This is a genomic window from Bacillus sp. Brlt_9 (genome assembly GCF_051948935.1).
In the GTDB taxonomy this organism is placed as follows: Bacteria; Bacillota; Bacilli; order Bacillales; family Bacillaceae_G; genus Bacillus_A.
In genome coordinates, this window is record NZ_JAYJLO010000008.1 from 1 (window position 1) to 115343 (window position 115343).

99 protein-coding genes, 2 pseudogenes and 7 riboswitches (1 of these 108 running past the window's edge) are annotated in these 115343 nt (G+C 36.2%); of the genes and pseudogenes, 69 read left to right on the plus strand and 32 right to left on the minus strand.

Translation table 11 applies throughout. The features are described 5' to 3' along the window. The first annotated feature begins 357 nt into the window (after positions 1-357). A riboswitch (purine riboswitch) is annotated at positions 358-459 on the plus strand. Between the two features lie 110 nt (positions 460-569). The 12 genes from purE (at position 570) to purD (ending at position 13480) form a co-directional block, all read left to right on the plus strand. Then, positions 570-1055, plus strand: coding sequence for a 5-(carboxyamino)imidazole ribonucleotide mutase (purE, locus tag VF726_RS24410; protein WP_000839367.1), 486 nt, complete (start codon positions 570-572; stop codon positions 1053-1055). After that, positions 1052-2203 (plus strand): 5-(carboxyamino)imidazole ribonucleotide synthase, encoded by a 1152-nt coding sequence (gene purK / locus VF726_RS24415; RefSeq protein WP_440172795.1) that lies wholly within the window; start codon positions 1052-1054, stop codon positions 2201-2203. The genes purE and purK overlap by 4 nt, the downstream gene beginning before the upstream one ends. Next, on the plus strand, positions 2200-3507 hold the full coding sequence (gene purB, locus VF726_RS24420; protein ID WP_048567417.1) for an adenylosuccinate lyase: 1308 nt from the start codon (positions 2200-2202) through the stop codon (positions 3505-3507). Before purK ends, purB begins: the two co-directional genes overlap by 4 nt. An 88-nt stretch (positions 3508-3595) precedes the next feature. Beyond that, positions 3596-4315 carry a phosphoribosylaminoimidazolesuccinocarboxamide synthase gene (gene purC / locus VF726_RS24425; RefSeq protein WP_001170544.1) on the plus strand — a complete coding sequence of 240 codons (720 nt, stop codon included), beginning with the start codon at positions 3596-3598 and terminating at the stop codon, positions 4313-4315. Further along, positions 4308-4562 carry a phosphoribosylformylglycinamidine synthase subunit PurS gene (purS, locus tag VF726_RS24430; protein ID WP_000278823.1) on the plus strand — a complete coding sequence of 85 codons (255 nt, stop codon included), beginning with the start codon at positions 4308-4310 and terminating at the stop codon, positions 4560-4562. The genes purC and purS overlap by 8 nt, the downstream gene beginning before the upstream one ends. After that, on the plus strand, positions 4559-5242 hold the full coding sequence (gene purQ, locus VF726_RS24435) for a phosphoribosylformylglycinamidine synthase subunit PurQ (protein ID WP_048375606.1): 684 nt from the start codon (positions 4559-4561) through the stop codon (positions 5240-5242). Before purS ends, purQ begins: the two co-directional genes overlap by 4 nt. After that, positions 5226-7445 (plus strand): phosphoribosylformylglycinamidine synthase II, encoded by a 2220-nt coding sequence (gene purL / locus VF726_RS24440; protein ID WP_440172796.1) that lies wholly within the window; start codon positions 5226-5228, stop codon positions 7443-7445. The genes purQ and purL overlap by 17 nt, the downstream gene beginning before the upstream one ends. Then, complete coding sequence (gene purF / locus VF726_RS24445) at positions 7430-8845, plus strand: amidophosphoribosyltransferase (RefSeq protein ID WP_000879031.1); 1416 nt, start codon at positions 7430-7432, stop codon at positions 8843-8845. The genes purL and purF overlap by 16 nt, the downstream gene beginning before the upstream one ends. A 100-nt stretch (positions 8846-8945) precedes the next feature. Next, positions 8946-9986 (plus strand): phosphoribosylformylglycinamidine cyclo-ligase, encoded by a 1041-nt coding sequence (purM, locus tag VF726_RS24450; protein WP_440172797.1) that lies wholly within the window; start codon positions 8946-8948, stop codon positions 9984-9986. After that, on the plus strand, positions 9983-10570 hold the full coding sequence (gene purN / locus VF726_RS24455) for a phosphoribosylglycinamide formyltransferase (RefSeq protein ID WP_440172798.1): 588 nt from the start codon (positions 9983-9985) through the stop codon (positions 10568-10570). The genes purM and purN overlap by 4 nt, the downstream gene beginning before the upstream one ends. A gap of 24 nt (positions 10571-10594) precedes the next feature. Then, entirely contained in the window at positions 10595-12130 is a 1536-nt protein-coding gene (gene purH / locus VF726_RS24460) for a bifunctional phosphoribosylaminoimidazolecarboxamide formyltransferase/IMP cyclohydrolase (protein ID WP_440172799.1), read from the plus strand. Between the two features lie 78 nt (positions 12131-12208). Continuing rightward, a complete protein-coding gene (purD, locus tag VF726_RS24465; RefSeq protein ID WP_440172800.1) occupies positions 12209-13480 on the plus strand; it encodes a phosphoribosylamine--glycine ligase in 1272 nt (423 codons plus the stop codon). A 34-nt stretch (positions 13481-13514) separates the two neighbouring features. Here purD and VF726_RS24470 read toward each other — a convergent pair whose 3' ends face one another. From VF726_RS24470 to VF726_RS24480, 3 genes are all read right to left on the minus strand, one after another. Then, entirely contained in the window at positions 13515-13679 is a 165-nt protein-coding gene (locus tag VF726_RS24470) for a toxin-antitoxin system HicB family antitoxin (protein WP_087957387.1), read from the minus strand. A 16-nt stretch (positions 13680-13695) separates the two neighbouring features. Next, the gene (locus tag VF726_RS24475; RefSeq protein ID WP_088231847.1) at positions 13696-14541 is read right to left on the minus strand and encodes an SPFH domain-containing protein; all 846 of its coding nucleotides are present in this window, start codon (positions 14539-14541) and stop codon (positions 13696-13698) included. Between the two features lie 220 nt (positions 14542-14761). Next, the gene (locus VF726_RS24480; RefSeq protein ID WP_440172801.1) at positions 14762-15139 is read right to left on the minus strand and encodes a YgaP family membrane protein; all 378 of its coding nucleotides are present in this window, start codon (positions 15137-15139) and stop codon (positions 14762-14764) included. 338 nt (positions 15140-15477) lie between these two features. Here VF726_RS24480 and VF726_RS24485 point away from each other — a divergent pair, with 338 nt between their 5' ends. The 7 genes from VF726_RS24485 to VF726_RS24515 all read left to right on the plus strand — a co-directional run bounded on the left by VF726_RS24485 (position 15478) and on the right by VF726_RS24515 (position 24566). Beyond that, positions 15478-16167 (plus strand): heptaprenylglyceryl phosphate synthase, encoded by a 690-nt coding sequence (locus VF726_RS24485; protein WP_440172802.1) that lies wholly within the window; start codon positions 15478-15480, stop codon positions 16165-16167. 12 nt (positions 16168-16179) lie between these two features. Continuing rightward, positions 16180-18429, plus strand: a complete 2250-nt coding sequence (gene pcrA / locus VF726_RS24490; RefSeq protein ID WP_440172803.1) for a DNA helicase PcrA — start codon at positions 16180-16182, stop codon at positions 18427-18429. A 15-nt stretch (positions 18430-18444) separates the two neighbouring features. Further along, positions 18445-20454, plus strand: coding sequence for an NAD-dependent DNA ligase LigA (ligA, locus tag VF726_RS24495; RefSeq protein ID WP_000031462.1), 2010 nt, complete (start codon positions 18445-18447; stop codon positions 20452-20454). A 16-nt stretch (positions 20455-20470) separates the two neighbouring features. Further along, positions 20471-21664 carry a CamS family sex pheromone protein gene (locus tag VF726_RS24500; RefSeq protein WP_440172804.1) on the plus strand — a complete coding sequence of 398 codons (1194 nt, stop codon included), beginning with the start codon at positions 20471-20473 and terminating at the stop codon, positions 21662-21664. A 96-nt stretch (positions 21665-21760) separates the two neighbouring features. Then, entirely contained in the window at positions 21761-22531 is a 771-nt protein-coding gene (locus tag VF726_RS24505) for a TSUP family transporter (protein ID WP_440172805.1), read from the plus strand. Between the two features lie 152 nt (positions 22532-22683). Continuing rightward, on the plus strand, positions 22684-24231 hold the full coding sequence (pruA, locus tag VF726_RS24510) for an L-glutamate gamma-semialdehyde dehydrogenase (protein ID WP_060629323.1): 1548 nt from the start codon (positions 22684-22686) through the stop codon (positions 24229-24231). 185 nt (positions 24232-24416) lie between these two features. Next, positions 24417-24566, plus strand: a complete 150-nt coding sequence (locus VF726_RS24515; protein ID WP_000521652.1) for a hypothetical protein — start codon at positions 24417-24419, stop codon at positions 24564-24566. A 230-nt stretch (positions 24567-24796) separates the two neighbouring features. Here the strand turns inward: VF726_RS24515 and VF726_RS24520 are convergent, their stop codons facing one another. Then, the gene (locus VF726_RS24520) at positions 24797-25360 is read right to left on the minus strand and encodes a cysteine hydrolase family protein (protein WP_440172806.1); all 564 of its coding nucleotides are present in this window, start codon (positions 25358-25360) and stop codon (positions 24797-24799) included. Between the two features lie 395 nt (positions 25361-25755). Continuing rightward, a riboswitch (SAM riboswitch) is annotated at positions 25756-25861 on the plus strand. A 123-nt stretch (positions 25862-25984) separates the two neighbouring features. Between VF726_RS24520 and VF726_RS24525 the strand changes: the two genes are divergently transcribed. From VF726_RS24525 to VF726_RS24535, 3 genes are read left to right on the plus strand one after another with little or no spacing between them, the layout of a single operon-like run. Further along, on the plus strand, positions 25985-27004 hold the full coding sequence (locus tag VF726_RS24525; RefSeq protein ID WP_440172807.1) for a methionine ABC transporter ATP-binding protein: 1020 nt from the start codon (positions 25985-25987) through the stop codon (positions 27002-27004). Beyond that, positions 26994-27659: a methionine ABC transporter permease gene (locus VF726_RS24530; protein WP_212957399.1), complete on the plus strand. Its 666-nt coding sequence runs from the start codon at positions 26994-26996 to the stop codon at positions 27657-27659. The genes VF726_RS24525 and VF726_RS24530 overlap by 11 nt, the downstream gene beginning before the upstream one ends. Positions 27660-27680: 21 nt before the next feature. Then, entirely contained in the window at positions 27681-28535 is an 855-nt protein-coding gene (locus VF726_RS24535; protein WP_440172808.1) for a MetQ/NlpA family ABC transporter substrate-binding protein, read from the plus strand. A 166-nt stretch (positions 28536-28701) separates the two neighbouring features. On the opposite strand, the gene VF726_RS24540 is transcribed toward VF726_RS24535, so the two are convergent. The 4 genes from VF726_RS24540 to VF726_RS24555 form a co-directional block, all read right to left on the minus strand. Beyond that, positions 28702-29169 carry an HXXEE domain-containing protein gene (locus VF726_RS24540; protein WP_440172920.1) on the minus strand — a complete coding sequence of 156 codons (468 nt, stop codon included), beginning with the start codon at positions 29167-29169 and terminating at the stop codon, positions 28702-28704. Positions 29170-29230: 61 nt separating this feature from the next. After that, complete coding sequence (locus VF726_RS24545; protein ID WP_440172809.1) at positions 29231-29422, minus strand: DUF3926 domain-containing protein; 192 nt, start codon at positions 29420-29422, stop codon at positions 29231-29233. Continuing rightward, positions 29415-30596 (minus strand): ArsA family ATPase, encoded by a 1182-nt coding sequence (locus VF726_RS24550; RefSeq protein WP_440172810.1) that lies wholly within the window; start codon positions 30594-30596, stop codon positions 29415-29417. The genes VF726_RS24545 and VF726_RS24550 overlap by 8 nt, the downstream gene beginning before the upstream one ends. A 77-nt stretch (positions 30597-30673) precedes the next feature. Continuing rightward, a complete protein-coding gene (locus VF726_RS24555) occupies positions 30674-31156 on the minus strand; it encodes a MarR family winged helix-turn-helix transcriptional regulator (protein WP_440172811.1) in 483 nt (160 codons plus the stop codon). A gap of 231 nt (positions 31157-31387) precedes the next feature. On the opposite strand from VF726_RS24555, the gene VF726_RS24560 reads away from it, so the two are divergent. The 10 genes from VF726_RS24560 (at position 31388) to VF726_RS24605 (ending at position 42050) form a co-directional block, all read left to right on the plus strand. Continuing rightward, entirely contained in the window at positions 31388-31624 is a 237-nt protein-coding gene (locus VF726_RS24560; RefSeq protein ID WP_001254393.1) for a YiaA/YiaB family inner membrane protein, read from the plus strand. Between the two features lie 141 nt (positions 31625-31765). Beyond that, positions 31766-32056 carry an Asp-tRNA(Asn)/Glu-tRNA(Gln) amidotransferase subunit GatC gene (gene gatC, locus VF726_RS24565; protein ID WP_000086999.1) on the plus strand — a complete coding sequence of 97 codons (291 nt, stop codon included), beginning with the start codon at positions 31766-31768 and terminating at the stop codon, positions 32054-32056. 15 nt (positions 32057-32071) lie between these two features. Beyond that, on the plus strand, positions 32072-33529 hold the full coding sequence (gene gatA / locus VF726_RS24570) for an Asp-tRNA(Asn)/Glu-tRNA(Gln) amidotransferase subunit GatA (protein ID WP_000051449.1): 1458 nt from the start codon (positions 32072-32074) through the stop codon (positions 33527-33529). Between the two features lie 14 nt (positions 33530-33543). Further along, positions 33544-34971: an Asp-tRNA(Asn)/Glu-tRNA(Gln) amidotransferase subunit GatB gene (gene gatB / locus VF726_RS24575; protein WP_060629333.1), complete on the plus strand. Its 1428-nt coding sequence runs from the start codon at positions 33544-33546 to the stop codon at positions 34969-34971. Between the two features lie 469 nt (positions 34972-35440). After that, positions 35441-36346, plus strand: a complete 906-nt coding sequence (locus tag VF726_RS24580; protein WP_000977668.1) for a diacylglycerol kinase — start codon at positions 35441-35443, stop codon at positions 36344-36346. Between the two features lie 137 nt (positions 36347-36483). Further along, complete coding sequence (locus VF726_RS24585) at positions 36484-37230, plus strand: HAD family hydrolase (RefSeq protein WP_440172812.1); 747 nt, start codon at positions 36484-36486, stop codon at positions 37228-37230. Between the two features lie 155 nt (positions 37231-37385). Further along, positions 37386-38750 carry a 4-aminobutyrate--2-oxoglutarate transaminase gene (gene gabT / locus VF726_RS24590; RefSeq protein ID WP_440172813.1) on the plus strand — a complete coding sequence of 455 codons (1365 nt, stop codon included), beginning with the start codon at positions 37386-37388 and terminating at the stop codon, positions 38748-38750. Positions 38751-38867: 117 nt separating this feature from the next. Next, the gene (locus VF726_RS24595) at positions 38868-40235 is read left to right on the plus strand and encodes a sigma-54 interaction domain-containing protein (RefSeq protein ID WP_061655290.1); all 1368 of its coding nucleotides are present in this window, start codon (positions 38868-38870) and stop codon (positions 40233-40235) included. After that, on the plus strand, positions 40228-41679 hold the full coding sequence (gabD, locus tag VF726_RS24600; protein ID WP_212955688.1) for an NAD-dependent succinate-semialdehyde dehydrogenase: 1452 nt from the start codon (positions 40228-40230) through the stop codon (positions 41677-41679). The genes VF726_RS24595 and gabD overlap by 8 nt, the downstream gene beginning before the upstream one ends. A gap of 47 nt (positions 41680-41726) precedes the next feature. Then, on the plus strand, positions 41727-42050 hold the full coding sequence (locus VF726_RS24605) for a DMT family transporter (RefSeq protein WP_000263262.1): 324 nt from the start codon (positions 41727-41729) through the stop codon (positions 42048-42050). A gap of 40 nt (positions 42051-42090) precedes the next feature. On the opposite strand, the gene VF726_RS24610 is transcribed toward VF726_RS24605, so the two are convergent. From VF726_RS24610 to VF726_RS24620, 3 genes are all read right to left on the minus strand, one after another. Then, positions 42091-43320, minus strand: coding sequence for an aminopeptidase (locus tag VF726_RS24610; protein WP_440172814.1), 1230 nt, complete (start codon positions 43318-43320; stop codon positions 42091-42093). A gap of 116 nt (positions 43321-43436) precedes the next feature. Further along, positions 43437-44519, minus strand: coding sequence for a polysaccharide deacetylase family protein (locus VF726_RS24615; RefSeq protein WP_440172815.1), 1083 nt, complete (start codon positions 44517-44519; stop codon positions 43437-43439). A gap of 175 nt (positions 44520-44694) precedes the next feature. Further along, the gene (locus VF726_RS24620) at positions 44695-45891 is read right to left on the minus strand and encodes a NupC/NupG family nucleoside CNT transporter (RefSeq protein WP_429601772.1); all 1197 of its coding nucleotides are present in this window, start codon (positions 45889-45891) and stop codon (positions 44695-44697) included. A gap of 202 nt (positions 45892-46093) precedes the next feature. Further along, positions 46094-46195, minus strand: a riboswitch (purine riboswitch). 121 nt (positions 46196-46316) lie between these two features. Between VF726_RS24620 and rlmD the strand changes: the two genes are divergently transcribed. The 4 genes from rlmD to VF726_RS24640 all read left to right on the plus strand — a co-directional run bounded on the left by rlmD (position 46317) and on the right by VF726_RS24640 (position 53576). Beyond that, entirely contained in the window at positions 46317-47693 is a 1377-nt protein-coding gene (gene rlmD / locus VF726_RS24625; protein WP_440172816.1) for a 23S rRNA (uracil(1939)-C(5))-methyltransferase RlmD, read from the plus strand. Positions 47694-47789: 96 nt separating this feature from the next. Then, on the plus strand, positions 47790-48779 hold the full coding sequence (locus tag VF726_RS24630; protein ID WP_440172817.1) for a tRNA dihydrouridine synthase: 990 nt from the start codon (positions 47790-47792) through the stop codon (positions 48777-48779). 342 nt (positions 48780-49121) lie between these two features. Beyond that, positions 49122-51911 (plus strand): EAL domain-containing protein, encoded by a 2790-nt coding sequence (locus VF726_RS24635; RefSeq protein ID WP_440172818.1) that lies wholly within the window; start codon positions 49122-49124, stop codon positions 51909-51911. 24 nt (positions 51912-51935) lie between these two features. Beyond that, on the plus strand, positions 51936-53576 hold the full coding sequence (locus VF726_RS24640; protein WP_440172819.1) for a thiamine pyrophosphate-binding protein: 1641 nt from the start codon (positions 51936-51938) through the stop codon (positions 53574-53576). Between the two features lie 56 nt (positions 53577-53632). Here VF726_RS24640 and VF726_RS24645 read toward each other — a convergent pair whose 3' ends face one another. Then, positions 53633-54262 (minus strand): hypothetical protein, encoded by a 630-nt coding sequence (locus VF726_RS24645; protein ID WP_440172820.1) that lies wholly within the window; start codon positions 54260-54262, stop codon positions 53633-53635. Between the two features lie 371 nt (positions 54263-54633). Between VF726_RS24645 and VF726_RS24650 the strand changes: the two genes are divergently transcribed. Continuing rightward, complete coding sequence (locus VF726_RS24650; RefSeq protein ID WP_440172821.1) at positions 54634-55152, plus strand: DUF1456 family protein; 519 nt, start codon at positions 54634-54636, stop codon at positions 55150-55152. Between the two features lie 94 nt (positions 55153-55246). Further along, entirely contained in the window at positions 55247-55954 is a 708-nt protein-coding gene (locus VF726_RS24655; protein ID WP_440172822.1) for a M48 family metallopeptidase, read from the plus strand. A 166-nt stretch (positions 55955-56120) separates the two neighbouring features. Here the strand turns inward: VF726_RS24655 and VF726_RS24660 are convergent, their stop codons facing one another. After that, positions 56121-56816 (minus strand): GNAT family N-acetyltransferase, encoded by a 696-nt coding sequence (locus VF726_RS24660; RefSeq protein ID WP_440172823.1) that lies wholly within the window; start codon positions 56814-56816, stop codon positions 56121-56123. A gap of 14 nt (positions 56817-56830) precedes the next feature. Beyond that, positions 56831-57940, minus strand: coding sequence for a mandelate racemase/muconate lactonizing enzyme family protein (locus VF726_RS24665; RefSeq protein ID WP_440172824.1), 1110 nt, complete (start codon positions 57938-57940; stop codon positions 56831-56833). 92 nt (positions 57941-58032) lie between these two features. Between VF726_RS24665 and VF726_RS24670 the strand changes: the two genes are divergently transcribed. Continuing rightward, entirely contained in the window at positions 58033-59304 is a 1272-nt protein-coding gene (locus VF726_RS24670) for a transcriptional regulator (RefSeq protein WP_440172825.1), read from the plus strand. Here VF726_RS24670 and nhaC read toward each other — a convergent pair. Further along, positions 59293-60714, minus strand: a complete 1422-nt coding sequence (gene nhaC, locus VF726_RS24675) for a Na+/H+ antiporter NhaC (protein WP_440172826.1) — start codon at positions 60712-60714, stop codon at positions 59293-59295. The two genes, VF726_RS24670 and nhaC, sit on opposite strands and share 12 nt — an antisense overlap. A 276-nt stretch (positions 60715-60990) precedes the next feature. Between nhaC and VF726_RS24680 the strand changes: the two genes are divergently transcribed. Both VF726_RS24680 and VF726_RS24685 read left to right on the plus strand, forming a co-directional pair. After that, positions 60991-62106 (plus strand): M20 peptidase aminoacylase family protein, encoded by a 1116-nt coding sequence (locus VF726_RS24680; protein ID WP_440172827.1) that lies wholly within the window; start codon positions 60991-60993, stop codon positions 62104-62106. Positions 62107-62299: 193 nt separating this feature from the next. Further along, positions 62300-62908 (plus strand): SAM-dependent methyltransferase, encoded by a 609-nt coding sequence (locus VF726_RS24685; RefSeq protein ID WP_440172828.1) that lies wholly within the window; start codon positions 62300-62302, stop codon positions 62906-62908. Between the two features lie 48 nt (positions 62909-62956). On the opposite strand, the gene ahpF is transcribed toward VF726_RS24685, so the two are convergent. Together ahpF and ahpC are read right to left on the minus strand one after the other, a co-directional pair. Continuing rightward, positions 62957-64483: an alkyl hydroperoxide reductase subunit F gene (gene ahpF / locus VF726_RS24690; protein ID WP_151633957.1), complete on the minus strand. Its 1527-nt coding sequence runs from the start codon at positions 64481-64483 to the stop codon at positions 62957-62959. Positions 64484-64497: 14 nt separating this feature from the next. Then, positions 64498-65061, minus strand: coding sequence for an alkyl hydroperoxide reductase subunit C (ahpC, locus tag VF726_RS24695; RefSeq protein ID WP_000924420.1), 564 nt, complete (start codon positions 65059-65061; stop codon positions 64498-64500). Between the two features lie 588 nt (positions 65062-65649). Here ahpC and mtnK point away from each other — a divergent pair. The 3 genes from mtnK to VF726_RS24710 are packed head-to-tail and all read left to right on the plus strand — an operon-like array spanning position 65650 to position 68627. After that, positions 65650-66879, plus strand: coding sequence for an S-methyl-5-thioribose kinase (mtnK, locus tag VF726_RS24700; protein ID WP_440172829.1), 1230 nt, complete (start codon positions 65650-65652; stop codon positions 66877-66879). Between the two features lie 12 nt (positions 66880-66891). Next, entirely contained in the window at positions 66892-67935 is a 1044-nt protein-coding gene (mtnA, locus tag VF726_RS24705; RefSeq protein WP_440172830.1) for an S-methyl-5-thioribose-1-phosphate isomerase, read from the plus strand. A 50-nt stretch (positions 67936-67985) separates the two neighbouring features. Continuing rightward, a complete protein-coding gene (locus VF726_RS24710) occupies positions 67986-68627 on the plus strand; it encodes an L-fuculose-phosphate aldolase (protein WP_212955888.1) in 642 nt (213 codons plus the stop codon). A 43-nt stretch (positions 68628-68670) separates the two neighbouring features. On the opposite strand, the gene VF726_RS24715 is transcribed toward VF726_RS24710, so the two are convergent. Genes VF726_RS24715 through VF726_RS24725 form a run of 3 tightly spaced genes read right to left on the minus strand, consistent with a single transcriptional unit; the run spans position 68671 to position 71681 of the window. Beyond that, entirely contained in the window at positions 68671-69678 is a 1008-nt protein-coding gene (locus VF726_RS24715) for a FecCD family ABC transporter permease (RefSeq protein WP_440172831.1), read from the minus strand. Then, positions 69675-70715: a FecCD family ABC transporter permease gene (locus VF726_RS24720; protein WP_440172832.1), complete on the minus strand. Its 1041-nt coding sequence runs from the start codon at positions 70713-70715 to the stop codon at positions 69675-69677. The genes VF726_RS24715 and VF726_RS24720 overlap by 4 nt, the downstream gene beginning before the upstream one ends. Positions 70716-70763: 48 nt before the next feature. Continuing rightward, complete coding sequence (locus VF726_RS24725) at positions 70764-71681, minus strand: iron-hydroxamate ABC transporter substrate-binding protein (protein ID WP_440172833.1); 918 nt, start codon at positions 71679-71681, stop codon at positions 70764-70766. A 331-nt stretch (positions 71682-72012) separates the two neighbouring features. On the opposite strand from VF726_RS24725, the gene VF726_RS24730 reads away from it, so the two are divergent. Further along, positions 72013-73062: an NAD(P)/FAD-dependent oxidoreductase gene (locus tag VF726_RS24730; RefSeq protein ID WP_440172834.1), complete on the plus strand. Its 1050-nt coding sequence runs from the start codon at positions 72013-72015 to the stop codon at positions 73060-73062. A 195-nt stretch (positions 73063-73257) separates the two neighbouring features. On the opposite strand, the gene VF726_RS24735 is transcribed toward VF726_RS24730, so the two are convergent. Then, entirely contained in the window at positions 73258-73626 is a 369-nt protein-coding gene (locus tag VF726_RS24735; protein ID WP_440172835.1) for a hypothetical protein, read from the minus strand. A gap of 179 nt (positions 73627-73805) precedes the next feature. Between VF726_RS24735 and VF726_RS24740 the strand changes: the two genes are divergently transcribed. The 6 genes from VF726_RS24740 to VF726_RS24765 all read left to right on the plus strand — a co-directional run bounded on the left by VF726_RS24740 (position 73806) and on the right by VF726_RS24765 (position 78263). Continuing rightward, the gene (locus VF726_RS24740) at positions 73806-74045 is read left to right on the plus strand and encodes a helix-turn-helix domain-containing protein (RefSeq protein WP_000993177.1); all 240 of its coding nucleotides are present in this window, start codon (positions 73806-73808) and stop codon (positions 74043-74045) included. A gap of 234 nt (positions 74046-74279) precedes the next feature. Continuing rightward, positions 74280-74816, plus strand: coding sequence for a spore coat protein (locus VF726_RS24745; RefSeq protein WP_440172836.1), 537 nt, complete (start codon positions 74280-74282; stop codon positions 74814-74816). Positions 74817-74836: 20 nt separating this feature from the next. Continuing rightward, complete coding sequence (locus VF726_RS24750; RefSeq protein WP_440172837.1) at positions 74837-75286, plus strand: spore coat protein; 450 nt, start codon at positions 74837-74839, stop codon at positions 75284-75286. Between the two features lie 162 nt (positions 75287-75448). Further along, positions 75449-76117, plus strand: coding sequence for a DUF2642 domain-containing protein (locus tag VF726_RS24755; protein ID WP_440172838.1), 669 nt, complete (start codon positions 75449-75451; stop codon positions 76115-76117). Between the two features lie 237 nt (positions 76118-76354). After that, entirely contained in the window at positions 76355-77620 is a 1266-nt protein-coding gene (locus tag VF726_RS24760; RefSeq protein ID WP_440172839.1) for an S-adenosylmethionine decarboxylase related protein, read from the plus strand. A 262-nt stretch (positions 77621-77882) separates the two neighbouring features. Continuing rightward, positions 77883-78263 carry a hypothetical protein gene (locus VF726_RS24765; RefSeq protein WP_440172840.1) on the plus strand — a complete coding sequence of 127 codons (381 nt, stop codon included), beginning with the start codon at positions 77883-77885 and terminating at the stop codon, positions 78261-78263. Positions 78264-78290: 27 nt separating this feature from the next. Here VF726_RS24765 and VF726_RS24770 read toward each other — a convergent pair whose 3' ends face one another. Continuing rightward, complete coding sequence (locus tag VF726_RS24770; RefSeq protein ID WP_046953743.1) at positions 78291-78923, minus strand: cyclase family protein; 633 nt, start codon at positions 78921-78923, stop codon at positions 78291-78293. An 83-nt stretch (positions 78924-79006) separates the two neighbouring features. Further along, positions 79007-79119, minus strand: a riboswitch (SAM riboswitch). Between the two features lie 149 nt (positions 79120-79268). On the opposite strand from VF726_RS24770, the gene VF726_RS24775 reads away from it, so the two are divergent. Both VF726_RS24775 and VF726_RS24780 read left to right on the plus strand, forming a co-directional pair. Beyond that, the gene (locus VF726_RS24775; protein ID WP_440172841.1) at positions 79269-80378 is read left to right on the plus strand and encodes a PRK06851 family protein; all 1110 of its coding nucleotides are present in this window, start codon (positions 79269-79271) and stop codon (positions 80376-80378) included. A 119-nt stretch (positions 80379-80497) separates the two neighbouring features. Continuing rightward, positions 80498-81280 (plus strand): nucleotidyltransferase domain-containing protein, encoded by a 783-nt coding sequence (locus VF726_RS24780; protein WP_440172842.1) that lies wholly within the window; start codon positions 80498-80500, stop codon positions 81278-81280. Positions 81281-81401: 121 nt separating this feature from the next. Here VF726_RS24780 and VF726_RS24785 read toward each other — a convergent pair. Further along, positions 81402-81491: pseudogene (locus tag VF726_RS24785) on the minus strand (MFS transporter); the annotation flags it as partial. Further along, positions 81492-83018, minus strand: coding sequence for an FAD-dependent oxidoreductase (locus VF726_RS24790; protein ID WP_440172843.1), 1527 nt, complete (start codon positions 83016-83018; stop codon positions 81492-81494). 580 nt (positions 83019-83598) lie between these two features. On the opposite strand from VF726_RS24790, the gene VF726_RS24795 reads away from it, so the two are divergent. After that, positions 83599-84684: a fatty acid desaturase family protein gene (locus tag VF726_RS24795; protein WP_440172844.1), complete on the plus strand. Its 1086-nt coding sequence runs from the start codon at positions 83599-83601 to the stop codon at positions 84682-84684. Positions 84685-84736: 52 nt separating this feature from the next. On the opposite strand, the gene VF726_RS24800 is transcribed toward VF726_RS24795, so the two are convergent. From VF726_RS24800 to VF726_RS24815, 4 genes are all read right to left on the minus strand, one after another. Further along, complete coding sequence (locus VF726_RS24800) at positions 84737-85429, minus strand: amino acid ABC transporter permease (protein ID WP_440172845.1); 693 nt, start codon at positions 85427-85429, stop codon at positions 84737-84739. Between the two features lie 143 nt (positions 85430-85572). Next, positions 85573-86367: an ABC transporter substrate-binding protein gene (locus VF726_RS24805; protein ID WP_076542076.1), complete on the minus strand. Its 795-nt coding sequence runs from the start codon at positions 86365-86367 to the stop codon at positions 85573-85575. A 120-nt stretch (positions 86368-86487) separates the two neighbouring features. After that, on the minus strand, positions 86488-87210 hold the full coding sequence (locus tag VF726_RS24810; protein WP_440172846.1) for an amino acid ABC transporter ATP-binding protein: 723 nt from the start codon (positions 87208-87210) through the stop codon (positions 86488-86490). Positions 87211-87381: 171 nt separating this feature from the next. Next, positions 87382-89106, minus strand: coding sequence for a methyl-accepting chemotaxis protein (locus VF726_RS24815; protein ID WP_440172847.1), 1725 nt, complete (start codon positions 89104-89106; stop codon positions 87382-87384). A gap of 368 nt (positions 89107-89474) precedes the next feature. Here VF726_RS24815 and VF726_RS24820 point away from each other — a divergent pair. Both VF726_RS24820 and VF726_RS24825 read left to right on the plus strand, forming a co-directional pair. Beyond that, positions 89475-89660: pseudogene (locus VF726_RS24820) on the plus strand (HAMP domain-containing protein); the annotation flags it as partial. A 15-nt stretch (positions 89661-89675) separates the two neighbouring features. Next, positions 89676-90602 carry a methyl-accepting chemotaxis protein gene (locus tag VF726_RS24825; RefSeq protein ID WP_440172921.1) on the plus strand — a complete coding sequence of 309 codons (927 nt, stop codon included), beginning with the start codon at positions 89676-89678 and terminating at the stop codon, positions 90600-90602. 31 nt (positions 90603-90633) lie between these two features. Here VF726_RS24825 and VF726_RS24830 read toward each other — a convergent pair whose 3' ends face one another. Next, on the minus strand, positions 90634-91968 hold the full coding sequence (locus VF726_RS24830) for an FAD-dependent oxidoreductase (protein ID WP_440172848.1): 1335 nt from the start codon (positions 91966-91968) through the stop codon (positions 90634-90636). A gap of 221 nt (positions 91969-92189) precedes the next feature. Between VF726_RS24830 and VF726_RS24835 the strand changes: the two genes are divergently transcribed. The 4 genes from VF726_RS24835 (at position 92190) to VF726_RS24850 (ending at position 99664) form a co-directional block, all read left to right on the plus strand. Next, on the plus strand, positions 92190-93857 hold the full coding sequence (locus tag VF726_RS24835; RefSeq protein ID WP_440172849.1) for a glycoside hydrolase family 13 protein: 1668 nt from the start codon (positions 92190-92192) through the stop codon (positions 93855-93857). 205 nt (positions 93858-94062) lie between these two features. Further along, entirely contained in the window at positions 94063-95700 is a 1638-nt protein-coding gene (locus VF726_RS24840; RefSeq protein ID WP_440172850.1) for a PTS transporter subunit IIBC, read from the plus strand. A gap of 4 nt (positions 95701-95704) precedes the next feature. Continuing rightward, positions 95705-96496: an endonuclease/exonuclease/phosphatase family protein gene (locus VF726_RS24845; protein WP_440172851.1), complete on the plus strand. Its 792-nt coding sequence runs from the start codon at positions 95705-95707 to the stop codon at positions 96494-96496. Between the two features lie 306 nt (positions 96497-96802). Continuing rightward, on the plus strand, positions 96803-99664 hold the full coding sequence (locus VF726_RS24850; protein ID WP_440172852.1) for a YhgE/Pip family protein: 2862 nt from the start codon (positions 96803-96805) through the stop codon (positions 99662-99664). Positions 99665-99704: 40 nt separating this feature from the next. Here VF726_RS24850 and topB read toward each other — a convergent pair whose 3' ends face one another. Next, positions 99705-101894 carry a DNA topoisomerase III gene (gene topB, locus VF726_RS24855; protein WP_440172853.1) on the minus strand — a complete coding sequence of 730 codons (2190 nt, stop codon included), beginning with the start codon at positions 101892-101894 and terminating at the stop codon, positions 99705-99707. 226 nt (positions 101895-102120) lie between these two features. Next, positions 102121-102230: riboswitch (TPP riboswitch) on the plus strand. Positions 102231-102293: 63 nt separating this feature from the next. Between topB and thiM the strand changes: the two genes are divergently transcribed. Both thiM and thiE read left to right on the plus strand, forming a co-directional pair. Further along, the gene (gene thiM / locus VF726_RS24860; protein WP_440172854.1) at positions 102294-103109 is read left to right on the plus strand and encodes a hydroxyethylthiazole kinase; all 816 of its coding nucleotides are present in this window, start codon (positions 102294-102296) and stop codon (positions 103107-103109) included. A gap of 16 nt (positions 103110-103125) precedes the next feature. Next, on the plus strand, positions 103126-103785 hold the full coding sequence (thiE, locus tag VF726_RS24865; protein ID WP_440172855.1) for a thiamine phosphate synthase: 660 nt from the start codon (positions 103126-103128) through the stop codon (positions 103783-103785). 114 nt (positions 103786-103899) lie between these two features. Here the strand turns inward: thiE and VF726_RS24870 are convergent, their stop codons facing one another. After that, positions 103900-105213 carry an anaerobic C4-dicarboxylate transporter family protein gene (locus VF726_RS24870; protein ID WP_440172856.1) on the minus strand — a complete coding sequence of 438 codons (1314 nt, stop codon included), beginning with the start codon at positions 105211-105213 and terminating at the stop codon, positions 103900-103902. A gap of 282 nt (positions 105214-105495) precedes the next feature. Further along, positions 105496-105580, plus strand: a riboswitch (cyclic di-GMP riboswitch). A gap of 142 nt (positions 105581-105722) precedes the next feature. On the opposite strand from VF726_RS24870, the gene VF726_RS24875 reads away from it, so the two are divergent. The 7 genes from VF726_RS24875 to VF726_RS24905 all read left to right on the plus strand — a co-directional run bounded on the left by VF726_RS24875 (position 105723) and on the right by VF726_RS24905 (position 113222). After that, positions 105723-107462, plus strand: coding sequence for a methyl-accepting chemotaxis protein (locus VF726_RS24875; RefSeq protein ID WP_440172857.1), 1740 nt, complete (start codon positions 105723-105725; stop codon positions 107460-107462). 61 nt (positions 107463-107523) lie between these two features. Next, positions 107524-107625: riboswitch (TPP riboswitch) on the plus strand. 100 nt (positions 107626-107725) lie between these two features. Then, positions 107726-108046 (plus strand): MTH1187 family thiamine-binding protein, encoded by a 321-nt coding sequence (locus VF726_RS24880; RefSeq protein ID WP_000082898.1) that lies wholly within the window; start codon positions 107726-107728, stop codon positions 108044-108046. Beyond that, positions 108018-108791 carry an ABC transporter permease gene (locus VF726_RS24885; RefSeq protein WP_001057155.1) on the plus strand — a complete coding sequence of 258 codons (774 nt, stop codon included), beginning with the start codon at positions 108018-108020 and terminating at the stop codon, positions 108789-108791. Before VF726_RS24880 ends, VF726_RS24885 begins: the two co-directional genes overlap by 29 nt. Further along, positions 108788-109786 (plus strand): ABC transporter substrate-binding protein, encoded by a 999-nt coding sequence (locus VF726_RS24890; protein ID WP_440172858.1) that lies wholly within the window; start codon positions 108788-108790, stop codon positions 109784-109786. The genes VF726_RS24885 and VF726_RS24890 overlap by 4 nt, the downstream gene beginning before the upstream one ends. Next, entirely contained in the window at positions 109783-110532 is a 750-nt protein-coding gene (locus tag VF726_RS24895) for an ABC transporter ATP-binding protein (protein ID WP_166703551.1), read from the plus strand. Before VF726_RS24890 ends, VF726_RS24895 begins: the two co-directional genes overlap by 4 nt. A 66-nt stretch (positions 110533-110598) precedes the next feature. After that, entirely contained in the window at positions 110599-111372 is a 774-nt protein-coding gene (locus VF726_RS24900) for a hypothetical protein (protein WP_440172859.1), read from the plus strand. A 305-nt stretch (positions 111373-111677) separates the two neighbouring features. Beyond that, positions 111678-113222, plus strand: coding sequence for an ABC-F family ATP-binding cassette domain-containing protein (locus VF726_RS24905; protein WP_440172860.1), 1545 nt, complete (start codon positions 111678-111680; stop codon positions 113220-113222). A 459-nt stretch (positions 113223-113681) separates the two neighbouring features. Here VF726_RS24905 and VF726_RS24910 read toward each other — a convergent pair whose 3' ends face one another. Further along, a protein-coding gene (locus VF726_RS24910; protein ID WP_440172861.1) for a glycosyl hydrolase family 18 protein crosses the window boundary here: on the minus strand, positions 113682-115343 show its 3' portion. The gene runs 363 nt beyond the window's last position; 1662 of the gene's 2025 nt are visible here — the last part of the coding sequence; its start codon lies off the right edge, out of view; its stop codon occupies positions 113682-113684.

Here is a 115343-nt window from a genome sequence, read left to right on the forward strand (position 1 = left end):
ATTTTTATATATGAAATGTCATAATCCATACATTTAATAACCCTAAAGAAGAAAAAGAATGAAAATGAGACTATTCAAAGGGGGAAGCATGAGAAGCGCGTAGTTGTTTTTTTCATTGTTGTCCTCATTATAAATATAGACGGTATGCTTTATATTAAAGCATACTGAATTAGTATATAAACCGTTGTGCGTATAATAGATCTCTAGAAATATATATTTTAATTTCTTATCCTTCTTGCATATAGTTACAATAATTCTTTTGAATATAACTAAAACACGAACGTTATTGGTTAGTAATAAAAAAACATTCGATTATTTGTTGACATTGTTTATGAAATATTGTTAATATAGCCATAGAAAGAATAATATATAAGACCTCATATAATCGCGGGGATATGGCCTGCAAGTCTCTACCTAACGACCGTTATTCGTTAGACTATGAGGGAAAGTCACTCGGTATTTTTCTATTCACAAGGGATACGTATGCCTGAGTAGAGCACTTTCTCTCATAGTAAAAGAGAAACTGTTCTATTTCAGGCTTTTTTTATTTGAATCGGGGGGATTCTAATATGAAATCACTAGTTGGAGTCATAATGGGAAGCACGTCAGACTGGGAAACAATGAAATATGCTTGTGACATTTTAGATGAATTAAATATACCGTATGAGAAAAAAGTTGTATCCGCTCATCGGACTCCGGATTATATGTTTGAATATGCAGAAACGGCTCGTGAACGTGGATTGAAAGTTATTATTGCTGGAGCTGGTGGAGCAGCGCATTTACCAGGAATGGTTGCAGCGAAGACAAATCTTCCTGTAATCGGAGTTCCAGTTCAATCAAAAGCGTTAAACGGCTTAGATTCATTATTATCCATCGTCCAAATGCCAGGAGGGGTTCCAGTTGCAACTGTTGCAATTGGTAAGGCTGGTTCAACAAATGCTGGTTTACTTGCTGCACAAATACTTGGATCATTCCATGATGATATACATGATGCATTAGAATTGAGAAGAGAAGCAATTGAAAAAGATGTGCGCGAAGGTAGTGAGCTAGTATGACGAGAATCATTTTACCTGGAAAAACAATCGGCATTATTGGAGGCGGCCAGCTAGGAAGAATGATGGCATTGGCAGCTAAGGAGATGGGATATAAAATTGCTGTTTTAGATCCTACAAAAAATTCACCATGTGCACAAGTTGCGGATATTGAAATTGTTGCATCATATGACGATTTAAAAGCAATTCAGCATTTGGCGGAGATCAGTGATGTTGTCACATATGAATTTGAGAATATTGATTATAGATGTTTACAATGGCTTGAAAAACATGCTTACTTACCGCAAGGCAGTCAGTTGTTAAGTAAAACGCAAAATCGTTTTACAGAAAAGAATGCAATTGAGAAAGCTGGGTTACCAGTAGCGACGTATAGAATGGTTCAAAACGAAGAGCAGCTTACTGAAGCAATCGCTGAGCTATCATATCCTTCCGTCTTAAAAACAACGACAGGTGGATATGATGGGAAAGGGCAAGTTGTTTTAAGAAGTGAGGCTGACGTTGATAAAGCGCAAAAGCTTGCGAATGCAGCAGAGTGTATTTTAGAGAAATGGGTGCCTTTTGAAAAAGAAGTATCAGTTATTGTAATTCGTAGTGTAAGTGGTGAAACGAAGGTATTTCCGGTAGCGGAAAATATCCATGTAAATAACATTTTGCATGAATCTATCGTTCCGGCTCGCATTACAGAAGAACTTTCTCAAAAAGCAATTGCTTATGCAAGAGTGCTTGCGGATGAACTAGAACTTGTGGGAACACTAGCGGTAGAGATGTTTGCTACAGCTGATGGTGAGATTTATATTAATGAATTAGCACCAAGGCCTCACAATTCAGGACACTATACACAGGATGCATGTGAAACGAGTCAATTCGGTCAACATATTCGAGCAATCTGTAATTTACCTCTTGGAGAAACAAATTTGTTAAAACCAGTTGTCATGGTAAACATTTTAGGCGAACATATAGAAGGGGTCCTAAGACAAGTGAATAGATTAACCGGGTGCTATTTACATTTGTATGGAAAAGAAGAAGCAAAAGCGCAGCGAAAAATGGGGCATGTTAATATTTTAAATGATAATATTGAAGTCGCTCTAGAAAAAGCGAAGAGTTTGCATATTTGGGACCATCAAGAACAACTGTTGGAGGGAAAAAGATGATTAGTCGTTATACACGCCCAGAAATGGGTGCCATTTGGACGGAAGAGAACAAATTTAAAGCGTGGTTAGAAGTTGAGATTTTAGCTTGTGAAGCATGGGCTGAGCTTGGCGATATTCCAAAAGAAGATGTTAAAAAAATTCGTGAGCATGCATCATTTGATATTGATCGTATTTATGAAATTGAAAAAGAAACACGTCATGACGTAGTTGCATTCACTCGTGCTGTATCAGAAACACCAGCATTAGGCGAAGAACGTAAATGGGTTCATTACGGTTTAACATCTACAGACGTAGTAGATACAGCGTTATCTTACATCTTAAAACAAGCGAATGAAATCATATTAAAAGACTTAGAAAACTTTGTAAGCATTTTAGCTAACAAAGCAAAAGAGCATAAATACACGATCATGATGGGAAGAACACACGGTGTTCATGCAGAACCAACAACATTTGGTTTAAAACTTGGTCTTTGGTATGAAGAAATGAAACGTAACGTAGAGCGTTTCAAACAAGCCGCTGATACAGTTCGCGTTGGTAAACTATCGGGTGCGGTTGGTACATACGCAAATATCAATCCATTCGTAGAAAAGTATGTTTGTGAAAACTTAGGATTAGAAGCAGCACCAATTTCAACACAAACATTGCAACGTGATCGCCATGCTCATTACATGTCAACACTTGCATTAATCGCAACATCTATCGAAAAGATGGCAGTTGAGATTCGTGGTTTACAAAAGAGTGAAACACGTGAAGTTGAAGAAGCTTTCGCAAAAGGCCAAAAAGGTTCTTCTGCAATGCCGCATAAGCGTAATCCAATTGGTTCTGAAAATATGACTGGTTTAGCTCGTGTTATCCGCGGTTATATGATGACAGCTTATGAGAATGTTCCATTATGGCATGAGCGTGACATTTCTCACTCTTCAGCAGAACGCGTAATTTTACCAGATGCTACAATCGCGTTAAATTACATGTTAAATCGCTTTGGTAATATCGTTAAAAACTTAACTGTATACCCAGAGAATATGAAACGCAACATGACAAGAACATACGGCTTAATTTATTCTCAGCGCGTAATGCTTACGTTAATCGACAAAGGTATGGTACGTGAAGAAGCTTATGATATCGTACAGCCTAAAGCGATGGAAGCTTGGGAAACACAAGTACAATTTAAAGAGCTTGTAGAAGCTGATGAGCGTATTACAAGCAAGTTAACACAAGAAGAAATTAATGAATGCTTCAACTATGAGCATCATATGCAACATGTTGATACAATCTTTGAACGCCTTGGATTAAACGAAGCGTAAAATTTCATATGGCACAGAATAGAGTCATTCTGTGCCATTCTTTATAAAAACATTATTCACATTTTTCAAACTACAGGGGGCTTGCGAAATGCAAAAGCTAGAATTGCTGTATGAAGGTAAGGCAAAAAGAATTTATCGTACAGAATCAGCAGATATGGTTTGGGTAGAGTACAAAGATAGTGCGACTGCTTTCAATGGGGAGAAAAAAGAGACGATTACAGGAAAAGGTCGTTTGAACAATGAGATTACAACTTTATTGTTCAGAAAGTTACAAGAAGTAGGAATTAAAACACACTTTGTTGAGAAGCTATCTGAAACAGAACAGCTTGTTAAAAAAGTGAGTATTATTCCTTTAGAAGTTGTCACAAGAAATGTAATTGCAGGAAGTCTTTCAAAACGATTAGGAATGGAAGAGGGAACTGTACTTGCAGAACCAATCGTAGAATTTTACTTCAAAGATGATGATTTAGGAGATCCGCTTGTAACGGAAGATCATATTCGTGTATTAAACGTTGCGTCGCCAGAGCAAGTAAGCGTATTACGAGATATGGCTCTACAAATCAATCAAGTGTTGATTGATCATTTCGCAAGCTGTCGTGTAAGATTAGTAGATTTTAAATTAGAGTTTGGTGTAACGGAAGAAGGAGAAATCATTTTAGCGGATGAAATTTCACCAGATACTTGCCGTTTATGGGATGAAACGAGCAATGAAAAGTTTGATAAAGACGTATTCCGTCGTGATCTTGGAAATTTAACAGATGCTTATGAAGAGATTTTAAAACGTTTAGGGGGAATTTCACATGTATAAAGTTAAGGTATATGTAACATTAAGAGAAAGCGTATTAGATCCACAAGGAACAGCAGTAAAAGGAGCGCTTCATAGCCTTTCTTTCACAGAAGTACAAGACGTTCGAATCGGAAAATATATGGAATTAACAATTGATAAATCAGTATCTGATCTAGATAGTAAGGTAAAAGAAATGTGTGAAAAATTATTAGCAAACGTTGTAATGGAAGACTTCCGTTATGAAGTTGAGGAGGTTGTCGCACAGTGAAATTTGCAGTAATAGTATTTCCGGGTTCGAACTGTGATGTCGATATGTTCCATGCAATTAAAGATGAGCTTGGCGAAGAAGTAGATTACGTTTGGCACGATACAGAGAATTTAGATGAATATGATGCAATTTTACTACCAGGTGGATTCTCTTACGGTGACTACTTACGCTGCGGTGCTATTTCTCGCTTCGCGAATGCAATGAAAGCAGTGCAAAAAGCTGCTGAGCAAGGAAAGCCGATTTTAGGTGTATGTAATGGATTCCAGATTCTTGTTGAATCAGGATTACTACCAGGAGCGTTAATGAGAAACGAAAATTTAAAATTTATGTGTCGCACTGTTCAGTTGCGTGTTGAAAATAATGAAACGATGTTTACATCACAATATGAAAAAGATGAAGTAATCAATATTCCAATCGCGCATGGTGAGGGGAATTACTATTGTGATGAAGAAACGCTAAAACGATTAGAAGAGAATAATCAAATCGCATTCCGTTACGTAGAAAATCCGAATGGAAGCGTTTCAGATATTGCTGGTATTGTAAATGAAAAAGGAAATGTACTTGGTATGATGCCACACCCAGAGCGTGCTGTAGATGAATTACTTGGCGGTGCTGAAGGGTTAAAAGTCTTTCAATCTATCTTAAAACAGTGGAGGGAAACATATGTCGTTAATGCTTGAACCAAATCCAACACAAATTAAAGAAGAGCGCATATATGCGGAAATGGGGCTAACAGACGAAGAGTTTGCCATGGTTGAAAAGATTTTAGGCCGTCTGCCAAATTATACAGAAACAGGATTATTTTCTGTTATGTGGTCTGAACATTGCAGTTATAAAAATTCAAAACCAGTACTTCGAAAATTCCCAACAACAGGCGAGCGCGTCTTACAAGGACCTGGGGAAGGTGCTGGAATTGTTGATATCGGTGATAATCAAGCGGTTGTATTTAAAATGGAAAGTCATAACCATCCTTCAGCTATTGAACCATATCAAGGAGCAGCAACAGGTGTTGGTGGTATTATCCGTGACGTGTTCTCTATGGGAGCACGCCCAGTAGCTCTATTAAACTCACTTCGCTTCGGTGAATTACAGTCACCACGTGTGAAATATTTATTCGAAGAAGTAGTAGCAGGGATTGCTGGATACGGTAACTGTATCGGCATTCCGACTGTTGGCGGCGAAGTACAGTTTGATCCATGTTATGAAGGAAATCCACTTGTAAATGCAATGTGTGTAGGCTTAATTAATCATGAAGATATTAAAAAAGGGCAAGCGCACGGTGCTGGAAATACAGTAATGTACGTAGGAGCATCAACTGGTCGTGACGGTATTCACGGTGCAACATTCGCATCTGAAGAGTTATCTGAAAGCTCAGAAGCGAAGCGTCCAGCGGTTCAAGTAGGAGATCCATTTATGGAGAAACTTCTTATTGAAGCTTGCTTAGAACTGATTCAGTCAGATGCACTTGTTGGAATCCAAGATATGGGTGCAGCTGGTTTAACATCATCTTCTGCAGAAATGGCAAGTAAAGCAGGAATGGGTATTGAAATGTACTTAGATGATGTACCACAGCGTGAAACAGGAATGACACCATATGAAATGATGCTATCTGAATCACAAGAGCGTATGTTAATTGTTGTGAAAAAAGGTAGAGAGCAAGAAATAGTAGATTTATTCGAGAAGTATGGTCTTGCAGCCGTTACGATGGGGAAAGTAACGGAAGACAAAATGCTTCGCTTATTCCATAAAGGTGAAAAGGTAGCTGAAGTACCAGCAGATGCTCTTGCAGAAGAAGCTCCAATTTATCATAAACCATCAAAAGAAGCAGCATACTTTGCTGAATTCCAAGCAATGAAAATGGAAACACCAAAAGTAGAAAATTATAAAGAAACGTTATTCGCTCTATTACAACAACCGACGATTGCAAGTAAAGAGTGGGTTTATGATCAATATGATTATCAAGTTCGCACAAGCACAGTTGTTACACCAGGTTCAGATGCAGCAGTTGTACGTGTACGAGGTACAGAAAAAGGATTAGCAATGACGACAGATTGTAACTCTCGCTACATTTATTTAGATCCAGAAGTGGGCGGTAAAATCGCAGTAGCAGAGGCAGCACGTAATATCGTATGTTCTGGAGGAGAGCCACTTGCAATTACAGATTGCTTAAACTTCGGTAATCCAGAAAAACCAGAAATCTTCTGGCAAATTGAGAAATCAGTAGATGGTATGAGTGAAGCTTGTCGCACATTACAAACACCAGTTATCGGCGGAAACGTATCAATGTATAACGAGCGTAGTGGTGAAGCTGTATACCCAACACCGACAGTTGGGATGGTTGGACTTGTACACGATTTAAAACATGTAACAACACAAGAGTTTAAGCAAGCTGGCGATTTAGTTTATGTAATCGGAGAGACGAAAGCTGAGTTTGGTGGAAGTGAATTACAGAAAATGATTCACGGCAAAATTTTCGGTCAATCACCAAGCATCGATCTAGACGTAGAATTAAAACGTCAAAAACAAGTATTAGCAGCAATTCAAGCTGGACTTGTTCAATCTGCTCATGATGTTGCTGAAGGTGGTTTAGCGGTTGCAATTACTGAAAGTGCCATTGGTGCAAAAGGTTTAGGTGCTACTGTGAAATTAGACGGAGAAGCTACAGCAGCATTATTCGCTGAATCACAATCTCGCTTCGTTATAACTGTAAAACGAGAAAATAAAGAAGCGTTCGAGAAAGCGGTAGAAGCAATTCAAGTTGGAGAAGTAACAAATACAAATGAAGTAACAATTCATAATGAAGAAGATGAAGTATTACTTACAGCAAATGTAGATGAAATGAGAAAGGCTTGGAAAGGGGCAATCCCATGCTTGCTGAAATAAAGGGGTTAAATGAAGAATGTGGCGTTTTCGGAATTTGGGGGCATGAAAATGCAGCACAAGTTTCATACTACGGATTGCACAGTTTACAGCACCGTGGGCAAGAAGGCGCAGGCATTGTCGTAAATAATGGGGAAAAAATCGTCGGTCACAAGGGGTTAGGTTTAATATCAGAAGTGTTTTCAAGAGGTGAGCTAGAAGGATTGAACGGAAAATCAGCAATCGGACACGTGCGATACGCGACGGCTGGTGGAAGTGAAGTTGCTAACGTTCAACCATTATTATTCCGTTTTTCTGATCATAGTATGGCATTAGCTCATAACGGGAATTTAATTAATGCAAAAATGCTTCGCCGCGAATTAGAGGCAGAGGGAAGTATTTTTCAAACAAGTTCAGATACAGAAGTACTTTTACATCTTATTAAACGTAGTACGAAAGATTCGTTAATTGAAAGTGTAAAAGAGGCTCTAAATAAAGTGAAAGGTGCGTTTGCATATCTTTTACTAACTGGAAATGAAATGATTGTTGCGTTAGATCCAAATGGGTTCCGTCCTCTTTCAATCGGAAAGATGGGTGATGCTTACGTTGTAGCATCAGAAACATGTGCTTTCGATGTAGTAGGTGCAACATATATTCGTGATGTAGAACCAGGTGAATTACTTATCATCAATGATGAAGGAATTCACGTAGATCGTTTTACAAATGAAGTAGATCATGCAATTTGTAGCATGGAGTACATTTACTTTGCGCGTCCGGATTCTAATATTGCAGGTATTAACGTCCATGCAGCACGTAAAAACATGGGGAAACGTTTGGCGGCAGAAGCTCCTATTGAAGCTGATGTTGTTACTGGTGTACCAGACTCTAGTATTTCAGCAGCAATTGGTTATGCTGAGGCGACAGGTATTCCATATGAGTTAGGATTAATTAAAAATCGTTACGTTGGACGTACGTTTATTCAACCTTCTCAGGAGCTGCGAGAGCAAGGGGTTAAGATGAAGCTTTCAGCAGTAAGAGGTGTAGTGGAAGGAAAACGAGTTGTTATGATTGACGACTCTATCGTAAGAGGGACGACAAGTAAACGAATTGTTCGTATGCTGCGTGAGGCTGGTGCGACGGAAGTTCACGTAAGAATCGCTTCACCACCTCTTAAGTATCCATGCTTCTACGGCATTGATATTCAAACGAGAAAAGAACTAATCGCGGCAAATAATACAGTAGAAGAAATCCGTGAAATGATCGGTGCGGATTCACTAACATTTTTAAGTGAAGATGGATTAGTAGATGCAATTGGACGTCCATATGAAGGAAAATATGGAGGTCTATGCATGGCTTACTTTAATGGGGATTATCCGACAGCTCTTTATGATTATGAGCAAGAGCTTTTAGAAAGTATGAAATAAGAAAGAAAAGCTTCTACATGATTTGGTGTAGAAGCTGGCTTCTTTCTTAAAATAGCCCGTCCTGGATGGGGAGAAATTAAAAGACGAGGTGTAAATAACGATGGCGAATGCATATAAGCAAGCAGGAGTAGATATTGAAGCTGGATATGAAGCGGTATCTCGCATGAAAAAACACGTACAAACAACTATGAGAAAAGAAGTACTAGGCGGTTTAGGCGGTTTTGGAGGTATGTTTGATCTATCAAAATTTGCATTAGAAGAACCTGTATTAGTATCTGGAACAGATGGCGTGGGAACGAAATTGATGCTCGCTTTTATGGCAGATAAACATGACACGATTGGTATTGATGCAGTAGCAATGTGTGTAAATGATATTGTTGTCCAAGGAGCAGAGCCGCTTTTCTTCCTTGATTATATTGCTTGTGGTAAAGCTGAACCTAGTAAAATTGAAAACATCGTCAAAGGTATATCAGAAGGTTGTCGCCAAGCTGGTTGTGCATTAATTGGTGGAGAAACAGCTGAAATGCCAGGAATGTATTCTACGGAAGAATACGATTTAGCGGGCTTTACAGTTGGGATTGTTGATAAAAAGAAAATTGTAACAGGTGAAAAAATTGAAGCGGGTCACGTATTAATTGGCTTAGCATCTAGCGGTATTCATAGTAATGGTTACTCTTTAGTACGAAAAGTATTACTAGAAGATGGAGAATTATCTTTAGATCGTATTTATGGACGCTTAGAGCTACCTCTTGGTGAAGAATTATTAAAACCAACGAAAATTTATGTCAAACCTATTTTAGAACTATTGAAGAAATATGAAGTATACGGTATGGCGCATATTACAGGTGGTGGATTCATTGAAAATATCCCACGTATGTTGCCGGAAGGAATTGGTGCTGAAATTGAGCTAGGAGCTTGGGAAATTCAGCCGATCTTCAGTTTACTTCAAGAAGTTGGGAAACTAGAAGAAAAAGAAATGTTCAATATTTTTAACATGGGTATTGGTATGGTAGTAGCGGTGAAGGAAGAAGATGCAAAAGATGTTGTTCGTCTTCTTGAAGAGCAAGGAGAAATAGCTCGTATTATTGGACGTACTGTACAAGGGGCTGGCGTTACTTTCAATGGGGGCACAGCACTATGAGTAGATTAGCAGTTTTTGCTTCTGGGAGTGGATCTAACTTTCAATCTCTCGTTAATGCGGTAGAAGAAAAAAGATTGGATGCAGAAATTAGTTTATTAGTATGTGATAAACCAGAAGCACGCGCTGTTGGGCGGGCGCATTATCATCATATTCCGTGCTTCGCCTTTTCAGCGAAAGCATATGAGTCAAAAGAAGCGTTTGAAAAAGAGATATTAAAGAAGCTAGAGGAATATGAAATTGATTATGTTATTTTAGCTGGCTATATGCGTTTAATTGGGCCGACATTACTAGAAGCATACGGCGGGAAAATTATTAATATTCATCCATCATTACTACCGAGTTTTCCAGGTAAAGATGCTGTCGGTCAAGCGTTAGAAGCAGGTGTGAAAGTTACTGGAGTAACGATTCATTATGTAGATGCAGGTATGGATACAGGTCCAATTATTGCGCAAGAAGCAGTATTTGTTTCTGAAGGGGATACGAGAGAAAGCTTACAAAAGAAAATTCAACAAGTTGAACATAAATTATACGTAAATACAGTGAATCAAATTGTTCAGTCTGTGAAAGAACCAACTGTTAACTAACATACAACTAGGGGTGAAGGATCAATGAAAAAGCGTGCATTAGTAAGTGTTTCAGATAAAACAGGAGTAGTAGAATTTGTTAAAGGATTACTTGAACAAGGGATCGAAGTTATTTCAACAGGTGGTACGAAAAAATTACTAGAAGAGAACGGTTTACAAGTAATTGGTATTTCTGAAGTAACGGGTTTCCCAGAAATTATGGATGGTCGTGTAAAAACATTACACCCAAATATTCATGGTGGTCTATTAGCGGTTCGTGATAATGAAACGCATGTAGCGCAAATGAATGAATTAGGTATTCAAGCAATTGATTTTGTTGTTGTAAACTTATATCCATTTAAAGAAACAATCGCTAAGCCTGATGTAACATTTGCTGATGCAATTGAAAATATTGATATCGGTGGTCCAACAATGATTCGCTCTGCTGCGAAAAATCATAAATTTGTATCGGTAATTGTAGATCCAGTAGATTACGATGTTGTATTAGCAGAACTGAAAGAGAACGGTGAAGTAAAAGAAGAAACGAAACGTAAATTAGCAGCGAAAGTATTCCGTCATACAGCGGCATATGATGCGTTAATCTCTAACTACTTAACAGAGCAAATGGGTGAAGAAAGCCCAGAAACATTAACAGTGACATTTGAGAAAAAACAAGATTTACGTTATGGAGAAAATCCACATCAAAAAGCAACATTCTATAAAGCTCCATTCGCTGTAACTTCTTCTGTTGCATACGCAGAACAACTACACGGTAAAGAATTATCTTATAACAATATTAACGATGCAGATGCAGCACTTAGTATCGTGAAAGAATTTACAGAACCAGCAGTAGTAGCGGTAAAACATATGAATCCATGTGGTGTTGGAGTAGGAACTGATATTCATGAAGCATATACACGCGCTTATGAGGCAGATCCAGTATCAATCTTTGGTGGTATTATTGCAGCAAATCGTGAAATTGATAAAGCTACAGCTGAAAAGTTACATGAAATTTTCTTAGAAATTGTTATCGCTCCTTCGTTCTCACAAGAAGCTTTAGAAGTGTTACAAAGTAAGAAAAACTTACGCTTACTAACTGTAAATATTGAAAAAGCAACAAGTGCAAGTAAAAAACTAACTTCTGTACAAGGTGGTCTTCTTGTTCAAGAGGAAGATACGTTATCGTTAGATGAAAGTACAATTTCAATTCCAACGAAACGTGAACCGTCAGAGCAAGAGTGGAAAGATTTAAAACTAGCTTGGAAAGTTGTAAAACATGTGAAATCAAACGCAATTGTTTTAGCGAATGATAACATGACAGTTGGTGTAGGGGCAGGACAGATGAACCGTGTAGGTTCTGCAAAAATTGCCATCACACAAGCTGGCGAAAAAGCACAAGGTAGCGCACTTGCATCAGATGCTTTCTTCCCAATGCCAGATACAGTAGAAGAAGCAGCAAAAGCAGGGATTACAGCGATCATTCAACCAGGCGGATCAATCCGTGACGAAGATTCTATCAAAGTGGCAGATAAGTATGGGATTGCTATGGTGTTCACTGGCGTACGTCATTTTAAACATTAATAGAGCAATTGTGGAAAAAACAAACTAGGAGCAGCATAGCTTCTAGTTTGTACTTATTTAAGTATCGGGGGATGAAATATGAATGTTTTAGTAATCGGCCGCGGTGGGCGTGAGCATGCTTTAGCTTGGAAGTTCGCGCAATCTGAAAAGGTGGAAAAGGTGTATGTAGCACCGGGTAATGAAGGTATGCGAGATGTTGCAACACCAGTTGATATTGATGAAAATGATTTTGATGCATTAGTTTTATTTGCTAAAGAGAATAAGGTTGAATTAACTTTCGTTGGACCAGAAATTCCACTTATGAATGGAATTGTTGATCGTTTTAAAGAAGAGGGACTTCGTGTATTTGGTCCAAATAAGGCGGCTGCTGTTATTGAAGGTAGTAAGGCTTTTACGAAAGAATTGATGAAAAAGTATGATATTCCAACGGCGGCATATGAAACTTTTACAGATTATGAAGAAGCAGTACAATACATTCAAAAAGTTGGTGCGCCAATCGTTATTAAAGCTGATGGCCTAGCTGCTGGTAAAGGTGTAACAGTAGCAATGACACTTGAAGAGGCACTACAAGCTGCGAAAGAAATGCTACAAGATGTAAAGTTCGGCGAAGCAAGTAAGAAGGTTGTTATTGAAGAGTTTTTAGATGGACAAGAATTTTCATTAATGGCATTTGTGAATGGAACAACTGTGCATCCGATGGTAATTGCTCAAGATCATAAACGAGCTTTTGATGGTGATAAAGGTCCAAATACAGGCGGAATGGGGGCATATTCTCCAGTACCACAAATTTCAGAATCGGCAGTTCAAGAGGCGATAAAAACGGTATTACATCCAACTGCTAAAGCGATGATTGCAGAAAATCGATCGTTTACAGGGATTTTATATGCAGGACTTATTTTAACAAATGATGGCCCAAAGGTAATTGAATTTAATGCCCGCTTTGGCGATCCTGAAACAGAAGTAGTATTACCTCGCTTAGAAAATGATTTAGTTGATGTATGTAACGCTGTATTAGATAAAAGTGAGTTAACGTTACAATGGTCAGAAGAAGCCGTAATCGGTGTCGTACTTGCTTCGAAAGGATATCCAGAAGCATATAAAAAAGGTGACATTATTAACGGATTAGATGCATTGCAGGATGTAATTGTGTTCCATTCAGGTACAGCAATGAAACATGGGGACTTTGTGACAAACGGTGGCCGTGTACTATTTGTTGCTTGTAAGGCGAATAGTTTGCAAGAAGCAAAAGATAAAGTATATAAAGAAATCGGTAAAATTGAGAGTGATGGTCTATTTTATCGAAGTGATATAGGATATCGTGCAATTGGGCATGAGATGACGAGAAGTTAATATGAAAATCCCGCTGATTTCTCAGCGGGATTTTTTATGCCTCTTTATCTTTTTTCAATTTACCTTTTTGCTTTGCCATTTCTCGAAGTAAATACTCGATGTGTGCATTGACGCTACGAAACTCATCATTCGCCCATTTTTCGATGACTGCGTGTAATTCAGGATCAATACGTAATGGAAAGCTTTTCTTTTTAGCCATAATAATTTACAACCCTTTAGTATAGGCTTCCTGTATTAATAACCGGTTGCGCACCTTTATCTGAAACGATGGCAACTAATAAGTTATTTACCATATTTGCTTTACGCTCGTCATCGAGTTCCAGTACGCCTTCCTCATCTAACATATGGATTGAATCTTTAGCCATCTTAACAGCACCTTCAACAATCTCTTTTCTAGCAGCTAATACTGCTTTTGCTTGTTGACGTTGTAGCATTGCATGGGCAATTTCTGTTGCGTAAGCTAAATGTGTTAAACGAGTTTCTAATACTTCTACACCAGCGATTTCAAGACGTGCTTCTAATTCGCGTTTTAATTCTTCAGATACTTCTTCAGTATTTCCACGCAATGTAACGCTGGTTTCATCTTGGAAATTATCATAAGGATACTTCGTTGCAACGTGGCGGATTGCCGTTTCACTTTGAATTTCTACAAATCGATCATAATGTTCAACGCCGAACATTGCTTTTGCAGAATCAACAACTTTATAGACGATAACAGCTGCAATTTCAATTGGATTTCCGTCAACATCATTTACTTTCAATTTCTTACTGTTAAAGTTTTCAACACGTAACGATACAGTTTGACGGAATGCGAACGGAATCGTTAAAAATAAACCGTTTTGACGAATTGTTCCTAAATAATTACCGAAAAACGTAATGACTTTCGCTTGGTTTGGTTGAACAATACCAATACCTGTAGCGAGAACCGCGGCTAAAATAATCGTTAATGCTGCTCCTATGAAAATTTCTTGTGCAAGGAAAAATACACCGATAGCAGCTAAAATTAAAATCCCGATAATACCGAGAAAACCATTAACATAAAATACTTGTTTTTCTTTCATATGATCGCCTCCTGATATAAAAATGATATCACTTTTATATCATTTTAAGCAAGGGGTTTACACCTAATTTTCTGAAATTTATCGATTAGGTATTTTTTATGTATATTTTAAGATTTAAAATAAGAATGTATGTTCTGTTTTGTGGTAAAATAAAGAAGACTTAACCGCCCACTGCAGCAGCTAAGTCTCTTTGAGAGCATCTTGCATCGTGACAAATGATTCAAAGCGGTTTTGCCAGGATTATATCTTCAATCGCTGACTCAATCTCTTTGTCAGAAGCGTCATAACTTCCATTTGACCGTGGTTTGTCGTGATTGGAAGTTTGGTTCACTTCTTCTTTAGCATGTCCCTTTTCAGCAAAATTCATGCTAGGCATTTTAAATGCCCCCATATTCATGTATTTTCCGAATTTCCACATTTCAACAATAGGGCAGAAACGAACAATTCCCTCTGCAATTTTCATTGCACCAATCCATAGTAAGACGTTAGACCAAGTGCACCACGGCTTGCGTACAAGTTTAGCGCTACTACAGCCGAAGAGGATAAGTCCGAGTGTAATTCGAATTAGTGCATTTATTGTACCGATGTTTTGCTTCATTAGAAAAACACTCCTTTTTATGAAAGTTGAAATAGATAATACTATTTCTCTTATTAGTATCCCGTGTGATTTTTGGGATATGTAATCCAACATTTGACGTTGAAAAAGATGTTGGAATGTGCGTGTGTGCAAGTAGCTTTTTTTGTTATAATGAAAGAATGCATAAAAGGAAGTTCAAAATTAAATCCTCTCGTTTGAAAAAATGTGGAAGAGGGAATTCAAAACTTAATTCTCCGTTTTAAACAAATATTTAAGGTGAAGTTAAAAAAATCCTAATGAAAATAAACTGTTATTTTGAACAGAAATATACATAAATAGAGAAAAGAAAGGGTGTTTTCATGTACGATATTTCCGGGTGGAAACATGTATTTAAGCTTGATCCAAATAAGGAGTTAAGTGACGAACATTTAGAAATGATTTGTGAGTCTGGAACAGATGCTGTTATTGTAGGCGGAAGTGATGGAGTGACAATTGATAATGTACTACACATGCTAGTTAGCATTCGTAGATATGCAGTTCCTTGTGTGTTGGAGGTTTCTGATGTGGAAGCAATTACACCAGGATTTGATTTTTATTACATCCCAAGCGTTTTAAATAGCCGAAAAGTAGAATGGATAACAGGCGTTCATCATGAGGCTTTGAAAGAATTTGGGGATATTATGGATTGGGATGAAATTTTCATGGAAGGGTATTGTGTTTTAAATCCTGAAGCGAAAGTAGCCCAGCTTACAGATGCGAAATGTGATGTAACAGAAGATGATGTGATTGCATACGCGCGTTTAGCAGACAAGCTATTACGTTTACCGATATTTTATTTAGAATATAGCGGTACGTATGGAGACGTTGAACTTGTTAAAAATGTGAAAGCAGAATTGAAACAAGCTAAGTTGTATTATGGCGGCGGTATTTCTAATGCTGAACAAGCGAAGGAAATGGCGCAGTACGCTGATACAGTAGTTGTTGGAAATATTATTTATGATGATATAAAATCCGCGTTAAAAACAGTTAAAGCAGTAAAAGGAGAGTAGGTGCAGGCGTATATGAGTACGACAGATAGGTTATTAAATGGTTTAAATCCGCAGCAACAAAAAGCAGTACAAACAACGAACGGACCACTTCTATTAATGGCAGGTGCAGGTAGTGGTAAAACACGTGTGTTAACACATCGTATTGCGTATTTACTTGGTGAAAAAGGTATAGCCCCGTGGAATGTACTAGCTATTACCTTCACAAATAAAGCCGCTCGTGAAATGCGCGAGCGTATTGATACACTTGTCGGACCAGAAGCAGAAGATATTTGGATTTCTACGTTCCACTCTATGTGTGTACGTATTTTACGACGTGATATCGATCGTATTGGTATTAATCGTAATTTTACAATTTTAGATTCAGGCGATCAGTTAACTGTAGTCAAAAAAATTATGAAAGAGCGTAATATTGATCCGAAGAAATTTGAGCCGCGCTCTATTTTAGCTGGTATTAGTAATGCGAAAAATGAATTGTTATCTGCAGATAAATATGCGAAAAAAATTACAATCGCTGATCCATATGAAAAATTAACGAGCGATGTATATACAGAATATCAAAAACGTCTTCTAAAAAATAACTCATTAGACTTTGATGATTTAATTATGACAACGATTCAGTTATTTGAACGTGTTCCAGAAGTACTAGAGTTTTATCAGCGTAAGTTCCAATATATTCACGTGGATGAGTATCAAGATACGAACAAAGCGCAGTACCTTCTTGTTAACCATTTAGCAGCACGCTTTAAAAATTTATGCGTTGTAGGTGACTCAGATCAGTCTATTTATCGCTGGCGCGGAGCTGACATTTCTAACATTTTGTCATTTGAAAAAGACTATGAGAATGCGCAAGTTATTCTGTTAGAACAAAACTATCGTTCGTCACAAAATATTTTAAATGCAGCGAATGCTGTTATTGAAAAAAATACGAATCGTAAGCCGAAGAAATTATGGACAGATAATCAAGTTGGAAGCAAAATCTCGTATTATCGTGCTGCAACGGAAAAAGACGAAGCGTACTTTGTTGCGAAAAAAATTCGTGACGATATTCAAATGGGGAAACGAAAATATACTGATTTTGCAGTTTTATATCGTACAAATGCACAGTCTCGTATGGTCGAGGAGATTTTCCTGAAATCTAATATTCCTTACAAAATTGTCGGCGGTACGAAGTTCTACGATCGTAAAGAGATTAAAGACATTTTGGCGTATTTACGTTTAATTGGAAATCCAGACGATGAGATTAGTTTCGCACGTATTATAAACATGCCAAAGCGCGGAATTGGTGCGACTTCTATCGATAAAATTATTAATTACGGCGTGCAAAATGGAATTTCATTAACAGCTGTATTCGATGAGATTGAGCATGTTGGAGTAAGTGCAAAGGTTACAAAGGCAGTAAAAGAATTCGCAGGTTTATTACACAACTGGGTAAATATGCAAGAGTATTTATCTGTTACAGAATTGGTAGAAGAAGTGATTGAAAAAACAGGCTATCGCGATATGTTGAAAAACGAGCGTACGTTAGAAGCGGAAGGTCGTCTAGAGAACTTAGATGAGTTTTTATCTGTTACGCAAACATTTGAATCTCAAAGCGAAGATAAGAGCCTTGTTGCATTCTTAACAGACTTAGCACTTGTTGCTGATATCGATCGTGTAGATGAAGATCCAACTGCTGGTGAGGAAGTTATTTTAATGACGATGCACTCAGCGAAAGGATTAGAATTCCCGGTTGTCTTTATTGTTGGTTTAGAGGAAGGAATATTCCCGCATACTCGTTCTCTAATGGAAGAAGATGAAATGCAAGAAGAGCGTCGCCTTGCTTATGTAGGTATTACTCGTGCCGAAGAAGAGTTATATTTATCTAATGCACAAATGCGTACTTTATTTGGTAGAACAAGTATGAATGCCGCATCTCGATTTATTACAGAAATCCCGGCAGAACTAGTGGAATCATTAAATGAAACAGCGCCAAAGCGTGAAACTTCGTTTGGTGCAAAAGGAAGAACGGCCAGTAGCAGTAGAACGACAATGACAACTACAACACGTTCTCGTTCAGCTTTCGCACGTCCTGCAGCTAAGACGACAGGCGGCGAGCAAATTGGCTGGGCAGTAGGCGACAAAGCTTCCCATCAAAAATGGGGAGTTGGTACAGTTGTAAGTGTAAAAGGTGAAGGTGATGCAAAAGAATTAGATATTGCGTTCCCAAGCCCAATTGGTGTTAAACGTTTGTTAGCAAAATTTGCACCTGTGACGAAACAATAGGAAAGGAATGAGGATATGTCAAAAGAGATAGCAAAACAACGTATAGAAGAACTGCGTGATTTGTTAAATACATTTAACTATCAATATCACGTATTAGACAATCCTTCTGTTTCTGATGCGGAATATGACCGTAATATGCAGGAGCTTATAAAATTAGAAGCAGAGAATCCAGAGTTTATGAGTGAAGATTCTCCCTCCATTCGCGTTGGGGGAACTGTTCTTGATATATTTGAAAAAGTAACACATAAGTCACCGATGTTAAGTTTAGGAAACGCATTTAACGAAGGCGATTTACGTGATTTTGACCGACGAGTACGCCAAGGAATTGATGATGCGAATGTAAGATATATTTGCGAATTAAAAATTGACGGACTTGCTGTTTCACTTCATTATGAAAAAGGACGCTTCATTCAAGGGGCAACACGTGGTGATGGTGTAACAGGTGAAGATATTACTCAAAATTTAAAAACGATTAAAGCGATCCCGCTTCGCTTAAATGAAGAAGTAACGTTAGAAGCACGAGGCGAAGCTTATATGCCGAAGCGTTCATTCGTTAAGTTAAATGAAGAAAAAGAGCAAAACGGTGAAGATGTATTTGCGAATCCGCGTAATGCCGCAGCAGGTTCAATACGCCAACTGGATCCAAAAATTGCAGCGAAGCGTAACTTATCTATGTTTGTATACGGTCTTGCGAATGTAGAAGAAAAAACAATTCCATCACATAGTGAATCGCTTGATTTCTTAGGTGAACTTGGATTCAAAACAAATCCAAATCGTCGTACATGTGAAACAATTGAAGAAGTTATCGCTTATGTAGAAGAATGGCAAGAAAAACGTCCGCATCTTGATTATGAGATTGATGGAATCGTTATAAAAGTAGATGATGTTGCTCTTCAAGAAAGTTTAGGAACTACAGCAAAGAGTCCAAGGTGGGCAATTGCTTATAAATTCCCAGCTGAAGAAGTTGTAACAAGATTAACAGGCATTGAATTAAGTGTTGGTCGCACAGGGGTTGTGACACCGACTGCAGAGCTAGAGCCAGTGCGAGTGGCTGGTACTATCGTTCGTCGTGCTTCTTTACATAACGAAGATTTAATTCGTGAAAAAGATATTCGAATTGGTGACTACGTTGTTGTGAAGAAGGCCGGAGATATTATTCCTGAAGTTGTGAACGTTATTTTCGATAAGCGTACTGGTGAGGAAGAAGAATATCATATGCCAACGCATTGCCCAGCATGTGAGAGTGAACTAGTTCGTTTAGAAGAAGAGGTAGCACTTCGTTGTATAAATCCAACTTGTCCAGCTCAAATTCGAGAAGGGTTAATCCATTTCGTTTCAAGAAATGCAATGAATATTGATGGACTTGGAGAACGTGTCATTACACAACTCTTTGATGCTGATTATATTCGTACATTTGCTGATTTATATTCGTTGACGAAAGAGCAATTATTGCAGTTAGAACGATTCGGTGAAAAATCAGCAACGAATTTAGTACAAGCAATTGAGAATTCTAAAGAAAACTCATTAGAGCGATTATTGTTCGGTCTTGGTATTCGCCATGTCGGAGCGAAAGCAGCACGTACATTTGCAGAGCATTTTGAAACGATGGATGCGCTTGTGAAAGCAACAGAAGAAGAACTAAAAGCAATTAACGAGATTGGGGAAAAAATGGCTCAATCTGTCGTGACGTATTTTGATAATGAAGACGTATTAGAGTTGTTACAACAATTTAAAGAGTATGGCGTGAATATGGCATACAAAGGTATAAAAATTGCTGATTTACAAAATGTTGAGTCGTACTTCGCAGGAAAAACTGTCGTTTTAACAGGGAAATTAGAAGTGATGGGACGTAGTGAAGCGAAGAAGAAGATTGAGGCATTAGGTGGAAAAGTAACAGGCAGTGTTAGTAAAAGTACGGATTTAGTTGTTGCAGGTGAAGCGGCAGGTTCGAAATTAGCACAAGCGGAGAAGCATAATGTTGAGGTTTGGAATGAAGAGAGGTTCTTACAAGAGCTAAATAAGTAAGAGGTGCAAACTTACCATGAAAAAAATAGCATTAGCGGTATTAAGCCTTGGCCTACTCGTAAGTGGATGTAGTGCAGGTACCGATAAAGATGAAAAAGTGGTTGAGAAATCGGGGAAAGCAAAAGAACAAGCAATCGTTCCGAAGTACTCTATTTCGGATGAATATTATAAGGCGACTATTCCATTTGAAGCAGGAGCTGCACGTGGTTTAGTTGTACAAGGAGTAAGTAATCGCCTTGATATAGATGAATTTGAAACAGGATTAATGCGTATTGCAAAAGAATCCTTTAGCACGAAAGATCATTTCTTTAAAGGTGGAAGTGCTCTAGATACTCAAAATTTGCAGATGCTTGTTAAAAGAAAGCGTACAGATGCTGAACAAAAGGAACTAGAGGACAAATTAAAAAAAGATGCAGTTAAATTTCCAAACATTGGGTTAAACCCAGCGTTAGGTGGAGGAACTGAATCATTAGAGGCGAAAAATAAAAAAAATCCAATATATATTTCAAATATTTTAGAGCATGATTATTATGTGAAAAAAGGCGAAACAGATGAACTCCAAGGCATTGTAGTTGGTTTAGCAATGAATTCGGTTCATTATTACGAGGAAGAGCATGGTTATCCGCGTGAAGCTAAAATTGAGCAAGAAAAAATGTTAGCTGAAGGAAAAAAAATGGCGCAAGAAGTCTTGAAATTTATGCATGAAAAAAAAGCTGAAACAAAAAATGTTCCGATAACATTTGCAATTTATCGTCAGGCTCCAAAGGCTTCACTCGTGCCAGGTAACTTTGTTTCTTATGCAAATGTTGAAAAGGGCAGTGAAACGGTTGAGGATTGGAAACAAATTAATGAGAAATATTATTTGTTCCCATCTGAACAAGCGAAAACAGATAATAAACGTGAAGATCTGGCGAGAGTATCAAACTTTAAAGCAAAACTAAGCGATTATTTCCAAGGCGACTATACAGCTGTTATCGGTACTGGTATGTATAGAGACGATGAATTAAGAGAAGTGAAGCTTGATATTCCTGTCCAGTTTAATGGGAAAGCAGAAATAATTGGCTTTACACAATATGTAGCCGGACTTGTAATGGAATACTTCCCGAATTATATGAAAGTACAAGTAACGATTAAATCTGTAGAACGTCCAGAAGCGATTATTATACGTGAAGCGAAGCAAGATGAACCATTTGTGAAAATTTTAGATTAAATAGAAGGGCCGTTCCTTTATGGAACGGCTTTTTTTCTTAAAGAATTTTGTTATAATTTAAAATGTTATAAATAATGGGGGTAAGGGGTAAAGCACATGGACGAATTAAGTTTTCAAGTCATTATTTTATTAATTGCATTCGGCTTTTTAGCAGCTTTTATTGATTCAGTTGTTGGCGGTGGGGGATTAATTTCGCTACCGGCACTTATGTTTGTTGGTTTACCACCAGCTTCGGCAATTGCAACGAATAAATTAGCTGCAACGATGGGGACGTTTACGAGTGCAATTTATTTTATACGATCGGGAAAGGTCGATTTTAAAATTGTAGGAAAGTTAATCCCGTTAACTGTTATAGGAGCAGTCGCAGGTGCTTTAGTAGTAAAGTTTATTCCACCGGATATTTTACGTCCGTTAGTGCTTGTAATGTTGGTGTTTATTGCCATTTATATTATTGCGAAAAAGGATTGGGGCAGTGTATCTACCTATAAGAAGATGACGAAAAGAAAAACATTAATATTTTTCTTTGTTATTTTAATGATAGGGTTTTACGATGGATTTTTTGGTCCAGGGACAGGATCCTTTTTAATTTTTGCATTTTTATTAATTGGTTTGGATTTTATTCAAGCGGCAGCATCTGGAAAACTTTTGAACTTTGTTAGTAATATCGTATCGTTAATCACTTTTCTATTTTTAGACGTAATTCATTTTGAATACGGTATTATTATGGGATTATCAATGATTTTAGGCGCTTATTTTGGATCGAAGTTTGCAGTTCAAAAAGGTGTTGGATATGTAAGGACTTTATTTTTGTTAGTAACTATTTTATTGATTAGCAAAAACATTTTGGAATATACTCATATTTTGTAGAGTTATACATTTGTATAACTCTGTTTTTTTATTATATTTTAAAAATTAATTAATTTTTAAAATATAAGTCTAGGAATATTTGAATAAATCTAAATTATCGTGTAGAATAATGTTGTAAAATGTAAACGTTTTTCTAAGGGGAGGCTAAAAGGATGGTAGTAGCATACAAACATGAGCCATTTACAGATTTTTCAGTGGAGGCTAACAAATTAGCGTTTGAAGAAGGTTTAAAGAAAGTAGAATCTTATCTTGGACAAGACTATCCATTAATTATTGGGGGAGAAAAAATCACTACAGAAGACAAAATTGTTTCTGTAAACCCTGCAAATAAAGAGGAACTTGTTGGTCGCGTTTCAAAAGCAAGCCGTGAGTTAGCTGAAAAAGCAATGCAAGTAGCGGATGAAACATTCCAAACTTGGAGAAAATCAAAGCCAGAAATGCGTGCAGACATTTTATTCCGCGCTGCAGCAATCGTTCGTCGCAGAAAACATGAATTCTCTGCTATTCTTGTAAAAGAAGCAGGTAAACCATGGAATGAGGCAGATGCTGATACAGCAGAAGCAATCGACTTTATGGAATATTATGGTCGTCAAATGTTAAAATTAAAAGACGGAATTCCAGTAGAAAGCCGTCCAATTGAATATAATCGTTTCTCTTACATTCCATTAGGAGTAGGTGTTATCATTTCTCCTTGGAACTTCCCATTCGCGATTATGGCAGGTATGACAACAGCTGCTTTAGTTTCTGGTAACACAGTATTACTAAAACCAGCTAGTACAACTCCTGTAGTAGCAGCGAAATTCATGGAAGTATTAGAAGAAGCTGGCTTACCAGCTGGCGTAGTAAACTTTGTTCCAGGTAATGGTTCTGAAGTTGGTGACTACTTAGTAGATCACCCTCGTACACGTTTCGTGAGCTTCACTGGATCTCGTGATGTAGGTATCCGTATTTATGAGCGTGCAGCAAAAGTAAACCCAGGCCAAATTTGGTTAAAACGCGTTATCGCTGAAATGGGTGGTAAAGATACAATCGTTGTTGATAAAGAAGCAGATCTTGAATTAGCAGCTAAATCTATCGTTGCATCAGCATTCGGATTCTCAGGACAAAAATGTTCTGCATGTTCTCGTGCGGTAATCCATGAAGATGTATACGATCACGTATTAAATCGTGCTGTTGAATTAACGAAAGAATTAACAGTTGCTAACCCAGCTGTATTAGGTACAAATATGGGTCCTGTTAATGACCAAGCTGCATTCGATAAAGTAATGAGCTATGTTGCAATTGGTAAAGAAGAAGGTAGAATCTTAGCAGGTGGTGAAGGAGACGATTCTAAAGGCTGGTTCATCCAACCAACAATCGTTGCTGACGTTGCAGAAGATGCTCGCTTAATGAAAGAAGAAATCTTCGGACCAGTAGTAGCATTCTGTAAAGCAAAAGACTTTGATCATGCACTTGCAATTGCAAACAATACAGAATACGGTTTAACAGGTGCTGTTGTTACTAACAACCGTGACCATATTGAAAAAGCACGTGAAGACTTCCACGTAGGTAACTTATACTTCAACCGTGGATGTACTGGTGCAATCGTAGGTTACCAACCGTTCGGTGGCTTTAATATGTCTGGTACAGACTCTAAAGCTGGTGGCCCTGACTACTTAGCACTTCACATGCAAGCAAAAACTACTTCTGAAACTTTATAAGAAATAGTAGAAGAGATCTTCGCAGTCTGCGAAGATCTCTTTTTTTGAAAAATTTTTTATATGTGGATTAACATAGTAATCAGTAGAAAAACTAATAAAGTAATAAGGTTTACTTCAGCAAAATGAGGTATATTTATATTTGCTGAATAGATTCTCTTTAAAGACAAGAAAAGTAGGTGAACAAAGTGGGAAAATATCAATTGGATTACAAGAGTCAGGTAGCTGTGGCAAAGTTTCATGAAAAACAGACGCCTGCCAAATTTGATAAAAAGCAGCAAATTGAAAATTTGCGTGCGGAGTATTTGAAAAAGAAGCAAAAACAAACAGATAAATAATAGGAGAGACTAGTTAATTTGAATTTAAAGAACTTACCGAATATTACCATTTAGTAAGCGGAACTAGCTAAACCCTATTCATATCGGGATAAACATGTAAATAGAAACAAAGCAACGAGAAAAGTTGACGTATTAGTCGCATTTTTTAGTATTCATTTTAAGGATTTCCTGTATAATACAATTTGAAAGAAAATCTATGGTTTGACAAGAAACACTCCTTTCGGTTTTGCTCACTGAAGGGAGTGTTTTTTTGTAGCTACAAACTCCGCTGTACTCATTACATTTGCATATACGCCATTTAAACTAGCCAAAATTGTGTTATGAATATAAACGGCTGGTATAGTAGCATTCTTAAAAGAAAGATCTTTTGTAGCACAAGCATCATGTATAACGGTACATTGAAGGCCGAAATCAAAAGCAGCTCTTACGGTAGCATCGATACACATATGAGTCATCATCCCGCATACGACGACGTGCTCAATGTCTAAACGTTGTAGTTGTTCTAGAAGATCGGTGTCGCGAAAACTATTTGGATAATGTTTGAGTATAACGGTTTCTTCTCTAAGTGGGCGTACGCTTTCATGAATATGTACACCTTCTGTATTGGGTAGGAAAAAAGTAGCGTCATCTTTAATTGCTACATGTTGGATATGAAAAATAGGTTCGTTTTTCGTTCTAAAGAATTGTAGTAGCTGACTAGCATATTCGCTTGCTTCTACTGGATTACGCAATTCCATTTTTCCATGTGGAAAATAATCATTTTGAATATCAACGAGTAAAAGAGCTGTTTTCATATATTTATCTTCCTCCGATTTCATATTCAAATAATGGTATTCAATTTATCCGACATTAACGGGCAGTAAAACTCCCACCTCAAAATTCGGCTGGAGCAAAGAAGTTAGGTGGGAGATCAACTGTCCGTAAATGTCCGATTGGTGATGGCTAATAATCAGTGGGGGATGAACAAAACCCCCACTGATTAAAGTTTCACTTTATAGAGAGGATTCTCCTTTTAAAAAAATATGAAGGAGAAGAATTTTACATAACTTTAAAAACCAATATTATATTGTCATTTTTTATTTGAAAATTTTAATAGAGGAATAATTAATATTTTTCTAAAAAATGTATTGACTCTTATTATTCTGAGTTCTATAATGAGAATTAATTAAACGACAATTAAATCGATACATTCTTATCCAGAGAGGTGGAGGGACTGGCCCTACGATACCTCAGCAACGGGTTTTTAATACCGTGCTAACTCCAGCAAGCCTTATAAAAGGCTTGAAAGATGAGAAGATGTGACCGAGTACATATGAGTGCTCTCCTTCTTATCTTTATGTTTGATAAGAGGGAGAGCACTTTTTATTTTACCTCGAAAGCTCTACTTCAAGTTTTTACAGCATATAGGAGGGAAGAAAATGATTTCTTTTAACAACGTAAGTAAAGTATATGAATCAGGTGGGCAATCTGTTCATGCGGTGGAAGATGTAACATTATCAGTTGAGAAGGGCGAAATTTTTGGCATTATCGGTTTTAGTGGAGCTGGAAAGAGTACGTTGTTACGCCTAGTAAATATGTTAGAGAGACCGACGGCAGGGACGATTTCAATAGATGATAAAGATATTACATCACTATCGACGAAGGAATTACGGAAGCTAAGACAAAGAATCGGGATGATTTTTCAAAGTTTTAATTTATTTAATTCAAGAACAGTGTTTTGGAATATCGCGTACCCATTAAAGTTAGCGAAAGTACCAAAGAATGAGATCAAAGAAAGAGTAAATGAACTGCTGAAGTTTGTAGGATTAGAAGATAAAGCAGACTATTATCCAGAGCAACTATCAGGTGGCCAAAAACAACGTGTTGGCATTGCTAGAGCACTTGCAACATCACCGGATATCCTTATATGTGATGAGGCAACGTCAGCTCTAGATCCAGAAACAACGACAGAAATTTTGAACTTACTAAAGAAAGTAAATCGAGAATATAATGTAACAATTCTTCTTATTACACACGAAATGCATGTTGTGAAAGAAATATGTCATCGTGTAGCTGTAATGGAGAAGGGTAAAGTTATTGAAGAAGGAAAACTGTTTGACGTTTTCACACAACCGAAAACAAAGACGACTCAAAACTTTGTGCGTTCTATTATTAATGATCATTTGCCAGAAAGTGTTCTAGGGAAAATTCAAAATGGTGGACAGATTTATCGCTTAACATTTACTGGTGAAGAGACAGGGCAGCCAGTACTATCATATATCGCGAAAAATTATAACGTCGATGTAAACGTACTGTATGGAAATATTATTGAACTTCAAAATGTGCTATTTGGAAATCTACTTGTAGAACTGCAAGGTGAGCAGAAAGAAGTTCAAAAAGCATTACAACATCTAAGACTACAAGTGCAGCTGAAGGAGGTAGAAGCTCATGCGAGTTGATTGGAGTATATTTTGGCCCCGCATAGTAGATGCGACGGGGGATACCCTCTTAATGGTAATTGTAACCCTTATATTTGCTACAATTCTTGGTATACCTCTAGGTTTACTATTATATGTAACGAGGAAAGGAAACTTTTTAGAAAATAAATGGGTCTTTTCTATTCTTAATATCATTATTAATACAATTCGTCCGATTCCATTCATCATCTTCTTAGTAGCTTTAAGCCCACTAACAAGAAGTGTTATTGGAACGACGATTGGAACAGCAGCAGCAATTTTCCCAATGACGTTAGTCGCGTCGATTGGTATTGCGAGAATGGTTGAAACAAATCTTGTTTCTGTTCCGAAAGGGGTAATTGAAGCAGCACAAGCAATGGGTGCTTCACCAATTAGAATCGTATTTGAAATTCTTGTGCCAGAAGCGTTAGCACCATTGATTTTAGGAGTTACATTTATGACAGTTGGTTTAATTGAATTTTCTGCAGTTGCTGGGCTTGTCGGTGGTGGCGGTCTTGGTGACTTAGCAATGACATATGGTTATCAGCGCTTTGATACATCAGTTATGTTCGTAACGGTCGTTTTACTTATTATTCTCGTACAGGTAGCTCAAAATTTAGGAAACTACTTTGCGAAAGTCTTTTTACGCAGATCATAAAAAGGAAGAGGGGAAAAGAAAATGAAGAAAATTTTAGCATTTGCATTATCAGCAATTGTAGGGATTTCAGCGTTAAGCGGCTGCTCAAGTGGAGACACAGGGGCAGGAGCTAAAGAAAAAGTAGTTCGCGTTGGTGTAACTGGAACGGATGGAGACGCTTGGGAAATTTTGAAGAGGAAAGCTGAAAAAGAAGGAATTAAAATTAAACTGGTTGAGTTCTCTGATTACACAACGCCAAATAAAGCGTTAGCTGATGGAGATATTGAACTAAACTCATTCCAGCATATTGCTTTCTTAGAGCAATTTAAAAAAGAGCATAAGTTAGATATTACAGCTGTTGGTACAACGCAAATTGCACCAATGGGCTTATACTCTGAAAAATATAAGAAGGCAAATGAAATTCCAGATGGTTCAGAAATTGCGATTCCAAATGATCCAACGAACCAAGCGCGTGCATTAAAACTTCTTGATGCAGCTGGATTATTAAAGCTTAAGAAAGACTTTGGCTTATTCGGAGATCCAAGCGGCATTGCTGAAAATCCGAAGAAGTTAAAAGTTACACCGGTTATCGCACAGCAAACACCTCGTGTATTAAAAGATGTAGCAGCTTCAGTTATTAATAACGGTGTTGCTGGTCAAGCTGGATTAGATCCAGCGAAGGATCCAATTTTCTTAGAAGATCCGAAGAATGAAAATGCGAAGCCATATATTAATATTTTCGCAGCTCGTACAAAAGATAAAGATGATCCAACGCTGAAAAAAGTAATTGAACTATATCATTCAAAAGAAGTAACAGATGCAATTAAGAAAGAAACAAATGATGGTTCCATTTCAGTAGATCTTTCACTTGAGGAGCTTGAAAAAATCGTAAAATAATTATCGGGTTTAACGACTAATAGTAGGAACCCCTCCGCTGTTAGTTCGTTCAACATATAAGCTACTTAACAAACAAACCCTAATTCTGTACCTTCCAATTCTGTATAACGTAGAATCCAATGTTTGTTAAGTAGAGTAATGGACCAGGAGTTTTCCTGGTCTTTTTTTATGAATGAAAGTAGCTAGCGAATAGTAAGGTAATCCAAATTATAATAGGATAAGAAAATAAGCTGAAAATGAGTGTAATTACGAATTTCTTTTGATCAATTAAGTGTTTTTGGGATGAAAAAAAGAAAATTGAAAAGATGAAAATGAAAGCTGCCGATATTACGCCAGGGTTATAGGAACGGTAAATGAAAAACAAAATAATATGTTGAACGGAGTTGAAGAATATAGCCCCTTGTATAAAGATAACCCAGTATATAGAAGACAAGAAGTTTAGTTGATATAGAAAGACGATAAGTAAGACAAAGATTGTTAATGCGGAAATGGCAATGAAAAATTGTTGGCTTGTTATAAAATGAATTGAAAATTGATTAGCAAGATATTGTGGCATTTGGAAAGATTCTTCAAGGTTATGAATGAAAAATAACAAGGGAATAATCCAAAGCATAATAGTGGAATGTTTTTTCATCAACTTACATCACTCCAATATGGAGATAGAAAGCCTACAAAGGCCCTCTATCCAAAGATGTTCATTCAATTATGATACTTTTTAAATTATCTTCATGATGCTCTCGTTTTTTCGGATAAACAGCTAGCTCCTCTTGTAAAATATTTAGCATTTGCTTAGCTGATTGCTGGATTGGTGCAGGTAACTCTTCTAATATATGCATACCGAATTTTATTTTTGTACGAATTACCTTCCTTAGCAGTTCCTCATGCATGCACTACACCTCCAAATCGAATGTTAAGTACATCATCTTCAAACTTTGCTCCTTGAATAGAAAGGTGTGTTAACGTTTTGGGTAATGTGATGTTCCGCTTAACAGAACCAGCACGAATGATTAGCTCATCACCTTTTTGATTTAATGCAAGTTCACTTTTGTTTGAGAAGGGAATGGACAGAACGAAAATATATTCATCACCATCTTTTTTTACATATTGAGTACGACCGTTAAATTTCACTTCCGTAGGAGAAGAGTCGGATTTAAATAAAGTATCTCCTATACGCTCTAACATAGACAAACCAACAACTTCTTGTTCAAACATAGGAGCTTCGTAAATAGGAAGTGGCTCAAAACTATTTTGAATTAATGTTTTATATTTCTTTTGCGTATCTTTCCATGCTTGAAAATAAGGATCGGTGACAGTGTTAGGAATGACGCGGTTAATCATAATCGCATCTACGTTATAATCGTATAAATTTAAATACGTAAAGCTACGCTGAGCCTCTTTAATGACCATTTTTTCGGGATTTACAACGATGCGGATACTTGTTACGTCTCGGTTTGATAAAATATCTCTCATTTCTCCAAGCTGTTCAAGTGTATTTGTTAATTCGTCCATAATATCATCGGTTGGAAGGGGGACACCAAGAAGTGGTTGAGCTACAGGGCGAACGACTTTTAAAACTTTTCTTTTAATAGGAAAGAGTTTTTCCATCCACCAGCCAAGCATGTCTGGAAAGCTGAGCATTGCTAATGTTTCTCCTGTTGGAGCACAATCAATGATAATCACATCATATTTGTTTTGTTTATAATAATCGAGTACGCGGAGTAAGCTAATTAAGTCTTCCATACCAGGAAACATTGTTAATTCTTCTGTTGTAATATCATCAGCTGCTTTGGAAGTGAAGAGAAGTGTAATATATTTCTGTAATTTCCCCCATCCTTTTTCCATTTCATAAATTGTATTAATTTCTTGTGCCCATAAGTTTTTGCGGATTTCTAATGGCTCAGAAGATAGTTTTATACCAAATGAATCTCCTAAACTATGGGCAGGATCTGTACTCATTACTAAAGTTTTTAATCCTTGTTTTGCGCTTTGAAGTGCTGTTGCTGCTGAAATGCTAGTTTTTCCTACGCCGCCTTTACCTGTATACAAAATAATTCTCATCATTCTATCCCCTTTATTTCGAGTGTCGGATATTACGAGTTGCGAAATATTTTTTTTGAATAAAAACCCTAGTAGGGTTTTTATTCAATCGGAATGTTTTTCATTTTAGGTGTAGAAACCTTTTCTTCTGTTTTTTGCTGTGACGTAGCAATGTGGTTCATAATCTTTTGGAAGATTTGTAGTAAGAATGCTTTTTCTTCTTCTGATAATGCTTCTGTCACTAGGCTAAAGTAATGGGCTGCATTTTGTTTTACTTCTTGAACGAGCATTAAGCCGTTTTCTGTTAAACGAATTAATACAATGCGTCGGTCGTTTTCATCACGGTACCTTTCAATATATCCCTTTTTTACAAGGCGATTTACAACACCTGTCGTTGTACTCATTGGTATATCAAGAAGGTCAGCAATTTTTGTCATTGTAATATCTGTATTTCGCTCCATCCAAAGTAAACAAAATACTTCAGTTTTAGAAAGTGTTAAATCTAGGCTTACCCATTCCTCAGGATAGAAAAGTTTCTTGGCGTTATCTAGCAGTAAGTCTAAAAAATGTTCGTATTGCAACAATTAATTCCACTCCCGTATATTTCGAGGTTCGTAATATTTGTTTTTATTTTATGATTAATTGAAATAAATGTCAATAATTTTAACTGTTTTTTCAGATTAGACAGAAAACTAACTTTAAAATAGTATTCTTTTATGGTAGATTTATAAATATAAAACTAGAATTTACATAAAAATCCATTGTGGTAAATATACTTATTAATAATGGATGTACAGCTAACGAGGGGGAGAACGATGAGAAGACGGAATACGCAAGCGTTCACATTTTTAGCATGGACTTCATTTGTTTGCGCGCTTTCAGGTATGCTAATTGGAATTTATACGTTAGATGAAACGCTTAGTGTAAAAGGATATTATTTAATTGGAACATTATTTTTAACGATGTCTTGTTTTGTATTACAAAAAACAATTCGTGATAATGAAGAAGATAACGAGAGATTTCCGAAAAATAAACCGTTAGATAAAGAGTAAATCGTAAAGAAAGGCATTCGCCTTTCTTTTTTTATGTAAAAATGCAGTAAGTGCCGTGTGTTGACTTGCTTGAAGTACTGAAAATTTGGTATCATCAATAGTATTGTAGATTGAACGATATATTATGGAGGTGGCCTAGCCGTGTCAAGAATTTCCGTTGAGAATGTAAAGCACGTAGCACATTTAGCACGTCTTGCAATTACTGATCAAGAAGCAGAAAAATTTCAAAAACAACTAGATGCAATTGTTACATTTGCAGAACAGTTAAATGAATTAGATACAACTGATGTAAAACCAACAACTCATGTATTAACTATGAAAAATGTTATGCGTGAAGATGTACCAGAAAAAGGTTTACCAGTCGAAGAAGTATTAAAAAATGCACCGGATCACAAAGATAATCAAATCCGTGTTCCAGCAGTATTAGAATAGAGGAGGGGAATTTCGATGTCATTATTTGATCATTCAGTATCAGAGTTACATAAGAAATTAAACAACAAAGAAATTTCCGTTACGGATTTAGTAGAAGAATCTTACAAACGTATTGCGGATGTTGAAGATAACGTAAAAGCTTTTCTTACATTAGATGAAGAAAACGCACGCGCGAAAGCGAAAGAATTAGACGCGAAAATTGGTGCTGAAGATAATGGTTTATTATTCGGTATGCCAATTGGTGTAAAAGATAACATTGTAACTAACGGTCTTCGTACTACTTGTGCGAGCAAAATGTTAGCAAACTTTGATCCAATTTATGATGCGACAGTTGTGCAAAAGCTAAAAGCTGCTGACACAGTTACAATCGGTAAATTAAATATGGACGAGTTCGCAATGGGTTCTTCAAATGAAAACTCAGGTTTCTACGCTACGAAAAATCCATGGAACTTAGATTATGTTCCAGGCGGATCTAGTGGTGGTTCTGCGGCAGCTGTAGCAGCAGGAGAAGTATTATTCTCTCTAGGTTCTGATACGGGTGGTTCTATCCGTCAGCCAGCTGCATATTGCGGCGTTGTAGGTTTAAAACCAACTTACGGACGCGTATCTCGTTACGGATTAGTAGCATTCGCATCTTCACTTGACCAAATCGGACCGATTACGCGTACAGTAGAAGACAATGCATACTTATTACAAGCTATTTCAGGCATTGACCGTATGGATGCAACTTCTGCTAACGTTGAAGTAGGAAACTACTTAGCTGGTTTAACAGGCGACGTTAAAGGTTTACGCATTGCTGTACCAAAAGAATACTTAGGAGAAGGTGTTGGCGAAGAAGCTCGTGAGTCAGTACTAGCTGCTTTAAAAGTATTAGAAGGTATGGGCGCAACTTGGGAGGAAGTATCTCTTCCGCACTCTAAATACGCTCTAGCAACGTATTACTTATTATCTTCTTCTGAAGCATCTGCTAACCTTTCACGCTTTGATGGCGTACGTTACGGTGTTCGTTCTGATAATGTAAATAATTTATTAGACCTATACAAAAACACACGTAGCGAAGGTTTCGGTGATGAAGTAAAACGTCGTATTATGCTTGGTACATTTGCACTTAGCTCTGGTTACTATGATGCATATTACAAAAAGGCACAACAAGTACGTACATTAATTAAAAACGACTTTGAAAATGTATTTGCTAACTACGATGTTATTATTGGACCAACAACGCCAACTCCGGCATTTAAAGTGGGCGAAAAAGTTGATGATCCAATGACAATGTATGCAAATGATATTTTAACAATCCCAGTAAACTTAGCTGGTGTTCCAGCGATTTCTGTTCCATGTGGATTCGGTGCTAACAACATGCCACTTGGTCTACAAATCATTGGTAAACACTTCGATGAAGCGACAATTTACCGCGTTGCACATGCGTTTGAGCAAGCAACAGACTATCATACAAAAAAAGCAAGTCTGTAAGGAGGCGAGCATAGATGAATTTAGAAACAATTATTGGTTTAGAGGTTCACGTTGAGTTAAAAACAAATTCGAAAATTTTCTCTGCGAGTCCAACAGAATTCGGAGCGGAGCCAAATACACAAACAAGTGTAATTGACCTAGGATACCCAGGGGTACTTCCTACTTTAAATAAAGAAGCAGTTAACTTTGCAATGAAAGCTGCAATGGCATTAAACTGTGAAATCGCAACGGAAACGAAGTTCGACCGTAAAAACTATTTCTACCCAGATAATCCGAAAGCTTACCAAATTTCTCAATTTGATAAGCCAATTGGTGAAAATGGCTGGATTGAAATCGAAGTAGACGGTAAAAAGAAACGTATCGGTATTACACGTCTTCACTTAGAAGAAGATGCTGGTAAATCAACGCATACAGCTGATGGTTCATTAGTAGATTACAACCGTCAAGGTATGCCTTTAATCGAAATCGTATCTGAGCCAGATATGCGTACGCCAGAAGAAGCATATGCGTACTTAGAGAAGTTAAAATCAATCATTCAATACACTGGCGTATCTGATTGTAAGATGGAAGAGGGTTCCTTGCGTTGTGATGCGAACATTTCCCTTCGTCCAGTTGGACAAGAGAAGTTCGGTACAAAAGCGGAACTGAAAAACTTAAACTCATTCACTTACGTACAAAAAGGCCTTGAGCATGAGCAAGTGCGCCAAGAAAAAGAATTGTTATCTGGTGGTATCATCCAACAAGAAACACGTCGTTATGATGAAGCAACGAAGAAAACAATCTTAATGCGTGTGAAAGAAGGATCTGACGATTACCGTTACTTCCCAGAGCCAGACTTAGTTGAACTTTACATCGACGATGAGTGGAAAGAAGCAGTTCGAGCTTCTATTCCAGAACTTCCAGATGCGCGTAAAGCTCGTTACGTTTCAGAAATTGGCTTACCAGCTTACGATGCACACGTATTAACATTAACGAAAGAAATGTCTGATTTCTTCGAAGCAACTGTTGCAGACGGTGCTGATGCGAAATTAACATCAAACTGGTTAATGGGTGAAGTACTTGCATACTTAAACAAACAACAAAAAGAATTAAAAGACGTTGCATTAACGCCTGCTGGTTTATCTAAAATGGTTCAATTAATTGAAAAAGGTACTATTTCTTCTAAAATCGCGAAGAAAGTATTTAACGAATTAATTGAAAAAGGTGGAGACCCAGAAGAAATCGTTAAAGCAAAAGGTCTTGTTCAAATTTCTGACGAGGGTACACTTCGTAAAGTTGTAACAGAAATTCTTGATAATAATGAGCAATCTATCGAAGACTTTAAAAACGGTAAAGACCGTGCAATTGGCTTCTTAGTTGGTCAAATTATGAAAGCTACAAAAGGACAAGCAAATCCGCCACTTGTTAACAAAATCTTACTTGAAGAGATTAATAAGCGATAATAATAGTAACTTGTAAAGATTAAGCAGAAAAACACCCGTACATGGGTGTTTTTCTAGGTTAATCAAACGTTTGTTTAAATGAGAGAAAATCGTTTAAACAAACGTTTGATTAACTGTCAAAAGTGGAAAAATGTTTGTATAGCAACTATGGTATGATAGTTGCAAAAAGGTGGGAATAATGATAAATCTAGACATAGAGGTTTTTTTCATCTCATGAAATAATAGATACTTATTATTCTTTATATGTAAATTGCTGTGAGGAAATAGATGGACATACATTTTTTGTAAAATAAAACAAAACCATCGAAATGAATATTTGTTTTTGATGGGCTACACGAATCGGGTTCTTACTGCCTGTTTGAGCGAGATAAAAAAGGATAGGAAGATGAGAGGAGGTAGGCATGGGAATACTGAATAAAATTTCGGTATGTTCTTTTTCAATACATAAAGAAATTTCCTGTGCTAATAAATGATGAAGCGAGCAAGAATTATTTATAATCCTACTTCTGGGCGCGAGCTATTTAAGAAGAGCTTACCAGAAGTATTACAAAAATTAGAACAAGCTGGATATGAAGCGTCTTGTCATGCGACAACTGGCCCTGGAGATGCGACTGTGGCAGCGAGGCAAGCTGCGGATCGTAAGTTTGATGTTGTTATCGCAGCTGGCGGTGATGGTACATTAAATGAAGTGGTGAATGGTTTAGTAGGGCATGAACATCGTCCGAAATTTGGAATTATTCCAGTAGGAACGACAAATGATTTTGCGCGTGCGATCGGTGTACCTCGCGCTATTGAAGAGGCTGCGGATATTATTTGTGAAGGAAAAACAGTTCCGTTAGATCTTGGTAGAGCGAATGATACATATTTTATTAATATCGCTGGTGGCGGTCGTATTACAGAATTAACATATGAAGTACCGAGTAAGCTAAAGACAGTATTAGGACAACTTGCTTATTATTTAAAAGGTATTGAAATGTTACCATCATTACATCCAACATATGTTGAAATTGAGTATGATGGAAAGTTGCTACAAGAAGAAATTACGATGTTTTTAATTACGAATACTCGTTCAGTGGGCGGCTTTGAAAAGGTAGCACCATATGCATCAATTAACGATGGCTTATTTGATTTATTAGTGCTGAAAAAAGGTTCTATCGCTGACTTAATTAAAGCAGCAACACAAGCGCAGCGCGGTGAACATATTAATAATCCAAAAGTACTATACACACAAGCAAATCGAATTAAAGTACATTCACCAGATAAACTAATGATTAATTTAGATGGTGAATACGGTGGAGATGCACCGATGGAATTCGAAAATATATATCATTGTCTTGAATTATTTGTTCCTGAACACCAAGAGGATGCCCTGTAAAGGCATCCTTTTTATTATATAGAGGAATTGTAAATTGGAAGTTAGTTTGATTTTTATGGTATTTTTACAATTCGTTTATTTTATATCCATACTTTATTGATACACTGGAGGAGATAAGAAACGAGAGGTAGGGTGCTATGGAGAAGGTAAAAGCAATACTATTTGATAAAGACGGGACGTTAATGGATTTTCATTCAATTTGGATAAAGGTAGCTGAAGAACTTGTGGCGGAATGTATCAATTTATATGAACTGCCAAAGTCAATGCAGCCTACTTTACTAAAAGAAATCGGCGTGGATGGGGTGTTTGTGAATCCTCGTAGCGCAATAGCGGCAGGAACAAGCCTTGATGTTGCAAAGGGGCTTTGTAAGTATATTACGTCATCTAAGGAAGAGGAAATGCATGAGTGGGTAAGTGAAAAGTTATTTTCTCTTATGTATGAGCATCGTTCCTATATGAAAATGACGGCGGATTTACCGAGAATTTTACAAGGTTTAAAGGATAGAGGATTTATTTTAGGTGTTGTTACAGCCGATGATTTTGCACCGACAGAATTATTTTTAAAACAGTATCAATTAGAGTCTTTTTTTGATTATGTTGTAGCTTCAGATACGTTTCCTGCACAAAAACCAGACAAAAGGATTGTAGAATCTTTTTGTGAGAAGTTTCATTTAGAAGCATGTGAAGTAGCCGTCGTTGGAGATACACCAACTGATTTATATTTAGCGAGAAATGGCGGTGATTGCTATGCAATTGGAGTACTATCTGGTACAGGAGATCGTCAAACGTTAGAACCACTTGCTGATCTAGTAGTACAATCTGTTGGGGAGTTTATTTCTCATTCGGGTGAGTTTATTTGGGAACGAGGAAAGTCTAATGTGTAAGAAAAATAAGTCTATAAGGACTCTTGATGAGTCTTTATAGACTTATTTTTTTATGTCGACATAGAAGGTATGTAGGATGAATACTGGAAAAGAATGTTGGCATACATTTTGCAATGAAAAGAGAAAACAATGTAAAGAAAAGGATGGGGTACGTAATGAACACAAAAAAATTTGCTAAAGTAAATGAACAAATTCCTGGACCGAAAGCAGCGTCTTTATTAGAACGCCGCCAAAATATAGTACCAAAAGGAGTAAGTAACGGCATCCCAACGTTTGTACAATCTGCAAATGGTGCTCTTGTAACAGATGTTGATGATAATCAGTACATTGATTTCGCGGGAGCAATTGGAACAATTAACGTAGGACATTGTCATCCAGCTGTGAAAGAAGCGCTTCATAAACAAGTAGATCAATACATTCATACTGGATTTAATGTCATGATGTATGAGCCATATATTGAATTAGCAGAAAAACTTGCGGCATTAGCGCCAGGAAGTTTTGATAAGCAAGTACTATTTTTAAATAGTGGTGCAGAAGCGGTTGAGAATGCAGTGAAAATCGCTCGTAAATATACAAAAAGACCTGGTATCATTGCATTTTCTAAAGGATTCCACGGTCGTACATTAATGACAATGACGATGACAAGTAAAGTAAAACCATATAAATTTGGATTTGGTCCATTTGCTCCTGAAGTATATAAAGCACCATTCCCGTACGAATATCGTCGCCCAGAAGGACTAACGGAAGAGCAGTACGATGACTTTATGATTGAAGAGTTTAAGAACTTCTTCATATCAGAAGTAGCACCAGAAACAATTGCAGCTGTTGTAATGGAACCTGTTCAAGGGGAAGGTGGATTTATCGTTCCAAGTAAGAAGTTTGTTCAAGCAGTACGCAATATTTGTTCAGAACACGGCATCTTATTTGTAGCGGATGAAATTCAAACAGGGTTTAGCCGTACAGGAAAATACTTTGCCATTGATCATTATGATGTCGTTCCAGATTTAATTACGGTATCTAAATCATTAGGCGCTGGTGTACCGATTAGTGGTGTGATTGGGCGAAAGGAAATTATGAATGAGTCTGCGCCGGGAGAGCTTGGTGGAACGTATGCAGGAAGCCCACTAGGATGTGCGGCAGCGTTAGCAGTACTTGATGTAATAGAAAAAGAGAATTTAAATGATAGAGCGATAGAATTAGGAAAAGTCGTAATGAATCGGTTTGAAGAGATGAAAAATAAATATAATTGCATCGGTGATGTGCGCGGTTTAGGGGCAATGTGTGCATTCGAGCTCGTTCAAGACCGTAAGACGAAAGCACCAGATAAAACGTTAACGGCTAACTTGTGCGCAGAAGCAAACAAATGCGGCTTACTTCTACTATCAGCAGGGACATACGGTAATGTTATTCGTGTGTTAATGCCATTAGTGATTACAGATGAGCAACTCGAAGAAGGATTAGCAATCATTGAAGAATCATTGCAAGTCTGTTATGAGAAAGCAAATACTGCTCGTGTTTAAAAGCTAAATAATAAATCGCAAACATTCTAGCTGACTCTATATAAAATGCAGAAAATTCACTTTATAATAAAGGTAGTGAAGTGAATCGATGGATTTTGGAAGTTAGGGGTGGCTAGGATGGTTGCAGAAAAGGAACGAGTGTTAATGGATTTACAAGATGTATTTGAATATGCGTTTGACGAAATTTTTGTGACTGATGAAAAGGGAATCGTTGTGCGTGTAAATAGTACATGTGAAAGGCACTATCAATTAGCTGCTAAAGAGTTAGTAGGTAAGCATGTAAAAGAGTTGCAGAAGGATGGTATCTTTTATCCATCGGCTACGTTAGAAGTAATTGAAAAAAAGAGGCCGATTGAACTCGTCCAAACGACAAAATCAGGAGAGTATTTACACGTTCGTACAAGGCCTGTTTTTGATGATGAAGGAAATTTAAGAAGAGTAATTAGTTACTCCCGTGATCTTACAGAGCTCTACCAATTACGTCAAAAGGTAGAGGAAATGGATAATCAGTTAAAAACATATAAAAAAGAATTAAGAGAAACATATGAACATGAAGGGCTTATTTTTAAAAGTATCGCTATGCAAAAAATAGTCGAGACAATTAAAAAAGTATCTGTAGTAGATAGTACTGTTCTAGTTTTAGGTGAGACAGGAGTAGGGAAGAGTCGATTAGTACGTCATTTACATGAAGTGAGTAACCGGAAGAATGAAAGTTTCTATGAAATTAACTGTGCGGCATTGCCAACAAATTTAATTGAATCAGAGCTTTTTGGATACTCAGGTGGATCTTTTACAGGTGCGAATCGTGAAGGAAAAAAGGGACTATTAGAATCCGCGCATAAAGGAACTCTTTTCTTAGATGAAATTGGCGAAATGCCGCTTGAAATTCAAGCGAAGCTTTTGCAAGTGTTGCAAGAAAAAACGTTTCGACCTATAGGCGGAAGAGAATTAAAAAAGGTGGACGTTAGAATTGTAGCGGCAACAAATCGAGATTTAAGTATGATGGTGAAACAAGGAACATTCAGGAAAGATTTATATTATCGTCTGAATGTCATTCCAATTGTAATTCCACCACTCAGGGAAAGAACGGAAGACATTTTACCGCTCATTTATCATTATTTACAGCACTTTAACGAGAAATATGGCCGGAATGTAAAATTAGCGCCTAGCACATTGCAAATGTTTGTTGGTTACCCGTGGGAAGGAAATAATCGAGAAATTGAAAATGTGATTGAGCGAATAGTTATAACTGCTGATGATATCGTGACGATAGAAGATTTGCCAATAGCGATGCAAGAATCAACGGTTGAACAGTCCGGTCAAAGTCTCTATAAAATGTTAGAAGAAGTGGAACGGAATATTATTTTGAAAGCATATAAAACATATGGATCGAGTTATAAAGTAGCGGAGTTTTTAAAAATAAGTCAATCTGCTGCCACGAGGAAAATAAAGAAACTTATAGAGGAGGAAGAAAACATTGGATAAAAAAGCGACGTTTGTAAATGTAGAGAAAAAGGCGATGTATATAAATGGTGAGTGGATTACATTGCAAGAACAAATCGAAGTAAACAATCCAGCAACGAAGGAAATATTTGCGACGGTACCAAAGGGTGGGGTAACAGAGGCAAAGCAAGCTGTTGATGCTGCCCATGAAGCTTTTAAATCATGGTCTAAGTTAACAGCAGCAGATCGTGCAGTGAAGTTAAAGAAATGGTTCACGCTTATTGATGAAAATAAAGAAGAGATTGCAGCGATTATGACGAGAGAACAAGGAAAGCCATTTGCAGAAGCACTTGGTGAAGTGAATTATGCAAATAGCTTTGTTGAATGGTATGCAGAAGAAGGAAAACGCGTATACGGTGAAATGATTCCTGCTTCTCATCCGAATAAACGTATTTTAGTTATGAAGCAACCAGTTGGAGTTATGGCAGCTATTACACCTTGGAACTTCCCAGCTGCTATGATTACGAGAAAGGTAGCGCCGGCGCTTGCAGCAGGATGTACGGCAGTTGTAAAACCTGCAAGTCAAACGCCGTTAACTGCGCTGAAATTAGCTGAATTAGCTCATGAAGCGGACATTCCAAAAGGTGTAATAAATATTGTAACAGGTAGTGCGAAAGCAATTGCGGATACGTGGATGGAAGATGGACGTGTTCGAAAGGTTTCCTTCACAGGATCAACGGAAATTGGGAAGGAATTAATGGCCAGTGCTGCACAAACGATGAAAAAGGTTTCACTTGAGTTAGGTGGTCACGCGCCGTTTATTGTTATGAACGATGCGGACTTAGATAAAGCGGTAGAGGCGGTAATCGGTTCGAAATTCCGTAACGCAGGACAAACGTGTATATGTACAAACCGAGTATTCGTTCAAGAAGAAGTATACGAAGTATTTGCAGAGAAGTTCCAAAAGGCAGTAGGGCAGTTGAAAGTAGGAGACGGTTTCGGTGACGGAACGACTGTAGGACCACTTATCGACGAGAATGCAGTTTCGAAAGTACAGGAACATATTGAAGATGCTATTAAACAAGGTGGAACAGTTTTATATGGTGGCCAAAAGGTTGCAGAGCTAGATGGACACTTTATGCAACCAACTGTAATTGGATTGGCGAACGATACAATGCTTTGTATGAATGAAGAAACATTCGGACCAGTTGCACCAGTTGCGAAATTCAAAACAGTGGAAGAAGTAATTGAACGTGCAAATCATACACCATATGGATTGGCTGCTTATATTTTCACAAAAGATATTAGTCAAGCATTCCAAATTAGCGAAGCGCTAGAGTACGGAATTATCGGTTTAAATGATGGACTTCCATCGGTTGCACAAGCGCCGTTCGGTGGCTTTAAAGAGAGTGGTATTGGCCGTGAAGGAGGCCATTTCGGTATCGAGGAGTATTTAGAAATTAAATATATTTCATTAGGACTATAAGTAGTATACTAGAATCTCTATAAGGTAACAGAGAAGGAGATTCTAGTATGGTATATTGGCTATTATTACTCGTAACAATTATTTTTGAAGTAGCTGGAACAATTGCAATGAAATTATCGAATGGTTTAACAAAGCTCGTTCCAAGTGTACTTATTTTCGTATTTTATGGGATTTGTTTCAGCGTATTTGCTATCGTTGTCAAAAAAATTCATTTAAGTATCGCTTATGCTATTTGGTCTGGGGTAGGAACATTACTTATTACAATCATTAGCGTATATTTCTTTAAAGAGCACATTAGCTTATTCCAAGCATTTTGTATTCTCTTTATCGTTTTAGGTGTAATTGGGCTTAAGGTTTCATCGGCATCATAAAAGGCTATCTTCCGATGTGGAAGATAGCCTTTTATTTGTATTAAAATGCCCAGTTACCTTTACGGAAGATTGGTTCATGTCTTCCGTCATCTGTAATACCATCGATATCAAGCTCGGCTGATCCGATCATGAAGTCGTTATGTGTAATACTAGTGTTTGCTCCGTTTTCAGCAAGTTCTTCTTTAGACATTGTTTTTCCGCCAACTAAGTTGAAAGCATAAGCACTTCCGATTGCAAGGTGGCAAGATGCGTTTTCATCAAATAGTGTATTGTAGAATAAAATATTTGTGTTTGAAATTGGTGAGTCATGAGGTACTAAAGCCACTTCTCCTAAGTAGTGAGAACCTTCATCTGTTTCTACTAAATGTTTTAAAGCCTCTTCGCCAGTTTCAGCTTTATAGTCTACGATACGTCCGTTTTCAAATGTTAACGTGAAGTTATCGATAATGTTACCTGCAAATGCTAACGGTTTTGTACTAGATACTTGACCGTTTACACCTGTTTTAAGCGGCATTGTAAATACTTCTTCAGTTGGAATGTTCGCCATAAATGGTACGTTCTTTTCATTTAAGCTACCAGCACCAGCCCATACATGCTTTTCTGGAAGTTCGATCGTTAAATCTGTTCCAGGACCTGTATAGTGAAGGGCTTTATAATGTTTTTCGTTTAAGTAATCAACCTTTGTATGTAACGTTTTATCGTGTTCTTTCCATGCTTCCACAGGATTTTCTAAATCAGCACGAGTAGCTTTGAAAATAGCATCCCATAGTTTTGCTTCTCGTTCTTCTGGTGCAACGTCAGGGAATACTTTCGCAGCCCATTCTTTTGTAGGGACAGAAATGACACACCAGCTTACTTTATCAGCTTGTACGTAATCACGGTATACTTTCATTGCTTCACCAGCTACTTTATGAGCTGTTGCGATACGCGTTGCTTCTACACCTTTTAATAAATCCGGGTTTTCTGCATAAATAGACATAAATGCAGCGCCTTCTTTTGCTAATTCTTCACGAGCGTGTGCTTTCCAAGATGGGAACTCAGCGAATGCTTCTTCAGGAGCTAGATCGAACTTTAAGCGTGTTAACGTCTCATCATTCCAATCCACATATACGTGTTTTGCACCAGATTTATATGCTTTTTCTGTAACGAGGCGTACAAATTGTACAGCTTCAAGAGGTGCACTAATTGATAAAGTTTGTCCTGGTTGAATATTAACACCAACATTGACTGCAAGGGCAGCATATTTCTCTAACGTTTGTTCAAATGACATATGTATAATCTCCTTTAATTTGAAAGATTTCTTACTATATATAATACAAGAAAATTCAAAAAATATATATAAATATAGCGTAAAAAGAGAGCTCAAAATATATTGAGCTCTCTTTTTTATTTAATCGAAGCAGCGAATTGTTCTACGGTTGTTGTATGATGTATGCGAACACGCTTCATTTTTAACAACTCATCGGGTTCACCTTTTGTAATGAATTTTCCGGGTTTTGTTGTCGTTGCAAATTGATAATATTTCTTCGTTTCTGCAACGACTTTATCATCTACATGGCCGAATGGATAAGCAACTGCAATAACAGGCTTACCTGTTATTTTCTCTAGCTTCTCCTTTGATTCTTTTAATTCTTCTTCATAGTTTGTAATTTTCGGCAAGTCTGCATGTGTTGCAGTATGAGATTGCATAGAGAAAATGCCAGAATCAACCATTTCTTTTATGTCAGATGTAGATAGTGATCCTTCTACATCAACGTTATCAACAATCATATATTCTGTTGCTGTAGGTTTAAACATATCGTCTTTTAGCTTTTGTAAAACATGAAATGCATTCATATTATTTTTCATACCGTCATCAAATGTAACGAAGATAGGTTTATTTACTTTATTAATATCGCCCCAACGTTCGAAAGTTAGTAATGTATAACCGTTGTCTTTTAAATATTTCATTTGGGCTTCAAAGTTAGCGGGTGAGACGAATAAATCTTTAATGCCTTGTCCGTGATAATCATCGATTGCATGATACATAAGAACGGGAACCTTTTGCTCGAAAGTAATAGTAGATTTTGTGAGCGGAATGGTTTTCCCATCTTCTTTTATTCCTATTGCTTCAATTTGGAACTCACCGCGTTTTCCTTCAAATTCTTTTAGGTCAAAAGGAAGTGAAAATTGCTTTTCCCTTTCTTTTGAAGATAAGGATTTAGCAGTTTCCTTTCCGTCAGCAGTTCGCCAAATTTTATATTGTACCTCAGTTAAAGTATCTTTTATATCTGCCATGTGAATAGTAGTGTTAGTAGATTCATATGTAATTGGGTTATAAGAAATTTTCCCTTGTTCTTGTACGGTCACTTCTTGTTTTTTAGTCTCTTGAACCTTTTTCTCTTTTTTAGGCTCTTGACTTACATTGCTAGTAGTACAACCTGCTAGAATAGCAGATGTGCATAAAGCGATTGCTGCGTATTTTCTCATAAAATCACCTTCTATTGTGTATTATGTTGCATACTTACATTTAAAATCCCCACCGCTGTAAGAGAGGTGGGGATATACCCTTGTTCATCATAGCATTTGAAGAAAATGTATGGAATGAGAAAAGTAACAATAGATAAAAAAATCACCTTACTTCAACGAGTAAGGTGATTTTTTATTAAATAAACAATCCAGCAATTGTTGCAGATAAAATAGAAGCAAGTGTTGATGCAAATAGCATTTTCCAACCAAATTTAGAAACGATGCTTCCTTGTTTTTCAGAAAGGGCACGGATTGTACCTACAATCGCACCAATTTGACTGATACTTGCGAAGCTAATTAAGAATACTGTAACGATTCCAACTGTACGTGGAGATAATGTTGCTGCAACATCTTTTAAATCAAGAATTGCTACAAACTCGTTTAATACAATCTTCGTACCCATAATACCACCAGCTGGGATAATATCTTGAGTTGGAATACCCATTAAGAATGCGAATGGAGCAAGTATATAACCGAAGATTTGTTGTAACGTAACAGCATATCCCATTGCACCTGAAGCTGCACTAATTACGTAGTTTACAACTTCCATCACACCGATGAAGGCGATCATTAATGCGGCAACGATACCAGCTACTTTTAAACCATCAAGCGCACCGTTAATCATTGCACCGATAAAGCTGTCACCGAATAAAGTTCTATCGAATTTTTGAATCACTTCATCTTCTTTCTTCGTATCAACTGGTGTTAATAGCGAACAAACGATTAAGCTTGAGAATAAGTTTAGCGGAAGAGCTGCTAGTACATATTTTGCATCTAACATCATTACGTATGATGCTGTAACAGAAGCAGAAACTGAGCTCATCGCAGAACAACAAATGATAAACATACGGTTTTTATTGAAATGTTGTAAATCATTTTTAATAACGATTAACGCTTCACTTGAACCGAAGAATACAGAGTTTACTGCGTGGAATGATTCAACGCGTGGTAAACCAGTAATTTTTGAAATGGCACCGCCGACAACGCGAACGATGAATGGTAAAACACCTAAGTAACTAAAGATAGAAAGTAGTGCTGAGAAAAATACGATAATTAATAGTACGTTTAAGAAAAAGACAAAATCTCTTTGAATTCCATTAAAGAGAAAATCGACACCTGTCGTACCAAGTTTAATTAGTTTGTTGAAAACTTTACCAATGAAAATAATGATTTGTTGACCAATCTTTGTGCCAAACATAAACCAACCGATTAAAATTTGAAAACCAATCATAATAGCAATTGCACGGAAGTTGATTTTACTTCTATTGTTTGACAAAGCAAAGCATAAACCTAAAACGACAAGAATACCGATAATGCTCATTACATATTGCATGTAGTTGCCCCTTTCAGAAGTTCGTATAAAGTTTGTACATAAAACGCTCGTTATATTACTAAAAATAAAACAAAGAAGTTTTATGTCATACGTAAGATGTCTGACCTTTTAGAAAAATAAAAATAAAAAAAGACCCATATGGATTCACTTTCATCTATGAGAGAAAGCTAATCAATATGAGTCCTTTTTTGCGCATAGGCTAATATTCATTAGTTTTCCCCATAGTCCAGCAATTTAAGGTTGCCGGGTAGAAACTCTCGATCCATATTATCGAGTATATATGAGGTAACATCGTCCGTATTAAATTAGTAGTAGCGTAACATTAACAGAGAACTATCGTCAATAGCTTTTTTTCTTCTGATAGAAATAGACCATATAAGTATGATAAAATGTAACGCAGTGTTATGAAAAAGAGAGGTCGGAAAATGAGTACAAAAATGACGCCACCAGTTGAAAAAAACGAGTTTATAGATGTAGTATTTGAAGATTTAACACATGATGGTGCCGGTGTTGCGAAAGTAAAAGGCTATCCTATTTTCGTTAAAAACGGATTACCAGGTGAAGAAGCACAAATTAAAATTATTAAAGTGAAGAAAAACTTCGCATTCGGTCGTTTAATGAAGCTTCATGCAGAGAGCCCGTATCGTAAAGATGCAGAATGCCCAGTGTACAATCAGTGCGGCGGTTGTCAGCTTCAGCACTTAACATATGAAGGACAATTACAAGCGAAAGAAAAACAAGTACGTGACGTTATGCAGCGCATTGGCGGATTAAGTGATGTTCCTGTTCATCCTGTACTTGGCATGAAAAACCCATGGGTATATCGTAATAAAGCACAAGTACCAATTGGAGAACGTGAAGGTGGACTTGTAGCTGGTTTCTATCGCCAAGGAACACATGACATCATTAATATGGAATCATGTTTAATTCAGGCAGAAGAAAACGATACATTAATTCAAGAAGTAAAACGTATTTGTGAAAAACATGGTATTTCAGCATACAACGAAGAGCGCAACAAAGGAACACTTCGTCACGTAATGGCTCGTTACGGACAAGTAACAGGGGAAATTATGCTTGTCTTCATTACTCGTACAGCAGAACTGCCAAACAAGAAAGCTATTATTGAAGAAATTGCTGCGAAATTCCCTGAAGTAAAATCCATTGTTCAAAACGTAAACACGAAACGTACAAACGTAATCTTCGGAGACAAAACGACAGTACTGTACGGATCAGAATATATTTATGACTTTATCGGTGATATTAAATTTGCGATTTCAGCACGTTCATTCTATCAAGTAAACCCAGAACAAACGAAAGTGCTGTACGATAAAACGTTAGAATACGCAAAATTAGATGGTAACGAAACAGTAATCGATGCCTATTGCGGAATTGGATCAATCTCCTTATTCCTAGCACAAAAAGCAAAAAAAGTGTACGGCGTTGAAATCGTCCCAGAAGCAATCGAAGACGCAAAACGAAACGCAGCATTAAACAACATGACAAACGCTGAATTTGGCGTAGGAGAAGCAGAAGTAGTCATTCCAAAATGGTACAAAGAAGGCGTAATTGCTGACACAATGGTCGTAGATCCACCGCGTAAAGGTTGTGATGAGGCACTACTTAACACAATCATCGACATGAAACCAAAACGCGTCGTATACGTATCATGTAACCCAGCAACATTAGCGCGAGACTTAAAAGTACTAGAAGAAGGCGGATATAAAACGCAGGAAGTACAACCTGTTGATATGTTCCCGCATACGACTCATGTAGAGTGTGTAGCTTGGCTTAAGTTGGTATAATAGGAAAGCAGTTGATATAGGAAAATCTATACCATCTGCTTTTTGGTTTATTGAGAGTTTGAAATTGTATTCATAGTGAGAGGATTTGAATTTGAAATGATAGATAATTTTTGGCGTGATTTACCACGACCATTTTTCGTACTTGCACCAATGGAAGATGTAACAGACGTTGTTTTCCGTCACGTAGTAAGTGAAGCTGGTCGTCCAGATGTATTCTTCACAGAGTTCACAAACTCAGATAGCTATTGTCATCCAGAAGGTATGAAAAGCGTACGTGGTCGTTTAATTTTTACAGAAGATGAACAACCGATCGTGGCGCATATTTGGGGAGATAATCCTGAATATTTCCGTCAAATGAGTATTGGTATGGCAGAGTTAGGATTTAAAGGCATCGACATTAACATGGGTTGCCCTGTACCGAACGTAGCATCAAGAGGAAAAGGTAGTGGCCTTATTCTACGTCCAGACGTTGCGGCAGAACTTATTCAAGCAGCAAAAGCGGGCGGACTACCTGTCAGCGTAAAAACAAGACTTGGCTTTAAAGAATTAAGTGAGTGGGAAGATTGGTTAACGCACATTTTCAAACAAGATATTGCAAACCTTTCTATTCACTTACGTACAAGAGAAGAAATGAGCCAAGTCGATGCGCACTGGGAGCTAATTCCGGAAATTAAAAAATTACGTGATCGTATTGCACCAAATACGCTCCTAACAATAAATGGTGACATCCCTGACCGTAAAACTGGGCTGGAACTTGCTGGAAAATACGGCATTGATGGCGTCATGATTGGACGAGGAATCTTTAAAAATCCATTTGCTTTCGAAAAAGAGCCAAGAGAGCATAGCAGTAAAGAACATCTAGATCTTTTAAGACTACAACTTGATCTTCAAGATCAATATGCAGAAGTATTACCACGCTCCATCACAGGACTACATCGCTTCTTCAAAATTTATGTAAAAGGCTTCCCTGGAGCTGCTGAACTAAGAAATCAATTGATGAGCACAAAATCAACGAATGAAGTGCGTACATTGCTTGATAAGTTTGAGGCGAGTGTGAATGTGGTAGAAGGTAGTGAAACGGTATAACTCCCCGAAGTAGAGATAGTGTGAATAGACAGATGAGAATCTTGACTCAGATGAGTAGGGATTCCCATCTGTTTTTTTATTTTAAGTAAATAAATTTTCGTAGCGAAAAAAATTGTGTGTGACCTCTAGTAATGACAAAGTATTTATCCTACAACTTAGTAATAAAAATATTAAATTAATTCCTATATTAAATTTATAAAAAACATTATAATAGTGAGAAATATGAAATGTTTTGTCGAATTAACAATGATAGCGCAGTAAATTTATAGTATTTGTTGGTTTTAAAAAAGAATTTAAGTTTGAATATAAATAGATATTTTCAATGAAATGGAGTTCGTTTTTATGTTGAAGGAACAAACGAGGTATTCTCGACTTGCGAATATAACTGAAATGATTAATACAAAATTAGATTTGCGTGAAGTGTTAGAGCAAGTCACAATAGCAATTTCTGAAGAAATCGTTCAATGCGATTCTGTTGGCATTTATTTGCCACAGGAAGATGGGACTTTTAGAGGGTATGTAGGAAAACCGGAAGTTATTAACGGATGGACACTGGATATGCATGTCATTGATACAGACATTGATCTGCTGGCGAAAGAAGTAATTGAAACAAAAAAGGCCATCTATATACCTGATACATCAAAAGATAACAGGCCGGACCCGAGAGCAGTGGAAGGGTTTCGAATTAAATCTTTATTCGTACTTCCTATCTCTTTTGAAGAAGAGTTATTTGGTCTAGTTTTTTTATTTGATTATGGAATTCCCATGAATTTAACAGAGTCAGAAATTCAAACAGTTGAGGCATATGTGAATATGGCGGCTGTTGCCATTCAAAATGCGAACAATTTAACTCATAAGGTAAACCTTATTGCTGAAAAACAGCTCTTATTAGATGTGACACGGGATTTATCTATGTGTTCTTCCATGCAGGAAAGTCTTGATACTTGTTTTTCCTATTTAGGAAAAGTTTTAGACAATTATAATATTGGAGTTCATTTACTGGATCCTTTAGCTAAGAAAAAAATTAGACCGGTGAAGTTAAGTAAGGATTCAGAATGGAAAGAAGAAGATTGGATTAAGACACATGATAAGATAAAATTTGATAAAAGTAATGATAGAGTCACGCAAGAGGTCATTGAAACAAAAAAGCCAATCTGGATTCCAGATGTTTATGCAGATCCGCGCCCCAACCATGATGTTTGCCGTAATTTTGGCATGAAGGGACTCTTTATGTTGCCATTGGTTTCAATGGGAGAGGTATTAGGACAAATATCTGTGGTCAATCTAGGAGATAGTAATTTTAGTTATTCTGAAGGGCAGATACAGCTGTCACAATCTATTGTCGATGCAACTGCCTCCACGCTATCAAACCTTTTATATATGGAAAAGCAGGAAATTATTATCGAAGAGAGGACTTCAGAAATTACGGTTAAAAATAAGGAACTGGAACGAGTAATAACTGAATTACAACAGCTTAGCCGTGAGAAGGAATTGATTCTCAATTCTGCTGGAGAAGGAATTTTCGGTTTAGACCTTGATGAAAATATTACCTTTTGTAACCCAGCTGGTGCATCCATGTTAGGCTATGATATAAAAAATGAATTAATAGGAAAACCGTCCAGTATGGTTTTCAACGGAATTGAAGCAGGAAAGAAAAAGCAGGTGGCCTCAGGTTGCGATGAGAATTGGAATCTTTACGATAAAACTGAGCAGTTTTTTAGAAAAGATCAATCCTGTTTTCCGGTGGAGTATGTCATTTCCTCTATAAAAGAAGGGGATGAAATTGTCGGAGAAGTCGTTACCTTTAAAGATGTAACTCAAAGGAAACAAATGGAGGAAGAAATAAAATACCATGCTTATTTTGATAGTTTAACAGACCTACCTAATAGAGTTCTACTAAAGGACAGACTAACTCAAGGGCTGACATATGCTCAATTACATGCTGAAAAATTAGCAGTTCTGTATTTAGATTTAGACAGGTTTAAGTTTGTGAATGATACGCTCGGGCATAGCTTCGGTGATCTGCTGTTGCGAGAAGTTGCAAATCGATTAAGTGCTTGTGTTCCTAAAAGTGCTACGGTCTCGAGACAGGGTGGGGATGAATTTACTATTTATTTACCCAATATTAAAAGTGAAAAAGAAGTGTTAAAGGTAGTAAATCGTGTCATTGATTCTTTTTCAAGGCCATTTCAGTTAGTAGACAATGAAATTTATATGAAAACGAGTATTGGTATTAGTATATTTCCTGATAATGGTGATACGACTGAAATCTTAGTTAAAAATGCAGACACAGCTATGTACAAATCGAAAGAAATATCAGGAAGTAGCTATCATTTCTTCAGTGAAGGAATGGATACTAGAACTTTTGAAAGCATTAAGCTAGAAAATGATTTGTATAAGGCATTGGAACAAGAAGAACTTGTAATCTATTACCAACCGCAAATAAATGGTAAAACGAATGAGATTGAAGGTGTAGAGGCTTTAATTAGGTGGAACCATCGAGAACATGGGATGATATCGCCTGATAAATTTATCCCAATAGCTGAAGAAACTGGATTAATAGTCCCGATAGGTGAATGGGTTCTAAAAGAGGCCTGCAGGCAATTAAAGAAATGGTACGATCAAGGTTTCCCATTAATTAGTATGTCCGTGAATTTATCTGCGCGTCAATTTGAACAAAGTGATTTATTTGCTGTGGTCAAAAATGTTCTCGAGGAAGTAGAGTTATCTCCGAGGTATATACAACTAGAACTCACTGAAAATTTAATTGTTAAAAATACAGAATCAACTTTAAAAACAATGAAGAAATTAAAAGGTCTAGGAATCAACCTTGCTATTGATGATTTCGGGACTGGTTATTCATCTTTAGGTTATTTGAAAAAATTGCCTATTTCAACGTTAAAAATTGATAAATCCTTTGTACAGGATATGACAAAAGATGATGCAGCTATTACGAATACTATTATTACGCTGGCTAAGAATTTGAACCTTGACGTTATTGCTGAAGGTGTTGAGACAAAGGAACAGGTCGAATTTTTATCTGCACGAAATTGTTATTTGATGCAAGGGTATTTTTTCAGCCGTCCTATGGCAGCTGAAGACATCGAAAAACTTTTTTTAATAGAGAAATAAATTAAAAATGAATGGAGCATACACATGAGAGCAGCCCGAAATGTATTAGAATATTTAATAGCTAATGAAGTTAAACATATATTTGGTATCCCAGCTGGTTCTGTAAATGCGTTTTTTGATGAACTTTATGATATGCCTGAATTAACACCAATCGTAGCAAAGCATGAAGGGGCAGCATCCTATATGGCTGCCGCTTATGCTAAATATACAAATCACCTAAGTGTATGTATTGGTTGTAGCGGACCAGGGGCCACAAATCTTGTGACGGGCGCAGCCAATGCTATGCGAGAGCACTTACCTGTTTTATTCATTACAGGTGCTGTACCTAGAAATACGGTAGGTTTAAATGCATCACAAGAATTAGATGTAGAACCAGTTTTCAGATCTGTTACAAAATATAGTGTTACGATTAATGATGTAAAGGATGTACTTAAAGAAGTTGCACTAGCAATTGAAATTGCTCTATCCGGAGTACCAGGACCTGTCCATATTGCGATACCGATTGATATTCAACACGAAAATATTGAAATTGTTGAAATGCCGCCACTTCCTAAAAGACTTCCTATTGTTCCTGATCTATGTACAATAGAAGAAACAGCTAGAGAGTTAGTAAAAAGGGAGAAGGGTTATATTTTTGTAGGACAGGGAATAAGAAACTCTGTTGAGTCATTAATAGAGGTGGCAGAACTGCTGAATTGGCCGATTATAACAACTCCACAAGCAAAGGGATATATCCCTGAGGAACATCCTCTTTTAGTCGGAGTGTTTGGATTTGCTGGTCATGAGGCTGCTTCAGCGTTGATTAATGAGGGTGATGGAAAAGCACTATTGATTGTAGGCTCCAGCTTGGGGGAAACTGCGACAAATAATTATAATGGAAACTTAATAAAAGATCGCTTCTCTGTTCAAATGGATTTTGAACAATCTGTTTTTAATCGGAAGTACAAAGTGGATATTCCAGTACTAGGCGATATCAATTTAAGTTTATTAATGTTAATAGAAGAATTAAAGACTTTAGGGTTGCAAAAGGAAAGCACTGAGCTTACCGTTGAAAAGAAAAAAGAGGAAGAGAATACGGAGGAATATAATACGAAAAATGTTCTCCTGACGCTTCAAAAATGTTTACCGTCAACTACTAGATATTCTATTGATATTGGTGAATTTATGGCGTATGTCATCCATCACATGAAGGTAGTAGATATTGATACTTATAATATTAATGTGCATTTTGGCGCAATGGGAACCGGGATTGGTTCTGCGATTGGTTCAAAACTAGCTGAACCGGGACGCCCTGTTGTATGTATTACAGGTGATGGCTGCTTCTTCATGCATGGAATGGAAATATTGACGGCAAAGGAATATAATTTACCAATTTTATTTGTTGTGATGAATAATGCCCGTTTAGGAATGGTATATCACGGTCATTCGTTACAGTTCCGTAGGACTCATCCATCCTTTGAACAGGAATCAATTAATATTAGTGCTATGGCCGCGGCTATGAATATACCAAGTTACAGAATCACTGAACTAGAAGATATCAATCAAGGTGTTATAGACGGCTTAATGAATTCAAATGGGCCAGCAGTACTAGAGGTAGCTTTAGTCGATAATAATACTCCTCCTATGGGAGACAGAGTTAAATTTTTATCTTCTTTTGGAAAATAAGTTTATTTTATTCACCGTATAAAAAAATCATATAGGGATTTCCTATATGATTTTTTTTATAAAGAGGGATATGAATTGTGAATTTCCTTAAGGATCATTCCGATAATCTGCCCTTTATAGGCATCTGGAATTGCTTCCCCAGATGGATTTGAGTAATAGTAACATCCATTCCCTTCATCGTAAGAGAACCCAAAGTTTGTTAATGATTGCTGTAGGTCCTTCGGCAATTCTTCTAATCCAGTTTGTTCAGTGAAATAGTCAGTAGGAAAAACCTTTACATCGACATCCCCTAATCCAGTATGAACAACAAATAAGTCTTGTTCATCTCGAACAACCCACTGATCTTTAGAAAATAAAGAAATTCTTGCCCCTTCTAAAGAGGATATTGCATCTAAGTTAATACCAAAAATTTGATTGATAAGTTGGCGGATTTCTATTCCTGTGGCCTTTCTTCCGTAATGGATGAGGGTAGAATCTATGGCCTTTATAGCAATATTCTCAGTTGAGGAACCTGCTCCTGTCAGTATCCATTCTTTTGATAGGACAGGTTTAGTTGTTAAATCAAATTTGAAAATGGACATTACAATGTTACAAATCTCGGTACTGGTTATTTTTCCTTGGTGAGAATCAAGATGTTTGTCCATTAATTCTACTTTTTTCACTCGGTCTACACCTTTTTCTAACATTTACAACAAACTCCAATCATAAAAATAAAGTATGTTTTTTTATTAATAACATAGAAAGAGTTTAAAAAAATCTTGCCCTTCCGCTAAAAATATAGACTGGATATTCTCCACTCAACTGAAAGCCCTTAAAATGCTGTTATTCTATTATACTAATTAATACCTGTGTATTGTTATAAAAAAAATTAAGATATACTTTATAGAAAAAAGGGAACTAAAAAGCATTCGAATCTCTTCCTAGATTGAATCCTAACTAGCATTAATCCACCTAAGACTACAAAACCTCCCCCTAAAATGTTAAAGTAGTAACTTAACGACATAAATTTACACATGCTAAAAGCATTACTATAATCAACATTTCAGGAGGAAACACAATGGCAATGAGCAACAACGATATATTAAAAAGAGTAAGATACGCTTTAGATATAAGAGATATAGATATGGTAGAAATCTTTAAACTTGGCGGGATGGAAGTAACGAAAGAAGACGTAGTTGATATGCTTACAAAAATAAAGAGAGCGCCTCAGCATGAAGCTGAAAATGATGAGGTAGCTGAAGATGAGTACGTAAAAACATGCGATATGATGATGTTAGAAGCATTTTTCAATGGATTTATTACTTTAAAAAGAGGGAAGCAAGATCCGAAACCAGGGCAACCGGCACCTGTACAAAGTAAAGAGAGTGCGAATAACCTTCTTCTAAAGAAAATGAAAATCGCACTTTCATTAACAACTGAAGATGTACTTGATATATTAGATAGCGTAGGTGTTACGGTAACAAAGGGAGAACTAGGCGCCCTATTAAGAAAAAAAGGCCATAAAAATTACAAAGAGTGCGGCGATAGATACGCAAGGAATTTCATTAAAGGATTAGGTGTAAAGTATAGAGGATAATAAGTCCGTTAAGGCAGTAAATGATATAATAGGTAGAGTAGGACGTTCGTGTCCTATTCTTTTTTATTTGTAAAATAATACATTAGGTGATGAAATGGTACATACATATTTAGGTGAGACGATTCATTTTCATATAACTTATAAAAAGAAAAAATCCGTGCGTCTTTTTATAGATTCGTACGGAAATGTGGAAGTGCAGGCTCCAAAGGGAACACCTGTTGAATACTTAGTCCAGTTGCTAGAGGAGAAGTGGGATTGGATTCAGACAACACGTAAGGAAATGCAGGAGCGGGCGCTTGGACCACAGGAAAAGGATTATGATCAAGGAGAGGGATTTCTGTATTTAGGAAATACGTATCCGATACAGATTTCTCAAGATGCAAGTATTACGCAAGACAGTGCAGTGTTTGAAGGAGATAAGTTACACATTTATGTGAAAGAGCTTAAGGATGAAAAAATCCAGCAAGCTTTAAAACGATTTTACTATAAGCAGTGTAAGTCATTAGTAGAGAAGAGTATTAAAGCACATCAAAGTAACTTCAAAACAAAACCTCGTTCTATTCGTATTACAGATAGTAGCCGAACATGGGGCACTTGTGATTCAAATTTACAGCTAACATTTAATTGGAAGCTAGCGATGGCACCACAGCGAGTAATCGATTATGTAGTTGTTCATGAAATGTGTCATATGGTTCATTTAAATCATGATCGCTCTTTTTGGCGTCTTGTCGGGAAGATAATGCCTGATTATAAGGAAATGGAGAACTGGTTAGCGTTATCTAGTTGGAAGATGACGGTTTAGTAGGTAGTGGTGTGCTTTATAGAGGTTGCGATTATTGTCAATAATTGTCGGTAAGTTGATATGTTTCAAAAATCGCTGATATATTTGGAGTTGCAATCGATATGGTCAATGAAGAGAAAGCAAAAGGAGATGTCATAGCAGACATCTCCTTTTTTTGTTGTAGCAATTATCGCCCAAACCTCACAACAAAATCTTCATCCACTTTCTCCATCTTATACCCACGATACCCTTCCGAAAGCAACGCCTGTTGTCCACCAGCATTGTTCATTGGAATGCTCTTAATATCCGTCCAATCCCTTTCATTGTCCCCACGCAATTCCTTCACAAAAACATACCGCATACTTCCGCCATACTTCTCTTTCAGTGCAGCAATCTTCATCCCTTGCGCGAATTTATCCTTCAAACTCGGAATGTTAAAAGGGGCAACGGTGCAGCAAACATAGTCGTATTTGCTATCGTCTTTTTGTAATTCGTTCATAATAACTGTCGCTAATATTTTTTGCATCCCATTTCCTCGGCAGTTTGGATGAACATTTGAGATTTCTTGATAGATGACGCGATGTAGTTCGCTTTCTGGTATGCCAATATCAAGTCCTAAATGTTCATCGTCGATAGGAGGGACGAGTAGGGCACGAAATGCGATAAGTTCGTTTTCGATAAAAGCACCGATCATCATGCCGTTTCCTTCTAGAATGTATTGAAACTCTTCTAGCGAGAGTGGTTGTAAGCGACTTTTATCCTCTAGCGCCGCAACTACGACGTTTTGTAGTGATAAGATTTGCTCGATGTGCTCTAGTGATAGTAATGTAACGTGAAATGGATCGTTATTTTGTTTTAATGATCCTTTGTATAGAACTGTCATGCGTTAGTCCTCCTTTAGCGTACAACGTCTTGAAAGACGGTTAGTTCTTGTAGGGTATTTTCATTTATTTCAATGCCGAGTCCTGGATTTTCGTTTAAGCGAATAAATGGTACGTCATAGTGTAAGTTTCCGATGTCTTTCGTGAACTTTAATGGACCTGTAAGTTCAACGCTCGTAATGATTTTTTTCGAGAAAGCGACATGGAATCCTGCGGAAGAGGCAACGGATGATTCGACCATGGATCCAACTTGGCATTCAATGCCGGCCATTTCTGCTTGGTGAGCGAGTTTTACAGCGGGATATATGCCACCGCATTTCATTAGTTTTATATTTACTTTATCAGCCGCGTCTAATTTAATGATTTGGCGCATTTCACGAGTACCTTTTAATCCTTCATCAATCATAAGAGGAAGGTCTGTTTTAGAACGAATGTGAGCCATTGCGTCAATATCGTCTGCGACAACAGGCTGTTCAATCCAGTCGATGTTTACATGACCTAATGAACGAAGTGCTGTTAATGTGTTGGCGCTATTTTTCCACCCTTGGTTTACATCAACGCGAATCGCAATATCATTTCCTACACGTTCACGTACCGCTTCAATTCTTTTTACATCTTCTTTTACATTTGTACCGACTTTCATTTTGAAAGATTGGTAACCTTTCTGAATCATAGAGGCAGCTTCTTCAGCCATTTCTTCTGGATCTGCGATACTTAAGACGTGAGTGACAGGAAATTCTTCATGGTAGCGTCCGCCAATTAATTGATATATAGGTTGATTTAGTTTTTTGCCCATTATATCAAAACAAGCAATATCTATTGCAGCTTTTGCAGTAGGAACACCGTAAATTGTATTGTCCATCATATCGTGTATTTTCTCGATATTCATTGGATTTTGCCCGATAAGAGCAGGAGCAAGTGTATGTTTTAAAGTATGGAAAGTACTTTCCCATGATTCGCCTGTAACGTGATCATCAGCAACGCCTTCACCGTAACCGATAATGCCTTCATCTGTTTCCATTTTGACGATAATAGAAGGCATATCAGAATAAGAACCATAACTAATAACAAACGGATCGCGAAGCGGTAAACGAATTGCATAAAGATGAATAGCTGTAATTTTCATTGGGTAGAGACCCCTTCCTGTTTACAATAGTTTTGTACATTTGATATAGTTGACGTTAAATAGTCGTTAATTGATGATAAGGAGTTAGAGAAATGATGATAAAAATTGCAGTTGTCGGTTCAAAAGAGTTTATGGAGACACTTTTACCTGTTGCTCATAAACTAGAAGAAATAGAGATTGATCCATATATTTATCTTCATCCGGCAGAATCTTCTGAACTATTAAAGCGTTTAAAGCCTTGTGATTTTATCTTTTTCTCAGGTGCTTTACCTTATTATATGGCAAAAGAAATAAGAGAACAATTACGAATTCCGAGTACGTACTTACAGCAAGACGAGACAACCATCGCGTCTTCCATTCTTTCTGTCATATATCACCAAGGTATTCAACCACATCAAATCTCAATTGATTTAGTAGACCGTTCCTTCATTACAAATGTGTTCCATGATATCGGCATAAAAGAAAAGCCACAAGTGTTTGATTATAAAAATATGCTGTGGAGTAAAGATGAAATAAATAGGGTTATTGATTTTCATGTAGCTAAATATCAATCTGGAGAAGCTCATTTAGCTTTAACTAGTATTCACGCTGTCTATGATGAACTTCAAAAAATAGGTATTCCTTCAGAGCGTATGATAGACCCGAAGCAATCTATTATACGTGGGTTAAAAGATGCAAAAATAAAAGCCGAGTTAGCAAAAAGCCATTCAGCTACCGTTGGTGCTTGTATGATTTCTTCTTTAGAATTAAGAGAAGGTTTGCTTGAGCAATTAGATACCATTTCAAAGGCACTACATGGTTCATTTAAAAAAGTTGATGAAATGACATTCATTTTGTATACGACTCGTGGTGATATTGAATCGATTATAAAAACGAATATGTTAAATAATTTATTTGCGAGTATAGAAGGAACGATAGCTATTGGATTTGGTTACGGAAAAACTGTAAAAGAAGCGGAGCAAAATGCTAAAATCGCTCAAAATTTTGCGAAGAACAATCCAATAGACCACTGTTTTTATATACTAACAAGTGATAAAGAACTATTTGGTCCGTTCCCGAAAGAACAGAGAGTCCAAAGTTTGAAGAATGAAAACCCGGAACTCATGAAAATAGCGAAGGAAACGAAACTTAGTCCAGCAAACTTATCAAAAATTATTCAATTTAGTCAATCACATCCGTCATTGAAGTTCACAGCAGCAGATCTTTCTGAATACTTACAAGTGACTCGGCGATCAACAGAAAGGTTATTAAAGAAACTAGTTGATTATGGATATGCTCATATTTGCGGCGAGGAAATGCCCTATCAACAAGGGCGCCCTCGCGCAATATATGAAATGAATTTACCGGTATCTTTAAGCTTCTAGTTGAGCTTTTTGTTTTTTTAGTAGTTCTGCTTTTTCAATGTCTGATAGTTTTGTAATTGTGAGACCAGTTATGCCGTAAATGATTGAAATAATAGGTACGATGAAATTCAATATAGCATAAGGAGCATATTCGAATGCGCCAACTCCAAGTGTTGCGAGTATAAATACACCACATGTATTCCAAGGTACGAAAACAGAAGTTAATGTTCCGCCATCTTCTAATGCTCTGGATAAATTTTTAGAATGTAGTCCCTTTTCTGTGTATGCATTTGCGTACATTCTTGAAGGAACAACGATCGAAATATATTGTTCAGAGCAAGTGAGGTTCGTTGCAAAGCAAGATGCGATAGTAGAAGCGATAAGTCCTTTTGCTGATGTCGCTAATTTTAAAATTTGATTTACAATTGAGCGAAGAATACCAGTATGTTCTAGTACTCCGCCGAAAGTCATAGCGACAATTGTCATAGAAACTGTATTCATCATCGAATCTAAGCCACCGCGGTTAAATAGTTCGTCCACTAGCTTGTTGCCAGTGTCTATGACAAATCCAGCTTGGAGTGCACCGACAGAGGCTGAGACAGAACCACCTTGAATAAAGACTTGTGATAAAAATCCTAAAATAATACCTACGAGAATAGCTGGTATAGCTGGCACTTTTTTAGCGACCAATACCATAACGACTACAGGTATGATTAATAGGAAAGGTGAGATAACAAAGTTTTGTTGCAGCACTTGTAACGTTTGATCGATACTTTTTGCATCAATATTGTTATCGCCGAAGCTTCTTCCTAAGAACGCATAAACGATAAGAGTAATAATTAAACCTGGAATTGTAGTAAATAACATATGACGGATATGCGCGAATAAATCTGTATTTGTTAATCCTGCGGCTAAGTTTGTCGTGTCTGAAAGCGGTGACATTTTATCGCCGAAATAAGAACCGGAAATGATAGCACCGGCAACCATTGGAGCTGGGATTCCCATACTTAGGCCAATTCCCATTCCTGCAACACCAATTGTTCCCATTGTAGACCAAGAGCTACCGATAGCTAATGCAACAATAGAACAAATAATTGTAATTGAAACTAAAAATAGTGATGGAGTTAAAAGTTTTAAACCGTAATAAATCATTGTTGCGACAATTCCGCCGCCAATCCAAGCACCGATCGTTAAACCTACAAGAATAATGATAACGATAGCTGGTAATGCAAGACGAATTCCTTTATACATTGCTTCTTCAATATCATGCCATTTGTAACCGTAACGCCAAGCGACGATAGAAGCAACGGTTGTACCGATAATAAGTGGGACGTGAGGGCTTTGTTTTAATACAACAATTGTAACCATCATAACTGCAACTGTAATGATAATAGGGATTATTGCTACTCCAAAAGGTATTTCTTTTTTCATAAACTGCCTCCTCATTATGTATGTTTGTATTTTTAGAATTGTCGCAAAATAGACGCTATTAAGTTATAATAACTAAAAATATATGTAAGCGTCAATAAAAAACAGAAAATAAGGAATGTTCTATCGTTATGAAGTGAGTAGAAATAAGTTGTCGATTGCATTTGAAAATAAACAATTGACTTTTTTCTTAAAATTCAATATGTTCATAAAAACATCTGTTTTTCATAAGTATAATTAACCTGAATGGTTTTGGAATTTGGGAAGGAGAATGTAGCTTTGAAAACATTAGAACTACAAGAGCGTTTAACTGAAATTTTCCAGCATTTACATGAAAACCCTGAAGTGAGTTGGAAAGAGTATGAAACGACAGCGTATATTACTAACTTTTTAAAAGAAGAAGGAATTTCATATAAAATATTTGATGATTGTCCAGGCGTGATTGCGGAAATCGGAAGCGGAAATCCAGTTATTGCAATTCGTGCCGATATGGATGCACTATGGCAAGAAGTAGACGGAGAATTTAAAGCGAATCATTCATGTGGTCACGATGCTCATATGACAATTGTGATGGGGCTTATTTTACAATTGAAAAATATGAGATGGGGTAGTGGAACGGTTAGATTTATTTTTCAGCCGGCAGAAGAAAAGGGAAATGGCTCTTTAAAGATGGTAGAGAAGGGTGCTGTGGATGATGCTGACTTCTTGTTTGGTGTTCATTTAAGACCAATTGAAGAATTGCCTTTGAAACAAGCTGCCCCATCTATTCGTCACGGAGCGGCAGGATTTTTAGAAGGAACAATTCATGGAGATGATGCACACGGGGCACGCCCACATCAAGGGATAAATGCAATTGATGTTATTTCTATGATCAATATCGGTTTGAAAAATATATGGCTACCACCGCAAAGTTCATATTCAGTAAAGATGACAAGGTGCCAAGCTGGTGGCGATAATTTAAATATTATTCCGGGAAACGGTCATTTTAGCTTAGATGTAAGGGCAGAGAGTAATACATTATTAGAAGAATTGAAGAAAAAAATAGAACATGTAATAGAATCGGCCGCATCGATGGGATCGGAAACTTCATATAAATGGATCGACCTTGCACCAGGAGCTGAAGTGTCAGAAGAAGCTGAGTGCTTTATGCGAAAAGGCATTCTTGAAGTATACGGGGAAGAGGGATGCACTGGACCGCTGTATACGACAGGAAGTGATGATTTCCATTACTACACAGTGAAGAAACCACATTTAAAAGCTGTCATGCTGGGGCTAGGGGCGAACCTACAACCTGGATTACACCATCCGTATATGAAGTTCGATTATAGTTGTATTATGGATGGGGTAGAAATATTGAAGCAAACTGTATTGAAAGTATTAGAGGACAGGGGCTAGAGAGCTCCTGTTTTTTTGTAGGGATTTGTCGGTAAGTCGATATATTGGAAAAATCGTTGATAAATTTGAAGGTACGATAGATATATTCGAAAAATCGTCGGTATAATTTCACGTACCAATTGATTCAATGAAAAATCCCTCTCCGGTACATGGTGTATAATAATAAGTACCATTTCTTAATAGGAGAAAATCAATGAACGAACAATATTATGATGCAGTTTTAAACATAAAAACAGTCGGTGAGCAAAAAGGGTTTAACAAGTCTATGCACTATCACCGTTATGAACCGACGCCATATAGCGGATTAGATGAGTTATTGAATCAATATGAAATAAGAAGTAGCGACAGGGTTGTAGATTTTGGATGCGGAAAAGGACGATTAAACTTTTACATGCACCATAAGTGTGGTACTTCAGCGGTTGGAATTGAAATGAATGAAGCGTTTTATAAAGACGCGTTGGATAATCTTGATCGTTATGCACGAAAGGTAAGAAACAGCAAAGATAAAATTGGGTTTGAATGCTGTTTAGCGCAGGAATATGAAATTGATCCACGTGATAACCGGTTTTATTTCTTCAATCCATTTTCTGTACAAGTGTTTATGAACGTAGTAAATAATATTTTACTTTCGGTAGAAGAGACGGAGAGAGAAGTGGATATTATTTTATATTATCCTTCTGAAGATTATATTTTCTTCTTGGAGAATCAGACTGCGTTCGAGCTGAAGAGAGAAGTAAGGTTGCCTGGGGCTTATGAGAAGAATGGGAATGAGAGATTTTTAGTTTATACATTAAGAGTATAAAAAAGCAGGTGCCACGGCACCTGCTTTTCTTTACTCACGTCTATATAATTAGTTACGGATTAAGTAATCAAATGCACCTAAAGCTGCGTTTGCACCTGAACCCATAGAGATGATGATTTGTTTGTACGGATTATTTGTACAGTCACCTGCAGCAAACACTCCTGGTACGTTTGTAGCGCCGTGCTTGTCTGTTACGATTTCACCGCGAGCGCGTTCAACTGTTTCACCTAACCAGTCTGTGTTTGGTACAAGACCGATTTGTACGAATACACCTTGTAATTCAACGTGATGAACTTCTTCAGTTTCACGATCGATGTAAGAAATACCGTTTACTTTATCAGTACCAGTGATTTCTTTTGTTTGAACGTTTTTCAGAACAGTTACGTTTGGTAAGCTGTTAAGACGCTCTTGTAATACAGCATCAGCTTTTAATTCTGGCATGAATTCAAGAACAGTTACGTGCTTAACGATACCTGCTAAGTCGATAGCTGCTTCAATACCAGAGTTACCTCCGCCAATAACTGCTACGTCTTTTCCAATGAATAATGGACCGTCACAGTGTGGGCAGTATGCTACACCTTTATTTTTGAACTCAGCTTCACCTGGTACGCCAACGTTACGCCAGCGAGCACCTGTTGAAACGATTACGCTCTTACTTTTCAGAATAGCGCCGTTTTCAAGTTCCACTTCAATAAGTTCTTTTTTCTCTAAACGTTTTGCACGTTGTAGATTCATTACATCGATGTCGTATTCTTTTACGTGCTCTTCAAGGCTTGCTACTAGCTTAGGACCTTCAGTGCGTTTTACGCTGATGAAGTTCTCAATACCCATAGTATCCATTACTTGACCACCGAAGCGCTCAGCAACGATACCAGTGCGGATGCCTTTACGTGCTGCATAAATTGCTGCACTTGCACCAGCAGGGCCGCCACCAACAACAAGAACATCGTATGGATCTTTATCAGAAAGCTCTGATGCATCTGGACCGTTACCCATTTTAGCTAAAATTTCTTCAAGTGTCATACGACCGCTTCCGAAAGATTCGCCGTTTAGGAAAACTGTTGGTACTGCCATGATGTCTTTGCTTTCTACTTCCTCTTTGAATGCAGCGCCATCAATCATAGTATGTGTAATACCAGAGTTTAGAACGCTCATTACGTTAAGAGCTTGTACAACATCAGGACAGTTATGACAACTTAGGCTGATATAAGATTCAAAATGATATTCGCCTTGAATGTTTTTAATTTGATCGATTAATTTTTGTTCAACTTTTGGAGCGCGTCCACTTACTTGTAGTAAAGCTAACACTAATGAAGTAAATTCGTGTCCTAATGGAATACCAGCGAATACAACACCAGTGTCTTCACCAGGGCGATTTACGCTAAAGCTTGGTGTTCTCTCTAATTCAACTTTTTCTACTGTAATCTTAGATGACATAGTAGCTAATTCGTCTACTAGAGCTAACATATCTTTAGATACGTCATTGTCTCCAGCGCTTACTTTAAGTAAAATATCGTTCTCCATTAACTGAAGGTATTGGGATAGTTGTGTTTTTATATCTGCATCTAGTATCATTTTGATCGAACTCCTTAGATTTTGCCTACAAGGTCAAGGCTTGGTTTAAGTGTTGCAGAACCCTCTTGCCATTTAGCTGGGCAAACTTCACCTGGGTTGTTACGTACGTATTGAGCTGCTTTAATTTTGTTAACAAGAATGCTTGCATCACGGCCGATGCCGTCAGCATTTATTTCCATAGATTGGATAACGCCGTCTGGATCGATGATGAATGTACCACGAGCAGCAAGACCTTCTTCTTCCATTAAAACATTGAAGTTTGTAGTGATTGTGCGAGTTGGGTCACCAATCATAATGTATTCGATTTTGCCGATAGTTTCTGAGCTATCATGCCATGCTTTGTGAGTGAAGTGAGTGTCTGTAGATACAGAGTATACTTCAACGCCTAAGTCTTTTAGAGTTGCATATTGGTTTTGTAAGTCTTCAAGTTCAGTTGGACAAACGAATGTGAAGTCAGCCGGGTAGAAACAAACTACACTCCATTTTCCTTTTAAACTTTCGTCAGTAACTTGGATAAATTCTCCATTATGGTAAGCATTAGCTTTAAACGGTTTTACTTCTGTGCCGATTAATAACATATTAAAATTCCTCCTAAATGTTGGTTTTGAGCATCAAAAAATAGTGTGCTCATAAAATATATTTTTTAATTAACTATAATAATTCTAATTCGATATTAATTATCATATAGAAGTGGTTATTTTGTCAAGAGAATAAACCAACTTTATATCAATTTAATTAATATTTATTCTCAATTAAGATTGTTAGGGAATTAAAAGGTGGTTTTCATGTAATAGATTTTCAATGAGTATGTAATAGAGTAGTGCGTATGTTAAAGACATGGTGTAAGTATAAATTCTTAGGAAGGGAATATTTCTTAGAAGTTGTGGATTTAAAAAGGAAGTACTTGTTTCTATTTTACAAAGAATTGTGCGATAAATAAAACAAAATGTACCGGAATCTTTGTGAACAATTATTGTCATCTCAAATATAATTAGGAAGTATATTTGAGATGATATAGAAGCATTGACTCGAGGGGCTAACAAGATATAATAAAACCTAGATATACATTTTAAGAAAGAAGAACATATAATATAGGATGAAAAATTTCACCTTATTATTTTTTATAGCCTTTAGAAAACGCTTACAATTAGTATGGAGGGGAAACCATGTCTAAGTTCACGAAGTATTTTTTAATGGAAGTCAGTGATGTGATTGTGTATGTGAAAGAGAAATTATCTAAGTTTGAGGATGCAAAGGGGTTACAGTGTAAAGAAATAGGCGATGGTAATTTAAATTATGTATTCCGTGTTTGGGATGAACAGAAGAATATTTCTGTCATTGTAAAGCAAGCTGGGGATACAGCGCGTATTTCAGATGAGTTTAAGTTGTCGACGAATCGTATTCGTATAGAATCAGATGTTTTGCAGTTAGAGGAGGAGTTAGCACCTGGGCTTGTTCCAAAGGTGTATTTGTTTGATAGTGTGATGAATTGTTGCATAATGGAAGATTTATCGGACCACACAATATTACGTACAGCACTTATAAATCATCAAATGTTTCCAAAACTTGCGGATGATTTAACGACCTTTTTGGTAAATACACTCTTATTAACATCGGATGTTGTAATGAACCATAAAGAGAAGAAGGGACTTGTAAAGAATTATATAAATCCTGAATTATGTGAGATTACAGAAGACCTCGTATACGCTGAGCCATTTACAAATCATAATAAGCGTAATGAGCTGTTTCCATTAAATGAGGGATGGATTAGAGAGCATATTTATAGTGATAAAGAGCTTCGTATGGAAGTAGCTAAACTTAAGTTCTCTTTTATGACGAATGCACAGGCACTTATTCATGGTGATTTGCATACTGGTTCTGTTTTTGTGAAAAGTGATTCCACAAAGATTATCGATCCTGAGTTTGCTTTTTATGGACCGATGGGATACGACGTTGGAAATGTAATGGCGAATTTAATGTTTGCTTGGGTGAATGCAGATGCAACGATGCCGCCCGGTACTGAGAAAGATACGTATATGAGTTGGCTACAATTGACAATGGTAGAGGTAATTGATTTGTTTAAGAAGAAGTTTTTAAATGCTTGGGATATTCATGTGACCGAGATTATGGCGAAGGAAGAAGGCTTTAACCAATTATATTTACAATCTGTATTAGAGGATACAGCTGCAGTAACAGGTCTTGAGTTAATTCGTCGAATTGTTGGGCTAGCGAAAGTAAAAGATATGACTTGTATCGAGAATGAGGAAGCACGTGCTAGAGCAGAACGCATTTGTCTTCAAGTAGCGAAGAAATTTATTTTACAGGCGAATCAATATAAAACAGGCACAAGCTTTGTAGAAACGTTAAAAGAACAGTCAATGAACTATGCGAAGTAAGGGGAGAAGATGATGGAAGAGCAATTAATACCAATTCAGTGGAAAGAAGATGCTTTAGTTTTATTAGATCAAACATTATTACCGAATGAAGTTGTCTATGAATCTTTCAAAACAGCTGAAGGTGTGTGGGATGCCATTCAAATAATGAAAGTAAGAGGAGCGCCAGCGATTGGTGTTTCAGCAGCGTATGGTGTGTATTTAGGCGCTAAGGAAGTTACTCAAAGTACGGTGGAAGACTTTATAGCGGAATTCAAAAAGGTGTGTGCATATTTGGCAACATCAAGGCCGACAGCAGTAAATTTATTTTGGGCACTTGAAAGAATGGAAGCGGTCGCGGAAGAGAACTCACATTTATCAATCGCTCAGTTGAAAGATAGATTACTAGAAGAGGCGAAAGAGATTCATAGAGAAGATGAGGAAATTAACCGTCAAATCGGGGAACATGCATTAACGTTATTCCATGATGGAATGGGAGTATTAACACATTGTAATGCTGGTGCGTTAGCGACGACTAAGTATGGTACTGCGACAGCTCCGATGTACTTAGCGAAAGAAAAAGGATGGGACTTAAAAATCTATTCAGATGAAACTCGTCCTAGGTTACAAGGTTCAACGTTAACAGCGTTAGAACTACAGCGAGCAGGAATTGATGTTACTGTCATTACGGATAATATGGCAGCTATGGTCATGTCACAAGGAAAAATCGACGCTGTAATCGTTGGATGTGACCGCGTGGCAGCAAACGGTGATGTAGCAAATAAAATTGGAACATTAGGTGTATCTATTTTAGCGAAATACTACAACATTCCGTTTTATGTAGCAACGCCAACACCGACAATCGACTTGAAAACACCGACAGGAAAAGAAATTCCGATTGAGGAAAGAGATGCTTCTGAAGTGATTAATCGTTTCGGACAATATTCTGCTCCGAAAGAAAGTAAAGTATATAATCCAGCATTTGATGTCACACCACATGAAAATGTAACAGCGATTATTACGGAAAAAGGGATTGTAAAAGCACCGTTTACGGAGAACTTAAAAAAGCTATTTCAATAAGTAGATAGAAAAAGTCAGTCATCATAAGCTTCATACTTAGGGGGATGTATATGTTATTACAAAAAGAAAGAGAAGAAATTGTAGCGTATGGAAAGAAAATGATTTCTAGCGGTTTAACAAAGGGGACAGGCGGTAATATTAGTATTTTCAACCGCGAGCAAGGTCTTGTTGCCATGAGTCCAAGTGGTTTAGAGTATTATGAAACAAAACCTGAAGATGTAGTTATATTAAACTTAGATGGTGAAGTGGTAGAAGGAGAGAGAAAACCATCAAGTGAATTAGATATGCATCTTATTTATTATAGAAATCGTGAAGATATAAATGCGCTTGTGCATACACATTCACCTTATGCGAAGACGATTGCATCATTAGGGTGGGAGCTTCCTGCTGTATCATATTTAATTGCTTTCGCAGGTCCGAATGTGCGCTGTGCACCGTATGAAACATTTGGTACGAAGCAATTAGCAGAGGCTGCTTTCGAAGGAATGATTGATCGCCGTGCTGTTTTACTTGCGAACCACGGTTTAATTGCAGGTGCAAATAACATAAAAATGGCATTTACTGTTGCGGAAGAAATTGAGTTTTGTGCGCAAATTTATTATCAAACGAAAAGCGTCGGAGAGCCGAAGCTATTGCCAGAAGATGAGATGGAGAATTTGGCGAAGAAGTTTGAAGGGTATGGGCAGCAGTAGAATGAAATAGAAACACCCTCAAGAAAAAATCTTGAGGGTGTTTCTATGCTTTCTTAAGCAACAAATACATAAAGTAAGGAGCACCAATTAAAGCAACGACAATACCTGCTGGGATACCGTTAGGTTCAACGATATTTCGTCCAATTGTGTCTGCTAATAGCAATAGCCATCCGCCGATTAAAACGGCGATAGGCATGAAGATTTGATGTCTTGGACCCACTAAAGATTTCGCGATGTGAGGAGCCATTAGCCCGATAAAGCTAATTCCTCCTGTTACGGAAACAGCAGCAGCAGCAAGCGCAACGGCTGCAATTAATAAGTATCGGCGTTCTTTTTCAATTTCAATTCCAACGCCGATTGCGACTGGCTCGTTTAATGCTAGAATGTTTAATCGATTTGCTTTATAGAAAACGAACGGAATTAATACGATTAACCACGGGAGCATTGCGAAAACGAAGACCCAGTCATCTCCCCAAATGTTTCCGGCGATCCACTTGGCGATAAAGTCCACTTTCATACGATCAGCGGATGAAATAAGGACAATCATCATTCCAGATAGTGCAAATGAAAAACCGATACCGGTTAATGTTAATCGCACCGGCTGAAGTCCAGTTGATTTACTATATGAAAATACGTAAATTAGAACAGCTGTCAGAAATGCCCCGATAAATCCAACGACAGGTAGTAAGTAAAGAAATGAACCTACATCTATTGGAAAGTATAAAAAGAAAATAGCGACAGCAACACCGGCCCCAGAGTTGATACCGAGAATACCAGGTTCAGCTAAATCATTTCGAGTAATTCCTTGAAAGATAGCCCCTGATAAAGCGAGAGCCATACCAGCTAATAATGTAATAACAATTCTAGGTAGTCTTAAAGAGTATAAAACAAACTCCTCTTTAAAAGTCCCTTGTCCCATTAATGTTGGGAGTAGTCGATCATAAGATAAAGATGCTGAACCGAGTCCCATTCCAACTACAATGGTTGTGATGGTTAGTATAAGTAAACCGAGTATAATAAGACGTTGTTTTCTTAGAATAGATTGCATCATGAGAATGTTTTTCCTCCTTTACGTAAAATGAATAGGAAGAATGGTAACCCTACAATTGCGACAATAGCAGCAACTGGTGTTTCGTACGGAGCGTTAATAGTACGTCCAATTGTATCTGCAAGTAGCATAAAGGAAGCTCCAGCAATTGCTGACATCGGTATAACAAATCGGTAATCTGGACCAACAATTGGGCGTACCATATGAGGTATCATTAAACCGATAAATGCCATATTTCCGACAAGCGCTACAGACGCACCAGCAAGTAAGATAATAATGATAAATAGAATGGTTTTAATAACAATAATTTTTTGACCTAGTCCAATAGCAACTTCTTCACTGAAACTAAGGACTGTTAATTTTTTTGCTAGTAAGATAGCGATAAAGATACTGATTGAAATGACTGGAATAATAACTTTTAATTGGCTCCAAGTTGTTCCAATTACGCCCCCAGCAGTCCAAAGTGATACCTCTTGTGAAATTTTAAAGTAAATGCCAACGCCTTCTGAAATTGCAAGCAGAAATGCTGAAACGGCAGCACCAGCTAATACAATTCGAAGAGGAGAGAGTCCACCTTTTTTCACCATGCCAATGCCAAATACCATAATTGCGCCAATTGCAGCACCGATAAAGCAAGCAAATGTTAAGTAAAGATAGCTGATGGAAGGGTTGAAGGCTATCGTTAACGCAAGTGCAGCATTTGCTCCACCAGATAATCCTAATAATCCAGGATCTGCAAGTGGATTTCGTGTTAACCCTTGCATAATTGCTCCAGAAACAGCAAGTCCAGCTCCTACAAAAATAGCAGCTACTTCACGTGGTAAACGAATTTCGCGAATAATAGATAGTTTGTCTCCTTTAGCGGAGGAAGTGAGTGCTAACCATACATCTTTTATTGAAGTATCTGCAGCCCCTAATACCATTGCCACCATAAAAATAAGAAAGAATGCAATTATGCTCAAAATGAGTTTGTACGTAAAAGCTATAGAACGTGGATTATCGTGATCTTTTGTCATTCGTTTCACATCTTTTCTGTTCATAGAATAAAGGAAGAGGAATTCTTAAATTAAGAATTCCTCATGTTTGTATTATTTACCAAGAAAGCTCTTCTTGAAGAAGTCTAGTTGGAAATCTAATGTAAGTGGATCATTGAAATAGAATTCCATCATGTTTGCTTCGTATACGCGATTATTTTTTACTGCTGGGATGTTTTTATATGATTCTGTCTCTTGGAATGAGTTATCAGTATCTTTGTTTTTACTTAAGATTAAGTAATCACCAGCAAACTCAGGTAATACCTCAGTAGATAATGCGTAGTAACCTTCTTTTAATGCTTTTTCTTTTACTTTTTCAGGCATTTTTAATTTCATTTCTTGGTACAGAATTTCTGTTCCACGGCCCCAGTTCTCACCGTATACATAAAGCTGTTTGTTGAAGTTTTCTACAACAGAAACTGTTGCATCTTCACCGATTTTTGATTTAATTTCTTTACCAGCGTCTTGTGCACGTTTCTTGAAGTCATCAACCCAAGTTTTTGCTTCTTTTTCTTTGTTTAATAACTTACCGATTTCTAAATGCTGTGTTAAGTAATCAACTTTTCCGTAAGTGTATGTTACAGTAGGAGCGATTTTCTTTAACTTATCAACATTTTTAATATTTGATAAACCAATGATTAAATCTGGATTTAGTTCAGCGATTTTTTCAACATTTTCATCTGATACTTCAGCAACATCTTTAAGTTTGCTATCAAAACGTGGGTTTTGTTTAGACCATGAATCTACCCCAACAAGATTTACATCTAATGACATTACGTTACCAGCAAATGATGATAAAACAACAACGCGTTTTGGATTTGCAGGAACTTCTACTTTACCATTTTCAGATTGGTATGTAATTGTTTCTGATTTACTACCTTTTGCATCGTTCTTTTTGTCTGTAGAGCCATTGCTACAAGCGCTCATAACAAGAACGAAAAGAACTGTTAGTGAAATAAATAACTTTTTCATCGTCTTTCTCCTTTAACATAGATGATATGTGTATACAATAATTTGTTTAACTGTAATCTTTTTGAATGAGTAGTGGTAATGCAAAATATTCATTAAAAATCTTGAATATGAGATTTTATAATATAGTATTAACCATATTAATAAAAGAAGATGTAATCTCAAATTTGCTAATTATTAACAAATTGATAATGATTATCACTATTGATTCTTTAAATAATATAATTTTATATAGGTGTATTGTCAATAGTAATTTTGATTGTAAATTTTGCGGAAACAGGTTATATTTTATTGAGAATGATAATCAATAACTAGTAGCTGAGGAGTGACACGAATGAATAGAGAAGAATTGTTTGATGTAACTGTGATAGGCGGAGGGCCTGCAGGGCTTTATTCAGCTTTTTATAGTGGACTCAGAGAGATGAAAACGAAAATAATAGAATTTCAGCCACAGTTAGGTGGAAAAATACATGTTTATCCGGAGAAAATGATTTGGGATATTGGCGGATTATTACCGGTTACTGGTGAAAAGTTAATTGAGCAACTTGTACAACAAGGGTTAACATTTCAGCCAGAAGTTGTATTGAATACAAAGATAGAATCAATTATTCGTAATAAAGATGGTATTTTTACGTTAAAAACAAGCACTGGAGAAGAACACTTTTCCAAAACAGTGATCGTTGCAACTGGAAGTGGTATATTAAACCCACAAAAGTTATCAATTGAAGGTGCGGAGCGATTTGAAGTATCGAACTTAAATTATACAGTTAAATCGTTAAAACGTTTCAAAGATAAAACGGTCATTATTTCAGGCGGAGGCAATTCTGCAATTGATTGGGCAAATGAGTTAGAACCAATTGCGAAAAAAGTTTATTTAACATATAGAAAAGAAGAATTATCTGGGCATGAGGCACAAGTAAAACAACTTATGAACAGTTCTGCAGAATGTTTCTTTAATACATCGATTACAACATTAATTGCTGGCGATAACCATGAAGCGATTGAATATGTAGAATTAACAAATCACGAAACAGGAGCGGTTTCTCAGTTAGCTATCGATGAAGTTATTATTAATCATGGATATGAACGTGACATTACATTATTAGAAAATAGTGAGTTAGATGTTGCAATTATAGATAATTATTATATTGCTGGGAATGCCAATAGTGAGTCTTCAGTAGATGGATTATATGCTGCAGGAGATATTTTAAAGCATGAAGGGAAATTGCACCTAATTGCGGGAGCATTCCAAGATGCTGGAAATGCTGTAAATAAAGCGAAACAATTCATTCAACCAGATGCAAGTGAGTACGGAATGGTTTCTTCGCATAATGAAGTATTTAAGAAGAGAAATCGTGAATTGATCAAGCAGATGATGAAATAATAAAAAAACAAGTATACCCCCATTTACTTCTCTATTCGAATGATGAGAGAGGTAAATGGGGGTTTTCCTGTTTACTATATTTTCAATCATTATAATGACACCGGTTTCATCAGTTCATGTGAAATGAACGTTTTATTTGTAAATCCTCCTATAAAACAATGAATCTATGTTTTGCTGACGCAGAACAGTCTTACATTATGCTGTTCCTTTAGCTCGTTCGTTAGGAAATGGCATATTTAATATAGAAGCAATGTACTGCTTTCCATGCATTCGAGCTAATGATTCTAATATTTGACGGACACGTTTTGTAAGATGCCCTTGTGCCTTTATAGCTTCACAATATGCGTCATAGAAAGCGTATTTAGCCCAAAGGAAATCATCTTGTTGGAATAAAAAATGATTTTTGTACCATTCCCCAATTGTATGATAACAATTGTTTTCATGTATTGCTGCGCTTTGAGAAAGAATACGATCAGATAAAGATGTAGTTAAATGCGAAATTGTGTTTCCTGTTTCAGCCTGTAATGTTTTTTCTAACATTGTAATGATGTGACGAGTAGCCATATGTTAACTCTCCTTTGTGTAAATGGGTAATACCATTCTATATTTAAAAAATCCTTACTATATTATTATACAATATATGGAATGCATCCACCTTCTTTTTAAATTGCATTTACAAAATCTTTTTTATTTGTTTACAAAAATAAAGTAAGATACAGTATATAGGAAAAAATAATAAAGGAATGAACGCGTTGTATATAACAGTAGAAGAAGCTGCGGAGTATTTGAATTTACCAAAGTCGTATATTGAAGAGCTAATTCAGCAAAAGAAAGTTCGCGCACTATTTGATGGCGAGCAATATTTATTAAATAAAGAACAATTCAATACACATTTAGAACAAATGGAGAAATATAAGCAATTAGTGGAAGAAATATTAAACGAACCAATTCCAGAAGATATGGATGTTAAAGACGAAGATTAAACGATGGGAAATCCCGTATGAAGATATGCAGAAATGTATCTTCATACGGGATTTTTTTGTGCGAAGATGCCGAAATTAAAAGACCTTAAGTATTCTGTGGGATTTTGATAGGTAGTAGTCTACCATGTTAAAAGCATATTTTTTTCTAGCTAGGACAAACATAGAGAACGTAACCTGTACAGATACATATACTATCAGTGCAAAAGCTTATAAATTAATGGAAGGGGTTTTCTCGTGAGTATATTTCATTGTGATTTTTTGAAAGACTTAATTGGATCTTTTGTGAGAGTAAACAGGGGTGGTCCAGAATCTCAAAAAGGAACAATAATATCAGTATGTCCGGACTATTTCGTATTGCAGAATGAAAAAGGGGAACTTTATTACTATCAACTTAGTCATCTAAAAAGTATTACAAAAAATGCGAAAGACTGTGGATCAAGTGATGGCGAATGGGAAGATTGCGAATGTGCAGAAGACTTTGAAGCACTACTGCAAACTTTCAAATATTGCTGGGTGAAAATTAATCGCGGTGGTCCAGAGAAAGTGGAAGGCATTTTACAAGATGTTTCTTGTGATTTTGTGACATTAATTGCAAAAGAAGAAGTTATATTAATTGCAGTAAAGCATATTAAAAGCGTTAACTATAATGCGTTAGCATGCGGAGAGAGCGATGAGAGCGACGATAGTAGCAGTAAGGAAAGTAGTAGCAGTAGCAGTAGCAATAATTCAGGTCGCGCTCGTGCACAAAGACAATCAAGTAGAGGAAGATAATAAGAAAGGGGGATACGAAATTGGAGAACGTATTATGCTGTGACCAAATTAAATGTTTAGTTGGTGAGACTGTAAAAGTAAACCTTCGTGGACCAGAAAGTCGAGTGGGTGAGCTCGTATCGTTAGGCAAAGATTATTTAACGTTACAGTTACCTCATGGTGAATTAGTTTATTATCAGTTGAAACATGTGAAGAGTCTGGTTAAGAAAGTGAAAGAAAGTAAATGTGGCGATTGCTATAGTTCATGTTTCTGCTCTGATGAGGATACTTTTTTAGATATATTAAAAGACTTGAAGTATAAATGGGTAAAAATTAATCGTGGCGGTCCAGAATGTGTGGAAGGTTTATTAAGTGAGGTACACCATGATTGTATTACACTAGTAAACTGCGATGAAGTTATTTATGTAATTAAGTCTCACATTAAGAGTGTGAGTCAAGTAGTTAAATGTAAAAAGAATGAAGATAAATAATGTTTAATAAATAAGAGGGGCATTATGAGGGAAAGAGAAGAACAATTTCTTATTTCGATAGTATGAAAAGGAATTACTTACTATTAAGACAGAACTTTGCCCTGATTATTTTTTTAGAAATGGAAGACAGGAAAGAAGAAATTCATAGGAAGGAGGATATAGATGAATGAGTTAAACAAAAATATTGGAGAAAATATATATGTTAAATTAGTTGGCGAAAAAAGATTTAAAGGAGTATTAATAGACGTAGGAAATGATATCGTTGTTCTTTACAATGGACAAGACTACGTATATATATCTTTATACCATGTACAATATTATAAATTTTTAAGACCATTTGATGAAGAAATCTCAAAACCAGATGTGGATTCTGTAATTAAGAGAGAATCTCCTTCAATTTCTTTGAGGAAAGTATTAAGTACTTCTAAAGGGATTTTTACAGAAATTTATGTAGCTGGAAATGCCCCAATACATGGATATGTTACAAGTGTAATGAACGATTATATTGTTTTTTATAGCCCAGTTTACAAAACAGTATATATATCTTTAAAGCATTTGAAATGGTTAATTCCGTATAAAGAAAATCAAGTGCCTTACGCCCTCAATAAAAACGAACTCCCCGTAAATCCATTAAATATTACGTTAGCTCGAACGTTTGAAGAACAACTTATTAAAATGTCTGGCAAAATCATGGTGTTCGATTTAGGTGAGGAATCTAATAAAATCGGAAAGATGGCGAAGATTAATGAAGGGCATATTGAAATATTAAAAGCACGTGATGCAAAAATGTATGTAAATATTCAACATGTAAAATCTGTCCATTGTCCGTAAGCTGGTTGAAAGGGCTGGCTTTTTCTTTTATATGCAGAAGAAAAGGTCGAGCCTATTTGTTTAGTTCGATTTTGATATGAGGGGGAAAATGAATTGAATATAAATAAGTTAGTGTAACCGTTGAAGAGAAAATCTTGTGCAAAATTATAAAAAATATGTACGAGCCATCTTTTCGTATATTCAATTTATTTTTTTGAGGGAGAACTGCTTAACTAATATATTAAAGGGGTTTTGTTGGTGGAGCAGTTTTCGAATTCGTTATCGATTACATTACTTGGTAGTGCTGGTGGAGCAGCAAAAGCAGTTTTAGCAATTTTAAATCAGGCGATAGTAAATGAAAAAGACACGATTTATGAAGCGATAAAGAACGTTACATTTCATTTGGTTGATATAAAGCAAAAAGATAGGGCTTATTATGATGAGCTGTTTCCAAATTTGAAAGAGCAATTGTTTTTATCCGAAATAGATCTTCAAGATGTAGTGACATTTAAACAGCATTTAAAAGAAAGTGGTACGAGCGTTGTTATTGATGTTTCAGGAGCAGATACAATCAGAGTATTAAGCTGTTGTAATGAACTTGGAATTTGTTATATTAATTCAGCTTTGGAAAATGAGACAGTAGATCAGGACGACAGTTTAATTGGCTTTCAGCTTACGGAAAGATATACGCGGTTTGAGAAGGAAAAAGAGAAATTTACAAATACAAAAGCAATTATAGGCTCAGGTATGAATCCAGGTGTTGTTCAGTGGATGGTTGTTGAACTTATGAAGGAACGTCCAAATGAAAAGCCAAAAGCATGCTATATAGTAGAACATGATACGTCATTTTTAAATGATACAGCACTTATAAAGCCTCATACACTTTATGCTTCATGGGCAGTAGAGCGATTTCTAGATGAAGCGATATGGAGTTATCCGATGTATATGAGTCATCATCGTCCTCTATATTTTTATGAAGATGTATATGCTTCAGAGTATAAAGTAAAGTTGGGAGAGAAAGAGTTTTATGGTTGTTTAATGCCACATGAGGAAGTTTTAATTTTAGGGAAAAACTTTAACATGGAAGTTGGGTTTCTTTACCGAATTAACGAGTATACAACAAATATAATTAGACAGAATTTAGAGAATGTAGAAGATCTATGGAACTGGAATCGTAAAGTATTTAATCCAGCCGAAGAAAAGATTGCGGGCGAGGATCTAGTCGGTGTATTACTCGTTTATGAAAATAGCGAGACATATATGTATAACGTGATGAATAGCAGTCAAGTTTTTCATAAATATAAAACGAATGCGACTTACTTCCAAGTGGGATGTGGAATTTATGCTGGCTTGTGTAGTTTACTGTTCGATAACTTTAAGCAAGGTGCTTATTATGTAGAGGAATTATTATTAAATACAGAAAGTAAGTACGGAGAATATTTAAATTTATATATGAAGGATTTTGTAGTGGGGGAAAATGATTTTACAGATGGATTGCTGCATGATCGGGTAAGATGGATATAAGTTATAGTGAAAAGTATGTATTTTTTACCAACAGTATAATATGCAGAAGAAAATATTTTTCAGAAAAGTGTTCTTGTTGTGTAAATATAAACATTTTATAAAATGTTTCAAGAAGGGTTTTTTTTATAAAATACTTCGTTTATAATGGAGGAAAATATCGACATGAGATTTGTTATTCATGTAACGGTTCGGTAGTGTTAGAAAAAGAAGGGGTGCACGCGCATCCTTTTTTCTATGCAGATATTATGAAAGAGGTGGTATGATGGAATTAACATTAAATTCGACTGTATGCTTACACACAATTCAATTTCGAAAAGAGCAAAAGAATTATATTGTAAAAGATACAATTACAGGAGAAAAATATGAAATGCCGCCACTTTGGATTGATGCATTGGCAATGATGCGTGACGGTTTTTTATTGGGGGAAATTGAGGAGAAATTAAAAGAAGAATATCCAGCCGAAGAAATAAATATACTAGCCTTTACGAGGCAACTGTTAGAGCTAGAGCTTGTCGGAATGGTAGATGGGGAAGAAATAGCTTGTACAAAGAAGAAAGAGAAAGATTATTTAGCTTGGTTACGTCCTCGTGTTGAGCAATTCTTTCTTAATTTAAATAAAAAAAATAGAAGCAAAGGTCAATGATGATCTTTGCTTTTTTGTATAGTTTGTTTAAAAAATTACAGCGAATGCTCTTGCAAAAGCACCGTCGCTATCTTTAATTTTTAAAGGTGCCGCTGAGAAGAAGAAACGTTTAGTGTGAATAGCATCTAAGTTTGTTAAGTTTTCGATTAAATAAATATTATTCCCAAGTAGTATGTGATGAATTGGTGATGTTTCTGTTGTTACCTCATCAGGAGAAATAAAATCTAAACCGACAGATTTTACTTTTAATTGAACTAATTCCTCAGCTAATTCTTCAGAAAGATAAAAAGCTTCTTTCTCATACGCCTCTGTATTCCATTTAGTAGATAGATTGGAATGGAAAATGACAATATCACCTTCTTTTATGTCAGCGTTGTGTAATACTTCTTTCGGTAGTTTTCGTTCTTGTACATGAGTTACATCAATAAGAACCGCTTCGCCTACAAATTGATCTAGGGGTAATTGATCAATAGTCGTTGCGCCTGAAATGAAATGAGCAGGAGCATCACAATGTGTACCAACATGAACGACAGAATGAAAATCTGTAACTTGATAGCCTGTCTCTTCGACGCTTGTAATGGCTCCTAAATTGATTTTTGGTGTTCCAGGGAATTGGGACATATTGTTTTCAAATGTTTGTGATAGGTCAATTACTTTCACTTTAGATACCTCCAATATATGTTTTGAAATAAAAAACTCACCTTTCATAATCAAGAAAGATGAGTTTTGCACACAATAGTTACGTTTTATCTTTCAAAATGCAGTGCATTTTGCAGGAATTAGCACCTATTCAGTTTATATAAACTGAGGTTGCTGGGCTTCAAAGGGCCGGTCCCTCTGCCTCTCTTGATAAAGACATATTCAATTTAAAGTTCGGAATTTTCGTGATAATAAAATTGTAATTCATTTCCTTTTTCTGTGCAACACAAAATAGGTATTCACCCAAATAAAGTTGCTCGCATATTGTAGCTTATGTAAATAGAATGCTGCGAAGGAGTGAGTGCAGTGACAGGGAATGTATTGAATTATTATGCTGGCGGCAATACAGCTAGAGGATTTCATAATTTATATGATGAGAATTTAAAAGGATTAGACAGATTATTTATTTTAAAGGGTGGCCCTGGAACGGGGAAATCTTCTTTAATTAAGGCAATAGGTCGTGAATGGGTTGAAAAGGGATATGATATTGAATTTTTACACTGTTCTTCTGATAACAAATCGGTTGATGGTGTCATTATCCCGAAGTTAAAAGTAGGAATTGTTGATGGAACATCACCACATGTTATTGAGCCGAAAATGCCAGGAGTTGTTGAGGAATATATCAATTTAGGTGTTGCTTGGGATTCAGATAAATTAAGAAAGCAGAAGGTGGAAATTGAAAGATTTGTTTCAGAAGCAAGCAAAGCTTTTCAAGCTGCTTACGCTCGTTTTAACGAGGCATTAGTTATACATGATGAGTGGGAGAAAATATATATTGATAATATTAATTTTGATAAAGCAAATGAACTAACAGATCAGCTCATTCAGAAATTATTTACAGATAAAATTGGGAAACAATCGCTTGTGAAACATCGCTTTTTAGGGGCAGCTACACCGAAAGGAGCAGTTGATTTTGTTCCTAATTTAACAGAAGGATTACCACATCGTTATTTCATAAAAGGACGTCCAGGCTCTGGGAAGTCAACAATGCTCAAAAAATTAGCTAAGGCAGCAGAAGAAAAAGGATTTGAAGTTGAAGTATATCATTGCGGGTTTGATCCAAATAGTCTTGATATGGTTATCGTAAGAGAATTAGGGTTTGCAATTTTTGATAGCACTGCACCACATGAATATTTTCCGAGTCGTGAGGGTGATGAAATTATAGATATGTATGCCCTTATTGTGAAACCAGGGACAGATGAGAAGTATGCTACCGAAATTCGCGACGTTTCTATTCAATATAAAGCAAAAATGAATGAGGCGATGTCTTTCTTAGCGAAAGCAAAATCAGTTCGTGATAAGTTAGAACGAATTTATATTGCTGCTATGGATTTTTCGAAAGTAGACGCATATAAAGAGGAGATTCAAAAAGAGTTTGAACGAATTGCGGTTAGTGTAACAGAAAAGAACAAGTAAAAATAAAGAACTTTGATAGGCTGTCGGGAATTTTCTGACAGCTATTTTAGTATGTAGTAAACTTAGTAGTATATTTGTCGAATTTCCAAGGAAATAATCAAAAAATGGAGAGGTATGAAATGAGAGAGAAAATTAGAGCGGAGCTAGAAAGAATTGAAAACGAGAATGATGTGAAAATTTTATTTGCAGTAGAATCAGGGAGTCGTGCTTGGGGATTTCCCTCGAAAGATAGTGATTATGATGTTAGATTCGTTTATATACATCCGGTAGAATGGTATTTATCAATTTATGATAAACGAGATGTAATTGAATATCCGATTAGTGATGATTTAGATATAAGCGGATGGGATATTAAAAAGGCATTACAACTATTTGCAAAGTCAAATCCAGCTTTACTCGAGTGGATTCGATCACCAATTTTTTATTCAAAAAACTCTCATTTTCCAGAGCAACTTCAGCAAATGAGTGAAAAGGATTTTGATCCAAAAGCAACGATATATCATTACTTACATATGGCTTCAAAAAATTATCGTGAATTTTTGCAAGGTGAGAATGTAAAGTTGAAAAAGTACTTCTACGTATTACGTCCTATTTTAGCTTGTAAATGGTTAGAGGAGAAAGAGACTTTACCACCTGTAGAATTTGATCGGTTAATTACAGAATTATCATTAGAACGTAGCGTATTAGATGAAATTGAACAGTTGTTAATAAAGAAAAAGGCAGGTACTGAATTAGATATTGGATTAAAAATTGAGGTGTTGAATCAATTTTTAGAAGAACAAATTCATTACTATGAGCAATATGTAAAAGGGATTGAAAAGGGACCAGGAATCGATATTGAGAGTTTAAATACATTGTTTCGAGATATGTTGTTTGCAGTATATGAGAAAGAGCACAAGTGAGTTTGTGCTCTTTTTATCCTTTTCGGCAAGAAGACTCCATCTGATTTGTGTTACGGGTGAAACCCAACAATTCAGGTGGAGATGAATTGCCGTCAGCAGGTAGACAAAACAATTTTGTCTCTTTTGTAGGAATAAAGAAAACAGATATTGCTGCAAGAAGACCCGCAAATGAGAATAAGTAAAAATTCCATGCTAAGTCGTATTGCATTGTCTACTCATTATCAACTCGTTTTAACGGTTGATCTGCTGGACCTTCAAGAACGTCTCCCTCAATTGAAAAGCGGGAACCGTGACAAGGACAATCCCAAGTACAATCACCATTATTCCATTCAACTTCGCAGCCGAGATGTGTACAAGTTGTATCGACAATATGTAATTTTCCTTCTTTGTCTTTATAAGCACCTGCTCGCTTCCCGTTAACATGTACGACAGATCCTTCACCGACTTCGAGATCTTCTGGCTTACGTAATGAGGTTTCAATTTTTCCTTCAATTAAATGTTTCGCAACATCAATGTTTTGGGAGAAGAACGTTTTTATATCTGGATTTGCATGGAAGCGTGAAGGTGCATACAGTTCTTTATATGGGCTGTGTACTTTTAGAATAGAATCCTTCAGTAAATGAGCGGCAGCAGTTCCAGTTGTCATTCCCCATTTACGATATCCAGTTGCAACAAATATATTTGGATTTCTTTCGTTAATATGTCCGATATAAGGGAGCTTATCTAGCGTGATTAAATCTTGTGCTGACCATCTATAAGGAACCTCGTCTACTCCAAAAGTTGCTTCTGCAAAAGAATACAGTGCTTCATAATGAAGCATAGTGTTTATTCCTTGTCCTGTTTTATGACTTTCTCCGCCAATTAAAATTAATTTTTCACCATTGTTTGTTGTATAGCGTAAAGAGCGTTTTGGGTCATCAATACTTAAATACATACCACCTGGGTAATCTGTTTTTGCTTTAATTGCAAGGGCATAAGAGCGTTCAGCATACATACGCGTAAAGAAAAAGCTATTCGCATCATAAAAAGGAAAATGTGAACAAGAGACAACATATTCACAAGTGATACGATGGCCCTCCTTTGTAATGACTTGTGAATAATCTCCTTTTTCCACATCCATAGCTGTTGTTTGTTCATAAACTTTGCCGCCCATCTCAACAAACTTTTCTAAAAGTGTTTTCAAATAAAGAAGGGGATGGAATTGTGCTTGGTTTTTCATGACAAGTGCAGATTGTACTGGAATTGGAATCGATAGAGATTGAACATAGTCACAAGGTATATTTAATTTTTGATAGGCTTCATATTCTTTCGATAAATTTCTTAATCCATTATCAGTAGTTGTATATAAATATGAATCTTCATTTGAGAAATTACAGTCGATTTTATATGTTTGCACAGTTTCATTAATAAATTGTAGAGCATGGTTATTTGATTCATAGTAAAGCCCAGCCTTTTCCATACCGAAATGATTTATTAATTCATCATAAATAAGATCATGTTGTGCTGTTATCTTTGCTGTTGTATGACCAGTCGTCCCGTTTAAAATAAGACCAGAATCCATTAACACAACATCGATGCCTTCTTTTGCAAGTAAATAGGCAGTAGTAATACCTGTAATACCAGCACCGATAACAGCAACTTTTGTCTTTATACTTTCAGATAAAGGGGGAAAAGTCGGGATTTGAGTAGATTCAATCCAATAAGATGATGGGAATTGTGGAAATGTATCGCTTGTCATTAAGGAAACCTCCTGATTTAGAACAATTTTCCTTTTAATATTTCCATATGATATGAAATTCATGTGTACTGTTTTAGAGGGAGGCTATTTTTATTTAAAAGAAAGATAAAATTATCTTAATATAATTATTTGGTATTGTCGGTATGAAGAGGTAGGAGTTGTGTAAAGCTAGATTTAGATGAGTATATTTGTTGTTTACACCGAGATTTCTTGAATAAGATAGAGTCTATAGCATGTTCAAGTACGTATATGCATAATGGATGAAACCTTATAAAATCTATGTTTTTTCTTTAGTGAAATAAAGTATAATTATAAAAATATAACCAACTTTTATTACTAGGTCATAAAAGTTGTTGACAATGTGGAAATTCTATTGATATGATTCATCATGTGGAAAGGTTGATAGAGAGTAAAAAGAGAAATGTTTTTCATTGATAATAAAAGCGAAAAATAAGTGACGATAGAGTGAGTATATTTTCCTTATAATAGATGCTTTTTAATCACCTAGTAAAATCAATCTGGAAGCAAGAATTGATATATGTAAGTTGCGCAAGGCGCGGCATAAGAAAGGGGCAAAAGGATGAAGGAGCTTCATACGTTTGGGTGGTATGCAGCACGTGTATCACCACATTTGCCGAAAAAAGCATTTAAACCAGTTCCTACTCGTTTATTTGGTGGACTGGCTTATTTACTTGTGGCATTGGCGGGGTTAATATCGATTGGTGTATTTGAATTGAATGTGTGGGCGAATCTAGGAATTGCGATTGTTCTTGGATTGTGTTTTGCTTCACTTGGGTTTTTAGGGCATGAAATTTTACATGGAACTGTTGTAAGAAAGGCATGGCTTCGTGATTTCTTAGGAGCGATTGCATTTATGCCACTATCAACAGGTCCTAAACTTTGGAGAAAGTGGCATAATGCAACGCATCACGTTCATACACAACATGAAGAGAATGATCCAGATGCATGGCCTACACTTGAGAAGCTTAAAAAGAGTAAGTTTTTGAGCTGGGTATATCGCATGCCTCTTCATGTACGTTCATTCTTTAGTTTTCTATCACTAACAATTCAATTTACATTGCATTCGACTCGAATGTTCTTTCATTTTATAAAAGAGTTTAAGTCATCCAATCAAAAATCTGTATGGCTTCAACTTCTTTTGCCTTGGACTGTTTGGATTAGTTTATTGTTTATTATGGGACCTGGAAAATGGTTATTTGCATATGTGATTCCATTGTTAATTGCTAACTTTATTGTAATGGCATATATCGCAACCAATCATCGCTTAAATCCAATTGTTCCAGTAAATGATCCGTTAGCAAACTGTTTATCAGTAACAGTGCCGCGCTGGGTAGACGTTTTGCATTTCAATTTCTCATATCATACAGAACATCATTTGTTCCCTGCTATGAGCTCTAAGTACTATCCGTTAGTAAAAGAGAAAATTAAAGAAATGTGGCCGGAACGCTATCATGAGATGCCGATGACAAAAGCTTTGGCAGCGCTATGGAATACACCACGTGTGTATTATCAAGGAAGTGAATTAGTGGATCCGCATAGAGAGCATCTCTATGGTTCTTTAGGAAATGGACTAGATCCTCATAATATTTCATATCGTGAGGAACATATAGAGGAAGAAGAGAGTATTAAAAAGGTAAATCAATAAAAATTGATATATTTTGCAGTGAAAAAGCAAGCCATCTCAGGCTTGCTTTTTCTTATAAAGAGACTTCTTTTTTATTCTTTGTACTAACTTGAACTGAATTTGTTTCTTTTCTTTGTAATCGTTTCTCTAAAAGGTTAACAAAATAAGTAAATAGAAGAACGAGTACGAGGTAATATAAACCAACAATTATATATGTATCTAGTTGTTGGAAGTTACTTGCTGCAATTGATAAACCTGATCCCCATAATTCGGACAATCCTACGTATGCAACGAGGGAAGAGTCCTTTAATCCAATAATAAACTGATTTCCTAAAGGAGGAAGAGATTGACGAAATGCTTGCGGTAATACAATACGGCGCATCGCTAAAGGGTAAGGCATACCTAAAGAACGAGCAGCTTCTAATTGTCCACGGTCGATAGATTGAATGGAACCGCGGAAAATTTCAGTAATATATGCACCGTTATGGATTGCTAAAGCAATTGCTCCTGCCCAAAAAGGAGTAAAAACAACAACGGATGTAATCCCAAAATAGAGGATGGCAATTTGAACAATTAAAGGTGTACCACGAATAATGGCGATGTATACGTGAGCAATACTATTTAAAACTTTATTGTTAGAGATTCGAAAAAAAGCGAATAGTAATCCAATTAGTGAACCGAGTAATAGGGATGTTAGTGTTAGTTGTAATGTGATAATAGTAGCCTTTAAGAGTGTGGGATAAGTAGACATGAAAATTTCAAACATATGTGTCACCTCATATTGTATGGATTTTGGTAGGGAATGAAATGCCCCACTGATTATTATCTCGGACTACTTGGGAGTTTTACTGCCCAGAAATAGCGAGATAAAAAGTGGGGCATAATTTATGAAACATTTGAATAGCTAATTTACTTCGTTTTTTCCTCTTCCCCAAGAATGTTACGTCCAAACCATTTTTTACTGATCTTTTCATACGTACCATCTTTAATAATTTCATCTAAAGCTTTATTTACTTTCTCAACCATTTCTTTATCATCTTTACGAATAGCAATTCCCATTTCATCAAGGTTTAATGGTTTGCCAGCTTCTTTTATATTTGATTTACCTTCTTTGATCATACGTAAACCAACCATTTGATCTGTAATTACTGCGTCAATACGTCCAGGCTCTAAGTCCATAAGTGCAGTAATATCGCTATCGTATTCTGTAATTTGATCTGTATGTTTTGCAACAAGGTCTTTAAAGGTACTAGCTTTTACAACACCAATTTTCTTACCTTTCAAATCTTCTGGAGAAGAGATAGATGTATTCTTTTTAGCAACAAAAATTTGGGCGCCAGAACGATAATAAGGATTTGAGAAATTAACAGCTTTTAATCGTTCTTCTGTAATTGCCATACTGCCGAGTATTGCATCATACTTTTTTGCTTTGAGACCTTGGATTAGTGTTTCCCACGGATTTGTAATAGGAGTAGGTTTCATATTCATTTTTTTTGCAAGTGCCTCACCTATTTCTACATCAAAACCGGCAAGTTTTCCGTCATTTTCTTTATAGTTAAAAGGTTTATATAAGCCACTCATCGCATAACGAAATTCTTTTTCACCATTTGAAGAAGTAGTAGAGCTTTCCTTGCTACAGGCTCCTAGTATGAAGGATGTACATAAGGTAATACTCGCAACAATGGTTAATAGTTTTCTTTTCATAAAACCCCTCCTATATATTGATCATACGGATGGTTTTAAGTATGGTATTGAGATATTGTATTTAGATGATTAGTTGTGCACCGTATGAATGTATTTCTTTCGTTTGAAACAGAAATTACACTATAAAACGTTGCGTAAAAATTGTTTTGCTCGTTCATGTGATGGAGCTGAAAAGAATTGCGCTGGCGGAGCGTCTTCTACAATCTTTCCATCATCCATAAAAATGACGCGATCAGCTACATCTCTTGCGAAATTCATTTCATGAGTAACAATAACCATGGTCATTCCTTCTTCAGCAAGTTCTTTCATAACTTGCAATACTTCTCCAACAAGCTCAGGGTCTAAGGCTGAGGTAGGTTCATCAAATAGCATAATTTTAGGATTCATGGCAAGAGCTCGTGCAATGGCAATGCGCTGTTTTTGACCACCTGACAGGAGGTGGGGTGTTACATCTGCTTTATCTTGTAGACCGACTTTTTGCAGAAGCTGATTTCCGATTTCCTTTGCATTTGCTGCTTCTAATTTTTTCACATGAATAGGTGCTTCTATGATGTTTTCTAGTGAGGTCATATGGGGAAAGAGGTTAAAATGCTGAAAAACCATACCGACATTTTCACGGACTTTGTTTAAATTTGAATGCTTTGGATCAATTTGTTCACCTTGTAAGTGAATTTCACCTTCATCGTACATTTCTAAAAAGTTAAGACAGCGAAGTAATGTACTTTTACCGGAACCACTGGCACCAATTAAAACAACAACTTCTTTTTCTTGTACGTCTAAATCAATTCCTTTTAAAACATCAAGTGAGCCAAATGATTTTACTAGATTTCGAACCTGAATCATACAAAACCCCCAGTCAAAAATATATTTTACAAATGTTGCCCCTTATTTCTGTTATTAGTCATAAATTGTCAGAATCCTTTATTTTTTTCGAGGGATAGTTCTTATATAAGAAAATCTGAATGTATAATTCAAATAGAAAGACCACCTAAATTAGGTGGTCTTTCTATAAGGTTACAAGTTTTTAATTTTAAATTGAGTGGCGAACGCTTCTAATTCTTCAACAAGTTTTTGCATTTGAAGAGACATATTTGTAATATCCTGTATAGATACTGACTGGGCTTGTGAAGATTGAGATGTATAATTAGTCTCCGAAACTATATTGTGTGAAATCGAAGAGATATTAATAAGTGCGCTATTTATTTCTTCTGAGCTTGCTGACATTTCTTCTGCACTTGCTGTTATGTCTTGTATTTGATCTGTGACCTCATTAATATGATTCACAATATTATGGAATGCTAATTTTGCATTTTGAACGGCGTGAATGCCTTCTTGAATTTCTTGTTGTCCTTTTCCCATAACATTGACTACATCTTTTGTATCATTTTGAACGAGTAAGTTAAGTTTTGTAATATCTGTAGCTGCTTGTTTTGATTGTTCAGCAAGCTTACGAACTTCTTCAGACACAACTGCAAATCCTTTTCCGTGTTCACCGGCGCGAGCAGATTCGATTGCAGCGTTTAAAGATAAGAGATTTGTTTGTTCAGAAATGGAGGTAATAGTTTGTAATGCTTTATCGATATCTTGTGTACGAACAACTAATTGATCTACGACTTTATATATTTCATCCATGACAGTATGGATAGTTGTCATTTGAGAAATGGATTTTTCAATGATTTCGCTTCCGACATTTGCCTTATCAGAAGTAGAAATAGCTAAATTTGAAATCGTTGTAGAAGATTGAGCTATGCTTTGCACTCCATTTGCTATTTCATCCATTGCTGTAGAACTATCTTTAATATTTGCAGACTGATCATTAATATGGTGAGACAACTGTTTCATTGTATTTGCAATGTTATCCATAGTGGAAGAGGAAACGGTTGCTGTTTCAACAATGTGGTTTGTAGAGCTTTTGACTTTTGCACTTGTTTGAATCACATTGTTAATAATTTGTTGTAAATTTAATATCATTTGATCAAAACTATTAAACATATGACCGAATTCATGATGATATTGTTTTGGCACCATAATAGTTAAATCTCCTTTTCCAGCTGTATTCATTATGCTTCGTAATGAATTGATTGGATTAATAATAGATTTAGCAGTAAATAAGGAGATAAGAATGCAAAGAACTAAACATGCAATGAATAAAATAATTGTTACGCTTATCACTTGCTTATAAGAGTGCTCACTGTCGTTATACAAACTTTCAGCTAACTTTTCATTATAATCAATAAGATTTTTTAAAGAACTTACTGTAGCCGATAAATTAGGGTCAACTGTAGTTAGGTAAAATGAATATGCTTGATTTAGTTTATTCTCTTTAATGAGATCGAGCATTTGAGCCCGATGCTTGTTGTAGCTTTCTAATTTTTCTTTATATTGATTGAGGAGATTTTTTCCTTCTCCGGTTATATATGTATTTTCGTATTGAGCTTGTAATTTTTCGGCTTCTTTATTTGTATCATTCAATTTATTTAAAATTGTAGTACGCCGATTCTCATCTTCCGTAATAATGAGTTCTTTTACATAACTAAACTCTTGGTACATGCTGCTCTCGATAGATCCTAGCCATTTAATAGGTTGTAGACGATCCACATATACTGTTTGAAGCTGTGTGTGCATTTGTTGTAAATTTATATAATTTACAACGCTAATAATTAATATGGAAAGAATCGGTACGGCTACTAACAATATTAATCTGTTTATAACGTTTAAACGATATAAAATCTTTAACATAGAATCACCTAACCTTAAATTATTTAGTTGAATATATAATTTGCATCCAAATAAAATTATACATTATTTTTATTTTATATACAGAAAAAGTAATGTAATGAATATGTAAACAAAAAATTAAAAATCGATATATCTTTCTATAAGGAAAATATGGATAATAATATATAGATAGTATGTATATTATTTATGAGGAGGAATGAGAAATGGAAAAGGAGAAGAAAACTTTTTCCTTTGGTTTACGTACACAACTTATGCTATTTACTACAGTTTTAGCTTTTATTACATATTCAACAAGTATATTTTTTATTTACGTGATATACGATTATTTTCAAAGTTATGTAAGTCAAACTGTTTATAATATTATCGTTATGTTATTAGGTGTAGTATGGTCTGGAATTTTAGCGTATGGAGCAGCAATTTTTTTAATTAAACCACTTCGAAAGCTGGAGGAGGCTGCAAGAAAGGCGGCCGATGGCGATATTCGTGAAGATGTTCCGTTACCAAAAACAGATGATGAGATTAAATCTTTAAGTGTTGCATTTAATATGATGCTAGGGAACTTAAGAGGTATGGTAAAAAATATCGATACTACATTTTCGTATACAAATAATCAAGTTCAGCAAATTAGAAGGCAAACGGGGGAAGCAACGAAACAAGCGCGAGGTGTTTCTGAAACGCTTGCAGAGATTTCTTCTGGCGCTGAGCAATCAGCAGCTTCCATTCAGGCAATTGTTTCTGCTGTTGATACAACAACTTCTATTGCGAGTGAAGTAGAAGAAAAAGCAAAACAGTCTGATGAGTTGTCTTTAGAAATGGTTCAAGCTTTAGGACAAAGTACACGTGTCTTTACTTCTTTAATTCAAGGCATTCAAACATTGGCAAAAGAAAATGAAGATTCGATGCAAAATGTACAAAAATTAGAAGAACGAATGAAACAAGTAGAACATATTGTTTCTGTTGTGAGTGAGATTGCGAGTCAAACGAATTTATTAGCACTGAATGCTTCTATTGAGGCAGCTCGTGCTGGAGAGCATGGAAGGGGCTTTGCAGTTGTGGCTGAAGAAGTACGTAAACTTGCTGATGAAAGCGATCATTCTGCAAGAAACATATCGCAGTTGCTACGGAATATGCAAGAAGAAGTGCAACAAGTCGCATTGAAAATGACAGAGCAAGTGAAATCAGCTAAAGAAGAGGCGAAACGTGGGGCAGCTACCGAACTAATTTTAAAAGAAATGTCATCAAGTATTATGGAAGTTGCCGATGCAACGAAGCAAATTAGTGGCTATATGAACGAACAAGTGAGTCACATTCATCAAACAGGAGCACAGACGAAGGCTGTAGCAGCAATTGCTGAGGAAACATCAGCTGGTTCACAAGAAGTAGCACGTGTGACGTTGCAACAATCTAAAAATATGGTACTAATCGATCAACTGTTAAAGGATTTAGAGCAGCAAGCAGCGGATTTGAAACAAACAATTGAACGATTTTCAATGTAAAAAGGAAGAACAGCATTCTGTTCTTCCTTTTTTACGTATGAAAAGGAGGGATGCTTTGTTGAAAACGAAAAACATTGCACGGATCATATATGGTTTTCACTTTACTCAATCTTCGGAAATTAAGACCATAATAACTAGTTTGCCAATTTTTAATGTCGATATCAGGCCAATTGACATAGTCACCTAGTGTATAAGGGTCTAAGCTTTCTCGTAAATCTTTAACCCAGCGTATATTTTGATTTTCTTCATCATCACATTTCCACGAGGTAATGTACTCTTGCGCAATAATTGCCTTGCGATGGAAATAAGCTGTTTCAGTAGGTTTAATATTTTCAACAGCACCTACGAGTGATTGGTGCCAAATACTCGCATCTTTATTTGGTGCATGAGAAAGAAAATATTGCATGATTTGAATTCCTTTAAGAGGAATAGGTTTATATACGTAGGAACCGGAGCGCTTGAAGTTTTCAGGGATGTTACCACTGTTAAAAAATTCAACAGCCTTTATATAAGGAACTTCATCTATAAAGAGAGAAGGAGTACCAGTTTCAAGAAGAGGAGATAATAAGGAATGGAGTTCAGAGGGAGAGCCAACAAACTCACCTTGTGCTTCAATTTTGTTTTGTTGCTTTGTGAATAATTCAATAGATGAGGTGAGACGTTCGTCTACATAAGGCGCCCAGCTTTGCCAAGCTTGAAATGCAGCGATAAAATCTTCCCATTCCCATGTAATGGAGAAGATTGATACATTTTTTATAGGATGTACTCGAAACGTTAAAGAAGTAACAATGCCAAAGTTTCCACCACCACCACCGCGGCACGCCCAAAATAAGTCATGGTTTTCATATTCGTTTGCGCGAATGATTTTTGCTCCAAATTTACCGCACGCTTGTACCATTTCAACTTTTACTAATTGATCACATGTTAATCCAAATAAGCGTGAAAGCATACCGATGCCACCGCCAAGTGTTAATCCAACAATTCCGACGCTTGCACTTGTACCAGCTGGTATTGTTACACCATAATCCCAAAGCTCTTTATAAACCGTGCCAAGATTTGCACCAGCTTCAATTGTTGCTGTTAATTTATCTGTATTAACAGTAATGCGATGCATTTCACTCACATCAATAATAAGTCCTCTATTTAAAAGAGAAAAATTTTCATAACTATGACGTCCGCTTCTTAAGCGAAATGGTATATGGCGTTCGCGAGCCCATTTTAAGGCATTACAAACATCATTTTTATTTTGGCAAAAAACAATAATACAAGGGAGTTTTGGAATACTTAAATTTAAATTCATTCGGGCTACGTCATAGTCAGGATCTGAAGGAACAACGATACGACCTGTTAATTTTGTCTGTTTCAATTTACCACTCCTTTCTAAATAAGCAGTGCTTTTTATTAATATATGAAAAGCGTATGTAGCGTGCGTGGACAAGAGAAGGTGAGAAATAAATAAAGCATAAGAATAAGGAATCTACATAGAGTTCAATGAAAACAGTTGCAAACTATTCATATTTTGTTATGATAGTGTTACGAAAACGTTTGCATAAAAATTCCGATGGGATGCAAAAGGAGAGAATGACTATGAATAAGACATGGTGGAAAGAAGCGGTTGCTTATCAAATTTACCCGCGTAGCTTTATGGATTCAAATGGTGATGGTATTGGAGATTTACAAGGTATTATTGCAAAACTGGATTATTTAAAAGATTTAGGTATAGATGTAATTTGGATTTGTCCAATGTATAAGTCACCTAATGATGATAATGGTTATGACATTAGTGATTATCAAGATATCATGGATGAGTTTGGTACGATGGAAGACTTTGATGCTTTACTAGATGAAGTTCATAAACGTGATATGAAGCTTATTATTGATTTAGTTATTAATCATACAAGTGATGAACATCCATGGTTTATTGAGTCTCGTTCATCTAAAGACAATCCGAAGCGTGATTGGTATATTTGGCATGATGGTAAAGATGGTGCGGAACCAAACAACTGGGAAAGTATTTTTAATGGTTCAGCATGGGAGTATGATGAAGTAACAGGACAATATTATTTACACTTATTCTCGCGTAAACAACCAGATTTAAACTGGGAGAATAAAGAAGTTCGCGAAGTGTTATACGATACAGTTAATTGGTGGCTTGATAAAGGAATTGATGGTTTCCGCGTGGATGCGATCAGTCATATTAAAAAAGAAGATGGCTTCAAAGATATGCCAAATCCAAAAGAATTAAAGTATGTACCATCTTTTGATAAACATATGAATGTGGATGGTATTCAACCTTTATTAGAAGAGTTAAAAGAAAATACATTTTCTAAGTACGATATTATGACTGTTGGTGAAGCTAACGGCGTTAAGATTGAAGATGCTGAGCTTTGGGTTGGAGAAGAGCAAGGTAAGTTCAATATGGTATTCCAATTCGAACATTTAAGCTTATGGGATGCAGAAAAAAAGAAAGATCTTGATGTTGTAGGACTGAAAAAAGTATTAACGAAATGGCAAAAAGGGTTAGAAAATAAAGGCTGGAATGCTTTATATATTGAGAACCACGATAAGCCACGTATCGTTTCAACTTGGGGAGATGATAAACAATATTGGCGTGAAAGTGCAACAGCTCTTGGAGCGATGTATTTCTTTATGCACGGCACACCGTTTATTTATCAAGGACAAGAAATTGGGATGACAAATGTTCAATTATTAAATGTTGAAGATTACGATGATGTAGCAACTAAAAATTTATATCGAGAGAAAATTGCAGATGGCGTATCACATCAAGATATGATGGAGATTATATGGGCTTCTTGCCGCGATAATTCACGTACACCTATGCAGTGGAACGATGAGATGAATGCTGGCTTCACAACAGCAGGTGCCCCTTGGTTTAGTATGAATCCAAACTACAAAGAAATTAATGTTGAAAAGCAAAAGAATGAAGAGAACTCTATTTTCAATTTCTATAAACAAATGATTGCCTTGAAAAAAGAGCACGATGTACTGAATTACGGTACGTACGATTTACTTTTAGAAGATGATCCGCAAATTTATGCGTATACTCGTACATTAAATGATGAAAAAATCGTTGTAATTAGCAATATCTCAAAAGAGGAGGCTGTGTATAACGAGGGTCCATTTGCACTAGAACGCAAACGTTTGCTTTTAAATAACTATGAAGTTGCGGAACATGAACAAGTAACTACAATCACGTTGAAGCCTTATGAAACAAGGGTTTATCGCATTTCATAATAAAAAAGGATGCTCTAAGAGCATCTTTTTTTATGAAAAAAAATAAATTTCTATTGCAAAGTGAAAACGCTTTTATTAAAATAGATTTATGAAAACGGTTGCGCAAAGATAAAAATAAAGTGACATAAGGAATCGTTTTCATAATAGAAACAGAAATTATAATTTAAATCATTACGTTGTTATAAATAAAGGGGAGGAAGAACAGATGAAAATTACGTCTTTTGATTTTTGGCAAAAGTTCGGGAAAGCATTATTAGTTGTTGTAGCTGTAATGCCAGCAGCTGGTTTAATGATTTCTATCGGTAAGTTAATTGGGATGTCTGCTGGGGATATTAACGCAGTTCATACAATCGCTCGCGTAATGGAAGACATCGGTTGGGCAATTATTACAAATCTACACATCTTATTCGCAGTAGCAATTGGGGGATCTTGGGCGAAAGATCGCGCAGGTGGTGCATTTGCAGCACTATTAGCATTCGTCTTAACAAACAGAATTACAGGAGCTATATTTGGTGTAAACGCTGAAATGTTAGCGGATTCAAAAGCAAAAGTTTCTTCAGTATTAGCAGGAGATTTAGTTGTAAAAGATTACTTTACTTCTGTACTTGGTGCACCAGCGTTAAACATGGGAGTTTTCGTAGGAATTATCACAGGTTTCTTAGGAGCTACTTTATATAACAAATATTATAACTATAACAAATTGCCACAGGCATTAGCATTCTTTAACGGAAAACGATTCGTACCATTCGTTGTAATTGTTTGGTCTACAGTCACTGCAATTGTATTATCACTTTTATGGCCATTCATCCAAAGTGGATTAAATGAATTTGGTCGCTGGATTGCAGCTTCAAAGGATAGTGCACCAGTTGTTGCACCATTTGTGTATGGAACGTTAGAGCGTTTACTATTACCATTCGGTTTACACCATATGTTAACGATTCCGATGAACTACACAGAGCTAGGCGGAACATATACGATGTTAACTGGCTCAAAAATTGGACAAGTTGTAGCAGGACAAGATCCTTTATGGCTTGCATGGATTACAGATTTAAATAACTTATTAGCAAATGGAGATACAAAAGCATATAACGATTTATTAAATAACGTTGTACCAGCTCGATTCAAAGCAGGACAAGTTATCGGTTCAACAGCAGCGTTAATGGGTATTGCATTCGCGATGTTCCGTAATGTTGATAAAGAAAAACGTGCAAAATATAAACCAATGTTCTTATCAGCAGCATTAGCAGTATTCTTAACAGGTGTAACAGAACCAATTGAATTCATGTTTATGTTTATTGCTCCAGTACTATATGTTGTATATGCAATTACAACAGGACTTGCATTCGCATTAGCAGATTTAATCAACTTACGTGTTCACGCATTTGGATTTATTGAGTTAATTACTCGTACACCGATGATGGTTAATGCAGGACTAACTAGAGATTTAATCAATTTCGTTATCGTTTCATTAGTATTCTTCGGTCTGAACTTTACATTATTCAATTTCTTAATTAAAAAGTTCAACTTACCAACACCAGGACGTGCTGGTAACTATATTGATAATGAAGATGAGTCATCAGAAGGAACAGGGAATGTACAGGATGGTTCATTAGCAACAAAAGTTATTGATTTATTAGGTGGAAAAGAAAATATTGCTGATGTAGATGCTTGTATGACACGTTTACGTGTAACAGTAAAAGATTTAGATGTTGTTGCACCAGAAGCGCAGTGGAAACAAAATGGTGCCTTAGGACTGATCGTAAAAGATAAAGGTGTACAAGCAGTATATGGTCCGAAAGCTGACGTATTAAAGTCAGACATTCAAGATATGTTAGGTGCGTAATAATATGAAATTGCTAACTTTAAACTGTCACTCTTGGCAAGAAGAAAATCAAATAGAAAAGATAAAATATCTTGCTAAAGTCATTCAAGAAGAACAGTATGATGTGATCGCATTGCAAGAAGTAAGTCAGTCGATAGGGGCTAAAAATGTATGCGGTAACAAGAAAGAAGATAATTTTGGACTTTTACTATTAGAAGAGTTAAAAGCGTTACATGTAAAAGATTACAATATTACTTGGGATTTCTCTCATATTGGTTATGATGTGTATGAAGAAGGATTAGCGATTGTAACGAAACATAATGTTGTAAAAGAAGATACGTTCTTTATTTCAGAAAATAAGGATACAATGTATTGGAAAACGCGCAAAATTATAAGTACAACAATTGCTTATAATGGTAAGAACATCACGTTTTACTCTTGTCACCTCGGTTGGTGGAATGATGAAGAAGAGTCATTCAAAGGGCAAGTTGATCGTTTAATGGAGCGTGTAAATCGTAATGAACTTTCCTTCTTAATGGGTGACTTTAATAACAATGCTCGTTTGCAAGGCGAAGGTTATGAATATATGATGCAAAAAGGTTTATATGACACATATGAACTAGCAATAGAGAAGGATGAAGGAACAACTGTCCAAGGTGAGATTGCTGGTTGGGATGAAAATAAACATAATTTACGCATCGATCTAATATTGTGTAACCAAAGTGAAAAAGTTCGTTCTTCAAAAGTTATTTTTAATGGTACAAACCGAAAGGTAATTTCAGATCATTTCGGTGTAGAAGTACAAGTAGATATATAATAGAAGAAATCCTCACAGATGATGAAAAGCTGTGAGGATTTTTTTGAGGAATACAAGTATTTCCAAGAGAAAATACTTGTATTTTTTATGACATTTCCTATATATTTGTTATTATTGAATGTAAAACCGATTTGGTCATTTTGTATTCATACTTTGACTGACTTCGTTATATAATGTAGTAAGTCAAAGTTAATGGGAAAAAATAGTTCGTTTTTGGTTAATCCACGATGTAGAAAGTGATATAATTGCAAAATGTATGTATCATTTTCTAAAGAAGGAAAAATATATAATTAGGTGATAACTTCTATGAAACAAATTTGGCGTATTTATAAGACAGATTTACGGAATGTAGCTAAACATTGGGCTGCAATTGTTATTGTTTTAGGATTAATGATTTTACCATCGTTATATGCATGGTTTAACATTAAAGCTTCCTGGGATCCGTACGGAAATACAAAAGAGGTTCCCATTGCAGTTTCTAACCAAGATGCAGGATCTAATTTAAGAGGGAAAGATATTAATATCGGTGAAGAGATTGTAGATTCTCTTAAGAAAAACAAAAATCTTGGTTGGAAATTTGTAGATGAAAAACAGGCAATTCACGGAGTTGAGCGCGGAGATTACTATGCAAGTATTACAATTCCAAAAGATTTCTCTGAAAAGATTGCGACTGTTCTGGATGAAAATCCGCAGAAGCCAGAACTTGATTACTATGTAAATGAAAAAGTAAATGCGATTGCACCAAAAATTACAGCAAAAGGTGCATCAGGTATTACAGAAGAAATTAGTAAAAACTTTGTTAAAACAGCAAACGGTGAGATTTTTAAAGTTTTTAACGATCTTGGAATCGATTTAGAAACAAACTTACCAAGTATCGAGAAAGTAAAAGATCTTGTATTTAAGTTAGAAGCGCAGTTCCCAGAAATGAATACACTGATGGATAAGGCGTTAGATGATGCGACTCGAGCAGAGGATATTGTGAAAGTGGCACAGAAAGATTTACCTGTTGTAGAGAGTGTCATAAATGATGGACAGGAAGCATTAGCGAATTTAGATAAGTTCTTTGCAAGACAAGATCAAACATTAAAAAATGCTCCAGGGACGATAAGAAACGATTTAGTAGCAGCAAAAGGCGTTATGGATAGTGCAGCTGCATTTACTGACTTTTTAATGAATCCAGGTGTAGAGTTAAATATTCCTGACTTGTCTGGAATGAATGGATTACCTGAATTCCCAGCCAGACCGGATCTATCTAAGTTGAATAGTGATGGTTATAAGAGTATAGCGCAAAGTATTAATCAAACAGTAAATAATGTTTTAAGTTCATCGCGTGCAGGAACAGCTTATGGGAAAAGTGTTTTAAATGGCTTACAAAATGGCCAATTTGACCCTGAACAAGCAAAGAAAGATTTAAATGCGGTATCAGATCGATTACAAACTGGTACAGATGGTATTTCATATCTTATTAATTTCTTTACTGAACTTCAAAACTCAGCGACTAATGATTTTGGTCAAAGATTTTTCAAAGGGCGAGTGGATAACTTAACTAGCCTTAAAGGTAAGATGGAAAATGCAAACAACGGTATTAAAGATATTGTAAATGTTATCGGTACAGGACAAGAAGTAAAGAAAGATGTAACAGATGTAGCGAATCAAAAATTAGATGCAGCAAATGGATTAATTGATCAAGCGGAAAAAGATTATAATGAAACGTTTGTAGCAGATTACAAAAAAGCAGTTAGCACAGTCGATCAAGCTAAAGCTGATGCAAATCAAATTTATGATAATGCAAAAGCAGATTATGATAAAGCGAAAAATAGCCTTGAAGGCGCAAAAGCAGATTTACAAAAGGCGAAAGAAGATGTACAAAATAGAGGTATTAACGGTTTAGATTCAACGAAAGTAGCTTTAAATAGTTTAAATGGTCAATTCCAATCTGGAATCGGTTTAATTGATGATATGATTCCTGTTCTAGAAAGTACAAATAAGGTTTTAGCGGATGTAAATAGTGATAAAAACCTTAATAATGGAATTGCGAAATTAAATAAAGCAAAAAGTAGTCTGCAAAAGGGTGTAGATGCAACAAATAAGGGAATTACACTTCTTAACAATGGACAAAAACCTACAAAAGATGTAATTGAAAGTATTAACAACGCTGCGAAGGGCGGATCAGCTCAATTAACAGATGTATTATCGACGTATGATTCGGAAATTGTACCTAATTTCAATACAGCAATTGCTCGTACAAAAGAGATGTCGAAAAATACAACTCAAATTTTAAATGATGCAGACAAAAAGCTTCCAGATGTTAAAAAATTACTAGAAGATTCATCGAAAGGCTTAGTAGATGGTAAAAAGAAATTAGCAGACATTAAAGCTGAAATGCCGGAGACTGAGAAAAAGATTAAAGAATTAGCAGATAAAATTCGTGATTTTGAATCTGAAGAGGATTTAAAAGACATCATACGCTTATTGAAAAATGATGTTGAAAAGCAAAGTGACTATTTCGCAAATCCAGTAAATTTAAAAGAGAATAAATTATTTGCGATGCCGAACTACGGTTCAGCAATGTCACCGTTCTATACAGTGCTTGCATTATGGGTAGGCGCACTATTAATGGTTTCATTATTAACAGTAGAAGTACATGAAGAGGGCGCGAATTATAAGAGCCATGAAATTTACTTCGGACGTTTATTAACATTCTTAACGATAGGTCTTTCACAAGCGTTTATCGTATCAATGGGAGATATATTCTTACTCGGTACGTACGTAGTCGATAAATTCTGGTTTGTATTATTTAGTTTATTTATTGGTGGAGTCTTCGTTTGTATCGTATACTCACTCGTTTCTATTTTCGGAAACGTTGGGAAATCGATGGCGATCATTTTACTTGTACTGCAAGTAGCAGGATCGGGCGGAACATTCCCAATTCAAATGACACCAGCGTTCTTCCAAGCAATTTATCCGTTCTTACCGTTCACATATGCAATTAGCGCTATTCGTGAAACAGTTGGCGGAATGCTTTGGGATATCGTAACGCGAGATTTACTTGTGTTAAGTGCTTTCGTAGTAGTTATGATTGTCGCTGCGTTATTACTGAAAACGCCAATTAACAAATCAAGTGAAAAATTCGTTGAGAATGCAAAAGGAAGTAAAATTATTCACTAAAATAAAAGGTTCCTACCGATAGAGGTAGGAACCTTTTTGTTTAATCGAATTTTAATTTCTTTAAGGCTTCTGCGAATGGATTATTTAATGGTTCTTCTTCTTTATTCTGTTGTTTCATATATTTTTGAACGTCGCGCTTATCGGCTTTGTTTCCAGATTCTTTTTTACGTCTTTCTTGGAATGTGGAAAGTTTTTCGCGATAGCCACATTTACATGCAAAGATTTGTCCTGCACCTTCACCACGTAATTCTAACTTCTTCTTACATTGCGGACAGCGAGCGTTTGTTGTACGAGATACATTTTTACGGTGACCACATTCACGATCTTGGCAAACGAGCATCTTTCCTTTTTTGCCATTTACCTCTAGCATTGGTTTACCGCAGTCTGGACAAGATTTCGTTGAAATGTTGTCATGTTTATATTTTTTATCACTCGATTTAATTTCAGATACAATTTCTTTCGTATAGTTCTTCATTTCTGAAATGAACACTTCTTTTTTCAGTTTACCTTTTGCGATAGCCTCTAGCTTTTGTTCCCATTCACCAGTTAGTGTAGGTGATTTTAACTCTTCTGGTACTAAATCAAGTAACTGACGGCCTTTTGAAGTAATGTGAATATCTTTACCACGTTTTTCAATTAAGAATGAATTGAATAGCTTGTCGATAATATCAGCACGCGTTGCTACAGTACCTAATCCACCAGTTGATTTTAATGTATCAGCAAGTTGTTTATTTTGCGTATCCATATATTTTGTAGGATTCTCCATTGCTGAAAGTAAAGTCGCCTCGTTAAAACGTGCAGGTGCTTTCGTTTGACCTGATGTTTGCATAATTAACTTTACAGTTAATGTATCGCCTTTTTCGATGCGAGGTAAAAGTTGTTCTTTTACGTCATCGGTTACATCATCATCTTCAAAGCGATTTTCATATACTTCTTTCCAGCCGGCATGCAGAACAGTTTTTCCTCGTGCAATGAATGTTTCATTGCCAACTTTTGTGCGTAACGTTAGTTGTTCGTATTCGAATGCTGGGAATAAAACGGCTAAGAAACGTTTTACAACTAAATCATAAATTTTACGTTCTTTATCTGTAAAGGCTGAGAAGTTAACATATCCTTCAGTCGGAATAATCGCGTGATGATCGCTTACCTTACTATCATCAACAAATGATTTATTAGCCTTAATAGGCTTTTGTAATACTTTATGTGCTAAAGGACGGTACTCTCCAACTCCGCACGCCTTCAGACGCTCTGGAAGTGTTCCAACGATATCAGATGAAATATAGCGTGAATCTGTACGAGGGTACGTTAGCACTTTATGTTGCTCATACAATTTCTGCATAATGTTTAATGTTTCTTTCGCAGAGTAACCGAACTTTTTATTTGCATCACGTTGTAATTCAGTTAAATCGTAAAGACCAGGAGAGAATGATTTCTTCTGTTTTTTATCAATTTCCACAACAGTAGCATTATGTTTATCTAAACCTTTTACAATACTATCAATTTTTTCTTTATTAAAAATGCGACTATTGCCATTTGCATCTTGCCAAGTTAGTTTTAATTGATTTGTTGTTTGTGCTTCGATGCCGTAGTAAGTTTGAGCTTTGAAGTTCTTTATTTCATCTTCACGACTAGCGATCATAGCAACAGTAGGTGTTTGTACACGGCCACAGTTAAGCTGGGCATTAAAGCGAGTCGTTAAAGCACGAGTCGCGTTAAGACCGATATACCAGTCAGCTTCTGAACGTGCAACTGCTGAAGCGTATAAATTGTCATATGCTTTACCTGGTTTTAAATTAGCGAATCCATCTTTAATCGCTTTATCAGTAACAGATGAAATCCATAGACGTTTGATCGGTTTGTTAACTCGAACTTTATCAATAATCCAACGAGCGACTAATTCTCCTTCACGTCCAGCATCTGTCGCTACAATAATTTCATTTATATCTTTTCTAAGTAGCTGGCTTTTTACAGCATTAAATTGTTTCCCAGTTTGTTTAATAACTGTTAATTTCAAACGCTCAGGTAGCATAGGTAAATCTTCTAAATTCCACTTTTTATATTTCACATCATAGCTTTCTGGATCTGCTAATGTAACGAGATGGCCTAAAGCCCAAGTTACAATATATTTACTACCTTCAAGGTAGCCGTTTCCTTTTTTATCGCACTTCAGTACGCGAGCAATATCTCGTGCAACGGAAGGTTTTTCAGCGATTATAACGCTTTTCGACATATTAAAAACATCCTTTCAAATTTCCATACGTTAACTATAGCATACATCTTCTTGAGATTCAGTTTCGCTCCGTATTTGAGCGGCTTTTAGTGGGAGGAACAAAACTCCACTGATTAAAACTTCATTTTATTATACTTATTGTTTCATCAGTTGCTTCTATTATTAAATAGAAAAGTAAAGAGCTTGTTATTTTATTAGAATAAGAGTAGACTTTGAAGTAGATGAATAATAAGCACATGGGAGTTTGTGGATGCAAACTGAGAGTATGACTAATCCGTCATTGACCATTTGAACCTGTTGGATAATGCCAGCGTAGGGAGAGTGTAAAAGCACATGTTCAGGCACTTTGCGTACGCGCAAAGTGTCTTTTTGTGTATCTCCCATCACTATAGTTAGGGGATGAGAAGGATGAATATGAAAGAAATTAGTAAAGTAGTGGATTTGGCGAGAGAATCTAATCCGCTCGTTCATAATATTACAAACGTTGTTGTAACAAATTTTACAGCTAACGGCTTGTTAGCGTTAGGAGCATCACCTGTAATGGCGTATGCGAAAGAAGAAGTAGCAGAAATGGCTAGCATTGCGGGAGCGTTAGTATTAAACATGGGGACACTTCGTCCTGAAGAAGTAGAAGCGATGTTACTTGCGGGTAAATCAGCAAATGTGAACAATGTACCAGTATTGTTTGATCCAGTTGGTGCAGGAGCAACGTCGTATCGAACAGAAGTTGCGAGACATATTCCGGCTGAAATTGATTTAGCTGTTATCCGCGGAAATGCAGCTGAAATAGCGAACGTTATTAATGAGAGATGGGAAATTAAAGGGGTAGATGCTGGTGCTGGACAAGGAAATGTTGTAAGTATTGCAAGGCAGGCAGCGGATGAACTAAATACAGTTGCGGTGATTACTGGAAAAGAAGATGTTGTTACAGATGGAGAGCGAACTATTCTTATTCGAAATGGTCACCCTATTTTAACGAAAGTTACGGGAACTGGGTGTTTACTAACTTCTGTAATAGGAGCATTTGTAGCAGTAGAAAAAGATTATGTAAAGGCAGCAGTAGCGGCATTAACATTTTATGGTGTAGCCGCGGAACTGGCAGCTGCTAAGACAGTAGAAAAGGGACCTGGTAGTTTCCAAATTGAATTTTTAAATCAGTTAGCGAATACGACTTCGGGTGATATAGAGAAGTATGGGAAGATTGAGGTTATATAGTAAGGAGGGAAAATAAATGTCGCGTATTTCAAAGGCAGAAATGTCTAAGTTATTATCAGTATATTTTATTATGGGAAGTAACAATTGTACGAAGGAGCCACTACAAGTATTGAGAGATGCACTTGAAGGTGGTATAACAATTTTTCAATTTCGTGAAAAGGGGGAAGGGGCTTTAACGGGAGAGAAACGTATTTGTTTCGCAAAAGAACTACAAGCAATTTGTAAGGAGTACGGTGTTCCATTCATCGTAAATGATGATGTGGAACTAGCTATCGAGTTAGATGCAGATGGCGTGCATGTTGGACAAGATGATGAAGGGATTACTTCTGTTCGTGAAAAAATGGGGGATAAAATTGTTGGTGTATCTACTCATACAATTGAAGAAGCACGCTGGGCAATTGAAAACGGAGCTGATTATTTAGGTGTTGGCCCTATTTTCCCAACAAGTACGAAAAAAGATACGAAAGCAGTGCAAGGAACGAAAGGTTTAGCTCATTTTAGAGAACAAGGAATTACAATACCAGTCGTCGGGATTGGTGGTATTACAATTGAAAATGCAACTTCAGTTATAGAAGCAGGTGCGGACGGTGTTTCAATTATTTCAGCAATTAGTTTAGCAGAATCTGCGTATGAAAGTACGAAGAAGCTAGCAGAGGAAGTAAGTAAGAGTTTGTAGACTTCGCACAAATAGTAAAGAACAGAATGGAAGAATGGACAGTTAAAAATATTTAAACAAACGTTTGATTAAAAAAGCACAAACCCTGTAAATTTGTAGGTTTGTGCTTTTTCTTTAAAACATAATTGATATTAAGAGCATTCCAATTCCGATAGAAGTGAATGTTGCGATTAGGCCTGGAATCATAAAGCTATGATTTAAAACATATTTACCAATGCCTGTTGTACCAGTGCGATCGAAGTTAATGGCAGCAACGATTGTTCCGTAGTTTGGAATGAAGAAATATCCATTTACTGCAGGGAACATCGCGATTAGTAGTGCTGGTGGAATACCGAGTGATAATCCAAGAGGCATTAAAGCGCGTACTGTTGCTGCTTGACTATATAGTAAAATAGATAGAATGAATAATGCGATGGCAAATAGCCATGGCGCACTTGTTACTAGGTGCTGAATTGATCCTTGAATCATATTTAAGTTTCCGTTAAAGAAAGTATCTCCCATCCAAGCGATCCCGAAAATAGCAACAACGGCTGTTGCCCCCGCTTTAAAGACGTTACCAGACACGATGCTTTCTACATTTGGTTTACAGAAAATAATAATAAGAGCTGCGATTGTTAACATAACCATTTCAATTGTGTTTGGCATGGAAAGACGGGCTAACTTCCCATCAACTATCCATCCTGGACGAAGTGCTTCAAATGAACCGAGAAGTACGACAAGAAAAGTTCCTATTAGGAAAAGGATAACTGATAATTTAGCGCCTTTTACACCAACAAATTCTTTTTTCTTTTCAATCTTAGGAATCATTCCTTCTTTTAATCGCTTTAAGTATTCAGGGTCTTCATTTAATTCTTTCCCCATTTTGCTAGCAACAAACGCAGCTATCATACAAGCGATGAAAGTAGAAGGGATACTTACTTTTAAAATATCTAATAAGGTGATTTTATAGTCAGCTAACATTGCTAAAAGTGCAACTGTTGCAGCTGATATAGGACTAGCTGTAATTGCTTGTTGGGAAGCAATTACGGCAATTGACATTGGTCGTTCCGGTCTAATCCCAGATTCGCGAGAGACTTCTGCGATAACAGGAAGTACAGAATAAGCAACATGACCAGTCCCTGCACAGAGTGTAAATAAATAAGTAACAATTGGAGCAAAGAATGTAATGCGTTTTGGATTTTTTCGTAATGCTTTCTCAGCTAGATGAACAAGGTAGTCCATTCCTCCAGCGGCTTGAAGTGCACCGGCAGCTGTAATTACTGCTAAAATCATAAGCATTACATCAATAGGAGGAGCTGTAGGTTGTAAGTGGAAGACGAAAACAAGTATTGCCATACCAACGCCACCCATTACTCCTAGACCAACTCCGCCTAGGCGTGCGCCAATAAAAATGCAGAGTAGTAACGTAAGAAATTGTAGCCAAAACATGATAAACTACCTCCGGAATTCATTAGTTAAGATATATTCGAATAATTTAATTTAAATGAAAATTAAAATAAATATTCAAAAAATCCTTGTGTTATATACATTTTTTATTATATAACACAAGAAATGTAACATTCACGTACTTTGTTAAATTATTTCGAAAAAATAATACATTAAAACTTTACATTTGCATCTCTAAATAGGTAGACATTTTAATTTTTATGTTGTAATCTTTGATAGAGAATAATTTAATTCTCATAGAACTCCCATATCGTTCAACTCGTTCAGCGAGAAAGGCAAACTGATGGAAACATTAGGACGCAAAACTACAGGAGCTAAGGCCGAAAGGCTACGCTAGCCAGTTACCGGACGGATAGGGTTGGTCTTGACCAATGCTTTTTCATTGGTCTTTTTTTTATTTGTAAACAAATGAGAAACCTTATCAGTTGTTGATAAGGTTTATATTTTAATAGTTTTCCTTTATATTAAGTTAATTAAGAAAGGTGATGTTGATGAAAAAATATTGGCACAAGCTATCATTTCTTCAAAAGAATGTATTGTTAACTGTGTTAGTTATTTTGACGCTTGTTGGTACTATGGGAGCGTTAAGTTTTAACATGTTTCAAAATAGTATGATGTCTATATTTGAAAGGCATTCTTTTGAAACAGGAGATACGGTATTACATAAATTAGATGAAGAAATAGTCAGAGATGTTACAAAAGACCCAGTGGCACAAAGAGAAAAGAGAGAGAAGTTAACAGAGAAATTAGATGAAGCAACGGAAGAATTGAATAGTGTTGGACAAACCTATATTGTTGGAGCAAAAGAAAATGAAAAAGGTGAGTTACTAATCGTCGATTTATCTACAGGGTTAGCAAATGTTGTTGAAGTAAGGCCGGGAGAATATTATAAACAACCAGATCTTTGGATGGAAGCATATGATAAAGTAATGAGCACGAAAAAAGCAAATATGACAGTAGTATATGAAGACGCATTAGGATCATGGGTAACGATATTAGAGCCAATTAAAGATGGAGACGGAAATATTGTGGCAATTGTTGCAGCCGATGTAGATGCCTCTATTGTTCCTAGTACAAAGGAAAAATTCATTATACAAGGTTTAATGTTTATTTGTATTTCTGTTTTAATTGCAACTGTTATTCAATTCTTAATCGTACGTAACGCACTTGCTCCATTGCGGGATTTACGTGAAGGATTGCGCAAAGTTGGTGAAGGTGATTTAAGTATTAAATTAGAGGAAAGACCAGATGATATTGGTATTATTAATGCGTATTTTAATAATACCATCGAGAAGTTTAAAGGAATTATAGATAAAGTGAAGCAGACCGCTGAACAGGTTTCCTCATCTTCAAAAGAATTGTCAGTGAGTACGAAAGAGAATAGCATGGCAGTTCAAGAAATCGTAAGTTCTATAGTTGAGTTAAGAGCGGGCGCTCAGTCACAAGAAACTGCAGTACCACAGTATTTAGGTATTGTATATGAAATGGAAGATAAGATGGAAGAGATAACGAATGCTGCAAAACAAATGACGAAAGAGTCTGAAGGTATAGAGCATCATTCAGGAAAAGGAAACGGTGTTACTAAACAGGCGATTAATCAAATGAATATAATACAAAATGCAGTACAAGATTTATCTTCTATCATTTATTCTTTGGAAGTGAGATCAAAAGAAATTAGTGATATTGTAACTGTAATTACAAGTATTTCAAATCAAACTAATTCGCTAGCTTTACATGCTACTATTGAAGCTTCACGTGCTGAGGAAACTGGAGACGGATTTGCTGTTGTGGCTGATGAAGTGCGTAAATTAGCAGAGCAGACGGAAGCATCAGCAAAAGATATAGCAAAATTAATAGGGGAAACACAAGCTGGAACGGAAGAAGCTGTTGTTTCAATGCAAAAAACTTCAAAAGAAGTAGAATCTGGAATTATACTTGTTGAAAGTAGTGGTGCTTTCTTTGAAAAAATTTCGAAATCAGCACAAACTGTTACCAATCAAGTTAGAGTTGTTTCTAGCAATTCAAGTGATATATTGCAAAATAGCCAAAATATTGTACGTGTTGTCAATGACCTATCACTTATCGCAAATAAGTATGCGAATAGTAGTAGTAATGTTGAAGAAAGCATGAAAGAACAGAAAATGTCTGTACAAGATATTGCTGAATTAGCCAGTTCTTTAAGCTGGCTTTCACAGGAGTTACAAGAGTTAATTGGTGAATTCAAAAGTTAAATGAAATGATTATACGTACTTTTGTTTGTTCAATAAAATAAATCATGCTACAATGAAAACGAATTAAGGACCGGGGAGCCAATTGGCTGAGAGGATGTAAACAAACATCGACCCTCAACCTGATCTGGATAATGCCAGCGTAGGGAGTTACTTAAAGTGATGTAGCATATGTTATTCTATAATAACTTGCATACAAGGCTTTCCTACGCAGTAGGAAAGCCTTTTCTTGTTTTAACATTTCATATTATAAGGGGGATTTTACTATGTCACAACAAGTTACAATTTCATTTTCAGTAGTACCACAAGCGAAGAACAAAGATGTGTATTCTGTTGTTGATAAAGCAATTGAGGTTGTACAACAATCGGGAGTTCGTTATGAAGTAGGGGCAATGGAAACAACGCTGGAAGGAGAATTAGATGTACTTCTTGATGTCATTAAACGTGCACAACAAGCGTGTGTGGATGCTGGAGCAGAAGAAGTAATTACTTCTATTAAAATCCATTATCGTCCAAGCACTGGTGTAACGATAGATGAAAAAGTTTGGAAGTACCGTGATGAATATGCAAAACCAGAAGCAATCTAAAATAATTACAACAATTTGGCTTATCCTTCTCATTGCGATATGGGAAGGATCTGTTTCATTATTTAAAATTGAACCGTGGATTTTACCGAAGCCTTCTGCCATTGTTCAAGAATTAATTGGAATGAAAGATTTACTATTACCGAATACGATGCAAACGCTGCAAGAGGTTATAATTGGACTGTTCTTTGCGATTTTAATTGGGACAAGTATTGCAATTATTATGGACGTTATTCCTTTATTTCGTATTTTAATAAATCCGTTGCTTGTTATTTCGCAAACGATTCCAATCGTTGTACTTGCACCGTTATTTATTATTTGGTTTGGATATGGAATGCTACCAAAAGTAATGGTAGTCATACTCGTTTGTTTCTTCCCGATTGCGCTTAGCATTTTAGAAGGTTTTCAAACAGTAGATAAAAATATGTTGAAGTTGTTGCAAACGATGAAGGCAACGAAATGGCAAGTTTACCAGAAAGTAAAGTTTCCAGCAGTACTTCCATACTTTTTCTCAGGGTTAAAAATTGCAGTGACATATAGCGTAATGGGAGCGATTATTGGAGAATGGCTCGGTGCCAGTGAAGGATTAGGAGTTATGCTTACGAGGGCTACGAAATCCTTTTTAACAGCCCGAGTATTTGGTGTTGCAGCAATCATTGTTATGGTGACATTATGCCTGTATTTTATCGTAGAGTTTATGGCAAGAATAACAGCACCATGGATATATAGAAAGGACGGCAGAAAATGAAAAAAGGTTTAAAAGTTATGTTGGCGGCCTTATTAGCAGTAGGTGTGGTTGGGTGTAACACAGCGAAGAAAGAAGAAAGTGCGAGTAAAGATCAAAAAGTAAAAGTAGTATTAGATTGGTTTCCGAATACGAATCATACTGGCTTATATGTAGCGCAAGCGAAAGATTATTATAAAAAGCAAGGCTTAGATGTAGAAATTATTCAGCCTGGTGATAATGTGACAGCGGAGCAAATGATAGCTTCAGGAAAAGCTGACTTCGCAATAAGTGCACAAGAAAATGTAACGTTGGCTCGTGTGGAAGGGATTCCTGTTGTATCTGTCGGAGCGATTATTCAGCATAACACTTCAGCTTTTGCATCGCTTAAGAAAGATAACATGACTTCACCGAAAGATTTTGAAGGTAAACGTTATGGAGGCTGGGGAGGACCAGCAGAAGAAGCTACATTAAAGACAATTATGGAGAAACATCAAGCTGATTTTAATAAAGTTGAAAAAATTATCTTAGGACAAACCGATTTCTTTAAATCAATCGGCCGTGATGCAGACTTTGAATGGATTTATTACGGATGGGATGGAATTGAAGCGAAGCGCCAAGGAAAAGAGTTAAATACGATTATGGTGAAAGACTTAGACCCAGCGCTTGATTTCTATAGTCCTGTTATTATTACAAGTGAAAAACATACGAAACAAGATAAAGACTTTGTGAAAAAGTTTATGAGTGCAACGACAGACGGTTATAATTTTGCAATTAAAGAACCGAAAGAAGCTGCTGATATTTTAATTAAAGCTGTTCCAGATGTGAATAAAGACTTAGTACAAGAAAGTCAAAAGTGGTTAAGTACGAAGTATCAAGATGATGCAAAAGCATGGGGAGTACAGAAGGAAGAAGTTTGGACGAATTACATGAATTTCTTATATGATAACAAAGTTATTAAGAAGAAAATTGATGTAAAAGATGCCTTTACAAATGAGTTCCTTCCAAGCGAAAAATGAGTGGATTACAAATAAAAGATGTTGTAAAATCTTTCGATGGAAAGAATGTATTAGCAAATATTAGTGCTTCTATACAAGAGGGAGAGTTTGTTTCCTTTGTAGGACCGAGTGGTTGCGGGAAAAGCACGTTATTAAATATGATTGCAAATGTTGAAAATCCAACAAGTGGGAATGTAACGTATAAGGATACGCACGTACGAGAGCAAGATGTCGTAAGTTATATGCCACAACAAGATTTATTACTACCGTGGCGATCAGCTTTGCAAAATATAGTACTGCCATTGGAAATCGAAGGTAAACCGAAAAAACAAAGGCTCACAGAAGGAATGGAAGCATTAAAGCAATTTCAGCTAGATGAATATGCGGACCATTATCCAGATGAATTGTCCGGTGGTATGCGTCAAAGGATTAGTTTTCTGCGCACATATTTATGTGAAAAGCCAATTATGCTACTTGATGAGCCTTTTGGAAAATTAGATGCTTTTACAAAAATGGAAGTACATAGCTGGCTTTTAAACTCTTGGCACCAAGAGAAGCAAACAATCGTTATGGTTACACATGACTTAGATGAGGCAATCTTGCTTTCGGATCGCGTATTTATTCTATCTCAAAGGCCAGCATCAATAGTTGGCGAGGTACAAGTGAAATTACCTAGGCCGAGAACGATGGATATGTTAACATCACTTGAGTTAAAGCAGGATAAGGAAGAAATTTTGAGAGTATTAGCTCCTTATATGAAAAAATAGAAAAAGCCTTTTAACAGTTTTTAGTATAATTACTGTTAAGAGGCTTTTTTATATAGGGGGAGAAAGATGAAATCTATAGAGCAAATAGTTGATTCGTTAACAGCTAATAATCTTGAAGAAGGAAAGTCCTTATTAAAAAATCATATTTTATTAATGAAGTATGGTATGGAACATCATGAATTAAAAGAAGAAGAAATGACAGAAGTTTTAAGGTGGGTTCAAGGCCGGGATCAATTGAGAAAAGATGTTCCAGAATTACGTGATTTACATTTAGTTAAAAAGTTTCAAGTGCTATTAGATGAATTTATTCATTCAATAATTTCAAATGGTTATGTAGAAGATGCGGTAGAAATTTTAGAGAGTGTATTAAAAAGTATGGGAGCAGTCGCTCATATTGTAAAAATTATGTTTGTTGGCCAAAGAAAAGTTAATAGAAATTCTTTAGAAATGGTAGAAGAGTTAAAACGAGAGTGCTACAACTTAATGGAACAGCGTGCTGCTGTCGGGTTGCATGCTCAAATCTTTCACGTTTTAGGTTTCGTTCATTCAATCCAGTTTGATTTAGAAGAAAGTTCACAGGAACATGGACGATCTGTAATAGGCCTTTTAACAGATTTTAAAACGAATGAATTAAAATCCGTACAACAATTTCAAAACGAAGACCATATCCCAGAAGTGAAAAATATGGTGAGTAAAGAGTATGGGATAGAATTACAAAGAAGAATTTACATGTGGAAATCGTTAACGCTCATCTTTACAAGTCCATATGCATTAGAAAAGATGTATAAGGAAATTTATGCAGAAAATGAAAAAGTGGAGAAGGAACAAAAGGAAAAATAGAGAATAGAATATAACAGAGTAGTTTATACTCTTAATATAACAAATGTTAAAGGAGTGAAAGGATAAAATGACTTTATCAACTGTTCTTCAAATGGTTTTAGCTTGATACGGGAGAAGTCTGCCCATTTTTAATGATTAAGCTAAATTGAAGACAGCAGGTAAAGAACCTTAATCCTTTTTTACGATAATATGTAATGGGTAAGGTGTATTCACCTTACCCATTTTTTATATGCACAATTAAATAAGGCTTTATACTGTTGCGCTCTCTATTTAGCTTATGAGCTATAAGTAAAGGAGAGAAAAAAATGAGTATATTAACAGTAGAAAATTTAAGTCATTCGTATGGTGAAAAAACCATTTTATATAATGCGTGTTTTCGACTATTAAAGGGCGAGCATATTGGATTAGTAGGGGAAAATGGAATTGGAAAATCAACATTGTTAAAGATTTTAACAGGAGAACTTATACATGATGATGGGAAAATTGAATGGTTTCCACATGTGAAGATAGGTTTTTTACAGCAGCATGTGGATTTACAAGAGGGGATCACAATTGAAGGATATTTACAAAGTGCATTTTCGGCTTTGTATGCGATTGAACGCGAAATGTTAAAAATTGCAGAAGAAATGGATGGAGCAGAAGAAATAGAAAAACTGTTAGTAAGATATGGAGAATTACAAACTATATTGGAAAGCTCTAATTTCTATCACATTCATACAGAAATTGAAGAAATAGCAGTCGGTTTAGGGTTATTTGAAATAGGGCTTAAAAAGGATGTTTCAAAGTTAAGTGGAGGACAGCGAACAAAGTTATTACTTGGGAAGCTCCTTTTAGAAAAAGCTGATGTTTTATTGCTAGATGAGCCAACAAACTATTTAGATACAGCTCATATAGAATGGTTGCAATCATATTTGAGACTGTATGAAAAAGCTTATGTGATCATTTCGCATGATGAACTATTTTTGAACAGTATTACAAATGTTATTTATCATCTAGAAGGAGGGAAAGTAAAGCGATACGTAGGAAATTATGAAAAGTTTGTACAAAGTTATCAAGTGCAAAAGAAACAATTACAATCGGCGTATGCGAAACAACAAAAAGAAATTTCTCAGTTAGAAACATTTATTCAAAAAAATAAAATTCGAAAAGCGAAACAGGCTAAAAGTCGAGAGAAAGTATTGGAGAAAATGCAAAGGGTTGAAAAGGTTACTCATGTAACTCGATCCCGTTTTGATTTCAATGTTTATGAGGAGCCAGTGAGTCGTATATTGCAAGCTGAGAAACTAAGGATAGGTTATAGTGATCCGTTATGTCCAGAGTTGAATTTACAAGTAAAAAAGGGCGAAAAGATAGCGGTTATTGGTCATAATGGAATTGGAAAAACGACAATGTTAAAAACGTTATTAGGTCAAATAAAACCGCTAAGTGGTTCAATTTCTGTTGGCGAGCGAGTAAATCCTGCCTATTTTGCACAGGAAGAGTTTGCTTCAGAAACAACACCATTAGAGAAAATTTGGGCAGAACGACCAGATATGACAAGGAAAGAAGTACGCCAAGCATTAGCAAAATGTGGATTGAAAGAAGAACACGTATTAAAACCTATTCGTTTATTAAGCGGCGGGGAACAAACGAAAGTACGTTTATGCGAACTTATCGTAACGAAAAGCAATGTTTTAATTTTAGATGAACCAACTAATCATTTGGATATAGAAACAAAGAAGGCGTTGCAGGAAGCGTTACAACAATATACAGGAACAGTTTTACTTGTCTCACATGAGCCTTCTTTCTATGAAGCATGGATAACAAAAGTATGGAATATAGAAGAATGGAACACTGAACAATATGAATAAAGAAAAGGCATTAGCTTGTATAAGCTAATGCCTTTTCTTTGTGATTAACATGATTTTCGAGAACTCTTACATGAGAATTGTATGAAGAAGCACTCTTATGGTGCGCTTATAAGCGTGCTTTTTCTTTTTGTTATGTTTATATTTATAATCATACTAGATGCCTTTCCCTAATAGGCGACTATCTTTCTTTGTATATATAGATAGTTTGAAATGGAATGAAAACTAATTCCTATATGTAAAGGATAATGTGATTGGTATAGGAAGACAATAGAACTTAAAGGAAATTCATGTAAAATTCAGATGAACTTCACACGAACTTCATATTAGAAACTAAATATGATTATAATAGGTTATTGTAATGTTAATTTGTGCTTTTTCATAAAATTAAAAGTTTGAATTTAGGATAGAGCACTCAAACCTAAATTCAAACTTTAGTGAAATAATTAATGGAGATTACGTTTAGTTTTCGCTAATGGATGCATTTACAAGTTCAGCAGGGTTGCCTGTTCCTGCCCCTCCAATTGTAACCGATCCTCCAGGAGGAATTTCACCATTCCATCCTGCATTCGTAATTACGTAATGATTATTTATTTTACTACTAATTTTAGAATCCCAAACTTGTGTTAAATTGCCGTTGTAATCAAATTCTAATTTCCAGTTTTTAATAGGAGTCGTTCCACTATTTTTAATTACAATCGAGAAGTTGTAACCACTTCCCCAGTTTGAAGTGACTGAAAAAGTAGCATTCCCATTTCCATCAGGAGGTGTTGTGTTAGCATCGTCTGTTTTTACAATAATAGAAGAAGGCTGTGATTTATTTCCAGCAGCATCTTTTGCTATTATTGAAAATGTGTATTCTGTATTAGATTTTAAGTTTTTAATTGTAATGCTATTTGTAGTTGTACTCCATTTCTCTTCTCCGGCAGTAATTTCATATTCCGTAACTCCTACGTTATCAGTAGATGCAGTCCAGTTTAATTGAACGGAGTTTGAGTTTTTATTTGTAACAGCAATGTTTTTTACGTTTGTTGGTGATTCAGTATCTTTTTGAGTAATAGGTCCACCAAGTAACTCTTTTACTAGCGTATCAAGTAATTTAGGTCCACTACAACTATATTTTGGACTTGTACGGCAATCCCCGCTTAGTTCCCAAAACATTGCGCCACTTAAACCTTTTGTTTTGATATAGTCTGTTTTATATTTCATAGATTCGCTGTCATCATAGCTAATAAACGTGCCCGTAGTCGCATTATATAAATAAGGTACTTTCGCTACATCGTTCCAATAGCGAACAAAACCATTTTTATTAACATAATTAGCTACTAAATCACCATAATCGTACACACCTGTGTCACCGGTAGAATAATCATCCCAAGTTCCTTTAGAAGTGAGTTTTCCATCACTACCTGGCTTACAAGGTTGGTATTGGCCGTTATTTTCTTTTCCGCAATTCTTCCATCCGCGTCCGTAAAAAGGTACACCTAATACGAGTTTATCAGCTGGAACCCCTTCATTTGTATAAATGTCTATCGCACCATCTACATAAAATTTCGTATCCGCTGCTGGGTCATTTGGGTCTTTGTATAGAGCTGCATTATGGTTAGAAGTAGCTTCCCATCCGCCATGGAAATCATATGTCATAATATTAATCCAATCCAGTATTTGAGAGATTTTCTTTAGTTCTGTATGATCCGCATAACGTTGGCTTGCACCTGACGCAATTGTAAGTAAGTATTGTTTCCCATCTTCTGCACCAGCTTTCGTTAATGCATTTCGAACATCTTGAAGGAGTAGGGTGAAGTTTTGCTTATCTTCAGGACGATAACTACCACCAGGAATCGTTTCAACGCCTGGGTATTCCCAATCTAAATCAACGCCGTCAAATCCATATTCGCGAAGAAAAGCTACTGTAGATTCAGCGAATACTTTTCTTGTTTTTTCATCAGCTGCCATATCAGAAAAGCGGTTAGACCAAGTCCAGCCACCAACGGAAATAATTGTTTTTAAGTGAGGGTACTTAGCTTTTAATCGTTTCAGTTCTCCGAAATTTCCACAACGGGCGTATTTATCACAATCTTCCCAAGTTGTACCTGATCCCGGATAAGATTTTGTGACATCAGC

Coding starts and splice junctions, on each gene's coding strand:
- VF726_RS24620 (WP_429601772.1), bottom strand. CDS start 45,891: ATGCAATATGTAATGAGCATTATCGGTATTCTTGTCGTTTTAGGTTTA.
- VF726_RS24900 (WP_440172859.1), top strand. CDS start 110,599: ATGAAATCTATAGAGCAAATAGTTGATTCGTTAACAGCTAATAATCTT.
- VF726_RS24890 (WP_440172858.1), top strand. CDS start 108,788: ATGAAAAAAGGTTTAAAAGTTATGTTGGCGGCCTTATTAGCAGTAGGT.
- gatB (WP_060629333.1), top strand. CDS start 33,544: ATGAATTTAGAAACAATTATTGGTTTAGAGGTTCACGTTGAGTTAAAA.
- purM (WP_440172797.1), top strand. CDS start 8,946: ATGGCGAATGCATATAAGCAAGCAGGAGTAGATATTGAAGCTGGATAT.
- VF726_RS24505 (WP_440172805.1), top strand. CDS start 21,761: ATGGACGAATTAAGTTTTCAAGTCATTATTTTATTAATTGCATTCGGC.
- purB (WP_048567417.1), top strand. CDS start 2,200: ATGATTAGTCGTTATACACGCCCAGAAATGGGTGCCATTTGGACGGAA.
- VF726_RS24635 (WP_440172818.1), top strand. CDS start 49,122: ATGTTGAAGGAACAAACGAGGTATTCTCGACTTGCGAATATAACTGAA.
- VF726_RS24665 (WP_440172824.1), bottom strand. CDS start 57,940: ATGAAAATTACAGCTATTCATCTTTATGCAATTCGTTTACCGCTTCGC.
- purE (WP_000839367.1), top strand. CDS start 570: ATGAAATCACTAGTTGGAGTCATAATGGGAAGCACGTCAGACTGGGAA.
- VF726_RS24500 (WP_440172804.1), top strand. CDS start 20,471: ATGAAAAAAATAGCATTAGCGGTATTAAGCCTTGGCCTACTCGTAAGT.
- VF726_RS24535 (WP_440172808.1), top strand. CDS start 27,681: ATGAAGAAAATTTTAGCATTTGCATTATCAGCAATTGTAGGGATTTCA.
- purN (WP_440172798.1), top strand. CDS start 9,983: ATGAGTAGATTAGCAGTTTTTGCTTCTGGGAGTGGATCTAACTTTCAA.
- VF726_RS24895 (WP_166703551.1), top strand. CDS start 109,783: ATGAGTGGATTACAAATAAAAGATGTTGTAAAATCTTTCGATGGAAAG.
- VF726_RS24610 (WP_440172814.1), bottom strand. CDS start 43,320: ATGTCATTTGAACAAACGTTAGAGAAATATGCTGCCCTTGCAGTCAAT.
- gatA (WP_000051449.1), top strand. CDS start 32,072: ATGTCATTATTTGATCATTCAGTATCAGAGTTACATAAGAAATTAAAC.
- ligA (WP_000031462.1), top strand. CDS start 18,445: ATGTCAAAAGAGATAGCAAAACAACGTATAGAAGAACTGCGTGATTTG.
- VF726_RS24735 (WP_440172835.1), bottom strand. CDS start 73,626: ATGGCTACTCGTCACATCATTACAATGTTAGAAAAAACATTACAGGCT.
- purF (WP_000879031.1), top strand. CDS start 7,430: ATGCTTGCTGAAATAAAGGGGTTAAATGAAGAATGTGGCGTTTTCGGA.
- ahpC (WP_000924420.1), bottom strand. CDS start 65,061: ATGTTATTAATCGGCACAGAAGTAAAACCGTTTAAAGCTAATGCTTAC.
- VF726_RS24885 (WP_001057155.1), top strand. CDS start 108,018: ATGAATATGCAAAACCAGAAGCAATCTAAAATAATTACAACAATTTGG.
- VF726_RS24540 (WP_440172920.1), bottom strand. CDS start 29,169: ATGAAAAAACATTCCACTATTATGCTTTGGATTATTCCCTTGTTATTT.
- VF726_RS24605 (WP_000263262.1), top strand. CDS start 41,727: ATGGTATATTGGCTATTATTACTCGTAACAATTATTTTTGAAGTAGCT.
- VF726_RS24640 (WP_440172819.1), top strand. CDS start 51,936: ATGAGAGCAGCCCGAAATGTATTAGAATATTTAATAGCTAATGAAGTT.
- VF726_RS24645 (WP_440172820.1), bottom strand. CDS start 54,262: ATGTTAGAAAAAGGTGTAGACCGAGTGAAAAAAGTAGAATTAATGGAC.
- VF726_RS24585 (WP_440172812.1), top strand. CDS start 36,484: ATGGAGAAGGTAAAAGCAATACTATTTGATAAAGACGGGACGTTAATG.
- purD (WP_440172800.1), top strand. CDS start 12,209: ATGAATGTTTTAGTAATCGGCCGCGGTGGGCGTGAGCATGCTTTAGCT.
- thiM (WP_440172854.1), top strand. CDS start 102,294: ATGAGAAGGATGAATATGAAAGAAATTAGTAAAGTAGTGGATTTGGCG.
- VF726_RS24720 (WP_440172832.1), bottom strand. CDS start 70,715: ATGAACAGAAAAGATGTGAAACGAATGACAAAAGATCACGATAATCCA.
- pruA (WP_060629323.1), top strand. CDS start 22,684: ATGGTAGTAGCATACAAACATGAGCCATTTACAGATTTTTCAGTGGAG.
- purC (WP_001170544.1), top strand. CDS start 3,596: ATGCAAAAGCTAGAATTGCTGTATGAAGGTAAGGCAAAAAGAATTTAT.
- VF726_RS24470 (WP_087957387.1), bottom strand. CDS start 13,679: ATGGCTAAAAAGAAAAGCTTTCCATTACGTATTGATCCTGAATTACAC.
- VF726_RS24520 (WP_440172806.1), bottom strand. CDS start 25,360: ATGAAAACAGCTCTTTTACTCGTTGATATTCAAAATGATTATTTTCCA.
- VF726_RS24485 (WP_440172802.1), top strand. CDS start 15,478: ATGTACGATATTTCCGGGTGGAAACATGTATTTAAGCTTGATCCAAAT.
- VF726_RS24615 (WP_440172815.1), bottom strand. CDS start 44,519: ATGAGAAAATACGCAGCAATCGCTTTATGCACATCTGCTATTCTAGCA.
- VF726_RS24875 (WP_440172857.1), top strand. CDS start 105,723: ATGAAAAAATATTGGCACAAGCTATCATTTCTTCAAAAGAATGTATTG.
- VF726_RS24685 (WP_440172828.1), top strand. CDS start 62,300: ATGAACGAACAATATTATGATGCAGTTTTAAACATAAAAACAGTCGGT.
- ahpF (WP_151633957.1), bottom strand. CDS start 64,483: ATGATACTAGATGCAGATATAAAAACACAACTATCCCAATACCTTCAG.
- VF726_RS24755 (WP_440172838.1), top strand. CDS start 75,449: ATGAATGAGTTAAACAAAAATATTGGAGAAAATATATATGTTAAATTA.
- VF726_RS24670 (WP_440172825.1), top strand. CDS start 58,033: ATGATGATAAAAATTGCAGTTGTCGGTTCAAAAGAGTTTATGGAGACA.
- purK (WP_440172795.1), top strand. CDS start 1,052: ATGACGAGAATCATTTTACCTGGAAAAACAATCGGCATTATTGGAGGC.
- VF726_RS24790 (WP_440172843.1), bottom strand. CDS start 83,018: ATGACAAGCGATACATTTCCACAATTCCCATCATCTTATTGGATTGAA.
- VF726_RS24715 (WP_440172831.1), bottom strand. CDS start 69,678: ATGATGCAATCTATTCTAAGAAAACAACGTCTTATTATACTCGGTTTA.
- VF726_RS24905 (WP_440172860.1), top strand. CDS start 111,678: ATGAGTATATTAACAGTAGAAAATTTAAGTCATTCGTATGGTGAAAAA.
- VF726_RS24825 (WP_440172921.1), top strand. CDS start 89,676: ATGGTAAAAAATATCGATACTACATTTTCGTATACAAATAATCAAGTT.
- purS (WP_000278823.1), top strand. CDS start 4,308: ATGTATAAAGTTAAGGTATATGTAACATTAAGAGAAAGCGTATTAGAT.
- VF726_RS24780 (WP_440172842.1), top strand. CDS start 80,498: ATGAGAGAGAAAATTAGAGCGGAGCTAGAAAGAATTGAAAACGAGAAT.
- VF726_RS24650 (WP_440172821.1), top strand. CDS start 54,634: ATGGCAATGAGCAACAACGATATATTAAAAAGAGTAAGATACGCTTTA.
- VF726_RS24835 (WP_440172849.1), top strand. CDS start 92,190: ATGAATAAGACATGGTGGAAAGAAGCGGTTGCTTATCAAATTTACCCG.
- VF726_RS24525 (WP_440172807.1), top strand. CDS start 25,985: ATGATTTCTTTTAACAACGTAAGTAAAGTATATGAATCAGGTGGGCAA.
- VF726_RS24805 (WP_076542076.1), bottom strand. CDS start 86,367: ATGAAAAGAAAACTATTAACCATTGTTGCGAGTATTACCTTATGTACA.
- VF726_RS24595 (WP_061655290.1), top strand. CDS start 38,868: ATGGTTGCAGAAAAGGAACGAGTGTTAATGGATTTACAAGATGTATTT.
- topB (WP_440172853.1), bottom strand. CDS start 101,894: ATGTCGAAAAGCGTTATAATCGCTGAAAAACCTTCCGTTGCACGAGAT.
- VF726_RS24870 (WP_440172856.1), bottom strand. CDS start 105,213: ATGTTTTGGCTACAATTTCTTACGTTACTACTCTGCATTTTTATTGGC.
- VF726_RS24630 (WP_440172817.1), top strand. CDS start 47,790: ATGATAGATAATTTTTGGCGTGATTTACCACGACCATTTTTCGTACTT.
- VF726_RS24580 (WP_000977668.1), top strand. CDS start 35,441: ATGATGAAGCGAGCAAGAATTATTTATAATCCTACTTCTGGGCGCGAG.
- VF726_RS24550 (WP_440172810.1), bottom strand. CDS start 30,596: ATGATGAGAATTATTTTGTATACAGGTAAAGGCGGCGTAGGAAAAACT.
- VF726_RS24800 (WP_440172845.1), bottom strand. CDS start 85,429: ATGTTTGAAATTTTCATGTCTACTTATCCCACACTCTTAAAGGCTACT.
- VF726_RS24765 (WP_440172840.1), top strand. CDS start 77,883: ATGGAATTAACATTAAATTCGACTGTATGCTTACACACAATTCAATTT.
- VF726_RS24795 (WP_440172844.1), top strand. CDS start 83,599: ATGAAGGAGCTTCATACGTTTGGGTGGTATGCAGCACGTGTATCACCA.
- pcrA (WP_440172803.1), top strand. CDS start 16,180: ATGAGTACGACAGATAGGTTATTAAATGGTTTAAATCCGCAGCAACAA.
- VF726_RS24840 (WP_440172850.1), top strand. CDS start 94,063: ATGAAAATTACGTCTTTTGATTTTTGGCAAAAGTTCGGGAAAGCATTA.
- VF726_RS24845 (WP_440172851.1), top strand. CDS start 95,705: ATGAAATTGCTAACTTTAAACTGTCACTCTTGGCAAGAAGAAAATCAA.
- VF726_RS24655 (WP_440172822.1), top strand. CDS start 55,247: ATGGTACATACATATTTAGGTGAGACGATTCATTTTCATATAACTTAT.
- purH (WP_440172799.1), top strand. CDS start 10,595: ATGAAAAAGCGTGCATTAGTAAGTGTTTCAGATAAAACAGGAGTAGTA.
- VF726_RS24880 (WP_000082898.1), top strand. CDS start 107,726: ATGTCACAACAAGTTACAATTTCATTTTCAGTAGTACCACAAGCGAAG.
- VF726_RS24475 (WP_088231847.1), bottom strand. CDS start 14,541: ATGAAAGAAAAACAAGTATTTTATGTTAATGGTTTTCTCGGTATTATC.
- VF726_RS24560 (WP_001254393.1), top strand. CDS start 31,388: ATGAGAAGACGGAATACGCAAGCGTTCACATTTTTAGCATGGACTTCA.
- VF726_RS24815 (WP_440172847.1), bottom strand. CDS start 89,106: ATGTTAAAGATTTTATATCGTTTAAACGTTATAAACAGATTAATATTG.
- mtnK (WP_440172829.1), top strand. CDS start 65,650: ATGTCTAAGTTCACGAAGTATTTTTTAATGGAAGTCAGTGATGTGATT.
- VF726_RS24810 (WP_440172846.1), bottom strand. CDS start 87,210: ATGATTCAGGTTCGAAATCTAGTAAAATCATTTGGCTCACTTGATGTT.
- mtnA (WP_440172830.1), top strand. CDS start 66,892: ATGGAAGAGCAATTAATACCAATTCAGTGGAAAGAAGATGCTTTAGTT.
- purL (WP_440172796.1), top strand. CDS start 5,226: ATGTCGTTAATGCTTGAACCAAATCCAACACAAATTAAAGAAGAGCGC.
- VF726_RS24740 (WP_000993177.1), top strand. CDS start 73,806: ATGAACGCGTTGTATATAACAGTAGAAGAAGCTGCGGAGTATTTGAAT.
- VF726_RS24545 (WP_440172809.1), bottom strand. CDS start 29,422: ATGCATGAGGAACTGCTAAGGAAGGTAATTCGTACAAAAATAAAATTC.
- thiE (WP_440172855.1), top strand. CDS start 103,126: ATGTCGCGTATTTCAAAGGCAGAAATGTCTAAGTTATTATCAGTATAT.
- VF726_RS24660 (WP_440172823.1), bottom strand. CDS start 56,816: ATGACAGTTCTATACAAAGGATCATTAAAACAAAATAACGATCCATTT.
- VF726_RS24480 (WP_440172801.1), bottom strand. CDS start 15,139: ATGAAGCAAAACATCGGTACAATAAATGCACTAATTCGAATTACACTC.
- VF726_RS24710 (WP_212955888.1), top strand. CDS start 67,986: ATGTTATTACAAAAAGAAAGAGAAGAAATTGTAGCGTATGGAAAGAAA.
- VF726_RS24530 (WP_212957399.1), top strand. CDS start 26,994: ATGCGAGTTGATTGGAGTATATTTTGGCCCCGCATAGTAGATGCGACG.
- VF726_RS24730 (WP_440172834.1), top strand. CDS start 72,013: ATGAATAGAGAAGAATTGTTTGATGTAACTGTGATAGGCGGAGGGCCT.
- nhaC (WP_440172826.1), bottom strand. CDS start 60,714: ATGAAAAAAGAAATACCTTTTGGAGTAGCAATAATCCCTATTATCATT.
- gabT (WP_440172813.1), top strand. CDS start 37,386: ATGAACACAAAAAAATTTGCTAAAGTAAATGAACAAATTCCTGGACCG.
- VF726_RS24850 (WP_440172852.1), top strand. CDS start 96,803: ATGAAACAAATTTGGCGTATTTATAAGACAGATTTACGGAATGTAGCT.
- rlmD (WP_440172816.1), top strand. CDS start 46,317: ATGAGTACAAAAATGACGCCACCAGTTGAAAAAAACGAGTTTATAGAT.
- VF726_RS24725 (WP_440172833.1), bottom strand. CDS start 71,681: ATGAAAAAGTTATTTATTTCACTAACAGTTCTTTTCGTTCTTGTTATG.